Here is a 115,343-nt window from a genome sequence, read left to right on the forward strand (position 1 = left end):
AATCTCGTAGCCCATGCAGGAAAACCCAAACTCAACGTCCACGGTTCCGATATCCAGCGTACGCCAGTTTGCGGTGACTTCGGCGGGCAAACCACCCGCGGCAGCGACAACACGATCACGTCCATCGCACATCGCGTTCACCACACCGATCGCTTGCGCGTAGGAGTTGGGCCGGTTGTCACCGTAGGACACATTGTCGGCCACGTAGGCATCCCATTTCTTGCGCTCGTCCTGCGCCGTGGCAACCCAGTCAGAAGAACCTTTGTGGTCGCTCAATTCAGTATCCAACGCTGCAAGAGACAGCTTGGCGTCGCCAACCACCGGCAAAGACATGTGCTTGCCCGCGTCATGGCGCGCTGCGTTGATCGAGATGAAACGCGCGTCCTTGGCAAAGGCGGTCCATGACCCGGTGGTAAAGTCTTGCAACCGCGTACCAACGGCAAGGATCACATCGGCTTGTTCGGCGATGGTATTTGCGCTGTCAGACCCGGTCACGCCAATGGGGCCTATGTTAAGCGGGTGGTCGTTCAGCATATTGGCACGGCCCGCGATCGTTTCCACGACCGGGATCTGATGGTCTTCTGCGAAACGGGTCAGCTCCGTCACTGCGCGCGAATACTGCACCCCGCCACCCGCGATGATCATTGGGCGTTTTGCAGATTTTAACAGGGCCGTTGCGTCCGCGATCTCGTTCGCATCGGGTGTCTGGCGGCGAATGCGATGGACTTTCTTTTCAAAGAAAACTTCGGGGTAGTCGTAGGTCCAGCCCTGCACGTCTTGGGGCAGGCCAAGGAAAGCAGGCCCACAATCTGCGGGGTCGATCATCGTGGTAATGGCGGCAGGCAAAGACTGAATGATCTGAGCGGGATGAGTGATCCGATCCCAATAGCGCGTGATTGGTTTGAACGCATCATTGGCGCCAAAGGTCGGGTCGTTGAAATTTTCCATCTGCTGCAAGACAGGGTCAGGTAACCGTGTCAGGAACGTATCACCGCACAGCATCAGCATCGGCAAACGGTTCGCGTGCGCCAATGCAGATGCCGTCACAAGGTTCAGCGTGCCCGGCCCAGCGCTTGCCGTGCAGAACATGAAGCGCTGGCGCAACCACTGTTTGGAATAAGCGGCCGCTGCGAACCCCATGCTTTGTTCATTCTGTCCGCGATACAAAGGCAGCTCGTCGCGATGATCATAAAGCGCCTCGCCCAGACAGGTGACATTTCCGTGGCCAAAGATCCCAAAACCCCCACCACACAACCGCCATTCGGTCCCGTCTATTTCTATGTACTGGTTGGCCAGCCAACGAATGATCGCCTGGGCCGTGGTCAGTTTTACGGTCTTGTCAGCCACTTGGTCGCTCCCCCCAGAATGCGCTGATTTTGCGCAACGCGAATTGTCGCTTGCGCGCGTTCGTCTCCCAAGTTACAGATTTTGCAATCGGTTGCAAATACAATCGGCGCCGGCGCCAGGGAGGCAATATGGTCAAGATCGGAATTGGCGTTGTTGGCGGCGGCTATATGGGCAAAGCGCACTCTGTTGCCATGTCTTCGGTTGCCGCGATCTTTAACACCAAATTGCGCCCCGAACTCGAGATGATTGCCGCGTCCTCGCCCGAAAGCGCTGAGCGGTATCGCCAGCAGTTCGGGTTTTCGCGCGCGGCGCAAAATTGGCAGGCCTTGGTCGCAGACCCAGCAGTTAAGGCAATAGTCATCGCCTCTCCGCAGGAAACGCACCGCGCAATTGCCGAGGCTGCGATGGCACTTGGCAAGCCTGTTCTGTGTGAAAAGCCATTGGCAGATACGCTGGAGGATGCACGTGCCATGGTAGCGACGGCAGAGGCATCCGGGGTGGTCAACATGGTCGGCTTTAACTACATTCGCACACCTGCCAGTCAGTTCGTGCGCAAGCTGTTGGCCGATGGTGTCATTGGCGATGTCACATGGTTTCGCGGCGAGCATACAGAAGATTTCCTGTCCGACCCCCAAGCCCCTCACAACTGGCGCTGCGATGGCATGGCCAATGGCAACATGGGCGACTTGGCCCCCCATCCAATCAATGCAGCCCTGGCGCTGATGGGTCCCATTGCCGAAGTCATGGCCGAGATCGAGACTGTACATCGCACCCGCCCCGGTGGCGCGGTCACCAATGACGATCATGCCCAGATCATGTGCCGCTTTGCCAGTGGGGTGAAAGGGCACATCTATTCTAGCCGTGTCGCGACAGGTCGCAAGATGGGCTATGCCTACGAAATACATGGCACCAAGGGCGCGATCCGCTTTGATCAGGAAGACCAGAACGCAGTTTGGCTCTATCGAGCCGAGGGGCCAGAGGCGACACGTGGGTTTGCCAAGATCCTGACTGGCCCGGCGCACCCAGATTATAAACCTTTCTGTCTTGGCCCGGGTCACGGTACTGGCTATCAGGACCAGATCATCATTGAGGCCAAAGATTTTTTGACTGCTATCGAAGCCGGACAGTCCAACTGGCCAACTTTCCGCGACGGGCTGGCTGTGGCCGAAGTCGTCGAGGCCGCATTGATTTCGGCTCAAAACGGGGTTTGGACCCCAGTTTCTCAGGTGTAAGGAGACATATCCAAATGACCATTCGCATCGGAAATGCCCCCTGTTCCTGGGGTGTCGAGTTTGCTCAGGATGACCGCAACCCCACATGGCGCACCGTGCTGAAAGAGTGTGCTGAGGCGGGATATAAGGGCATTGAATTGGGGCCTGTTGGTTTCATGCCCGAGGACCCTGCTGTGTTGAGCGAAGCGCTGGACGAATATGGGCTTGAGCTGATCGGTGGCGTGGTATTCCGCGCCTTTCATGACCCCGCACAATGGGATGACGTTCTGGATGGGGCCAAACGGACCTGCGAGGCATTAAAAGCGCACGGCGCTGAACACTTCGTTCTGATCGATAGCATTTCGCCCCGCCGCGCCCCGACCGCTGGCCGCGCAAGCGAAGCCGAGCAGATGGACGATGCTGAGTGGGCCGCCTACCGTGATCGGATCGTGACGGTCGCCAAACTGGGCGCCGAAGAGTATGGACTGATACCCGAACTGCATCCGCATGCAGGAGGCTTTATGGATTTCGATCCCGAGGTCGAGCGTATCCTTGCTGAGGTGGGCCCAGAGACCCTGAAGCTGTGTATCGACACCGGCCATTGCACCTATGCAGGCTTTGATCCCGTGGCCTTCATGAAGCGACACATGGACCGGATCACCTATGTGCATTTCAAATCCACGAGCGCACAGGTGAAGGCCGACGCTATCGCCAATCGTACTGGTTTCTATGACGCCTGTGGGCAGGGCATTTTCTGCAATCTCTCTGAAGGCGAGGTCGACCTGCCGGCCGTGCGCCAACTGCTGTTGGACAGCGGGTTTGAGGGCTGGTGCACCATTGAGCAGGATTGCGATCCGACACTGGACCCTGACCCGCTGGGCGATGCTCGCAAGAACCGCGAATACCTCGAAAGCATCGGCTTCGAATAAGGACGAAAGACTATGGCAAAACTGAAATGGGGCATGATCGGCGGCGGCGAAGGCAGCCAGATCGGACCAGCACACCGTTTGGGCGCACAAGCTGACGGCCTGTTCGAATTCACCGCTGGCGCATTGGATCACCGCCCAGAGGCTGGGCGCGCCTATGCCCGCCAGTTGGGCATCGCGGATGATCGCGCCTATGGTGACTGGCAAGAGATGCTGGAGGGCGAAAAAAGCCGCGACGACAGGGTCGACCTAGTGACCATCGCAACCCCCAATGCGACGCATTTTGAGATCACCAAGGGCTTCCTTGAAGCCGGGTTCAATGTGCTGTGCGAAAAGCCCATGACCATGACGGTCGAAGAGGGTGAAGAAATTGTGCGTGTGGCCGAAAAGACCGGCAAGGTCATGGCCGTCAATTACGCCTATTCTGCCTATCCGATGGTGCGGCAGGCGCGTGCCATGGTGCGTGCAGGTGAAATTGGCAAGGTCCGTCTTGTGGTCACCAATTTCAGCCACGGGCACCATGGCGACGCAGGCGATGCGGACAACCCCCGTGTGCGCTGGCGTTATGATCCGGTCATGGCAGGTGTGTCTGGCCAGTTCGCAGATTGCGGCATCCATGCGATGCACATGGCCAGCTTTATCTGCGATGACGAGGTGGAAAAGCTGTCTGCCGACTTCGCGTCGACCATTTCCAGCCGTGAACTGGAAGATGACGCGATGGTCAACTTCCGTATGACCGGCGGCACGGTTGGGCGGTTGTGGACGTCATCGGTTGCCATTGGTCGCCAGCATGGGTTCGAAATTCAGGTCTTTGGCGAGACCGGCGGGGTGAAGTGGCATGCCGAACAGCCAAACCAGCTGATCTATACACCGCTCGCCGGGCGCACGCAGATCATGGAAAAGGGCGAAGGCGGATTGTTCGAAGACGCCGCACGCCTTTCCCGTGTCGCCATTGCCCATCCCGAAGGCTTCCCGCTGGCCGTCGCCAACATCTATTGCGACCTTGCCGACGCAATCCGAGGAGAGACCCGTGACGGGCTCCCCGGCGCAAATGCGGGCGTCCGGTCGATGGCGGCCGTTCACACTGCTGTGGCCTCGGCCCGCGCGGGCGGTGAATGGATGGACGCACGGCCACCGATGTTCCGCTAAACCCGTCGGGTTAGCGCTTTGGGCGCAACGTGCCGCGTTCGATGACGCGGCACGGAAACAGGCGCGCTTCGGGCTCTTGTACCATATCACCCAATGCGCTTGTGACCTTTTCTATGGACGCATCAATGATGTCGGCGATGGGCTGGTGGATCGTCGTCAGATTGATGTTTTCCCAACGCGCCATTTCCATGTCATTCAGGCCGACGATCCCTATGTCGTCAGGTACTGACAGGCCAGCTTCTGCAATGGCGGACAAGGCTCCGATGGATAGAACGTCGTCACCGCAGAAATAGGCTTCGGCGGGGGTGCCATTGAGAAGCTCCTGCATCTGATTCCGTCCTGCATCAAAGGTGTAGTCCTTGGCAAAAGAATAGCTGACCGTGACCTCGGAATGCTCGGCCAGTGCTTCAAGAAATCCGCTCATGCGGTCTTGGGTCGACGTGGCACTTTCCGGCCCTCCCATGAATGCAACCGACCTATACCCCCGCGCGATCAGTTCACGTGCGGCGATGCGACCACATTCAATATTATCGATCCCAATGATGTCCACGTGGGGCGTTGCCAAGTAACGCCCAAAGCTGTGCACAACCGGCATACCTGCGTCACGAAAAGCCCGCGAAAAGCCCGACGGCAATGTTGATGAGGCCACGATGACACCATCCACCGAATAGGCCCGCAGCATGCGGACCGAATTCTGTGGATCTGTTTCGTCTGACAGGTTGACCAGTAGAGGGCGTAAGCCGCGTTCCTGCAGGCCCCTTGTGAAGAGATCGAAGACCTCAAGGAAAAACGGGTTGTGGAAATTGTTGGATATAAGACCAATCATCTTGGTCCGGCCCGTGGTCAGGGACGAGGCCAACGCATTGGGATGATAGCCAAGGTCAGTCGCGGCCTTCTCAACCCGTTCGCGCATTTTGCGGGATACCGACGCGCCAGGCGTGAACGCCCGCGACACAGCTGAACGGGAAACTCCCGCGCGCTCGGCCACTTCCTTCAACGTTATTGCCATTCTGCCCCTTCCATGCCGGCCAATATTGTCAGCATGCCAGCGGCACAGCAAACAGTCTTTCAGCCCACAACGGCCTGGCGTGCCTTAATTTTTCCCCTGCTGCCGTCTTAACAGTCGAACGCACGTCACCCGTCACGTTCCATGATCCATTCGACCTCAGGCGCGGGAACGAACCGCCATTTTCGTAAAGGGCCTGCCATCACATTGAGGTAGTACATATCAAAGCCGTATGGCGCACCACATGGGTGGTGCCCGCGCGGAACGCAGACCACGTCACCATCGTGCACGGCCATGGTTTCATCCAGACTGCCATCATCCGTATAGACACGCTGGATGCCAAATCCGTTGGCAGGGTTCAGCCGGTGATAATAGGTTTCCTCAAGATAGGTGATGCAGGGAAAGTCGTCTTCATCATGCCGGTGGCTTGGAAAGCTGGACCAGTGGCCGTTGGGCGTAAAGACCTCAGTGACCAGAAGGCTGTCGGCGTAGTCTTCGGCCTCCATGGCGATATTGTTGATATGGCGGGTGTTCGCGCCCTTGCCGCGTTCAGTCAGGGTGATGCCGTCGGGACCAATGCGGCGTGCCTTGTGCCCGCCTTTGCCGGGGGCTGAGCACACGGCGATCACGCAATCGGTCTCTGCCACGGCCTGCCAGTCGGTGCCGTTCGGCAAATATAGGCAATGGGGCGGGGTTTTTTCGAACACATCCATCCGGTCGCCCAGCACGCCCCAATCCTGCCCAGCACCTGTGATCTGAGCCTTGCCCTCCACCATGACTAGGATCACTTCGCGCGCGCCAGTCACTTCGCTGGCTGTGTCCCCCGCCCGCAGGCGATACAGGCCAAATCCGACATAGCGCCACCCGGCGGACGCTGGAGTGATGTCATGCACCTTGCCGCGTGTGCCAAAGGGTTTTTTCAAAAGGTCGGTCATGGGCTCTCTTGGCTATGGCAGTCGTCTGGTATGGTTCTCAACAAGGGCAGTTTCGAACTCGGCTTCGCTCATGCCTTCATCAACTGCGCGGGCCAGAAGCTCTGCCTGACTTTCTGAGGCCAGCCCGCCAATGGGTGGGTCGGTATCAAGGTTGGTTGGGAATGGGTATCCCTCGGCCGCAGCACCGATCGCAGCCGTGCGTGCCAAGCCTGTGAGCCCCAGATCCCGCAGGGCAGGGAACAGGGCGCGGGCCATAGCGGTACGATCAATCCGTTCCAACGTGCGCCCCATAGGAGAACCGATCTGCATCAGGTTCGCCATGCGCTCGATATCCGCAGACCGATTGTCGCCTGCCGCGTGAAAAAGCGCCGGGTTAAAGAACAGTCCGTCGCCTTTTTCGAGCGGAAACTGCACGTGGCATTTTTCGAAGGCGTCCCGGAATTCGGGCAATTGCATCGCAATGTAACCCGGCCCATAGCGCTGCGAATTGGGCAGCAGTTTTGTCGGACCGCTTTCAACGGGCATATCGCAATGGGCGATGGCCCCCTGAAGGGTCAGTGCCGGTGACAAGTGATGGGCGTGAACCGGAAAAGATTTTGCCTGATCTGCAGTCATGAAGCCAAGGTGATAGTCGCGGTGACAGGTCTGCGCCTTCCCACCGCGGCGAACGAGGTTTACTTGCGTGGTCATCTGATACCACGGGCCAAGCCACGCCTCGCTGACGGCCGCGACGGATGGCGCAGCAAAGTAGCGGGCAAAGACGTCGGGCGCACGCAGGCACAATTTCTGAAGCGAATTCCAGATCCGGTCATTCGCGCCGCGTTCGCCGAAATGGTCCCCGCCGCTATTGGAGGCTCTTTCATCTGCAATGATCTGCTCGAAAACAGTGGTTGCCTGGTCGACGGCCTCTAGATCCGGAACGGCCCCCTTGATCACGACAGCCCCGGACAGATCGTCGATGACCTGCGCCCATTCCGCCATCAACGCGGCCCGATCGGCCGGATTGCCCAGCGCAGCGTTCGTGTCTACGGAGGAGTAGACGGGCAGGTTGTTCACAATTTCAGAGGCAAAGTGTAGTTTGGACGCGTCCAATGGTTCTGCAATCAGCTCATTGAATTCATCAATCTGGCAGTCGGCTTCGGTGTAGTATCTCAACATATTTCGTCTCTATCCGGGCAGCACAGCTTGTTTCGTCTCGACCGACGTCACCGCGGCTTCGGCCAGTTCCAGCGCTTTCAACCCATCAAGACCCGTAGTTGGCATTGGGCTTTCATCAGCCAATGCCTGTACAAATGCAGCAATTTCGTTGGCGTAAGCAGCTACGTAGCGGGTCATGAAGAAATTCAGCAGAGGCGGGCGATGATAACCCGTTGCATCCGCAATCTCGATATTCGCTTCGTGCTGGTTGCGCGCCGAAACAGACCCGCCCGATCCATGTACCTCGATCCTTTGGTCATAGCCATAAGTCGCCCTGCGCGAGTTGGTGATTGTGCACTGCTTGCCCGAGGCCGTGGTCAGGATCACATTGGCACTGTCAAAATCGCCCAACTTGCCTATTTCCGCATCCGTCAGGACAGATGCAGCAGCATAGACCGACGTGACCTCTTCGCCCAGCAACCACCGCGCCACATCAAAGTCATGGATCATCATATCGCGAAAAATGCCGCCTGACCGGGTGATGTAGTCGTAAGGTGGCGGCCCGGGATCGCGCGAAGTGAGGTTGATCATCTCAACCTCACCGATCTTCCCATCATCAATCGCCGCCTTCACCGCCATGAAGTCAGGATCGAAACGGCGATTGAACCCGAGCATCAGGCGGCCACCAACCTCGTCGACCTGTGTCAAGCAGGCGCGAACCCGTTCCACGTTCAGGTCGATTGGCTTTTCGCAGAAGACAGCTTTGCCCGCAGCGGTGAATTGCTCGATCAAATCCGCATGGGTGTCAGTGGGTGTACAGATCACGACTGCATCCACGTCGTCCGAAGCGGCAATCTGGTCGATCTCTCGGATATCGCAGCCATATTGGGTACGCATCTGATCGGCCATCTCGGCAAAGGGTTCTGCCACGGCGACGAGTTCCGCCCCCGGGACAGAAGCGACGGCTTTGGCATGGACCTGTCCGATCCGGCCCGCGCCAAGTATGGCCAGCCTCAGGGCCATCAGGTTGCAGTTTCCATGTATTCTTCACCAGTCTTGGCGCCAGTGATGTAGGACACCACATCTTCACCCGAAAAATCGCCTGTCTTGATATCAAGATTGGCACAAATACGACCCCTACGGAACACGATGATCCGGTCCACAAGGTCAAAGACCTGACGCATGTTGTGGGACACCAATATCAAAGGCTCGCCTGCTTCCTTCAGCGTGCGAACGATGTTTTCTACTTGCGCTGTTTCCTGCACCCCTAGGGCTGCGGTAGGTTCATCCATGATTGTCAGTTTAGAACTGAAAGACGCAGTGCGCGCAATCGCCACGCACTGACGCTGCCCACCGGACATGCGTTCGATGGTGTTGCGGATGTTGGGGATTTTGACCCCAGTCCGCTCCAGCGCATCCATCGTGTCTTGCCGCATCGCTTTGTAGTCCAGAACCCGGAACGGACCGAGCCAGTCCCACTTGGTCTTTTCTCGGCCAAGGAACAGGTTGTCGGGCACGTCCAGGTGATCGGCCAGCGCAAGCGTCTGGAACACGGTTTCAATACCAGCTTCTCGCGCGTCCAAAGGGCCCGCGAAATCCACCTCTTCGCCATAGAGCCAGACCTTGCCGCGCGTACGTTGCTCAACCCCGGTGATTTGGCGCACAAACGTGGATTTCCCCGCGCCGTTGTCGCCCATGATCGCAACATGTTCGCCGCGCTTGAGCTCGAAGTTCGCGCCTTCCAGTGCGTGCACGCCGCCGTAGTGTTTGGTCAGGTCTTCTGTTTTCAGAACGATGTCACTCATGTCAGGTCCTCCTCAAGCTCGGTTTCTCTGTCGGTACTGGTCGAGTACAACCGCCGCTATGATGATGCCGCCCATCGCCATAAGCTGATAAGAGCCATCAAGTTTGATGTAGGTAAAGCCAGACCGGATCACCCCCAGCACCATTGCGCCCAGCACTGTACCAATGATGGACCCGCGCCCACCTTGCAGGCTGATCCCGCCGATCACGGCCATGGCAATCGCAAACAGCTCGTAAAACTCACCCATCCCCGCCTGCGCAGTTGAGGCCTTGGAGCTGAGAACGATACCAGCAAATGCCGCCAGCATCGACGCGATCATGTAAACCATCACTTTGTGACGCTTGACGTTGATCCCAGACATGCGGGCCGCTTCTTCGTTCGAGCCGATGGCGTATGTGTGCTTGCCATAGACTGTATAGCTCATGATTATTTGGAAGATGATGGCCAACACAATGAACCAGACCACGGGCATCATACCCGATCCGATGGACGCAAATTGCTCAGTGGGGAAGGAAATCGGGTTGCCGCCCGACCACCACAGGGCGATCCCGCGGCAAATGAGAAACATGCCGAGCGTGGCGATGAAGGGCGGTATGCGTAGGTAGGCAATAAACGTGCCATTAATGGCCCCGATACAGGCGCCAAACGCTAAACCGACCACCACGGGTATCATCACCGGAAGGTCCATAGCCCATGGACCAAAGAGTGCTTTGGGGTTGGGTTGTCCGTTGACCAGTTCGGTTTGACCAAAACTCATCGCAACCATTGCCGTTGCGGCCACCAGTGGACCTGAAGACAAGTCAATACCGGCTGTAATGATCACCTGCGTCACACCAAGAGCAATAATTCCGATGATCGCCACCTGCAGAATGATGATCTGCAATCGGGCCTCGTTGAATATGCTGTCAAAGCGGTCTTTCGTATCAAACAAGAAGCTTTGGCCGCGCATGTAGGGGGCTGTCTGGCCGATAATCTCGAAGACGACGATAATGATGACCAGCGCCAGAAGAATGTTTAGTTCATTCGGCCATGACCGTTTGGACTTGTCGAAGGTCAGACCGCCGGTTCCGTGGCTGGTATCTGCCATGTTCGCCTCCCGTTTATGTTAGGTAAGAAGAGCGGTGCGTCGCCGCACCGCTCAAAATCAGTGCCGTTTAGGCACTTAGTTTTTCTCCAGGAAATCGCCCATGTTGTCAGGCGTAACCAGAACGAACGGAATGTAGACTTTGCTGTCCACATCTTCGCCCGCGATCAGTTTGAGCGCGGCATCGATTGAACCGGTGCCCTGACCCACGGAATCCTGGAACACGGTGACGTCATAGTCACCTGCCGCCATCACAACGAGCGCGTCCTGAGATGCATCAACACCTCCGACCTGAACGCTTGCCATGTCCATACCGGCAGCTTTCATTGCCTGGATCGCACCAATCGCCATTTCGTCGTTGTTGGCCAGAACGAAGTCAAATGGCTCGCCGGACGACATCCAGTTGGTCATAAGGTCCTGTGCTTCATCGCGCGACCAGTTTGCAGGCTGCTCGTCGATGATTTCCATGAAGTTACACATGTCCATTCCGATGACATCGCGGACGTCCTTGGAACGTTGAACCGCGGCTTGGTTCGACAACTGGCCGTTCATCAGGTAGCCACGCGCGCTGTTGCCTTTGCCCTCTGCGCGCAGATTTTTGCACACTTCGAAGGCAGACAAAGTGCCTGATTCGATTTCGTTCGATGCCACAAACGCCTGGGTTGGCGGCAGTTCGTTCACGTTGTCTGGTTCACGGTTCACGTAGACCAGCGGGACATTTCCTGCAGCCGCAGAAACGGCAGCGCCGGCAGATGTATCAACGATGTTTACGATGATCGCATCCACACCATTGGCAACGAAATCTTTTACCTGGTCGATTTGTTTGGCAAGGTCATCGCTTGCATCGACTTGCTGGTAGGACAGGCCGTCAATTGTGCCCGCATATTCTACCATGCCAGTCCGCAGAACGGTCAGCCAGTTGTCGTCGAACCGTGAAAAGGTTGCGCCGATTTCCTGTGCCATTGCACCTGTCGCAGTCAGCGCCACCAAGCTGGCGCCAATCAGAGTATTCTTCATTTGGTTTCCTCCCAAGGTTGGTGTCCGGCACACCTATTAACTCACCGGATCGCCCCTTACGGGGCACTTCATCCCAGCTATGCAGCAATCTCCTTCTGCAATTGCGAGGAAATGAAATTCATTGATGTCCTGATGGCGTCTTCGACCGATGGGTGACGATGTATGTCGGGTGAAAAGCACTCGAACGAATATGCTCCCTGATAACCGGCATCCCGCAACGCAGTGATCTGATCGACGTTTCCCAGGCGATCATTGGCATCAACCAAAACGCGATGCGCGTCTTCCATCTGGTCCACAGGCACATCGGCGTCGGTCACGCCTGAGATATGCACTATCCCGGTGCGATCCTGATAAAACGGACCTCCGCCAGACAAGGTGTGATGGAACGTGTCATGCACCAATCGGACATGGGAAGGCGCGCCGAGCGTTTCGATTGCAGCAACCAGCTCTGCCTTGCTTCGTAAAGACGATCGCGTAAATCCAAGCGGTTCGACCAGCGCCACTATGTTGGCGGCCTCCAGTATTGGCAGGCATCCCTCAAGCGCCGGAAACAGATCATTCTGGCGGGTTGCGATATCAATACCTGTGCCGTCGTTGCACGGGATCAGGCTGATGGTTTCCGCCCCGACCTCACTCGCAAAATCGACCAGCGCCTTCACGTCGGCTGCAATGTCGTCTGTCCAGCGGTTGAAGGGATAGACCTGTGACAGACCCAACAAGCGCATCCCGTGATCCTGCAGCATTTGCCTGACGCTTTCGGCAGGACGTCCATCAAAGATCGGGCGTCCGAGGTCATTGCGCAGCTCGACTCCAACCATGCCCAAACGCGCCGCACTCTCGATGAACTCATCGATTGAAGCGTTGGCCATCGTGACTTGGTTCAACCCAAAGTCGAGCATCTCTCTCCCTGTCTTTCCGCTGGTTTGTCCTGCGAGTCTTCTTGCGCTGTCAGACTGCGTTCAACGCACGGCCCACGTCAACAGATTTTTGCAATCGGTTGCAAAAATGTTCGAGATCACCATTTATCGGCGTCGTTAGGGTTAGCGCGCAAAAGCGCTCGTCGGGCTTGAAGTTCTTTTTGTAGCTCATGCAGGCCGTCGCCAAGGCCAGCATAAAACACAGCTCTGTGTTCCTGTGTCGCTGCGCCAATCCCACCGGAGGAATGTTCGCTAAAGAAGGCTCGTGATGCGCCACCACACTTGATGGTTCAATTCTGCTAATCTCTGACTGCCCCGGGGTCGCTCTAAGGCGCGGCAAACGCTTTGGCGATCGCCATCGACCAAACATGCCTACCAGACAACAAACCAGCTAATGCGAACAGCGCCTCTCGTCACCCTTGCGCCATGTGCCGAGGGGTAAGGCAGTGACGCCGCCAGGCCGCACCTATTTTCGCAATATCCGTTAACTGAGTTCTCAAAAGCAGCCTTCGTTTTCCGGCACGGCAATTCATAAAGGGTCGCTGGTCAGTCAGGGTCAGTTGCTTCAGACCACATCGGGCTTCCTACATTTTTTTGTTGAGTTTTGCTCCGCTGACATTGTTAAATTCCCAAAATCAGATTGGAAAACAAATGAGCTCTCTCAGCCGTCGAAACCTTCTGCGAGCAGGTGCATCTGCTCTTGCAATTCTATCGCCATTCAGCGCGGCAATCGGGCAAACAAATTCACTGTCTGACATTGGTTCAAAAGTTGTCCCGCTCCCAATAGTGACAGTGTACACGGCGCGGGAGATACTCACACTTGATCCAGCAAAACCTGTTGTGAATGCCGTGGCAGTGGTCGACGGGCGCATTCTTCTGACCGGTGATCTCGAAGACGTCGTGGATACCCTCAAGGGACAACGCCACCAGATCGACGACCGGTTTGCTGACAAAGTGATTGTGCCGGGTTTCATCGCTCAACATGACCACCCGCTTTTGGCCGCACTTACCATGTCTTCGGAGATCCTGTCGATTGAAGACTGGGCGCTGCCGTTCGGAACAGTCCCGGCTGTTCGGGACAAACAGGATTTCACAGACCGTCTGACACAGGCGGTCGCAGCAAGAACAGATCCCAGGGAACCCGTTGTGACCTGGGGATACCATCCGGCATTTTATGGCGCGCTTACCCGCGATGACCTTGATGCAATTAGTGCGACACAGCCCATACTGGTGTGGGCGCGGTCCTGCCATGAGATGATCCTGAACAGTGCTGCACTTGAAATCGGTGGGGTCACCCAAGAATTGGTCGACGGGTTTTCCCAGACCGAGAAGATGCAATCGAGCTTTGCCGAGGGTCGTTTTTGGGAGCAAGGATTGTTTGCCGTACTGCCCAATATTGCACCTCTGGCGGCCTCGCCCGAGCGGTTGCAAGCCGGGCTTGAGCTCACGCGGGACTACATGCATGCCAAGGGCGTTACCTTTGGAAACGAACCCGGCGGCATTCTGTCAAAGCCAGTGCAGGATGGCATAAATGCAGTCTTTTCCAGCCCAGATATGCCGTTCCGCTGGTCCTTCATGCCGGATGCAAAAACACTGGTGCAAACATACCCAGACGATGTTCAGGTGATCGCTGAAACAGAAAACCTGAGCAGCTGGTATGGCGGTATGACGAGCCTTGCGCCCAAGCAGGCAAAGTTGTTTGCCGACGGCGCAATCTATTCACTGTTGATGCAAGTCAGGGATCCGTTTTTGGACGGGCATGACGGCGAGTGGATGATGGACAAGAGAGATTTCGACCGGGCGTTCCGGATTTATTGGGATGCCGGTTATCAAATCCATGTGCATGTGAACGGTGACGCCGGTCTGGATCGTGTACTTGATGCACTTGAGACGAACCTGCGTCGCAATCCCCGGTATGATCACAGGACGGTTCTTGTCCACTTTGCGGTCAGTGCAGAAGATCAGGTGCAACGGATTGCAGATCTTGGTGCCATCGTCAGCGCAAACCCGTACTACGTGACTGCTCTGGCCGATCAGTATTCCATGGTTGGTCTGGGCCCTGATCGTGCAGATTCAATGGTGCGGATCGGCGATGTGTCGCGGGCGGGCATTTCCTGGTCGTTGCATTCAGACATGCCAATGGCTCCCGGTGATCCGCTGTTTTTGATGTGGAGCGCAGTAAACCGGATAACCGCTTCTGGCCGGGTGGCCGGCCCCGAGCAACGTGTGAGCGCTGAAGACGCCCTGCGTGGTGTCACGATTGAGGCAGCATACTCTCTCCAACTGGAAGACGAGATTGGGAGTATTGAAACGGGGAAACGCGCGAATTTCACAATACTCGAGAGCAACCCTCTCAAAGTCGACCCAACGACTATCCGGGACGTCAAGGTATGGGGAACTGTAATGGAGGGTCGCGTGCAACCTGTCGAAGCTACCGAAAAGAAAGCTTCACTGATCCCTCCAACCTCACCTGAGGCAAACCGTATGTTTGCGGAAGCATCCTTTGGGCATGCACTCAAAGTGGTACATTCTCACCTATAACGCAGAGAACAATTCTTAGGCTGAAACTGAAAGAGTGCACTCATCCCGACCCATCTTCGGGGTCGGTTTCGAGGGATTGGTCTGGCTTTCGAAACCCTGAATTGGACGACTGTTTGGAGATGTATGCTCATGCACTGAAGTACTTGTTCAGTGCATGCCCACTACAGGTGTTGAATTGCTCAAAATAGGTCGGCGCAGTCTAAGGGTCCGGTGCGCCTCGTCTTTGAGTCCGAGTTTCATCAACACGCTTACATAGGCGAGCTCAATCAGGTCGCGTTGTGCGCGGCTCCCTCCGAGGCGTTCTGTTGTCGCCATCACCTCAGACAAGCTTTGTAAGGCACCTTCCCAGTTCTCACGAGCGATCTGTCCCCATCCCTTTGCGACAGGGCGGACAAGATCGCCTGCAAAACCGGTTGCCGTCTCAGCGATATGCGCCAATCGTTCTCCGTCTCCCGCCATCGCATGGCAAAGTGCGGCGTGAATATCAGCAAAGCTCTGGCCTGTAGCGGGGAAGTACTTTGACGCGAATTCGCTCAACTCCTTCCACCGCTCCGGCGCGACTTGGATGCCGGCCATTTCTGCGCGATAGAGAATTGCAGCTGTATCAGTCAGGACATTGATGGGCAGGCTTTCTGTGCTTCCCGGCCGTACACCAGAGTTTACGGCCGTCCACATCGCCTCTTCATCCCCGTCATGCAACGCCCAAAGTGCGACGTGCCAACTGAGGTGGCCGTGCAAGACGGCTCTTTTGTCATACCCCACCATCCAGCCGCTCAGATAGCTGCGCCCACCGGTGATCTCCCCGGCCTCGTACTGCACATGAGCCCGAAAGTGAGCGCCGTTCGCATTTCTGGGGTTAATCGCCAGTGACTTTTCCATGAGAGCCTGCGACGCAGCGATCTGTCCTGTCTCACAAAGCGACAGGGCGTGCATCGACATCATCCACCAGTCGTCCTTGTAGTGGGGAAGAAGTGCTTCGGTGTAAGCAAGGAGCTCTGCCTCGCGTCCAACCTCTCCAGAAAAGCCGATCAATCCAAAAACGTTCGTACACAGTTGTGCAGCCATCGCATCGCGGGGATAATCAATGACATGGTTCTTGATTGTTTTGCGCGCCTGCTGGGGTTGGCCACTTAGCAGGTACGCAAATGCAGCTACATGGCTTTGCTCTCTGGCGTCTGTTGGGTCAGCCAAGCCTTGGGCGCGGTGGATCGCCTCCTTGGCTTCTGGCACTCGCCCTTCCATCATGAGAGCTCGTGCCAATCCCGCATGCCCCAAAGCAAATTCCGGATCAGCAGCCACCGTGTCCGCAAAGGCCTGAGTTGCTCCATAGTCCGCTCCGAGGAACACCTGAACACCACGTTCATAGTGGTCTCGGGCATCCTGGCTCATTGTAGCAATCGAGTTTCCGTATCCGTCTGCAAGTGCCATGGCCAACATGTCCCTCTGATTTCAAACAAACTTACAGTCAAAGAACAATCGCTCCTATTGATTTCTGAGGATCATATTTGTCCGCTGGGCATTCATGAGTAGTCCTGCATGTTTTGGGTAAAATTTTGGGATTTTTGAATTAATTCAGAATTCGGATCCGCGTCAAACTGACCGCTCTGGCAATGCCTTAGCCGAGGTCGTGGGTTCACTCGATCCGGATGTGCAAGCACTAAAACCTAGCCGGGCACGGATAGGGTTCGGTCAGGAAAAGCATCAAAACAAATATCAAACACGCACCGGTTCATGCTCGGTGTGGGATAGCGCCGCGCAGATTAGTTCCCGACCGTTGTGACATTGGAGCTTGAAGACGCAGGATCTTGCGAGAAGGTTTTGGTCTTTTTCGAGCCGACTGAAATCTCTCGCGAGGTAGATCGCGCATTTACCACATATCCGGACACGGTCCAAAGAGCCTCTTTGGTCGTCATTTTGTGGTTCCGCATCAAAGGCTCGAGTGCATCAACCTGAGTCCAGTCGGAGCGCTTCCCGAATTGCTGTGCGACGATTGAAGCTGCATCAGGTCGCGATTGAACGAGGTCAAGGATCGCGGCATCGATTTCGCGCTGCCCTTCGTCGTCCGCCAAGGCGCGGTGTACGGACATCGCCGTTACTATTTGTTCCAACACCAACGGCGAGGTGGACGCGTCACCAAAAAAACCGTTTGAGAGCGACCTGACGGCTGCGGTGCCTCCAAGCTCAATATAGGCGGCGGCAAAGGCGCCGAGATTTTTGGTCGTTCCACCGTCCATGGCCCTTTCGACGACTCCGGATACGGCAGATCGCGCCTCGTCAGTCCCGGTCATTCCGAGCAACAGGGCACGGATCGCCTGAAACGCATAACCCTCCGGCGACCACAGATCCGCGATCAGCTCGGTGTCGGACAAGCGTAGATCAAGGTCGCGGAGTTGTGCGTAGGGAACCTTGTCGAGCTCTCCTATCAAAAGCGCTCTGTGGCGAGGGTCTGGGCTACCTTGCAATCCCGCGACGAAGTCGACGCGGTCCTGAGTCATACCAGAACGCCAGTTGTCGCGATTGGCGAGGGCAGTACTCAAGACGTCTCGGAAAATAACATCCACATAAGCAACCCGACGCCATTGCCCGTCGGCAGATTGCGCGAATAGGACCTTGCCTTCCGGGTCGTTCGCCAGTTTGCGGCGTAGGGTGCTGTTAACAAGATGGGGGATCGGGCTCGGATCCGGAGGCCCGACAAGGACAGTTGCGATCTCGAAGGCAAAACGGTTGCCGGGCTTTGCGTGCGCCAGGACCAGTGTTTCGGTGTCTACGATCCAGTCAATAGCCGTGCGCTCCGGCTTTACCAGGTCAAATGCACAGGCCATCGCCAACGGGGCCACACCAAGAGCCGCAACGACTGTGACGCTCAAGGCGATTGACCGCTGTCGCAAGAGTTTGTGTGTGCGGAGCATGGGCAGAAGCGTTGACACTAGCATAGATCGACCTTTCTGGTTCCTTGCGCATTGGGCTGCGGTCCCACAAGAATCGCCCACCCAAAAAAATGCTTAGTTTAGACCGAAACATAGCACTCTTCCGAATATCACCATAGGCTGTATCGGGCTGAAAACCTTCACATATGTGGCAGTAATTTTTTTGTGCCGTTCCGGCTGACTCAACCGTGCGTCTAAATTGATTTCCGAATTGCAACTTGCGGAGCAAAATGGTGAATTTCCCTGTGGCCCAAGCCGCTTGTTCTTACACTCTGGAGGTATCGAATTGAAGTTGGTCGTCCGTATTATCCGCGAACCTCTGTTCCACTTTCTGTTGATCGGCGTCGCGATATTTTTGGCCTATTCTGTCCTTAACGAACCGTCGTTTGAGGCGGAGTCGGAAAAGCGGATCGAGGTGACCGTCGGCGACATCAACCAAATGATCGCACAGTTTCGGACCGCGTGGAGGCGCGCGCCGAACCGTGAAGAATTGGGTGGCCTGATCGACGCGCATGTGCGCGAAAACATCATGGTACAAGAGGCACTTGCGCTGTCCATGGACAAAGGCGACGCAGTCATTGAGCGCCGGTTGTCGCAGAAGATGGCTTTCTTACTGGAATCCGCGGCAGGAGCGGTGGCGCCGACTGATGGCGATCTAATGGCGTATTTTGAAGAGAACAAAGCGGCCTATGCGTCTGCACCGATGATCGCGTTTGAGCAGGTCTATTTTGGCGAGGCTGCCGATCAGAGCATGCTTGACCAGGTTTTGTTGGAGCTTGAGGGCGGCGCCGACCCGGCTTCGGTTGGGCATAGGACACTCTTGCCTCAGTTAATGCCGCTATCACGGGATGTTGCTGTCGATGGCGCGTTTGGGCGTGGCTTCTTTGGCAGTCTGGTGGACCTCGAGGCGGGCAAATGGATCGCGCCCGTGCGGTCGGGTTTCGGCGTCCATGCCCTGAGGGTCATCGAACACATTGAAGGGACAGTTCCGGAATTTGAGGTCGTTCGCGAACGGGTTACTGCAGACTATAAGGCTTTTATCGCCGAAGAACTGTCGCGTTCGATGTACGTCGAAATGCGCGCAGGTTACGAGGTCACGTTGCCTGAAACCGCCGAAATCGACGGGCTATTGCAATGACTGCCATTCGCGCTTTTCTTGCGATCCTCGCCTTTGCGGTTTTCGCTCCCGCAGGCGCCAATGCTCATGCACTGCAACCGGGCTATCTCGAAATCAAACCGCTTGCTGGCGACAGTTATCGAGTATTCTGGCGACGACCGGATGTGCAGGGGGCAGTGATGTCCATAGACGCGCGCCTGCCAGAGAACTGCGCCCCGATCCGTGGGCCAGAGGCGCAATCGGACGGGTCAGCCTGGGTTTCGGTCTGGGTGGCCGAATGTCCCGGCGGCCTCACCGATGGGACAATCACGATCGAAGGCTTGGACACCCAAAAGACAGACGTATTGGTGCGCTACGAAGCTGTGCCGGATCATCCGCGATCAGAACGGCTGACCCTGGAACGCACATCGTTCACTGTGCCCGATGACCCCGGAGCGTTCGACGTGATCCGCAGTTATCTGCCTCTGGGTATCGAGCACATTCTGGCCGGGATTGACCATCTGCTTTTTGTCTTTGCGCTCTTATTGCTTATACCGGATCGTTGGCGGCTGGTGGGCGCGATTACTGCGTTTACGGTGGCCCACAGTATCACGATGGCGGTTGCCACGCTGGGCTGGGTGGCCTTGCCCGGACCGCCGGTCGAAGCGATCATCGCGTTGTCGATAATGTTTCTAGCCTCGGAACTGGTACAGCGGGACGGCAGCAATCAGCGATTGTCGGAAAGATACCCTTGGACCGTTTCGTTCTCTTTCGGCTTGCTGCACGGGTTTGGATTTGCGGGCGCCCTGCGCGAGATCGGTCTGCCGCAGACCGATGTTCCGTTGGCGCTCTTGTCGTTCAACATCGGGGTGGAGATCGGGCAGTTGCTGTTCGTTGTCGCAGTTCTGATCGCGGCTTTCACGATTCGAAGGCTGGCACCTTGGGCCGCCAAGCTGATTGCAGTAGACACCCGAGGCGGCCTGATCAGTGCTTATGCGATCGGAGGCATATCTTCCTATTGGTTCATTGACCGCCTGTCGGGGTTTTGACACCAGACGCCCGCAGAATGGCGGGCAGGAACTGCACTGAGATCACGGGCATGGAGTTCTGGCATTCCGTGCTTGGCCAGAAGTAAGTGAGCGGTGAGCAGCCCCAATCCCATCGACCTTGCAGCGTGGCCGCGGCATCCACCGGGCGTGTACCAGATCGGTGAAGCATACCGAGCACCTAACACCCCGCATAGCACGCAGCCCTTCGTTCAGGGTGACTGCAGTTAAACCATCCCGCTTCCCTAGTTGCACAATCATATCTCGTGCTGCGTTTTTGGCGCGCCAAACGCTCTCCAGCGGAACCTAGCAGCCAGATACCATACAAGTAGACGCTTAGGCGTTTTCTACTTAGTTGTCCCGGCGTTGGAACAACCGGAGACCGAAGGTCCGGCGACAAGTAAAAAGCTATCTGTTAGCTTGTCGGTGACGCTACGATCTGGCGCCAGGGAGTCCAAATGAGCCTAACCGACAGTTTCGAACCAGCTTTCATCACAGACTTTGAAACACGTGTTAGCTGCGAGGATTTCGAAGTCCGCGTTTCTCAGGGAGCGGCCGCTTTGAAAGAGCTCGGAGCCGGAGAGGATGTTCCTGTTGCTATCATCATGCGCAACGACCTGACTCAACTTGAGATTATGCGCTCTGCGGCTTTGGCCGGAACAGTGATCGTTGCATTAAACTGGCATGCCGCAGTTGACGAAGTTGCAGATATATGTGGCGACAGTGGGGCTGATGTCGTCATCATCCATCGCGATCTTATTGAGAACTTGCGCCCCGCTCTAGAAGGTCGCCTAGTCATTGGTGTTCGACCAAATGACAGTCTGTGCCGTGCGTTTGGGATTGATCCCGCGCAAGCGAGTTGTGGCGAGCAGTTTCCGGAATGGGATACGCTTCTGCATGCGCGGGTTCCGATAACACAACGGGCCGCGATGCGCCCACTGTTGCGCTATACGTCAGGCTCAACCGGCAAACCTAAAGGCGTGCGCCGTCTGCAACCTGGCGTGCGCAAGAATTTTGAGGATGTGCTGCATCGGGTTGCAGACGAAATGCTACAGCTAAAACCTGGCGCAAAGTTCTTCACAGCTGCGCCGATCTATCATTCGGCGCCTTCAACGTTGACGAGTGCAGCGTTGGTGACCCCGGAGGTCTCAACTCTTGTGGCACCCCGATTTGACCCAGAGGATTTTCTGGCTGCGATTGAAGCCGAACGGGTGACCCACATTTACCTTGTTCCAACAATGATGAACCGGATGCTCAAGCTGCCCGAGGAGGTGCGCAACAGATACGACGTGTCTTCAGTAGAATTCTGTGTTTCGACAGGGTCCCCGTGGTCCCATGATCTGAAAGTCGCGATGATTGGCTGGTGGGGGCCAGTTTTTTGGGAAAGCTATGGCGCGACTGAGATCGGGTTTATGACGATGGTTTCCTCTCAGGAAGCGCTCGAAAGGCCGGGAACAGCAGGTCGGATGCAATTGGGCGGGTCGGTGTTGATACTTGATTCAGACGGCCAAGAACTCCCGCCCGGCGAGGTTGGCGAAATTTATGCCCGCCTGGATGCATTCGGTGGGTTTGACTATTCCAACGATCCGGAAGCACGCGCGGACGTCGAAAAACATGGGCATTACTCGGTCGGTGACCTCGGCTGGCTGGACGAAGATGGATACCTCTTCATCACCGACCGCAAGAAGGACATGATCATTTCAGGAGGCGCCAATATTTTTCCTGCTGAAATCGAAGGTGTGCTTCTGAGGGCGCCCTTTATCTACGATGCGGCGGTCTTTGGCGCCCCGGACGCAGAATTCGGTGAGCAAGTTGTCGCGGCAATCCAGCCTGCGCAAGGTTGGTCTCCAAACTCACGCGACGTGTTGGAGTTTCTTGACGGGAAGCTCGCCCGCTTCAAGTTTCCCCGGATTATTGATTTCCACGAAGCATTGCCGCGCGAGGATAGTGGAAAAGTGTTTAAACCAAGGCTTCGAGAGCAGTACTGGAAAGACGAGACGCGCCAAATTTGAGTCGCACTGGTTGACGTTTTCGGGTTCACGCGGACGTGTACTTAGGCCGTGTCACCACAGGTTCCTTGAAAACTCTTCAGCAGGGAACACCCAGAACCCCAAAATAGACCAACAGTTTGCTTGGCGGATCAGCAGGGAAATATTCTCTTTGGCCGCAGTTCAGGTTTTTGCATGGTCGATGGAAGCCATTCGCCGGAAATGGATTTGCAAAGTTTACTCCTGTTAAAACAGCGAAACTTCAAGCAGGCAGCACAGAAGGTCAGCTCAGAGCCGAAGGCAATCGATCAAAGTCGTCGGAAGTGACGGCGGGTTCTCTTTGAAACGGCCAATGCGAATGGTTGAACTAGAAGACAATCCGCGCGCGCAGCCCAAATACCGTGAGGCTCGATTTATCAGCGGCCAACAGCGGATCTATGATGTACTGAATCGAAGGTGTGATCTGTAGATTGGGTGAAATGGAGAACCTGTAAAACGCCTCAATGGTTTTCTGGTCGCCGGAGATACCGTTTGCTTCCGCCCAATTAAATCCGATCCCTGCCAAATCTGTGTTCCGGGCGAAGTACCCAAGACCCATCGACACCGATTTTTCATAAAGCGCTGCCCGACCCTTGGACGCACCAGCACGAAAGAATGGCATCCACTTGTTCCCTACAAACCATGCCGCCGAAAAGCTGGCACCATAATCTTCGAGGCGGCTGCCGTCATCCGCCGCGTCCGCATGCCAGAATGTGAAGTGAATGTTGTCGAAATAGATGCGATCAAACCCGCTAGTATAGCCAATTTCCACACTCTTGAAGAGTTCGCCGTCAGAGAAGACATCCAGGTCAGGACTGGAGGGGTCAGCGTTTGCATCGGCAACCGAAGCCGTCAAATAGTAGTTCGCTCCCAGTTTAACGCCCCCCGCAATCCCAAAGCCCGGGTTTGGTGCGTTGATCGTGGGGTTCGTGTTGAAGGCCAGGTTTTGGAAGGCGGTGTAGGGGCTTACCAACCCATAGATGTCCAGAAAGTCCGTTACATCCAGAATGCCGAATTGTAGCGTCCATGAGCCATCTGCCGCACGCTGGGTCCAGAACAGGTTGGTCAGAAGCGTACCATTGTCATTGAAAGCTGTGCCAGTGATTGACAGCGCGCCCGCATCAAACCCTAAGTTTTGAGGCGCCACGTCTCCGTAAGCGTGCCGATCTTCCAGTTTGAATGTCAGACTTCCGCGATCGGTCGCCTGCCAGGACCCATAGAGTCGGAAAATCCCGCCCGACGCGTTTCCTTCGCCCAAATCAGAGTTCGTTGTCTGACCCAACGCCAAATAGTCCAAATTGAAGCGAAAACCTTGTTCTGCAAGGCCTTCCTTCCACTCAAAATAGCTCGGCGCGACGTTCACCGGAAAGTCCGACCGGAACTGCGGATCAGTCAGACCGTCGCCGGGTTGCAAATCTGCCTCGACCGAAGATGGTCCGCCAAGGCCCTGAGCAAATGCAGAACACGCAAGACAGATGAGAACTGAAGCGGCGGAGAGCGATCTGCAGAGCATGTGAACCTTATCTGATGGGCGCCAGAACCGCGGCGCGTGTGACCTCGTCCACGGGTGGTGACGGTGGATTGGGTTGAAACGGGTTGCTTATGACAGGGCTGAACGTGAACGTGTATTTCCAGTCCGAAGCAAAGGCATCAGGGGCTATGACGTTTTTCTCGATGCCTGCGTTCAGTTTAATCAGCTGGTTCCCAATCGCCGTTGTTTTGGCGACTTGAATGCCGAATGGAACTGTCCAGGCGTCATCACTGTCCGCGTTCCAATCGTAGGTAATCGTGGGCCCGGTTCCGATTTGCCATCCGTTGCCCAGCCCGTAGAACAAGAAATACTGAAGCGAAGTGATGGACACATCAGGCCCGCTTCCACCGACTTTTTCGTTGTGAAAGGGAAAGAAGCCCCAGACGCCCCAGTCTTGAGTCTTTACTGCCAGCGCACTTGGGCCCAGCAGCCAGTTATCTGACGAAATGCCACTGCCGGTTGGGATCAAACCAACCAAACCGGCCCCAAAGGTCCAGCCATTGTTGTTCCAAGAATACAGCAGATCATACGGGATATCGCCGAATTGGCTTAGATCCGAGAACCCAGTAGGCGAGGCAATCGGTTGATCCAAGACATACGAAAATGCCGGACGGATGATCAGGTTGTTTCCGTTCTCCAATATGAACGGAAAGACGGGTTGGAATGTCGCTGTCAAACTGTCCTGATCATCTGCACCGGGCAGATCACCGTCAAAGGTGCGGTACTCCAGCTTGAAATTCAGGGTCGCGTTTGCAGCCCCCGGATTTGAAAGCTCTTTTGCAAGATCATCAATGTTTGGGCCCACCTGCGCAAAGGCTGGTGTTGCCAGCATCAGCGGCAAGGCGGTCGCGATGAGGTGTCTCATTCCGAAACTCCTTGTTTCGGACCATAGAGCTTCCCAGTTGCGCGCAGACGTTCGGCGTGGGATGTCGCCCAGTCATTCGCCTGTTGGCTTTTCCGCATGTCTTCGGTCGTTTCGACCTGAGTAACGTCAAGGACATAGCTGGCGTTCATTTGCACCGAACCATCGACAATGTGGAAACTCTGCTGCGTCTCTTCGATGCTCAGTTTTCCTGTCAGTCGCACAGGTTCGTGCAACGTTTTTGGGCTCCAGTCACCATGGACCACCGCACGTACCATCTGGTTGGCGTTTGGTGGCGGCATATGGCTGCACATGCCCCGTTCTGGCACGAGATAGACAATCCGCGTCCCGTCGTCTTCTTGTGGCGCCGGTATGGCAAAACCTGCCAATGTCACGGTTTTCCCATCAAGCTCCGGGTTGGCCGCGGTTGCTGCCTTTTCGCGCCGTTCGGCGACAATCCAGCGCTGCGAGATCAGCCAATCGGCATCAAGGTCCGCCTCGTCCAGACGCGCAAGCGCTTCGTTCAGGGCGCGTTCAGTGCCTGCGCGAGCGTCGTTAGTTATAGAAGAGTTTTCCAATTCTGCTCGGCTTTGGAAAACTGTTCTTACATCGAAAATCTGTTCGTAACTGAGGTCTTTGAAAGGGTCCTCAAACGTTAGGGCGGATTGGTCGATCAAATCGCCCCAATTCACCGGCTGATTTTCAGTTGCTGACGCCAATGTGGTGGAAATCGCGAGGGCGGCGACTATCCGAATGGCGCTGGACACAATGCTCATTTCGATCTGACCCTTGTTCAAAGAAGTGTGTGGGGCGGCCGAGGTATCAAACCGCCCCACGCGAGGCCCAGCGAGATAACCCGCTGGACCGTAGTGACTTAGAGATTGCCCAGGTATTCGTCACGGGCAGGCCCGGCGGGCTGGAAGGCAGGTGCGCCTTCGGTTGGAAGCCAGTTCTTGTAGACAAGGCCGTCTTTCATCACGAAATCGACGCTGTCGCGTTTTAGGGCGTGGATATCCTCAAGTGGATTTCCGTCGATCAGGATGATGTCGGCATAGCCGCCTTCGGTGATTGTACCCAAGGTGCCTTCCTTGTAGGGATTCATGCCTCCCGACCAGGTCAGAACTTCGCCCGCGTTGCCCGTCGCTGTCTTGAGTGACAGGTGAGGATTTTTGGCAATTTCATCATTGAACCAGATGATGTTGTCGGCCTGGCGCACGACATCAGGGCCAAACATATCACCACCAGTCACCATGATCAGGTCGTGCTTCACGGCCCATTCCATCATCTGTCTAGCGCCAGTGTTCACCTGCGTCGCTTTAGCCTTTTGATCGGCGCTGAAGAAGGTGATGCTTTCAGGATCGCCGAATGCTTGCAAAGACATAACTGCCTGAACTGAAAGGGCAACGCCCTCTTCCTTCATCCGAATGATGGTGTCTTCCGAAACGAGGAAATTGTGTTCGATTGTTCGAACACCAGCGTCGATCGCCCGGTTGACGGACCGATCGTGATAGGCATGCACCGTAACATAGCTGCCATAGTCTTTTGCGACTTCGACAATGGCCTCCATTTCTTCAACAGACATTTGCGTCATGTGAAGTGGATCAAATTCACTCGCCACGCCGCCGCCGGCCATGACCTTGATCTGCGTGGCCCCCCCGCGGAAATTGTGCCGAGCCGCCCGCCGCGCCTCAGTCACCCCATCCACGATATAGCCCCAACCATTTCTCTCGAGAGCGTCCACGTCGCCGGGGCGGTCATTAAAGAAACCGATGTCGCCGTGCCCGCCGGTCTGGCTAAGGACGCCGCCACTGGGAAAGATGCGCGGCCCAGGAATAATGCCATTGTTCACGCCCTTGGCGACCCCCAGCACGTTGCACCCAGTGTCCCGCGCCGTGGTGAACCCCTGATCAAGGTATTCGAGCAGGACGTGCGCCGTGTAGGCTCCTGCCAGCATCTGATCATAGTCAGTGCGGGCCCAGGGAATGCCGTCGCGCAGACAGAGATGCGAGTGCATATCAATCAGGCCAGGCATCAGGGTGCGCCCTTCACCATCAACGGTAAATGCATCTGGCGCGTCAATTGTTTCAGCAGATACAGTCTTGATCAGGTTACCCTCAACCAGCACTGAACCGTTTTCCATCAGCTCGCCATCAACGCCATTGAAGATGTTGACGTTGGTGAACAAAACCTGACGCGGAGAGTCACCTTCCTGTGCGGCACCCGTGTGGGGCGCGAACGCCAGTACAAGGCTGGCAACCGCGCCAGCGATGAAGCTACTATTTTTCATGTGAAACTCCCGTTTAGTCATTTGTCCCTCTAGAATGCTGCCTTATTAAACCACAGAATTTTCGGAACTTTTGGTAATTCTGAAACCTGTGCGGAAAATGTGCGGGACGGACGAGGTATTGAACCGCCCCACAGTTTCATCAGTTCAGCGTGTTTTTGTAAATCACGCCGTCCTTCATGATGATAAGGATGGTTTCCGGGCTGTCGGGGCGGGGGTCTGCGCCGAACCATTTGTCTCCGGTGCCGACAACCGAGAAGTCTTCGAGCGGGTTGCCGTCAATCAGCAAAATATCCGCGTAGGCTCCTTCTTCGATCACGCCGAGCTTGCCTTCCGGATACGGGTTCATGAAATCGCCAGTCAACGCGGCAATCTCTCCGCCGACTGACGTCAAAGCAACCAGAGAGGTGTAAGCGCCAAAGAACTCGTTTGCGAGATTCTTTTCATACGCAATCTGGATGTTACAGGCATCAACAGTTCCCACGCAGTCTGTATGGTGGCCACGTTTCGCTGGGCATTCACGCATGTTGTCGAGATATGCACCAAAGGCAGCGGTCGCCGATTGCGCTTTTCGCAAGCTGGCCGGAACGTCGCGGATTGCTGGAATATCGAACAGGTTGGGATCGAAGGCGGTCAAATTCGTCGTGATGTATGCGCCTTTTTCTTCCATCAATGCGGAGATCTCGCAATCAAATTCGAAGCCATGCTCAATCGACATCACACCGGATTCCAAGGCATTCATGATCGCTTCTTTTCGATATGAGTGCGCCATCACATAGCTACCGTATTCACTTGCGACTTGTACAACGGCATCAAGCTCGGACTGCGATCCAGCGAGTAGTTGCCATGGATCAAAGGCAGACACGACGCCACCTGATTGCATGTATTTTAGCTGGCTCGCACCCATGCGGAAATTGTTGCGGCCGTATTTATGCATGTCGGCTGCATTGTCGACTTCCTGCGCCATATTCAGGCGGCTGAAGTTGGACTGTGCGCCGACGGGAGCGGTATAGTTGGCAAAATCTGCATGCCCGCCGCGGGACCCAAGGAACGCGCCGGACGGATAAATGCGTGGTCCGACAACCGTTCCCGCGTTAATTGCGCGTTGCAAGCCACCATTCTGGCCACCGGCGTCCCGCACTGTAGTGAAACCTTGCATGAGATACATCTCGGCCGAAGCGACGCCCGCAATGGCGAGGTCTTCCCAAGTGCTGTTCGCTTCCATCGAAGGCAGCGTCGGACCCGGCAGCATCAGGTGCACGTGATTGTCGATAAATCCGGGGGTCAACGTCCGGCCACCGCCATCAACAACAGTGGCGCCACTGGCGGCTTTCAGAGTTTCGTCTCCGATTGTCTTGATGAGATTGCCTTCGACCAGAACACGTTGATTCATTGCAAGAGTATCGCTGGTGCCGTCAAAGACATTCACGTTGATGAAAAGCGTTTGCGGCAAGGCTTCATCGTCTTGCGCCATGCCCGACTGCGGCGCGAACGCCAGTACAAAGCTGGCGACTACGCCAGCAAGAAAGATGCTGTTTTTCATGTGAAAACCCCCGGTTAGTCATTTGTCTCTAAAGACGGATGCCCAATTTAAACACATAAACCTCAAATCTTCCGGTCATTTTCAGACATCCATTAAACAATGTGACGCCTTATGATCGATTTTGAGAAGTTTTTATTGACCTGAAGACAAGGTCGCTGCTCAAGTTGCCCATCAACGGAGTTTTGTAACAAGTGTCCGACTCGCTTCCTCTGGTTCAATTGCAACTCATTGCGCCAATTCTGACTGCCCTGACTGCGCGGGGCATTGATCCGGAAACCGTTCTCGAAAGCGTCGGTCTGACGGTGTCTGCGGTCGAGCAGCCGGGGTCGACGGTGCATGTGATGGTCATCCACCAATTCCTTGAAAACTGTGCCACTTTCGCCAATGACAAGTCATTTTGCGCCACGGTAGGCACCAGTCTGGACACAACAGGCTGGCCGATGATTCAAAAAGCGATGGCTGACGCGAGAACTCTTGGCGAATTGCTCACCATTTATGTGACGCTTGCCTCGCAAGTGGCGTCCTCAGTGACGCCATTCTTGGATATCAGAGGTGACATGGCTGTGTTTGGGGAGCGCCGAAGGTTCAAACCTCTGGTCTTACCGGCTCAAAACGACGGGTTCATGATCAGTCTAAAGCTTTCAATGATCGAAATTGCTGTGGGGGAGCAGTTGGATGGCACCAATGTTTCGCTTGTTGTGAGCGATCCAAGCGTTCTACCGAAGCCGATGACGCGTTTTCAGGTCTTAAAAGGCGATGAAATGGGCTCAAAGATCCAGTTTCCGTCGGAGTGGTTAAATACCCCGCTTTCCACACATCCATCAACTAAGAAACCAGAGACCATTCAGCATAAAGTTTCCGATTCAAGCTTTTTGGCGAGTTTTCGTACGCTGTTGCGCCAGCAAGTTCCGATGGGTGGCATAAGTGCTGAACAAGCCGCCCAATTGGTTCATTTGAACACCAGAACGCTGTCTCGGCGGCTTGCAAAATTTGGCACAACAACAACGAAAGAAGTGTTGGCCGCGAAAATTGAATACGCTCGGAATGCATTGGAGAAATCCAATCGCAGCGCTGAGGAGATCGCCTTTGATCTTGGGTATTCGGACCCATCCAATTTTTCCCGCGCGTTTGCAAAAGTTGCCGGGACATCGCCTTCCAAGTATCGCGCGCAGCATCGAAAGTCTCACAGCGAAGATTGATGCCAATGCGCCGTCGCAACGGTGCGCATTGAGCAATAACCAGACGCACTTAACTTGCAAATAGGCATGCTTTTGGCCAAAGAAGCAGCGTTCCGGCTTGTCTCAAGTTGCGATCAAACGGTTGGCCCGCCGTACGAGGCGTCTACGTAGTCTATCAGGCCCTCATCGAGCGGCCAGGCATTCACCTTGCCTTCCCAGTCATCGACGATGGCGTGGCCAAAACGGAACACCTCGGATTGCTGGTATGGCACGCGTGCTGCCAACCAGGCGGCTTTGGCGGCTTCGAGCGCTTCTGCCGACGGGTCGGAAATCAGCGTATCAACCGCCGCCGACAGCCGCTGAGCCGTGACCAGGCTGTCGGTGTAATTCGCGGCGGCAATGTCCGCGTAGGTATCGAGCACCGCCGCATTGGTTGCTGGTCCAGCGGCCATGGCTGCGGTGCCGACGCTGAGCGCCAGGGCACTTGTGGCAAGGGTGAGGGCTTTCATCAGGGACTGTCCTTGTTAGTGAAGGGTTTTGGGTTTTGTGATGGGGCGGCTGGCTTTGATTGCCATCTGTTTGAGAGCAAAGCCGAAGTCTTGCGCGACGCTGACAAGAACCGGCGCAATGTCCGGGCGCACGATGTTTATGGCGATAAGCATCGCGTCTTCGCGTTCGCCGTCGCTGGCATATCCAACGAAATTGGCAAAACATGATTCATCTGCCCCGAGGCATTTGCATGTCACGTGGTGCCGCATCAGGGGGCGGCGCCCATGCCGCACGCACAAATCACAGAGTGTCTCGAAAGACTTTAGGACTTTGCGCCCTTTTTCCGCGCCGAGGGCGGTTGCAAAGTCATTCCACACTTGGGCTTGCGCATCGGGTCCATCGCACCAAAGGCGCAGGTAAAAAACTGCACCAGCTTCGACTGGCCCAAGCTCTGTGATGTATCCGACAGGGGCACCGCCGCGATTTGGGGGGGACATGGCGTTCATTTCGTAAGTATCAGCTTGCCCGCACGAGTAATGCGGAGTGTGTAAAGCTGATCCTTAAGTTTGATCCGGGCGAGGTCACCGCCGTTTGTGAGGTCACTCGCTTCATAGACCGGCAGTGTATCCTTGGGGCGGTCCGTGGTTTCTCGGGCGACGTTCACCACCATAGCCCGCTACATTCGTCGCGCTCGGTTCTGTCGATAATCCATTCGAAGTTGAAGAGAGTTGGAAGGCCCATCTCAAAGGAACTGGACAAGACATCTCTCCAGTTTGGATCAGTATTTTTGGCGTTTTCGCAGGCGAGTTTCATCTACCCAGTCCCTTGTGCGTTTTGGGTGCTTGGCTCGCCTCAGATTCGGGGGCTGGCTTGTTGGTTAAGGTTGAGTGAAAAAGTCGGATATGTCAATCCGACAAATTTAGTCAGGAAATGGGGGCTCGACTTGCGAGCTATTCCCAGTTGGTCAGGCCTCATCCAGTATTCGCTATCCAGAGACTAAATCTAACTTCCCGGCCACTTACGCCCAAGTTCTGTATGATGGGACGTTGCTGTCACCTACTTCTTGAAGCGTGGTGCCAATTTCTGGGTCTTGCTTCCCTGGAGGGGCCTACTTTGTGGGCACGTCAATTTCGCTGTCTGCGTAGTAAGGCTGGCGAACCCAGTCAAAGAAGAACCACCCCCAAATCCGTTTCCGTATGGAGATATCAGACATTTCGCAAATTCCTTAGTGTTTGAGCCTCAATCTTCGGCGGTTCGTTCTTCTTCACTGGGAGCCGTTCTTGTGTGGGGTGCTTTACAGACCGGGAACGCTTGGGGCCAAACCATTGAGATTGCGCAGATCGACAGCATCTCCGACGGCGAGCGACAGGCTTTTAGCGGCAGACGATACGCCGGGAATATCTGGGGCGGTGCATGCAATGGGCCCAAAACAAAGGGCTGACATGAGCAAAACGGCCTTCGGCGTGGACCGAATGGCATTGCGAGTTTTGGAAAAGGTTTGAGTTTGAATAGACATGGGTTTCTCCATTAATTGAACGATGTTCATTTATTTGCACTTTATTGAACGATGATCAAAAATTTATGAAATTTGAGTGAAATGCATATTAATCAACTACTTGAGTGTTATTGGGGGCCTTGCAATGGTCGGTTGGACCGAGGGACTCGTCTAGAAAGTCGAGCGCTGCACATGTGAGGAGCCCGTTGAGAGAATCGAAGCGGTGCAAAGAAAAAAGGGGACCAGTACGGTGCAGCGCTTGGCGGCGCCGCATAGCACTTCTTCGCATCGACGCGGGCAAAAACTCTAGTCAGGCTCTTGGAGTGCTTCGTCTGCGCGATAGGCTTCCACTAAAGCGCGAAGCTTCTCTAGTATGACCCTTCGTTTTTCAATCAGGCTATCGCTCAGATTGTTGGCTCCCCGCAATCGCGTCCAGGCGCGGGCTTCGGCCAAAGTCTCTGAATAAAGGTCGAGATATCCGAGCATCAACTTCCCCGACACCGGGCCAGCAATCAATACTGAAAAGCTGCTGATCCAAAAAGCAGACCCACCCCAAAGATTGGCGCCTATATATCCCGAGATAATGGCTGCAACTGTCCAAAATATGGGGAAAAGAAAAAACCCCGCAAAGATCGACCACGTTGATCGTTTGTCCAGATCCCTCCAATGGCTCAATGCCAGCAAGACCCGGTAAGGTGGCCAGTTCAGAACAAAACCGATGAAGACTATGGGCAAGCCGAAAAGAAAGCGCACTGATGCTTTTGCAATAAACGGTGCCACACTTGCAGGCGGAGTGTTCACGACCTGACCATCGCGTAAGGCGGTTGCCCGGAGCAGGTTGTCATACTCCGCAAGATCTTGGCCTAGCGCCGCGGTTTGTTCCGGGTGAGTTTCGCGCACAACTGCATAGCCCCGGCTCAGATCTCTCCGGGTGGTGTTCAAAGTCGCCCAGCCATCGTGCTGAGCATCGTTCGGGCCCGGCTGGCTAATTATTTCTGCAGCTCGACCAATCAGGCGGGCCTCGTCCCATGTCTCATGCCGAGGTGCTAAAGCCTGCAGGCATTCGCTGATTTGCGAGGTCAGTTGCTTTACTGCCCCGGACCGAACTGCAGGATTCTTCGAATAATAGGCTTCGATCTGTTCTGGACTTGCGGTAATCGGTGGTCCGATTTCGACAAGTGTTCGGGAGCGGAATCTGTTCTTGGCCTCAAATGTAAGGGCGACCGGAACAATCTGTACGCAAAGCAGATCCGTCGTTGAATCCGCCTCAAGAGCAATCCGAGCTGTGCCTGTTTTCAATGGCAGAAGACTGGGCTCATTGTGGCTTTTGCCCTCGGGAAAGATGGCCAGAACACCTCCAGACCGAAGCAATTCAGCGGCTTTGGCAAATGTCGCCGGCAGAGAACCTTTTACCTTGCGCCCATCCTGTGCCCGGAACAGCGGCACTACACCCGCCGCATTCAGAATTGGCCTGATCGGGGTAAAGTCCCATATCGTACTCGCAGCAAGAAACCTTGGCATTCGTGGCAAAAACGAGGTGATGACCACTCCATCGACAAGGCTGTTGAAGTGGTTGGCGACAACTATGACCGGCCCGGATTCTGGAAGGTGATTTGAACCCGTCACTTCGATCTGGCGATAATAGGCTTGCAAAACGAGCCTGCCCAAACCGCGCAAAAGTGAGTCCATAAAGGGCCGCGGCGGGTCACCCCCAATCCGCGGCTCTGGCTGGGCGCTATGGGTCATTGATGAGGTTTTGAGTCGTCCTGCGCGGCGATAAGGCCACGAAGGTAGTGTTCGACCAGATCCTCAGCCATCAGGTCCACACTATAGCCTCCTTCTTTGAGGAATCGCGCAGAAGCAGGAACCGACGCGATGCCAAGCAGGGAAGCCCAGAGGACCCGGACCGACTTTCTGACTTCTTTCTCGCTTCGGTTTGGAAGGCCGGGCGAAACGATCCGTACGACACAATCGACAACCGCTTCGAGGGCGTCGCCATAACTTTGAGCTTGTTCAATATCCTGACGCATTGCGTGCACATTGTTCGCAGCCCAAAGCTTTGAGTGTTCAGCCTGAAATCGGGAATAGACCTGCAAAACAGATTTGGCATCCGCATGGACATCCCCGGTTTCCTGAATTTCTGCAATTTCGGTTTCCAAGGCGCGCAGTGTGCGGGCGTTGATTTGCGAAATAAGGTCGTCGAGGTTGCGAAAGACGTTGTAGACCGAGCCTGCGGAATACCCGATGGCTACCCCGATTTGGCGCGCCGTCAGTTCTCGAAGCCCTTTTGTGGCGATGATCTTCTCACTAGCCTCCAGTATGAGTTCAGTCAGCTCTTCGCGTGTATGATCTGATCGTCTGGCCAGTGTTCACATCCCGTTTTGCAAGCCGGAAGACAGCGTTCGCGCCGTATAAGCCGACTATGGTCCTGAAAGGTTTTTCCGATGGATTCAAGTTCTGCAGATCAAAAGTTTATCAGGGTTTTTGAACGCTGTCCATAATGTTATTGACCATCGTTCAAAATCATGCAAAAAATAATGAACATTGTTCAATTTTTGGAGAGCAGCATGACTTTTACTCGCCGGCACTTAACCTTCGTCCGCAAAAATTTCAAAAGGAGTGTGCGGCCACTCTTTCTTTTGCCCGTTCTGTTTGTAGGCGTAATGGCCTGTACGGAAGCGGTTGGAGCTGGGCGCGGGAACGGCATCGAGCCGAAAGCAGGGGCCGAGGCCGCCATCCAGCGCGGATCGCTTGCTTTTCAGGCCGGCGATGTCTCAGAGGCCCGCCGGATCTGGCGTGAGGAGGCAGAGAGGGGCAATCCTACGGCGCAATATTTTCTTGGCGGCAGTTATGAATGCAGCTGTAGTTCGTCGGTGGATTATGCCGAAGCAGCACGGTGGTATCGTCGCGCTGCAGATCAAGGTCTTCCTGTCGCGCAAACCAGTCTGGGCGAGATGTACAGAGACGGCAAAGGGGTGCGTCAGGACCATTCAGCAGCTGTGCAATGGTACCGCCTGGCCGCGACGCAGGGATATCCCCGCGCGCAATACTCGATGGCCTATATGTATTACAATGGGTTCGGTCTTGAGCATGATACGTTGCAAGAGCTCATGTGGCTGCACATTGCCAGCATCAACGATTTTCGTGATGCGACCGCCCAATTGAAACATCGTAAGCGCGACACGCCGGCCGAAGTTTTCACTCACAGCCGCGAGCGGGCTCAAATTTGCATCGCGTCAGGGTACAAGGAGTGTTGATGCGTGAGTTCAGCACTGCCCATCACCGCCGTTAGTGCACAGCCAGTTGGGTACCTTATGCGGGACAGAATGAGCATTGGAAAATTGCTACTGAGTTTGTGTTTTCCGACCATTGAGGAAACTCGCGCTGTCGAAATTCCAACTCCTTCACAGAGGGAACATTCAAGCATCTTTCAATGGCTTGATGGGCTACACGGACGCAATATATGGCAAAGCCACACTTCGTCTAAATGTAGAACGTTTAGCGCGAGACAAAAGCAGTTTCGTGGAACTGTCAGGTTTTGAAAATTGCCACAGATCCAGTCCCGAGACCCAAATCGCTGCATGGATCAGACGGAATATGGAAACGGCTTGGAACAGGTGTTGCCTTCGTGTCTCGTAGTTTACTCTCACGCCGAACTTGAACGATGTTTACTGAGGCGAATGACATGAGAGCAAAAGAAATGATGGCCGTCGTAACTACAGGAAACGGTGGCTACGACAAATTAGAATACCGCTCGGTCCCAATGCCCGTGCCAGAACCGGGGGAGGTTTTGCTGCGTGTGCTGGCCGCGGGTATTAACAATACAGAGATCAACACCCGGCTAGGATGGTATTCGTCCAGTGTGAAAGGAGACACCGCCTCGACCGCCACAACCCAGGAAACACGTGCGGAGCACAAAGCCGATGGCGGGTGGAACGAGGCGACCCCATTTCCGTTGATACAGGGTACGGATTGCTGCGGTATCGTTGTGCAAACAGTAGACGCCGGTGATGACGCGCTACTGGGCAGGCGTGTACTGGTGCGCGCTTGCATGCGGCCTAACGGCTACGACGTTGCCGATAATGTCTGGATGGCGTCCGACTTTGATGGCGCGTTCGCGCAATACGTCAAAGTGCCGTCGAAGGAAGTTTTCCCGGTTGAATGCGATTGGTCGGATGAAGAACTGGCAACGATTCCGTGTGTCTATGGAACTTCTGAAAATATGCTGCATCGTGCGAATGTTGGATCGAAAGATTTCGTTCTGGTGACAGGCGCGTCAGGTGGCGTCGGCTCTGCGACGATCCAGCTCGCCAAGCGACGGGGCGCGACTGTGGCCGGTGTTACAAGCCCCGACAAGGCAGACCAGCTGAGCAAACTGGGTGTGGATGTCGTCCTTGAGCGCGGCAGTGATATCGTCTCAAATCTTGGAGAGAAGAGCGTCGATGTCGTCGTCGATAACGTGGCTGGTCCGGGCTTTCCCCAACTGCTGAAGGTGATGAAGCCTGGCGGGCGCTATGTGTCATCCGGTGCGATTGCCGGTCCCGTTGTCGAGTTGGACATGCGCGACTTGTATCTGAAGGACATCACGCTGATTGGATGCACTGGCTGGGATGAGCCTGTTTTCCCGAATTTGATTTCCTACATTGAGCATGGGGAAATTCTTCCTCTTCTGGCAAAGTCCTTTCCGCTCAGAGACATTGCTTTGGCTCAGGCCGAATTTCTGCAGAAAAAACACTTTGGGAACTTTGTGCTGACGCCTCCAGTTCCTTCGGAGTGATCGCCTTTCCGGCGCGAGTGCACCCTTGGACCGACGTGAACGCGGTCTTGACTTTTTGCGCGTAACCGACGTGATCGTGTCGCGATTTCAATTGCGCGCTAGCGGGGAAGGATGTGTATTTTGAAGAGTCACATCACTGCACGGATGAGCGAATGCCAAATCTTGCATCAGACTTAATTGATTACAACAGGTACCCAATTGCAGCGGCAGGTTTGGCGGGATCCAAAATCGTCGGTGAGGTGCGGTCGGCTCTCGAAGAGGATGGATGCGCAGTTCTGAAAGGCTTTTTGACGCCGACCGGGGTTGGTGCAGCAGTCGAAGAAGCTGAAGCTGTTTCTGACAAGGGTCACAGAAGTTACTCCAGAACAAATGCATATTTCACCGCTGACGATCCTGACCTCGCTCTTGAGGACCCCAGACGCAGGTTTTTTGATCGATCTAACGCTTTCATTCCTGCGGACAATTTCTCATCAGATGGCGTGTTGCGTACCGTTTTTGATAGCCATGGTTTCGATGATTTTATACGAGATTGTCTTCACGAACCGGCAGATCGTTTCTTTCGATATGCGGACCCGTTGGCCGACGTCATCGTAAACGCAGCAGCCGAAGGAAATGGGTTTCCCTGGCACTTTGACACTAACAACTTCACAGTCACGCTTGCGCTTCAAAACGCGGATCGCGGAGGCGCTTTTGAATATGCCCCTATGATACGTGACGGTCAGGACGAGAACTTCGAAGAGGTTTCGAAGGTCTTGGACGGAACCTCGGATAAAGTGGTCTCCCTTCAGCTCGAACCGGGCGATCTACAACTGTTCAAAGGGCGGTATTCCCTGCACCGAGTAGCCCCGCTCGAGGGAGCAACGCCGCGCTATGTTGCCATATTTACGTATGTCGAACGGCGGGATGGTGGGTAGTGTGGAACGTACGCGGCAGTTGTACGGCAAGACGCTCCCAATTCATCACGAAAGAAGTGGACACCGGGGTGACGCCTTGATCGACTAAGTATCGTTTGAAAAGAACGAGAATACAGTCGCATTCGATCACGTGTACACGTCGGGAGAAGTCCATTGGAAAGGAAGTTGAATCGTGAACGTTTGCCACGATGCGATGCTTCTCTTCCGTTTGGACCGACGTCTGCGATGCCGGCCCTGCCGGCATCCATTTTTTGCTCCAGTGGCATGTAGATTCGCTGAGGTATTTTACGTCAGGTCTTTTCTTTTGCCCCGCGGCTCCGGCCTTGTTTACATAGGACCCGGTTTAGGACGGAATAGAAAGAATGTGGAACTGGGGAAGCCCTGAAGCTTCGATTTTCAGTCGCTGCAAGTCGCTTCAACTCTCGCGGAACGCCCTTGCAAAGTAGTCCGTCAAAGGTTTCGCAAGGTAGTTAAGGGGCGAACGCTCAGCCGTCTTGATGAAGGCCTCGACAGGCATGCCAGGCAACAGAGTCTGGCCGCCCAGTTTTTGCATCTCGTCCGGCAAGGGTATGAGTTCCACTTGGTAATATGATACGCCGGTTGCCTGATCGGTGAAGACATCGGCGGACAGCTTTGTCACGTGGCCAAATACTTCTGGGGTCATGCGTTGATCAAAGGCGGCAAAGCGTAAGGACGCCTCTTGTCCCACATGAACCTGATCTACGTGGATCGGGTCGATACGGGCGGACACGATCATCGGTTGATCTTGCGGAATGATATACATGATAGGTTCTGCTGGCGAAATGACGGCTTGCAGGGCAAAGACACGAGAGTCGTAGATCACGCCTCCGACCGGCGCGCGCAATTCGGTGCGCGACAGTGTTTCAATCGTACTCAGTCGGCGCTGAACCAGTTCGACTTCCTGAAATTGCTGGTCGCGTAGGGTCGAGATTGCCTCTTCGCGCAGGCGTGTCGTCAGTGCGATGCGTTCTATATTCAGTGCTGCAATTTGTCCGCGCAGCTGCGCGACGTTGGCCGTCAGGCTTCCAATTTCGCCCAAGAGGCGGGCTTGTTCGCGCTGCAAGGCCGAAACGCGCGAGGCAGGTGTCAGGCCTTTTTCAAACAGACTTTGAGTGTCCACCAATTCTGTTACAATCAGGTCTCGCTGCGTTTCGAGCGCATCCAACTGCGCGCCAGCGCCATCAATCTGGTTTTCCGCCTGTGCGATTTGTTCGGCGATCTGTTCCGCGCTTTGACGCAAGGTGTCTGCGCGCGCTCCGAACAATCTCTCTTGGCCGTCAATCAGTGCCTGTACGTCAGGGTCAGCTGTCGCTTCAGCCAGTAAGGGATCCGGGGCAGGCAACGCATCCAGACCATCGCGTTCGGCTTGCAATCGCGCCTTTCGTGCGAGCAGCTCAAAAAGTTGCCCCTCGATAATGGCCAGTTCCGAGCGCAATTGCTTGTCGTCGAAACGCAGAACGACGTCTCCGGAAGAGACTATATCCCCGTCTTTGACAAGCAGCTCCCCGACCACGCCGCCCTGTGGGTGTTGCAAAACCTGCCGATTGGATTCGACCTGGATCATTCCTGACGCGATGACAGCACCGGCGATACGGGCATTCACGCTCCAATAACCAAGTACCCCGACGAGAACGACCAATGCGACCGCGCCGACTAACAGGGGCCCGGTTGCTTTCCATTTTCGATTGGGGCTCTCATCCGTGCTCATGTCTGCGATACCTTTGTCAGCGTGCGCTGAATGTCTCGCACATTGTTTACCGTCGACTTCAAAACTTCATCGCGGGGGCCTTCTGCTTTGATCTTTCCGTCTTCGATGACCAGCAGGCGGTCACATTCGGTGATGGCGGAAGGGCGATGAGTCAGAATAATAACCGACCGATTTGTCGCTTTGAACTCTCGCACGGCAACGTTTAACGCCATCGACCCGTCATGGTCCAACGCTGAGTTTGGCTCGTCCAGAACAAGCAGCACAGGATCGCCATAGAATGCCCTCGCCAATGCAATCCGTTGTTTTTGCCCGCCTGACAACTGACTGTCTTCGCTCATGATGACCGTCTTGTAACCATCCGGCAGAGATAGGATCATTTCGTGAGCATTCGCCCGCTTTGCGGCCTCAACGATCTTGGTATCATCCGGCGTCGTCGCCATCCGCGCGATGTTTTCAGCGATTGTCCCGTTAAACAGCACGACGTTTTGCGGCAGATACCCGATGTAAGCGCCCAAGGCGTCCGCACCGTATTGATCAATCGTGGCACCCCCAAAGCGGACCTCGCCCGATACCACTCGGGTCAGCCCTAGAATTGACTTGGCCAGCGTTGACTTGCCTGATCCACTTTTGCCGATGACGCCCAGAATCTCCCCTTCAGAGATGTAGAAACTGACGCCCGAAATCGTTGGCGCTTTGGCGCCCTGTGACATCACTGAAACGCCACTGAACATTACGTTGGCGGCAGGAGTCGGAAGCGCATGCGTCTCAGGTTCGGGCGGTGTCGTCCGAAGCAGATCCGCCAGTGCCGACCACGCCGCACGGGCGCGCTGGACGGCCGCCCATTGGCCGATGGTTTGTTCGATAGGGGCCAGTGCGCGACCAAGCAGGATCGAGCCTGCTATCATTGCCCCGGCCGTCATTTCACCCTGCAAAACCAAGTATGCACCGACGCCCAGCATGGCCGATTGCAAGAACAGACGGAATGTCTTTGTCATTGCTGAAAACAAACCGGTCCAGTCACTTGATTTGACCGTGTCGTTCAACGCCTTGTCACGCATCAGGTGCCAGCGAGCGGAGACGGCGGTCCCCATGCCTTGCGAGCGCACCACCTCAGCAGAGCGCCGAACCTGCTCTGCAAAGGCATTGGCCTGCCCGGAAGCCATCTGTGCCTCGAGGGTCTTATTGCGCGTCAGCAGTGCGTTCAACAATGTGATGACGATTAGCAGCGCGCCGCCAAAGACGGCCAACCAGCCCAACACGGGGTGGAAAATGAAGATCGCGGCGATAAAAAATGGCGTCCATGGCACATCAAAAACGGCAAGCATGACGGGCGATGTGAACAGTGACTGGACCATTTCCAGATCCCGCAATCCATTTGCTGGTGCTCCGCGCTCCCTTGGCAAAAGGGCTCGTTGAAGAACCGCATCAAACACCCGGTCATCCAGCCTGGATTGGAACCGTGCCCCAAACCGCGCCAAAACCCTACCGCGGGCATAATCAAGACAGCCCATCAGCCCATAAAGTGCGGCGACGAGTATGGACAATGCCACAAGCGTTTCCTCGGATCTTGACCCCAAAACTCGGTCATAGATCTGCAGCATGAACAAGGGGCCAGTCAGCATCAGAATGTTAACGAAAATGCTGAAGAGAAAAACAGACCACAAGAGCCAAATGCCCTGTGCGCGTGCGGCCCGTAATTCTGGCAAGCCAATGGGGGGCGAAATATTCACGTCGAATAACCGTTCCTAGATGAACTCCCATTACACTAGGCGGCATTTAGCAAACCGCAACTAGTGTTTTCGCAATACTGTCTCGCAATCCGATGCGGTATTGCAGTTTCCCCGCCACGTTGTGCCATGCAGAAGGCTTGCTGCGTGAGAGTGGCATTGAATTTATACATGATACAGTTTGGTTCCGGTGAAACAGAATTGGTGTGATGTCTGCATCCTAGATCCGCAGAAACCGGGTGAGGCGGATGCGTTCGCACCAAAACTAGTCGCGGAGTCTGGAAAACGTCTTCGTGATGATCAATGGCGCACGGAACCAATCGTGTTGAACAGTCAGCTACGAGGGGGATGTCTTCGCGAGCATTATAGCCCAGACTAGCAGCGAGAAGATGCCATGGTTTCCCTAAACAATCCAATGAACCGTACGGGCGCTTAAAGTCCGTCCAGCTAGGCTGCCCTGCTCGCTGGATGTAGACATTTTGAGGTTGTCAGTTTGGATATGGCCTCGTCCACGGCATTGGACAAAAGGCATAAAACCTGATGTGACTAATGTGATTGAGATGACAGAAGTAATGCCGAACCAAAAACTGGACTTTCTGAAAGACAGTGTCGGACGCCGCGGCCGGCACCTCGCCGCTTTGGCGACCGTTCTCGCCTGCATTGGTGGTCAGTGCACCGCCCAATCTGGGCCTTTCAAAAATGGTGCTGCCGTTCCTGAAACCGAAACGGCCGAAGCTGTCGGCGTTCGCAACGGCTCGTTCATTGTCGCTCCGATTCCGTTTTCCAGCCCATCCCTCGGCGCGGGGCTGGCCTTGGGTGGTGCTTATCTATTTCGCGCGGATGAAGGGTCAAATTCTTCCACAGTCGGGTTCGGCGCATTTAAGTCCGACAATGATAGCGAAGGCTATGCCCTTGGCTGGGATGTAAATTTTGGCAATGGAGAATGGACGACCAGCTTTCTCTTGGCTGACGCGAACTTGAACTATGACCTCTATGTTGCTGGTATTCCAATTCCGGTCTCGCAATCCTTGCAAGGATACACGATTGGATTTGCCCGCTCCATTTCAGAACAAGTTGAGATTGGAATTGGGATTGGTTACGGCGAGTCGGATGTGCAATTGCGCGGAGGTGGCGCTCTGCCGCCAATATTTGAAGAGGACACCAGGCTAAAGCTCGCGCGACTTACGTTTGATGTCGAACGCGACTTTCGAGATGATAATTTCTATCCGACCACCGGGTCGCTTTCCACGGGCTCACTGATCTACGGGCGTGCAGTGGACAATGGTGAGCTGCATTACGGAAAGCTTGTGCTCACATCCAATTACTACTGGCCAGTTACCGAAAAAGGGGTCCTCGCCGTCCGTGGATCGGTCTGTGCCTCGACGGACGAAGCTCCTTTTTTTGACAGTTGCGCTCTTGGTGGGGTGGATGCCTTTCGCGGGTATGTCGCGACTGAATTCATCGATAACGCACTGCTATCTGCTCAAGTAGAGTATCGAGGTCGATTGACTAACCGATTGGGATTTGTTGCCTTCGCGGGCATCGGTAGCGTAGGCGATGACTTCGGGGACGCTTTAGGAAATGATCTTAAGGTTGCGGTTGGCTTAGGCGCACGCATCCGTCTGTCCAAGACTTTCCCTGTCGATTACGCAATTGACCTGTCCTACAACGAGGCTCAAGAAAGCATCCTGTACGTTTCAGTGGGTCAGAGGTTTTGAATCGCGCTTGGTAAAACCAATCCCGTCGATACCGGAGCAAGCCCAGATACATCCCGAGGCGATACTTTCGATTGTGAGAACATAATCCGGTTCGCCCTTTTTAACGACCGTCGTTTGCACTATTCGGCTCAAAAATTATTATACTTATCAGTTGTTTGCTTCTTTTCTTGCGTCCCGCTCTAGGCCTTCAGAGTTGCTGGTGATACGACCTTAAACCACAATAACTTGAATTCTGGACAGAAAGCCCCATCGGCCCTAATGTCGTTACATAGGAGATCATTGACGTGTCATTGATCTCTGTGTCGAGAGACAAAAGAAGCCTTGTACAAAAATAAACCAAACAAGGCGCGTCAGGGAGGACGATTATGAATAGACTGCTCGGAACATCGATTGTTTCCGTTTTTTTGGCGACGGGAACGGCCGCTCTTGCATTTGAATGTGTGCGACCAGAAGCGTCGTTCGACAAGCCTGATGGGTTCCCGGAAAGGGCCCTCACCATGGTGGTTCCATACGGACCCGCAGGTGGTTCGGGGCAAGTCGCTGCTGCAATGGCTGAGGCTGTGACCGAATTGACAGGTGTCGCAATCAACCGCGACCACAAACCAGGTGGTTCGGGTGTTGTCGGCATGACGGCTTATATGGCGTCGCCCGCAGATGGCTATAACGTGCTCGAACACATCGACGATGCGTCCTCGGCCCATGCGCTGGATTCGTCCATGCCGAACCCGGCTGAAAATCTCATTCCGCTGGTGACTAGCCAGGTCACGTTTAGCCAGATCTACATTCGCACCAACGAAACGCGCTTCTCCGACTGGCCGTCGTTTGTCGAATGGGTCAAGGCCCAAGACGGAAAGGCAACCATCGCCAACGTGTCCAAAGAAGGCTCGATGGAACGTGTGACGATGAAATTCATCACCGACGCCACCGGCATGACGATCCAGCAAATCTCGTTCGACAAGGGCGCGCCGCGCTACGGTGCCCTTCTGGGTGGCCAGGTGGACGCACTCTTTGAACAGCCGGGGGATGTCCGCAACTTCCTAGACGCGGATCAGTTCAAGCCGATCCTGACGATCTTTGATGAACGTCCGGGCGTATTTGCCGACACTCCGACGCACCGCGAAATGGGCATGGATTTCGATCCACTGCTGCGCTTCCGTGGCTTCTACGTGCATGCTGATGCGCCAGCAGACCGCGTCGAGTGGCTGCAATGGGCCTTCCAGCGCGGCTATTGCGAAGACAGCTATCAGGCGTTCAATGAAAGCAAGTTCATGACCGTGATCGATAGCTACCGTGACACGGACGGCTCCAAAGAACTGATCACCTCCACGGTTGGCCAATACCGCGACGTCTACAAGGCCATGGGTCTGGACGTTAAATAAGTCGCGTCAGCGATGCTTTGACGTGGCGCCTTCGGGCGCCACGTTTTTCATGCGGGTAGGGGAGACGCAGGCATGGGACGGCTGACCAAGGGCCACCTGATCGAAGCAGCGATATTCGTGGGGATCGTCGCGATCTTCTACGCCTATTCGTTTGAGTTTAACCAAACGATCGAGATCTACATTTTTGGCGCAACGGCATGGCCGCGTGTCGTACTGTTTCTTCTGCTGCTCGCAGCAGCGGGGAACCTGTATCACCAGTACTGCAACGGCTCAGAGTCACAGGGCGGCATTCTGGGCGCTGCCGCGCAACAAGACAGCGAATCCCTTATGGCCGACAAGACGGCCTTGCTCCGCATGATACTCGTGTTGCTCACGCCTTTCGTGTTTGCCTTCCTACTCCGCCCGGTTGGCATCTATTTCAGTGCCCCGTTTTTTATCGCTTCGGTGATGATCATGTTTGGCGAACGCCGGTGGAAAGCGATCCTGATAATGACAGCGATCATTTACGTGACTTTCATCGGACTGTTCCTTGTGGTGCTGAATGCACCTTTGCCTCAAGGCAACATGTCCCCTTTCTACGATTTCAGTGCGTGGATGCTGAAGATGAACACGCAACTCCGGGGGCTTTGGTAAGCGATGCTTGAGAACTTTCTGGCTGGGACTTCTGCCCTTTTCGGAGATCCGGTCACAATCGGTATTTTCCTCTTTGGCGTGATCGGCGGCATGCTTTTTGGTGCGATCCCGGGGGTCAGCATGCTGACTCTGGCCGCCATCCTGCTGCCCTTCACTGCGGGGCTGGAGCCCGCACAGGGCGTGATGCTGTTCGCCGTACTGTATTGCACCGGCACCTATGGCGGGGCGATCACGGCCATTTTGTTCAACATCCCCGGCTCTCCCGAAAACGCGCCAACGGCGTTTGACGGCTACCCGATGACGCAAAAGGGTCAGGCGGGCAAAGCGGTGGGTGCCGCAGTCTTGTGCTCTGCCATTGGTGGTGTGGCCTCGGCCCTTGTGATGATGGCCGCAACCGAGCCGCTGGCCAACTGGGCCATCCGCAACATTGGGCCACCAGAGATTTTTGCACTTGTTTTCTTTGGTCTTGCGGTTGCCTCGTCCGTTGGCGCGCGGACGATCTGGAAAGGTTGGATGTCGGTCCTGATCGGACTGCTGATCGCCACGATCGGCCAAGACCCAGTGGGCGGCATCAACCGATACAATTTCGGGCTGGTTGATCTTGCCGCTGGCATCGCCTTCGTCCCGGCAATTCTGGGCTTTTTTGCCGTCTCCGAGATTTTCGTACAGGCGGAAAAGAAGGCGACGGGCAAATACAACGCTCCTGCTGTATCCATGACGTTCCCCAGCGCACTTGAGCTGTGGCGGCACAAGGTTGCTGTCCTCCGCTCGATCCTCGTGGGCTTCTTTTGCGGAATCCTGCCCGGCATCGGGGCCACACTTGCGGCCTTTATGGGTTACGGCGAGGCGGTGCGTTGGTCCAAGAACAAAGAAGAGTTCGGCAAGGGCAAGCTTGAGGGCGTGATTTCGTCCGAGACAGCGAACAATGCGGCCACAGGCGCGGCGATGATCCCGCTGTTGGCGCTTGGTCTGCCGGGCGGAGCGCTGACGGCGATGATGGTCGCTGTTTTTCAAATGCACGACCTGCAACCCGGCCCGCTGGTGTTCATGCTTTCACCAGACCTCATCTGGATCGTGTTCGCAGCCATGTTCTACGCCAACCTTTCGATCCTCATCATTGGCGTGATCGAGACCAAAACAATCCTCAACCTGCTGAAGATTCCGTTCCAGTTCCTGGCTCCGTTGATCCTAATGCTAGCCACAGTCGGAGCCTATTCCGGTCGTGGTCTCGTGTTGGATGTCATGGTCATGTTCATCGCGGGCATCATCGGTTACGTCCTGCGCCGTTCCGGTTTCTCCATCCCCGGTATCGTGCTGGGCCTGATCCTCGGCAAGATTGGAGAGCAGAACTTTGCCCAAGGCATGCAGATGGTGCATTATGACCTGTGGACCTATTTCTCTCGTCCCATCTGCACTTTGCTGATCGTGGCTGGGTTCCTTACCCTTGGCGCCAGCGTCTACCGGGCCTTTGCACCGACCAAGCCTTCGGTGTAGGGGGCCAATAAAACAAAGGAGCCCGCCGTATGATTGATGACAGTATTCAGGCAATCGTTGCCCGTTCCCGCGCGGCCCAAGCACGTTACGAGGCAAACGGATCGCAAGCTCGCTACGATCGTGCAGCACAGGCAGTGGCTTGGGCCATCATGGAACCCGCGCGTAACAAAGAGCTTGCAGAACTTGCTGTTACAACCACGGGCCTTGGAAACGTGCCGGACAAGATTACCAAAAACCATCGCAAGACGTTGGGCCTTATGCGTGACATTCAAAACGCCAAGACCTTTGGCGTAGTGTCGGACGATGCGGCTACAGGCATCACTGAAATTGCCCGCGCCAAGGGTGTTGTTGGGGCGATTGTGCCGTCGACCAACCCAGCGGCAACGCCGGCCAACAATATCATCAACGCGCTAAAGTGTGGAAACTCGATTATTGTCGCGCCATCGCCAAAGGGCGTGGCGAGCGCTGAGCGGCTTCTTGGCTTTATCCATGCTGAATTTGCAAAGATTGGCGAAGACCCAGATCTCGTGCAAATGGTCCCGGCGCCCGGATCAAAGGAAAAAACTCAATCGCTTATGGAATTGTGCGACATGATTGTGGCCACCGGTAGCCAGAACAACGTCCACCGAGCACAAACGGCGGGGACTCCGTCGGTGGCCGTCGGTGCAGGCAATGTCTCGGTGATCGTCGACGAAACCGCAGACCTGACCGCCGCAGCCGAAAAAATCCGCGCATCGAAGTGTTTTGACAACGCGACATCCTGTTCTTCGGAGAATTCGGTGGTCGTGGTCGATGCCATCTATGACGCTTTCGTGGCCGCCATGGCAAAGGCAGGCGGCGCGCTGGTCGAGGATGAAGCCGGCATTGTCACCAAACTTTGGCCCGGTGGACATCTGAACCGCGAAGTCATTGCGCAAGACGCAGACAAGATGATTGCTGCACTCGACCTCGATGTTCCAGCTGACACCGACTACATCGCGGTGCCGACGTCTGGCATTGGCCCGGACCACCCGTTGTCAGGTGAGAAATTGAGCCGGGTTCTGGCGCTCTATCGCGCCTCTGATTTTGACGAGGCGGTCAAGGTCGCGCGCGACATCCAGCTGCATCAGGGCGCAGGCCATTCCGTTGGCTTGCATTCAACCAATACAGATCGACCAATGATTTTGGCCAACGCGATCCCAACCAGCCGGGTCATCGTCAATCAGGCGCACACCTTTGCTACGGGCGGTTCGTTCACCAACGGGATGCCGTTTTCACTGTCGATGGGGTGCGGGACGTGGGGCGGCAATTCGGTGAATGACAACGTCAACTACCGCAATTTCCTGCAATCAACAAAGATTGTGCGCGAGATCCCAGCCAATGAACCCGCTTTGGAAGACATTTTTGGGACCTATTGGGAAGAAACAGGCAAATGAAGTTGAGCACGGCCTCGCCGCCTGAGGGCACAGTTCGTGATTGGCTGAATGCCCGCGCCGATGCTGGCGGAACAGCGATCACCCTTCCCGAAACAGGGCAAGAGTTGAGCTGGGCTGAGCTAAGAGCAACTGCTGCCGAAACAGCGGCCGATCTGACGTCCCAGGGCATTGAAAAGGGCGAAAGCATCGCTGTGGTGCATCCCAACGGGCTGCAGGGGGTCAAGGCGCTCTACGCGGCTCTGTATGGCGGCTTTCGTGTCACCATGATCAACCTTGCTGCTGGTCCGGACGCCATTGGCTATGCGCTCGATCATTCCGGGGCGCGCGTTGCCTTCGTGCATAAGGCCCAAATCGAGATGTTCAATGCGGCCCGGCCAGAGCGGATGTCGCTTTATGCACCGACAGGCGGCTCAGCAGCGTTGCATGATCTGAGAGCAAACGACGACGCACTTTTGATGTATACGTCCGGGACCACGGGTCGCCCCAAGGGCGTAGTTCATACCCATTCCAGTCTACTCGCTGGCGGCTGGACCGTCAGTAAAGCCCATCACCTTACACCCGACGATCGCGCCTTTGGTGTGCTGCCGTTCTACCACATCAACGGGCTCTGCGTTTCCGTGATGGGCAGCCTCGTGTCCGGCGGTTCGCTTGCGATGGTATCGCGCTTCTCTGCCAGCCAGTTCTGGGATCAGGCAGAGAAAGGCGGGATCACATGGTTCTCTGTTGTACCGACCATCATCAGCCACCTGTTGCACGGCGAAGCGGATCCCTCGGACGCGCTCAAATCGCGATTGCGTTTCGGGCGCTCCGCGTCCTCGGCGCTTGCGGTCGAGACGCAAAACGCTTTTCAGAAGCGGTTTGGCATTTCGATTGTCGAAACCATGGGCCTCACCGAAACAGCCGCGCAATGCCTGTCCAATCCCCTTGATCCGGCACAGCAGAAAATTGGCTCTCCCGGCTACGGCATCGGCAACGATGGACGTATTGCAGATGAGAAAGGGCAGCTTTGTGCTGTTGGCGAGGAAGGAGAGATTCAAATTCGTGGCCCGAATGTCATGAAGGAATACCTCAAGAACCCCGAAGCGACGCGTGAGACTTTCATCGGAGACTGGCTGCGCACAGGCGATCTGGGCCGCATCGACGCAGATGGGTTCATTTTCGTGACTGGTCGATTGAAAGAGTTGATCATCAAGGGCGGTGAGAACATCGCCCCGCGCGAGATTGACGAGGCGCTCTATGAACATGGCGACGTTGTTGAGGCGGCAGCTTTTGCCCGTCCAAACCCGGAGTATGGCGAAAGGGTCGAAGCGGCCGTGCGCCTGAGCGAGGGCTCGTCGGCTACGGCGGATGACTTGCTGGCACTGTGCATCGCGCGTGTTGGCAAGTTCAAGGCCCCGGACCACGTGCATTTGATGGACGAGCTACCCAAAGGGCCTTCCGGCAAAATCCAGCGGCTGTACCTGAACGAATTGCTGTACGGCAAAGGGTAGTTCGAGCGCGTTTAAGCGGCCAATCCATTAAAAATCAGCCTGATCCCCATCAGCAGGAATGCGATCAGCACGGCCTTTCTGAAAAGTTTCTGCGAAACATGGGAGCGCAAAAGCTCTCCAATACGATACCCAACCAGAACGACCATCAGCACAAAAACGGACTGCAGGAATACCGGAAAGGTCAGGACCCCGGCCACAATCTGACCTGCACCCAGCGGCAGAACTCCGCAAAGGAACAAAAATCCGGTTGCGCCGATAAAGCGTTCTTTATCAACATCCCGCGCCACCATGTACATTGCGACAGTCGGTGACCAGATCGAACTTATTCCGCCAAGCGTGCCGGATATGACGCCAAACACGGCTTGCCATCCTCGACCCGGTCCGATGCGCAATTTGATGCCCAGCAGTAAGTTCAGAGAGAACAGAACCATCGCTATGCCAATAGCTACCGTCAAAAGAGCGGTCGGATAGTCTGCGATGAACATCGACGTGACGAATATGCAGACGACGATGGCCAGCGCGAAAAGCCAGTATTCCTTGGCGATATCCCACTTTTTCGGCGCGCGCGCGAATTGGAGTGAGTTGGTGCCAAGGATGGACAGCCAAAGCAACGGGATGGCTTCGGTTGGTGGCATAAGAAGGGTAAGGAACGCCATCGCAGCGGCCGGAAGGCCGATGCCAAGGAACCCTTTGATGATGGCCGCTCCGAGGAAAATCAGTCCCACCAATGCGACATAACCTGGATCTGTGATCTGGAATATATCAGACCAAGCGCTCATGCTGCGCCGGTCCAAAAATGGGATTGCGTAAAGTTGACGGCCCGGGAGGTATTTGTATGTACCACCACCTCAACAGCATCCGCCCGAATATGGAGCTGGCCTCTTTGTCGGCCCGTGATATGACCTCTGGCAGTTTCTAATTCGGCTTTTACTCTCATACCGAACACTCTCCCCTTTGAACCGGAAACAAGCAACGGTTTTGGCAAATAACATGCCGTCAGAACGGCGTTTTTAGCAGGTCAGGCCGCGCGAGCATGGCTGACTTGGCAGCCACTCAAGACGCATGAACCGGCAGTAAACCACGCTTTCGCCGTCCGGACGGATCATCTGTTCGGGTCGTCCGACAAATTGGATCAGGCAAAACCGCCATCGACAGCAAGTGGCAAAAGTCATAGCTGGTGGTTAGGTGATAACGTCAGGCGCGGTACGGCCTGTGTGGCTCTCAATGCCGATGATGCTGTGGGCGGCTGCGATCACCGAGGCAAGGGCTTCTTGTGGCTCAAGGTCCAGTTGATTTGTCTCGAGCGTTTCGAGGTAGAGACGAAGTGTTGCCCCGCTGGTTCCAGTGCCCGACAGGCGCACCACGAACCGCGCACCACCTTCAAACACAACCCGCACGCCTTGCTGCGCAGACGTACTGCCATCGACTGGATCAAGATAGGTGTAATCATCTGCATGTGCTACGGTCAAAGGCCCTTCGCTACGGCCCGCCAGCCCGCTCAACGCGTCGCGCAACTCCGACATCAGTGCGTCGGCCTTGGCCGTCTCAATAGCCTCGAAATCGTGGCGGGAATAGTAGTTGCGACCAAAGCGCGCCCAGTGATCGGCCATGATCTGTGGGACGGATTTGCCGGTCGCAGCCATAATGTTCAGCCACATCAGAACAGCCCAGACGCCATCCTTTTCGCGCACATGGTCCGACCCGGTGCCAAAGCTCTCCTCACCACACAGGCTGACCCGCCCATCATCCATGAGATTGCCAAAAAATTTCCAGCCGGTCGGCGTTTCGTAGCAATCTAGACCAAGCGCCCCGGCCACGCGGTCCACAGCAGCAGAAGTCGGCATGGAGCGAGCGACGCCTTTCAGGCCATCCGCATATCCGGGTGCCATATGCGCATTGGCCGCAATCACGGCCAAGGAATCTGATGGGCTGACGTAACAACCGGGACCGACAATCATATTGCGATCGCCGTCGCCGTCAGATGCACAGCCAAAGCCTGGAGCATCCGGTCCCATCATTTCGTCCATCAGCTCGTGCGCCCAGGTTGGATTGGGGTCCGGGTGCATGCCGCCAAAATCGGGAAGGGGAGTGCCGTGGGTCACTGTGCCTTTGGGTGCGCCCAGTGCATCCTCAAGGATCGCGCGGGCATAGGGGCCGGTGATGGCGCACATGGCATCGAACCGGATCGACAAGCCGCCCAAAATCATCTTGGCGATGGCAGGGAAATCAAAGAGGCTCCGCATCAGGTCGACATAGGCCGCGACTGGATCAACGATTTCGACCGTCATGCCGCCCAATGAGCTGACACCGATGGTCGACAGATCGACAGAGTCACCTTGCCAGATGTGATAGGTATCGATGGTTTGCGTGTGTTCAAAGATTGCGTTTGTGACCGCCTCGGGGGCGGGGCCACCATTGGGCATGTTGAACTTGATCCCGAAATCCTCGTCGATGCCGCCGGGGTTGTGGCTGGCTGACAGTATTACCCCGCCATCTGTTTGCATCGTGCGGATTAGGTGGGATGCTGCGGGGGTAGATAGAAGGGCATTTTGCCCAACAATCGCGCGCGCCGCGCCATTGGCCGCAGCCATAGCCAAGATGGTCTGCGTCGCGACATCGTTGTGAAAACGGCCATCTCCGCCAACGACCAGCGTCTTGCCAGCCACGCCGCCAATCCCGTCAAACATCGCCTGCACAAAGTTCTCGAGGTAATGCTCGCCCATGAACACGCGGCACTTTTTGCGCAGTCCCGAAGTGCCGGGCTTTTGTCCCTCGAACGGAATGGTCGCAATGCTCGCTTTGCTCATAGGGTCGTCCTTCTTAATGTACGGGCGCCAGCGTAAAGACTGAGACGGACAAGGCGCTGACATGCACAGTATTGCCAACAAGGCAGTAAGGGCCTTCATCTGGTGCGGCCGTGTTCAAAATCCGTTCCCACGTCTTGTCTGGGGCGCAGGGGGGCAGGACCACGTCCTGATCCTCATCGTTGTTGAAGACAAGAAAGATCACATCATCCGAAGCCGCGTAGTAGGGCGTGGTCGAAGATGTGCGTAGCTCGACGCCGATGGTCTTGGTCTTGGGGTCTTCCCAGTCTTCGCGGGTCGGGACCGTGCCGTCGGGCAGGCGCCAGAATACGTCCGGCTTGCCATCCGCACTGCGTGGGCGCGAGTGCAGGAACCGGGTCTGACGCAACACTTTGTTGTCCCGGCGCAGGGCGCTGAGCCGTTTGACAAAGTTCAGCATGTCCTGATCCGCGCTGCCCCAATTCACCCAACCAAGCGGATTGTCCTGACCAAAGGTGTTGTTGTTGCCGTTCTGGGTGTTGCCGATTTCGTCACCGGCCAGCAGCATCGGTGTGCCTTGAGACAGAAAACCGGTTGCCAGAAGATTGCGTTGGCGCTGTGAACGGGCGGCATTGATCTTGGCATCGTCGGTCAGGCCTTTGACGCCCATATTGTCTGACCAGTTCGCATCCGTGCCGTCGCGGTTGGCTTCGCCATTGGCATGGTTGTTCTTTTTGTCATAGCTCACCACGTCACGCAGGGTCATGCCGTCGTGGCAAGTGATGAAGTTGATCGAGGACGTGGCAGCCCGACCGGAGTGGTCAAATGTATCTGCACTGCCTGTCAGGCACCGGCCCAGCTTTCCCGTCAGGCCAGCATCCCCACGCCAGAATTTGCGAATCCCATCTCGGAATTTGTCGTTGTATTCCAGAAACGGATGCGGCCAGTTGCCGAGCTGATAGCCGCCGGGGCCAAGGTCCCAAGGCTCGGCTATCAGTTTGACCCGGCTCAGCACCGGATCTTGGCCGAGTGCGTCCAGAAAGCCGCCATTGCGGTTGAAGCCTTCGGTTTCGCGCCCCAGCACCGTGGCGAGATCAAAGCGAAAGCCATCCACATGCATAACTTCGACCCAATAACGCAATGAATCCATGATCATACGCAGCACCATTGGGTGACGCACGTTCAGTGTATTCCCGGTGCCGGTGTCATTGACGTAGTAGCGCTCGTCGTCCTGCAAGCGGTAATAGGATTTGTTGTCGAGACCACGGAAAGACAGGGTTGGCCCCAGATGGTTGCCTTCGCCCGAGTGGTTGTAGACGACGTCGAGGATCACCTCGATCCCGGCTGCATGGACCCGGCGGACCATCGTCTGGAATTCCCAAATACCTGCCTGGTCCATGTATCGAGGCTCGGGCGCAAAAAAGCCTATGGATTGATAACCCCAATAGTTCGATAAGTTTGCATCAACGAGAAACTTGTCGTCCAGAAAGGCATGCACGGGGAGCAACTGCACAGTCGTTACGCCCAGCTTGGTCAGGTGTTCCAGCACCGGCTCGCTGGCCATACCAAGAAAGTGACCTCGTTGGCCGCGGCGCAGGCCGGGGAATTCGGCGGTCATGCCTTTGACGTGTGCCTCGTAGATCAGGGTTTCCGATCCGCTGACTTCCGGGGGGGTATCTTTGCCCCACTCAAAGCTTGGATCCACCACGACAGAACGCGGGACATAGGCCGCGCTGTCGCGGCGATCATAGCTGAGGTCTGCGGCTTTGGCGCCGATACTGTAGCCCATGACCGCGTCGTTCCACGCCACCTCGCCAATGATGCGCTTGGCATAAGGATCCAACAGTAGCTTGTTGGGGTTGAACCGATGCCCGTTTTCAGGGTCGTAAGGTCCATGCACACGGTAGCCATAGGACGTTCCCGGTGTCAGCCCGGCGACATAGATGTGCCAGACGTCTCCGTCCCGCTCCATCAGCGGAATTCGCGCAATCTCGATCCAGCCGTCATGGTCAAACAGGCACAATTCCACCCGCTCAGCATGTTCGGAAAAGACAGCAAAGTTGACGCCTTCGCCGTCAAAGGTGGCCCCAATTGGGTAGGGACGGCCCGCCGACATCGAATGATGTTTCAGGACCTTCGGCAGATCATGCTGTGCGGAGACATTCACTCGGTAAGCCTTTCATACAGTGCAGCATAAGCTGCGGACGAGGCCTCCCACCCCAGATGCTGCTTCATTCCCCGTTTTTGCAGGCGGGTCCAGCCTGATTTATCGGCAAACATGTCTGTAACGCGACGCAAACAGTGACCAAAGGCCAAAGAATCCACCGGATGAAACTGAAAACCCGTTGATGCATTCGACGATTGCGCCATGACGTTGGCGTTGATTACGCTGTCAGCCAGCCCACCTGTAGCGGCCACAACGGGCACTGTGCCATAACGCAAACCATAAAGTTGGGTCAGCCCGCAGGGTTCAAATCGCGAGGGCACCAACACTGCGTCCCCGCCCCCGAACATACGATGCGACAGCGCCTCATCATAGCCGATGCGCAAACCGATCTTGCCGGGGTGATTGCGCGCAAGCAGGCGCATCTGGTCCTCGATGACCGGGTCACCACTTCCTAGGATCGCGATGCCACCACCCGAGGCCACAAACTGCCCTGCGCAATCCGCGATCAGGTCCATCCCCTTTTGGGAGGTCAGTCGGCTCACGATGATGGCAAGCGGGCCGGTGATATCCGACAAGCCGAATTCAGCCATCAGCGCCTTGCGGTTCTTGGCCTTCCCCTTGAGCGATGTCGCAGAATAAGACGTGATCTCGGGGTCTGTCTCTGGGTTCCAAACGTCCATGTCGATCCCGTTCAGAATGCCGCTTAAATCGCCTGCACGGTGGGCAATCAATCCATCCAGACCCATGCCAAATTCCGGCCGCATCAGCTCGGCCGCATAGGTCGGGCTGACGGTCGTGATCGCACCGGCATCGACCAGCCCGGCCTTCAACGTGCTGATCTGGCCCCAGTATTCCAGCCCCTCCGATGTGAATTCGGAAATTGGCAATTCCATCGCTCCCAGCATCGCCGCCGGAGCCAATCCCTGAAAGGCGATGTTGTGCACCGTCATCACCGTGGCGACATCATTGTCACCACTCAACTTCAGATAGGTCGGTGCCAGCCCAGCTTGCCAGTCATGGGCATGCAACACTTCGGGACGCCATCCATCGCTTAACCCGTCGCGCGCGATGCATGCCGCAGCATAAGACAGGGCGGCAAAACGGATAGGGTTGTCCGGGAAATCCGTTGGATTGCCATAGGGGCCGCCGGGGCGGTCATAAAGGTGCGGCGCATCCAGCAAGAGCACATCAACCCCGCTAGCAGCCCCCGCCAATACGCGCGCAGGTCCCCCCATCAGATCCTTGAACGCAAAAACTGTCTTCTTGGCGGCAGTTTTAACTACAAGACCGGGATAGGCAGGCATCAAGGTGCGCATCTGCCACCCTGTCTGCGCCAACCCTGCGGGCAACGCGCCCGCCACATCCGCGAGGCCCCCGGTTTTGATCAGGGGCACACATTCGGAGGTGACGGACAAAACGCAACGCATGGATCTATCCAAGTGCCGCCGCGCGGGCCGCGATCATAGGTTTGGTAATTAACACAACGCCCCCATCCGACACGCGGAACCATTTGGCGTCCTCAACCGGATCTTCTCCGACCACCAGACCGTCCGGGATGTGCACCCCCCTGTCGACCACACATTTGGTCAGTTTCGCTTCGCGCCCGACCTCAACATAGGGCAGGGCCACCACTTGGTTCAGCGAAGAAAACGAATGGCTGCGCACGCCTGTGAACAGCAGGGATTCAAGGATTTCAGAGCCCGAAATGATGCACCCGCCAGACACCATGGAAGACACCGCCATGCCGCGGCGGTTTTCTTCGTTATGGATGAACTTGGCCGGCGGCACGCTTTCGGCATAGGTCCAGATCGGCCAGGAATTGTCATACAGGTCCAGTGGCGGAGTGAACTCGGTCAGGTCGATATTGGCGCGCCAGAACGCGTCAATCGTGCCGACGTCACGCCAATAAGGCTCGGCTTCAAGGCCGGACTGCACACAGCTATCCGAGAACCTGTGGGCCTGCGCCTTGCCGCCATTGACCACCTGCGGAATAATGTCGTTGCCGAAATCATGGGCCGAATTGGGGTCTTCCATGTCCTGGATCAGCAGATCACGCAGGAAGGACCATTTGAACACGTAGATGCCCATCGAGGCGAGCGCGTGATCCGGATCTCCGGGAATGGCGGGGGGATTGGCAGGCTTTTCCAGAAAGTCAGTGATGCGGTCGGCTGCGTCGCAATGCATGACACCAAAGGCAGTTGCCTCCATCCGGGGCACGGTCAAACAGCCAATGGTGACGTCAGCGTCGGTGTCCACATGCTGTTGCAGCATGATCTCGTAATCCATCTTGTAGATATGATCCCCGGCCAGAACGACAATGTAATCAACGTCATAGCTGTCGATGATGTCGATGTTCTGGGCAACGGCATCAGCGGTGCCAAGATACCACTTGTCTTCGGATGTCCGCTGGCTGGCTGGCAGAATATCAAGGTATTCGTTCCGCTCAGCCCGCAGAAAACCCCACCCGCGCTGGCAGTGACGGATCAGGCTGTGGGCCTTGTATTGCGTGGCGATGGCCATTTTCCGAATGCCGGAGTTGAGCGCATTGGAAAGTGCGAAATCCACGATCCGTGTCTTTCCGCCGAAATAGACCGCTGGTTTGGCGCGACTGTCTGTCAGCTCCTTGAGGCGACTGCCCCGCCCACCTGCAAGCACAAAGGCCATGGCGCGATTTGACAGGCGTTGGTTGGGTGTTGGTTTCATGTGTCGTCCTCCCCTTCTATCAGGATAACCGCCGACAGGGGCGGCAATGTGACATTGGCCGAATAGGATTGTCCCATCCACTCAACGGCCTCGGCGTGCACTCCTCCCAGATTGCCACGCCCGCCGCCGCCATATTCGACTGCGTCTGTATTCAGTGCCTCGCGCCAGAACCCTTGGCCCGGCAGGCCGATCCGGTGATCTGAGCGTTCTACCGGCGTCATGTTCAGCACGATGATTGCGCGTGGGTCATCTGGCCCGCCAATGCGCTGATAGACATAGATTGAGTTTTCCATATCGCCGCCGTCGATCCAGCCAAATCCGCTTGGTCGGCAGTCATTGAGGTAGAGCGCAGGTGTCGAGCGATAAAGAGAATTGAGGTCCCGTACCAAAGTTTGAATGCCCGTATGGGCAGATGCATCCAGCAAATGCCAATCGAGGCTCTGGTCGTGGTTCCACTCGTCGCGCTGCGCAAATTCCTGTCCCATGAACAGCAACTTCTTGCCCGGATGGGACCACATGAACCCATAGTAGGCCCGGAGGTTGGCAAATTTTTCCCAATCTGATCCCGGCATTTTCTCAAGCATTGACCCTTTGCCATGCACAACCTCGTCATGGCTGATCGGCAGCACGAAGTTTTCAGAAAACGCATAGGCGATGCCAAAGGTCATCAGATGATGATGGTATTTGCGGTTGATGGGTTCCTCTTCCATGTACCGCAGGGTGTCGTTCATCCACCCCATGTTCCACTTGAACCCAAACCCGAGGCCACCGTGATAAACGGGGCGGGAGACACCGGGAAAGGCTGTGCTTTCCTCAGCCACGGTCATGATACTGGCGTCTTCGCCGTAGACGAAAGTATTGGTCTCTTGCAGGAAGGCGATAGCCTCAAGGTTTTCGCGGCCGCCATGCGCATTGGGCACCCATTCGCCGTCTTTGCGCGAATAGTCCCGGTACAGCATCGAGGCGACAGCATCCACGCGAATGCCGTCCAGATGATATTCTTCCATCCAATACAGCGCATTGGAGCGCATGAAGTTCACCACTTCACGCCGTCCAAAGTTGAAGATCAGCGTGTTCCAGTCCTGATGAAATCCTTCGCGCGGGTCGGCGTGTTCATACAGGTGCGTGCCGTCAAACTGCGCGAGGCCATGCTCGTCGGTCGGAAAATGCGCAGGCACCCAATCGAGCAGAACGCCGAGGCCCTTGTTGTGTGCCGCCGTAACCAACGCGCGGAACTCATCAGGTGTTCCGTGCCGAATGGTCGGGGCATACATCCCGATGGGTTGGTATCCCCATGAGCCGTCAAAGGGGTGCTCGGTGATTGGCATCATCTCGATATGGGTAAAGCCCATGTCGGCGACGTATTCGACCAGATCTGTGGCCAGTTCCTCGTATGAAAGTGGGCGGTTGCCGTCGGCTCGCTTCCAACTGGCGAGGTTCACCTCGTAGATGCTGATCGGCACGTCGGTGTTGTGATGCGCGGCGCGCCCCTTCATCCACTCACCGTCAGACCAGTCATGGCCTGTAATGTCCCGGACAACGGATCCGGTTCTGGGCGGATGCTCCGCGCCAAACCCGACCGGATCGGACTTGAGTGGCAGGTCGTGACCATTTGCTCGGATTGCGTATTTGTAGACGTCACCAGGCATCACGCCAGGAACAAAAATCTCCCAAACACCCGAAGCCCCTAATCGCCGCATCCCATGACGTCGCGCATCCCAAACGTTGAAATCACCAACGACCGCGACCCGTTCAGCATTCGGGGCCCAGACAGCAAAATGCACGCCAGCCACCCCGTCGATCTCGGTGACATGCGCGCCCAGCGTCTTCCACAGACGATGCATCGAGCCTTCGCCCAGATAGTAAAGATCGTCATCGCTCAACACCCGACCAAAGCGATAAGGATCGTCAAACGTCCAGCTGTGGTTGCCGACCGTGGCATTCAGGCGGTAGGGCTGATTTTTTTTTAACAGAGTGCAGAATAGCCCCGGTGCGCCTTCAACAGGTTCCAGCGGCGTCTTTATCGCCTTGCCCGTGATGCAGGTGACGGTATCCGCGCCGGGCACAAAGACGTTGAGCGCAAAGCCGTCCGGATGCATGCGCAGGCCCAGAAACTGGAACGGATCGACCAGAAGCCCGCCCAAAAGGGCTGCAACCACGTCTCGAGGCGGGGCGGCCTTGAGGGCCATGTCGCGTGTCAGAAGTTTGGCCATGCGAATGCGGTCTTTCCGATCCTTTGCGCCCGACCTAAAATTGGTCGAGCTGCTTCAGTGTTTCATGCTACCCTAGCCGAAAGCGCTTAAGATGACACAGCGCTTCTTTGGCGGGGGCGGGGTGCCTAGCCGACCGCGCTTTGATCTGACCCTGTCTCAAGATATGCGTATCCATAGGGCGGTAGTTTCAGGCGACTTTTTTCCATGGTACCAGCGGGTGCTCCAACCAGAACTGCATCGGCGCTCACACGTACAGACTGAGGCTGGTCAGACAGGTTGAATATGCCAGTGAGGCTGACACCTTCACAGGTGCGGGACACCGCCAGCAAGGGGTTGCGCACCTTCGGAAACGTTGTTTCGCCAAAGCTCAATTCGGGCCGGGATTTGCGGAACGCCAAGGCGGCGCGATAGGTGCCCAGAACCGAGTCATTCTTGGCCTCTTGGCCAGCAGTTGCATGGGCCGCTTGCGGTGGTTTGACCGGAAGCCAAGGCTCACCCGTCGAAAATCCGGCATTGGGTTGGCTTTCGTCCCAAACCATTGGCGTGCGGCAGCCATCGCGGCCCTTGTTGTCGGGCCAGAAGTCGATGTTGCCGAGGTCCTGAAGCTCGTGAAACTCGATGTCGGTCTCTGTCTGACCCAGCTCTTCGCCCTGATAAATACCAAGCGTGCCGGGAAAGCTGACCAGCATGTTGATCGACTGGCGCGCGACGGCGTCTTCCATTTCGGGCGTCTTGGCCCAGCGGGTCACATGGCGCTGTACATCGTGGTTGGAGAACGACCAGCAGGGCCAGCCATCAGGGGCGTCCCGCATAAATCCTTCGATGCAGTTGCGGAAATGCTTTGGCGAATGGTCGTGGCTGAGCATGGCGAAAGAATAGGCCATGTGCAGCTTGTCATTGCCGGATGTGTATTCGCCCATGATCTCGATCTGGCGCAGGCCATCTTCGCCCACTTCGCCGATCATCATCCGGTCGTCGTATTTGTCCAAAAGCGTGCGCAATTTCTTGAGCACCTCAAGGTTTTCAGGCTGTGTCTTGGAATGGATATGCCGTTGCGCACCATACGGGTTGCCCGGAAACTCCTTGTAGCGCGATGCCGGATTGTTGCGCAGCTGCTTGTCGTGCACATAAAAGTTCACCGTATCCAGACGGAACCCGTCCACCCCGCGCTGCAACCAGAAATCCATCGCTTCCAAGAGCGCCTCGACCACCTCTGGATTGTGAAAGTTTAAATCCGGCTGCGAGACGAGGAAGTTGTGCATATAATACTGGCGACGACGCGGGTCGAACATCCAGGCCGAGCCGCCAAAGACCGATGGCCAATTGTTAGGCGCGCTACCATCCTTCTTGGGGTCGGCCCACACGTACCAGTCCGCCTTGGGGTTGGTTTGGTTCTGGCGGCTTTCTTCGAACCACGGGTGCTGGTCGGAACTGTGTGACAGCACCTGATCGATGATGACCTTCAGGCCAAGCTCATGAGCGCGCGCAGTTAATGCGTCAAAGTCCTCGACCGTGCCGAACAGAGGGTTGACCCCGGTGTAGTCGGACACGTCATAGCCCATGTCCTTATCGGGCGAGGTAAAGAACGGAGACAGCCAGATCGCATCCACGCCCAGCGAGGCGACGTGATCCAAGCGGCGCGTGATCCCGGGCAGATCGCCGATCCCGTCACCATTGTCATCCTGAAAGGACCGAGGGTAGATCTGATAGATCACCGCGTCTCGCCACCATTCGCGCATCCTGAGTCTCCTGAAACAGTGAAAGGCCCCGCAGCAGGGCCCTTTGTTAGCGCTATCAATATGCAACAAAGTGATTCAAGACAACCACCAGACAGCCAAGCGATGCAGTTCTGTCACAGGTTTTTGGGCATACATTTGCATACTGCGAAGGCGCTAACACGATCGAATGTGGAACGTTGCTTGAACGACAATGTCCGGAGGGGTTTTAGCGCGGATCGCCTTCAAGCGATTGGCGACTCTCTGCCAGCCAGATTGGGCCTGAGTCCCAGAATGTCTGTCGCTACACAGCCCGCAGTGCCACAGGGGCCGAGCGCGCGGCCACATGTGCGTCATCCGTGCGGCGTAGAAACAGGATCGCCGGACTGGCAAGGCCTGCCTGCGCAATCTGTTCCACCAAGTCGGGGGCGGCACATTCCAGCACCTTTTGGTTTGCGCGCTGGGCGTTGCTGACCGCAGTCACCTGCACGACATCGACCAAACCAGCCTCGCGCAGGACTTCTGTGATCTGCGCCGCACTTTGTACGCCCATGTAGACTGCGACATTGCTGCGCGCGCTTAGGTGTTGAATCCAGTCGGGACGTTCATTCGCATCTGCCTTTCGTCCTGTGGTCAGCACCAGTGTGTCGGTCTTGCCCCGTTCGGTCAGGAAACCGCCCACGGCGGCGGCAGCCCCGCTGGCTGCCGTCACGCCGGGCACGATTTCGTAAGCAAGCCCGGCCTCGGCAAGCGCCTCAGCTTCTTCGGCACCTCGCGCAAACACACCCGGATCACCACATTTCAATCGGACAACACGTTGTCCGCGCAAGGCGGCGGACACGACAAGGTTATTGATCCGATCTTGCGGCCATGTGTGGCACCCCGGCTCTTTCCCAACATAGACCCGTTCAGCATCCCTGCGGGCCAGCTCCAGAACGCCGGGATCAACCAACCGATCATAGAAAATGACATCCGCTTCTTGCAGACGCTGCACGCCGCGCAAGGTGATCAGGTCACTGCTGCCGGGACCTGCCCCCACAAGGGCTACGGGGGCAGGGCCCTTTTCGGGCACTTTGCCAGAGGTAATGACGGCTTTGATCGCGGCAGCGACGGGCGCGTCACCGTCTTGGGCATGCTGATCACGTACCGGGCCGTTAAAGACCCACGCCCACAGATCGCGACGCTGGCGTGGGCCGAGGCGGTCGGCTGCAAATCCGCGCAAGCGACCGGCAAGGGCGGCCAGATCGCCCAGGCGGGGTTCCAGCGTCTCCTCCAAACGGGTCTTGATCTGGCGGGCAAGAACAGGGGCGGTGCCTTCAGTGCCGATGGCGACGACAACCGGATCGCGATCAATGATCGACGGTGTGATGGCATCGCACAAATCGGGCTGGTCCACCACATTCACCACAGCACCACCGGCCTTGGCCAGCATGTGCAAACACGCATCTTGCCCCGGACAGCCCGTGGCGACAAAAACCAGAGCTGCGCCTTCAAACTGCGCTGGTGTGATTGGTGCACGCGTCCACACGATGCGTCCGGACTTCGCCAAGCTGTGCAATTCGACATCCAACCCGTCGGCCAACACCTCGATCTGAGCCTCTGTCTTTAACATCAAGCGACACTTTTGCGCCGCCTGTTCGCCACCACCCACAATCACTACGCGGCGACCCGTCATCGTCAGGAACATCGGAAAGGTTTTCATAGGCTTAAGCTCCTGTTCTACTCAGCGGCGATGGCGTCTGTGGCCGGGGGCAAAAGCCCGGCGAGTTCAGGTCTGCACGCTCCGCAATTCGTGCCCGCACCTGTAACTGCACCCAACGCCTCGATACTGCTGGCCCCAGCCGCAACAGCGCGGCGCAGGTCATTCAACCCAACGCCCATGCAAGCACAAACTGTCGCGCCGGGGTCCGGAGCATCGCCCCGTGCGCGACCCGACAGCGCGTCCGAAATCAGTGCGCCAGTTCCGATCAATGCAATGGCATGGACACGCGATACGGCCACTGGGGCACGGGCACAGAACATAACAGCGCTCAATGTGCCCTCAACGCGGTATGCAATGCGCACAAGTCCCGCCGTATCATCGCGCATTTCGCTGATTTCGCCGCCTCGCGCTGATGTGAGGACAGTGAATGCTGCGCGCGCATCATTGAGCGGCCCGGCGTCTGCCACTTCCGCCTGCCAGCCCGTGGTGGTACGTGCAATGGCACAATATGCGCCGTACTGCCGGATGGGATGGGCAGAGGCGACAAACCCATACCACGCCGCATCAAACTTGCGCGCCGACACCCGCCCAGACTTGAGAGCGGGTTGTCCCGAAATCGGATCGACGCGGGTGTGGACGACGGCGTTGACGGGCCCGGACGCGTTGCGCTGACGCGTCCAGTGCATCGGTGCAAACAACGCACCTTTGGCCACACGATCCGTCGGCAGGGCACGCAGCAGACTGCGCTGGCCACCGGCTTCAATCTCGAGCAACTCTGCGATGCCGACGCCCAGTTCGGCTGCATCATCAGGGTACAATTCGACGTAGGGTTCGGCCATATGCGCCCCAAGGCGCGCAGATTTCCCGGTGCGGGTCATGGTGTGCCACTGGTCGCGAATACGCCCGGTGTTCAACTGATACCCGTTGGCGACCTGAGCCAAAGGTGCCGAAACTGGCAACATGCGCGCGCGTCCATCTGGATGGAAAAACCCACCGCCCTCAAAGAAGCGTCCACCGGCGCTTTTCTGCTTTGGAATGGGCCACTGTGTGGGGGCAAAAGCCGCGTAGTCCTGATCAGAAATTTCAGTCAACCCACTGATATCAAAGTCACGCCCAAAGCGCGTCAGTGATGCAGACAGCGCCGCATATTCCCGAAACACGGAGGCTGGACTGTCAAAGTCAAAGGCAGTGCCGTACCCCATCTCGCGGGCCACATCGCAGATGATTTGCCAATCTGGACGGGCCGCACCCGGCACAGGCAGAAACGCGCGCTGGCGCGAAATGCGGCGTTCCGAGTTGGTGACAGTCCCGTCTTTTTCACCCCATCCCGCGGCAGGCAGCAGCACGTCTGCTAGATCGCAGGTGTCGGTGCGTTCCATGATGTCCGACACCACGGTAAAGGGAACATTTGCAAAAGCCTCGGCCACGCCGGCTGCATCCGGCATGCTTGCGGCCGGGTTCGTTGACATGACCCACAAGGCCTTGATTTTTCCGTCCGCACAGGCCTCGTACAGGTCCACTGCCTTCAGACCCGGAGCTGTGCACATGGTCGGGCTTTGCCAAAACGTCTGCACCGCGTCACGATGCTCGGCGTTTTCGATGTCCAGGTGGTTTGCCAGCATATTGGCGAGCCCACCCACCTCGCGGCCACCCATCGCGTTTGGCTGTCCAGTGACCGAAAACGGTCCCATTCCAGGACGCCCGATGCGGCCCGTCGCCAGATGGCAGTTCAGGATCGTATTGACCTTGTCAGACCCGCAGGCGGATTGATTTACGCCCTGTGAGTAGATGGTGACGACTTTTTCGGTGCCCGCCCACAAACTGTAAAACTGCGCAAGGGCCTCTGCACTCAGCCCGCTGCCACGCGGATTGGTGCACTCCGCTGCTACGACAGCTGCCGCGAAGCCATTCACATGGGCATTCACGTAGGCGTTGTTCACATGCCCTTCCGCCGCAATGTGCGCAAGTAACCCATTGAACAGCGCAATGTCGCCATCCGGGGCGATCTGCAGATGCAAATCGGCCAGTTGCGACGTGGCTGTGCGGCGCGGGTCAACGTTGACCACACGCATGCCGGGACGGGCGGCTTTGGCTGCCGCGATGCGCTGGTGGAGAACGGGATGACACCATGCGAGGTTCGATCCGACCAACACGATCAGGTCGGCCTCTTCCAAGTCTTCGTAGGTGCCGGGCACCGTATCACTGCCAAAGGCGCGCTTGTGGCCCGCAACAGAGGACGCCATGCAAAGCCTTGAATTCGTGTCGATATTTGCAGATCCGATGAACCCTTTCATCAGCTTGTTGGCAACATAGTAATCTTCGGTCAGTAACTGGCCCGAGACGTAAAAGGCCACGCTGTCGGGTCCATGATTATGAATGGTGTCTGAAAACCGGCGCGCGACAAGCTTGGTCGCACTGTCCCAGTCCGCCTCTTCACCACCGATGCGCGGGGTTAGCAGCCGGCCTTCAAGGTCGATCGTCTCTCCCAGCGCGGACCCTTTGGAACACAGCCGCCCATAGTTCGCTGGATGGTCCGGATCACCTTTTATCGTCCCATCTGGCGAGGCGATTACCCCGCACCCTACGCCACAGTATGGACAGGTTGTGCAAGTGCTCATGCGGCACGCTCACCACGCAGACGGGTGGCATCCAGTAGGATGCGTCCGGCCTCGACACGGGCCGGATAGGTCGCAACCTCGCCCTCATCCGCGCCCTGAACACGACCCGTCTCCAGTGAAATGACCCAATTGTGGAGCGGGCATGTCACCGCAGCCCCGTGCACAATACCCTCGGCCAATGGCCCGGCCTTGTGTGGGCAAGTGTTGTCTAGCGCAAAGACCTGATCAGAGGCGGTGCGAAACACCGCAACACATCCCGCGCGCGTTTTGACAACACGCGCACCCCGCAATGGAATGTCAGAAAGGGCTGCAATATCAATCCAGTCGCTCATTCCGCTGCCTCCAGAGTGAGGTTGGCCAACGGTTGATACGTCGCCGCCTTTTTTATAGCATGTTCGGCCCAAGGATCTTTTTGGTAGACGGTCTGAGACAGGTCGAACCGTGCCACCAGTGCTGCGCGTTCATCAGGGTCGGCAATACGCTCACGTATCCATTCCAGCCCGACCTTGTTCATCCACTTGTAGATGCGGTCGAGATACTTGGCGTATCTCACGATACAGCTGTGACATCGCCTTGATCACGGCGATGGTTTCCTCTTCGTTTGGCACGTCAATCAGACGCTCCACTTCGCGCACATCCATGCCCGCCGCACCGCCGATTCCGATCTGATAGCCACTGTCGACGCAAACGACACCGATGTCCTTACAGGTGGCTTCAGCACAATTGCGCGGACAGCCAGACACCCCCAGCTTCAGCTTGTGCGGCGTCCAGGCGCCCCACAGTGCTTTTTCCAACTTGATGCCAAGCCCGGTTGAATCCTGCGTGCCAAATCGGCAGTGATCCGTGCCTACACATGTTTTGACCGTGCGAAGGCCTTTGGAATAGGCATGCCCTGACACCATGCCAGCGTCGTTCAGATCGGACCATATGGCGGGGAGATCCTCGCCCTTCACGCCGAGCAGATCGATCCGCTGTCCGCCGGTCACTTTGACGGTGGGCACGTTGAACTTGTCCGCTGCATCGGCGATCGCGCGCAACTCATTCGGTGTCGTGATACCACCCCACATGCGTGGAACGACAGAAAAAGTGCCGTCTTTCTGGATATTTGCGTGTTTGCGTTCGTTGATGAAACGACTTTGCGGATCATCCAGATATTCCAGCGGCCAATCCGCAATCAGGTAGTAGTTCAGCGCCGGGCGACACACATGGCACCCATCCACTGTCTTCCACGCGCACTCCTGCCAGACCGCAGCCATTGACTTGAGCTCCTGTGACTTGATCATCCGTCGCACGTCCTCGTGAGACAGATCGCAACAGCCACAGATCGGTTGTGCCGTGGGCATGACGAAGGCATCACCCAAGGTGACGGCCAGCACCTGTTCCACAAGCCCCGTGCAGGTCCCGCAGGACCCGGACGCTTTTGTCACAGAGCGTACTGCGCCCAGATCGGTCGCGCCTTCGGCAATCGCGTCTTCAATCGTCCCTTTGCAAATGCCGTTACAGCCACAGATTTCCGCGTCACGCGGTAAGGCTGCAACGGCCGCCAACGGGTCCAGGGGGGCACCTCCCTGATAGGCCGGGCCAAAGATCAGCGTGTCGCGCATCTCGATGATGTCGGTCTTGTCGCGGATGAGGCCAAAGAACCAATTGCTGTCAGCTGTGTCGCCATACATCACCGCGCCGATCACCACGTCGTTCTCGATGACGAGGCGCCGGTAGACGCCGCGCCCGGGGTCGCGGAACACGATGTCTTCGCGCCCTTCGCCATCGGCAAAATCCCCGGCACTGAACAGATCACAACCCGTCACTTTCAGCTTCGTACTCAGCTCTTTATGAACGAACGCGGCCTCCTGACCCATCAGCGTTTGAGCGGCCACTTTCGCCTGATCATATAGTGGAGCGACAAGGCCAAAGAGCGCACCATCATGTTCGACGCATTCGCCAACGGCCAGAATGTTTTCGTCTGAGGTGATCATCTGATCATCAACATGAATGCCACGCCCAACGGCCAGCCCGGCCTCCTTGGCCAGAGCGACGTTTGGGCGAATGCCGACGGCCATCACAAGCAGATCACAGGGCAGTTCGGTGCCGTCATCCAGCAGCAGGGCGCGCACCTTGCCGTCCGCGCCAAGGATCTCGCTGGAATTCGCCTGACACATGACGGTGATGCCCTTGTCCACCAGCGCTTTGCGCAGCAGATATCCAGCAGCTTCGTCCAATTGGCGTTCCATCAGGTGGCCCATGATGTGCACCACCGTGACGTCCACACCGCGCGCGGCCATGCCCGCAGCGGCTTCCAGGCCCAGCAGGCCGCCACCGATCACGACGACTTTGTTGCCTGCGCCCAGGCTCATCATCCGCTCGGTATTTTCCAGATCGCGGTAGGCAATGACGCCTTCCAGATCGTGACCGGGCAGGGGGATCATGAAGGGGTTGGACCCGGTGCCAAAGATCAACTTGTCGTAAGGCAGCACATCGCCGTTCTCAGCAGTGACGGTCTTGGCCGCCCGGTCAATCCCAGCCACCCGTTCGCCAAAGCGACAGGTGACACCGTTGGCGGCGTACCAGCCGGCGTCATGGGTTACGATCTCTTCGTATGTTTTGTCGCCGGCCAGAACGGGCGAGAGCATGATGCGGTTGTAGTTGCCGCGCGGCTCTGCGTTGAACAGGGTCACGTTCACGTTCACGTCTGCGCCTGCGTCAAACAGATGCTCCAACGCGCGGCCTGTGGCCATTCCGGCACCGATTATGATGATATTCTGTGTCATTCTGCAGCCTCCACTTCGGGGTAAGCGGCGGCAATCATGACGCCGGAAAGGGTGGCATAAGCGGTTTCCCAAGATGCTTGGACGTCCGGCGTGAGCGCCTCGCCCAGACCCTTTTTCAACGTGTCGATCAACGCTTCGCCGACAAAAGGATAGTGTTCGGCTTTCACACCATAGGCGACATGACCGACGGCCAGTTTTTCGGCGACCGGCACAATGGCTTCAAGCGACTTCAATCCGTTTACAACCGCACCAAGGGTCGCCATCAACTTGGCCCCCTGTTCGCTCATATCGCCCTTGAAAATCGGGCGAACTTGAGGCGCGATCTCGAACAGGCGGGCATAAAACATCTCTGCCGCCGCATCCTTGATCGGCAGCACCTGGGCAAAGCTTTCCTGGACTCTGTCAATCTGATCAGGGGTCATGAGCTTACTCCGCAGCAATCTTGGGTTTTTGAGGGGCAGGGGTCTTGGGTGCCCCGCCCGAGTTGGGCGATTTGGGTTTCGCCCCGTGCTCGTACTCCTCGAGGAAATCGAGCACATCCTGGCGATAGTTGTAGTAATCCGGATGCTCGAGCAGCGCCTTGCGTGTGCGCGGGCGCGGCAGGTCAACGTCGACAATCTTGCCGATGGTTGCCTGCGGCCCGTTGGTCATCATCACCACGCGGTCCGCCAGCAGGATTGCCTCATCCACATCATGGGTCACACAAATGGCGGTAACTTTGGTGCGGCTCCACACCTCCATCAGCACCTCTTGCAACTCCCAGCGGGTGAGGCTGTCGAGCATGCCGAACGGTTCATCCAGAAGGAGGAGCTTGGGGGACAATGCAAAGGCACGGGCGATGCCCACCCTCTGTTTCATCCCGTTGGACAGGCTGTCAGCCTGCTTGTCCATCGCGTCAGCCAATCCAACGCGCTCAAGATAGTAGTCGACGACATCCTGCCGCTCGGCGCGTGAGGCAGACGGGTAAACCTTGTCCACCCCGATGGCCACGTTCTCGCGGGCTGACAGCCACGGGAACAGGTTGGGTGACTGGAATACAACGGCGCGTTCGGGGTCCGCACCTTCGACGTGGCGGCCATCCAGCTTGATCGCGCCCTTGGAAATCTCGTTCAGACCGGCGGCCATGGTCAACACCGTGGACTTGCCGCAGCCCGAATGGCCAATCAGGGAAATGAACTCGCCCTTGTTGATCTTGAGGTCGAAGTCCTCGACCACTGTCAGCGGTCCCTTGGGTGTTGGATACACCTTGTGAAGTTGGCTGAAATCCAGAAACCGGTTTTCGATCATGCCCTTCTGCGCATCAGCCACTGCCGTGGGCACACCGTGGATCGGGGTCACGTCAGGCAATGTCTTGCTGCCTTCGATCTTGGCCTCGATGCCGACATCCATCAGGTACTTAGTCACATCTGCGCGCAGGCGTTTGAACTCTTCGTTGTGGTTCATCTCCATCCGGTCGCGGGTTCGCGGGATGGTCACCTTGAACTCCTGACCCAGCGTCCCGTCTGGGTTCAGCGCAATGATGCGGTCAGCCAGAATGATCGCCTCATCCACATCATTGGTGATGAGCACACAGGTCTTCTTGTCCGCTTCCCAGATATGCTCGATCTCGTCCGCCAGATTGGCGCGGGTCAGCGCGTCCAGTGCCGAGAGCGGCTCGTCCAGCAGCAACATCTCCGGGCTCATGGCCAAAGCACGGGCAACATTCACACGCTGGCGCATGCCACCCGAGAGTTCCGCCGGCCGGCGCGTTGCCGCGTGGGACAGACCAACCATTTTGACGTAGTGATCAACCTTTGCGGCGCGTTCTTCCTTGCTCAGTTCTGCGTGCACAGTGTCCACGGCCAGGCGCACATTGCCGTTCACCGTCAACCACGGCATCAGCGAATAGCTTTGGAAGATCACACCGCGCTCAGGGCCGGGGCCAGTGACGGGGGCACCTTTGAAGGTGACCGTACCAGTGGTCGGCATATCAAGGCCGGCCATCAGGTTGATCAGTGTCGTTTTGCCCGATCCGGAAAAGCCCAGCAGGACCAGAAACTCGCCCTCTTGAACTTCAAGGCTGATGTTCTTCAGCACGTCCGTGCGGTGGGTGCCCGAGCCGTAGGATTTGGAAACGTTGTCGAAAACAATCATGTCGATCACCGGTTGTTCGTGAAGGTGAACATGGACTGGATGGCGTACATCAGACGGTCCAGAAGGAAGCCGATGATGCCGATGGTAAAGACGGCCACCATGATCTTTGCGAGGCTCTGAGAAGACCCGTTCTGGAACTCGTCCCAGACGAATTTGCCTAGGCCCGGGTTCTGCGCCAGCATCTCAGCCGCAATCAGAACCATCCAGCCGACACCCAAGGAAAGACGTAGACCTGTAAAGATTAGCGGCAGGGCCGACGACAGCACCAGTTTGGTCACCTTCGTCCAAGTGTTCATTTTCAGAACTTTGGAGACACTGACGAGGTCTTTGTCGATGCTAGACACACCCAAGGTAGTGTTGACCAGAGTGGGCCAGAGTGAGCATAGGGTTACGGTAATGGCCGAGTTGAGGAAGGATTTGGCGAACCAGCCGTCGCTAGCATACGTGGCGGACACCACCATGGTCACAATTGGCAGCCATGCTAGCGGCGAGACGGGTTTGAAAATCTGGATCAGCGGGTTGATGGCCGCGCTCACAATCGGGCTCAGGCCCGCGGCAATGCCCAGTGGGATCGCGATCACCGAGGCCAGAAGAAAGCCAAAGAACACGGTCTTGATGGATGTCCAGATCTGGTCGTAATAGGTTGGCTTGCCGGTATAGACACGCTCCTTGACCCGGTCTTCACGGCCCTCGGCAATCAGCTTGGCGTTGCGTTCATCCTGACGGACATAAAATGCCGCCTCTTTCTCGCGTTCTCGGATGGCATCGTCGTTAAGGTTGCCGACCTGCTCCCAGACCTGCACAGGGCCGGGGATTGCACCCAGTGAAGTCTGAACCGTGGGGGCAAGCGCCGCCCATGCGGCCAAAAACATCGCGATGGCAAGCAGTGGTACACCCAGCAAGCGCCAGATCTCCTTGCCTTGGGCGCGGGGATTGTCACCAGCTACAGCGCGCAGGACGGGCGTCAGCCATGCGAGGCCCAGAACCTGAAACCATTTGTCCGCCGTATTGATGCGGGTGAAGAGCCGCTGGCGGCTGGCCTCGCGGGCGTCGTCCTGAAGGTCGGATGGATCTATGGCGGTCATGTCAGGTCTCTCCTGGCTCTGATGTATGGCGCGGTCCGGCGGGGGAAAGCCGGGAAAATTGGTGATGCTGCGCTGCGGCGGTGCACGTTCTGTGCACAGGTTGTGCACGCGCAGTACATCTGGTGTGACGGGCTATCTTGCGGCGGTGTGGCGTGCCCAGTTTTTGGGCAAGCCGCTTTGTTTTGGAACGGTTTTGCTGCGTTGCAGCGAAGGGTGAGCATGGTGCTCACCTCCCTTTGCCTTGGATTAACCTTCGACCTGATTGCCGACGACCTTCTGGTCACCTTTCAAGCCGATCGGCAGGCTTTCCAGATAGGCGTTGGGCGCTTTTCCGTCATAGCCGATGCCGTCGATGATATCCTCGGCTGGAGTGGCCGCTTTGAACCCATCGCTGTCCCAGGGGAAGTCCGCCTCGTTGGCCAGACCTTCGTCTACCAGCATGCGCGCGGCTTCTAGGTAGATGGCGGGTTTGTATACTTCGGCCGCCGTGTCGAAATACCACTGATCGGATTTCGCTTCGGCGATCTGGCCCCATCGACGCATCTGCGTCAGGTACCAGATGGCGTCCGAATAGAACGGGTAGGTCGCGTTGTAGCGGAAAAACACGTTGAAGTCCGGGGCAGGGCGACGATCGCCTTTTTCGAACTCAAAAAAACCTGTCATCGAGTTTGCGATAACTTCGTAATCCGCACCGACATATTCTGAGCGGGATAGAATTTCGACAGCTTCCTCACGGTTGGCGTTGTCGTTTTCGTCGAGCCAGATGGCAGCCCGGATCAGTGCTTTGGTAATGGCCAGCGTGGTGTTTGGGTTCTCTTCGGCGAAATCTGCGTTGATGCCAAACACCTTCTCCGGGTTATTCTTCCACATGTCATAGTCGGTGATAACGGGCACGCCGATGCCTTTGAATACGGCCTGCTGGTTCCAAGGCTCACCCACAGCATAACCATATATTGTGCCCGCTTACATTGTAGCTGGCATTTGTGGGGGTGGTGTCACGCTCAGCAACACGTCTGCGCCGATCTGACCAGACACATCTTCGGGGCTGTAAAAGCCGGGCTCTAGTCCACCGGCGGCCAGCCAGTAGCGAATTTCGTAGTTGTGTGTAGAGACCGGGTACACCATGCCCATGTTGAACGGCAGGCCCTGGTCTTTGTAGTCTTCAACAACAGGCGCCAGCGCTTCGGCACTGATCGGGTGCTGTGGACGGCCATCATCCATCAGCGGCACATGGGGTTTCATCTCTTCCCAAATTTCGTTGGAAACGGTGATGCCGTTGCCGTTCAAGTCCATGGAGAAGGGCGTGATGATGTGCGCTTCGGTGCCATATCCGATGGTTGCCGCCAGCGGTTGTCCCGCCAGCATGTGCGCGCCGTCCAATTGGCCGTCAATTACACCGTCCAGCAGAACCTTCCAGTTGGCTTGCGCCTCAAGGGTAACAAACAGCCCCTCATCTTCGAAGTATCCGTTCTCATAAGCGATGGCGAGCGGGGCCATGTCCGTCAGTTTGATAAATCCAAACGTCAGCTCATCCTTTTCCAGATCCAGCAGTTCGGCATGCGCCACCGACCCCATCAGGGCAGCAACAGTTCCAACAGCAGTCAGTAGTCGTGTCATGGTTTTTTCCTTGTTGAAAACGAAAAAAACCGCCCGAACCGGACGCGAGGGAGGAGGAACGCGTGACCCGGATCTAGCGGCTTTGCTCTTGATTTAAGAGCCTCCTACTGTGGAGGCGGTGGGAAGCATCCTTGCTTCGTTGAATTCAATGTAGCGTTCGCTGAAGTTACCGGACAACAAGGTTTTGGTGATTCACTGCGTTTTTATTCTGCAATGCAGCGAATGCTCAAGAATTCATCATTTTACGGGCGTAAAATCATAGGTTTTGCCGTCAAAGAAAGCATCCGGCCCAAGAATCATCTGCCCTTTAGTGGACGCGACTGCGGTGGAGTGGGCCAACGCTCCCTCAACTTTGGCTGACGCACCCGGCATATCGACGCCCAATGGCCCCAAATGCATCCGGTAAGAATCAGGCCTCATCGTTCCTTGGGCCACTTCAATAGCGTGAGAACGGTCAATGCCAGTCAGGTGGCTGATCTGTTCGCCGATCCACGCCGCCTGACTTCGCCATGGGAAGTTGGTGGCGCGGTCAAAGAACCGGACAAAGTCTGGCACGTGCACCGGCGGGCCACCAGCTCGCGTTGCAAACCGACCGGCCAGAGCATGCTCCACCGCAGAGACTGGGAGATTCAGATGCGCACTCCGTGCAAGGATTTCGATGGCCAGCACCCGGTTTTCTGGCTGATCCAGCCAGCGCGCAGCACGTGACACTGCCCGCATCAGGCAAGATACCGAGGTGGCATTGTCGTCGATCCAAACGCGCCGGGCAGCGAGGACCTTTTCGGGGGCCTGCGCCCAGATGGCCACGCCAGGTAGGATCAATTCGCCTACACCAGCGCTGACAGCCACAGACCCCCAGGGTTCTCCGACGCAAAACACATCCAACTCGCCAGAGGAAACGGCGTCCGCCATCAAAGGCGGCGGAGTCGTAATGATCTGCATGTCCGGGGCCCCGCCTGAATGCCTGATCCAGTATTCAAACAGCAACCGGTGCATCGAAAAGGGAAAGGGCACGCCCACCCGCAAGGGTCGGTTCAAGGCTTCGAGCATGGGTGGAGCAGTTGCTTCGGGATCGGTAAAGCCCCCATGCCATCCTTTTGCACGCATCGCGTCGGCCATCATGGACGACACACCAATCACCGTCCCATTGGCCGACAGCACCATCAGTGCGTCTACTTGCGCCGGTGGTCCACTCAGACCCAGCGACATGGCCGTCGGCATCGGCGACAACATATGCGCGACATTTAGATGCCCCAGCGCCAGCAAATCGCGGAGCGCCGCCCAGGAGGGTTGCGGCAAGAGGTTCAGCTCGATCCCCTCATCCGCAGCAAAGCGCAGTTCTTGCGCAACGATCAGCGGGGCGCTGTCCACCAGCGGGACATAGCCGCAATTCAATAAGGTCGTGCTCATGACAGAAGGTCCGACGCCGTCAGCAACGCCTGAGCGACATCTATGACTTTGCGATTTTGAGACATCGCCGTCTTGCGCAGCAGTGCATATGCCTCTTCCTCGCCAATTCCGCGCGCGCGCATAATCATACCTTTGGCCCGGTCGACCGTTTTGCGGTCTACCAATGCCTGTTTCGCGGCCTCCAGTTCCAGCCGCATCTGGTTCATCATCTGGAACCGGGCGATGGCGGTTTTCAGCACAGGCCTGATACGCTCGGGCTGCAATTCGCCAACCACATAGGCTGACAGGCCCGCTGTCACGGCGGCTTGGGTCATCTCGTCATCGGAATGGTCAACAAACATCGCGACGGGTCGGCTTTGCGCATCCGAAGCTGCGCTGACCTGTTCAAGCGCATCCCGACTGGGGTTGGCCAGATCAATCAAGACGAGGTCAGGGTTCAATGCGCTCAACTTTCGCGCCAGCCCAATCACATCGCCCAAAACGACGACATCTTCCCAGCCGTCTTCCGTGAGCGCATCAATGATCTCTCGCGCGCGCTCCGGGTCGGGTTCAACAACTGCTATTTTCATATCACTGGCCACAACCGTCGGTCCGACAGACGGCGTGTGCTGCCAACGTCGCGATGACACTTTGGATCATGTTTGGCTGCGTGCCGCTCACCAAAAGATGCAACTTCAGGCGCGCTGCCTGATTGTTGGGCGCCTTAAAAATCGTATCTGGTATCGGTCGCTTTTTGCCCCCAAGGTGAGCAGGGCGAACAAAACGTTGGGCGAACTGATGCAGATGGCAATACCAAAAAACGACACTTACGATGTCATCATCATTGGCGGTGCAATGATGGGCTCATCAACAGCATGGTTTTTGACCAATACAACTGACTTTGACGGTTCCGTTCTCGTGATCGAGCGGGACATGAGTTATGCGAACTGCTCCACCGCCCACACCAACAGTTGCATCCGTCAGCAGTTTTCAACTGAACTCAACGTGCGGATTAGCCAATTCGGAGCGGAGTTCATTCAGAACGCACGACAACATATGGGCGGGGATGACCGCATGCCGGACCTCAAAATCCGCAATTTTGGCTATATGTATCTGGCCGATACGGACACCTTTGCCGACACCCTGCGCAGCAATGCCGAGGTGCAGCATGCCGCAGGCACGCAGACGCAGCTGCTGTCACCGGACGAGATCAAGGCTGCCTATCCCTTCTATAATGTCGACGACATCGTGTTGGGGTCGATCAACACCCATAATGAAGGGTATTTTGATGGCGCCGCGATCTTTGACTCGTGGCGCAGGCAAGCGCGCGAGCGGGGCGTGGAATATGTAGAGAACGAAGTCGTCGACATCACTGTGAACGCCGCGGGCACCCGTGTGGACAGCGTTACGCTGGCCAGTGGCGAAGTGATCGCGTGCGGGCAAGTGGTCAACGCCTCGGGGCCAAGGGCCGCGCGGACCGCTCAAATGGCGGGTATTAGTGTTCCCGTAGAACCGCGCAAACGGTTCAGCTGGGTATTCTCGGCCCAGAATCCGCTGGACCGCGACCTACCACTGACCATTGATCCTTCGGGCGTGCATGTCCGTGAGAATGGCGGGGGCACCTATCAATGTGGTGGGCACGCGAGTGTTGATCCTGCTGTTGATCCGGATGACTTTGCGATGGACCACAGCCTGTTTGAAACGCATGTCTGGCCGATCCTCGCCATGCGCATCCCCCAGTTTGAGGCGATTAAGGTGACCAGTGAATGGGCCGGGCACTACGCCACCAACACGCTGGATCACAACGCGATCACTGGCCCACATCCCGAAATAAGCAATTTCTTCTTTCTGAACGGTTTCTCCGGGCATGGGCTACAGCAGTCTCCGGCGATGGGGCGAGGGACGGCCGAATGGCTGACTCATGGCGCCTACCGCACGCTGGATCTGACTCCATTCCATTATGACCGGGTTGTGCAAAGCCGTCCGATCCTTGAAAAAGCAGTGATCTGAGAAAAAGGGCGTACAAATGAAGAAACTGGTTCTGACGGGTGCAGCAGGCAGCCTTGGGTCGCGTCTGCGTCCGGTGTTGGCTGCAATGTGCGATGAGTTGGTATCGACGGATATCGTGGACAGCGTCGAGGAACTGGCCGCCAACGAAGCCTATGTAAAGGCCGACATCGCCGATATGGCCGCCGTCAGTCCCCTTCTGGAAGGGGCCGACATGGTCATTCATTTTGGCGCCGTCGTGGATGAAAAACCTTTCGAAGAATTGCTCGGCCCGAACTTCGTCGGGGCCTACAATGTTTGGGAGGCAGCATATCGCCACGGAGTGCGCCGCGTCGTTTATGCGTCGTCGATACACGCGGTGGGCATGTACCCCAAAAACGAACACATCGGCATCGATGTGCCACACCGCCCCGACACTTTCTATGGGTTGGCCAAATGCTTTGCCGAGGATCTGGGACGCATGTACTGGGAAAAGCGCGGACTCGAATCCGTCTGCCTGCGCATATATTCCTGCGCCGACGTCACCAACCCGCGTGCCGTGGGCAGCTGGCTCAGCTATCCTGATATGATCCGCCTTGTGAAACGGGCTATCGATACTCCGATCACCGGGTTTTCAATCATCTATGGCATCTCCGATAACGACCGCGCGCCTGTAGATAACTCTGGAGCCGCACATCTTGGCTACCGTCCGCAAGACAACGCTGAACAGTTTGCCGAAGAAATCTATGCAAACTGCGAACCGCTTGATCCACAAAACCCCTCGCACTACCGCCACGGCGGCCCGTTTGCTGGGATCGAGCTCGGCAAAAGTGCGATGTCCGCACTGAACCTGAAAAAAGACGACTGATGCGGATCGACAACCTGCAATACTGCAACTGGTCGGAAAAGGTGTTTCGCCAGATGCGTGAAGGGGGCGTAGACGCTGTTCACGTCACCATCGCCTATCATGAGAATTTCCGTGAAACCGTGCTAAACTTTGAGGCATGGAACCGCTGGTTTGAACTCTACCCTGACCTGATCACCAAGGGTTTGGTGGCCACCGACATAGATGCGGCCAAAGCGGCTGGAAAAACAGCGATCTTCTTTGGCTTTCAAAACCCCAGCCCAATTGAAGACGATATTGGCTTAGTCGAAATCGTACACACATTGGGTGCGCGGTTTATGCAGCTGACCTACAACAATCAGTCCTTGCTCGCGACCGGGTGTTACGAGGCAGAGGACACAGGCATCACACGTATGGGCCGACAGGTGATCAAGGAAATGAACCGGGTCGGCTTGGTGGTGGACATGAGCCATTCGGCAGACCGGTCTACCATTGAGGCAGCGGACATCTCGGAACGTCCTATCGCCATCACCCACGCCAATCCCCACGACTGGCACCCAGCCTTGCGCAACAAGCGCGACGATGTGATCCGTGCCGTTACTGAAAATGGTGGTATGTTGGGTTTTTCGTTGTACCCGCATCATCTCAAGGATGGATCGAACTGCACATTGCAATCGTTTTGCGAGGCGGTCGCGCGCACGGCGGAACGATATGGGACGGATAAGATCGGCATTGGTTCAGACCTTTGCCTGGATCAACCTGACAGCGTCGTTGAATGGATGCGTGTGGGTCGATGGAGCAAAGAGATCGACTATGGTGAGGGCTCTGCCAGTGCGCCGGGCTTCCCGCCCCAACCAGATTGGTTCCGCGACAACCGCGACTTTGGCAACATTGAAGACGGGCTGCGCGCTGTAGGTATGGATGCTGAAGACGTTGCCGGGATCATGGGTGGCAACTGGTATCGCTTTTATTCCGAGAATTTTTCGCCGCGCCCATGAGCGACGTCGTAAACAGAACGGACAAAGGAAGCCTGTCTCAGTTGTCTGGCGAAAAGACACAAAGGAACACACCCATGAAAATCGGATTTATTGGGCTCGGCAACGTTGGTGGCAAACTGTCGGGCAGTCTACTGCGCAACGGGCACGACGTCGCTGTGCATGACCTCAATGCGGACTTTGTCGCGCAAAAAGTTTCGGATGGTGCCACAGACGGCCAAAGCCCGGCCCATCTGATGCAGACCTGCGATGCAGTCATCACCTGCCTGCCCAGCCCAGCTGCGTCGGCTGCAGTGATGGAGGAAATGCTACCTCATATTGGTCCCGGGAAAATCTGGATGGAAATGTCCACGACAGACGAGGCTGAAGTCAAACGCATCGCTGCCCAAGTCATCGCAGCAGGCGGGGCTGCGGTCGATTGCCCTGTTTCTGGCGGGTGTCACCGCGCAGACACCGGCAACATCGCGATTTTTGCAGGCTGTGACCGTCCCACATTCGAACGCATCCTACCGTTGCTGACAACCATGGGCCGCCGCGTGCTGCACACCGGTGATTTGGGCAGCGCGTCGGTGTTGAAGGTACTGACGAACTTCCTTGCCACCGCCAATCTGGTCAGCGTGGCTGAGGCCCTGACCGTCGCCAAGGGCGCAGGCATGGACCTTGGAGTGGCCTATGAGGCGATGGCGATCAGTTCGGGCACTTCGTTTGTGCACGAAACCGAAGGACAGGTGATCCTAAACGGCAGCCGCGATATCTCTTTCACCATGGATCTGGTGGCCAAAGACATTGGTCTGTTTCAGGACGTGGCAGACCGGGCCGGGGTGCCGCTGGAGCTTAACCCCCTGCTGATCGATATCTTTCAGGATGGAATTGCGCGATTTGGACCGCGTGAATTGTCGCCAAACATCATCAAACGGCTCGAAGAGGCGACCGGCCTTGATGTCACCGCGCCGGGCTTTCCGTCGGAAATGTTCGACGACGAACCCGAAGAAGTGGGTGGCGAAGTCATCGTGCGGCGGTGAAGGCCTCAATGATAGCCCTTGTGAGCAGGCAAACTGCGGGCTAGGTGCGTCAGATGCTGAACGATCAAGACCCAAACACAGTCCTTGCGACGATCACAGCCTCTCCCGGGCGGCGCATACTAGGTATAGGTTCTTTGTGGATCCTGTCGTTGATGGTGATCTATGTCGCCATCGTGCAGCCCCCTGAACTGGGCTGGCAGATTTTCCTGCTTGCGCTGGGTGGAGGGGCGATCTGGATCGCCGAGCTAATGCGGCGCGCGACGGCCGTTTCGTTAGAATTGACCCGGGACGAGTTGCGCGACACGGCCGGGGTGGTTCTGGCGCGCATCGACGAGGTTACGGGTCTCGACCGAGGTATGTTCGCCTTTAAGCCTTCAAACGGGTTCCTGATGCGCCTGAACAAAAGAAAACCCAGAGCATGGCGCCCCGGGCTTTGGTGGTCTTTGGGCTCGCGGATCGGTGTGGGCGGAATGACCCCAGCACATGAGGCCAAATTCATGGCCGAGATTATCGCCAATCTGCTAGCTGAGCGCGGTATAGACTGACCCGTAGGTTAGGATGATCCGTCATCCCACAGGACTTGTGGTGCATAGCGTGGCCGCGTGAAAACAAAGTTGTGGATTTCGCGCGTTTGCAGACCTGTGTTGAACGGCGGGTCGTATTTCACGAACGTCTCAACAACCACAACGGTTTCATTGTCAGGCATCACCGGGAGATCCTCACTCAAAGCCTGAATGGCTTCGTCGCTCAACGCTGGCATCCAGCCTTTGTTCTTTGACCAGTATTTCTTGTACTCGTCTGTGTCGGCGTCATAGGTCACACTGGTGACGCGTAAGGCCACGTCAGTGTCTTCGTTTGCCGTCAAGTACGCCAACATCTCCCGAGATCCATTGAGATACCCGTCATCAATGGGGGCTGTTTCGCGCGAGATAACGTCGCCGAGCGTGTAGGCCGCTTTTTGATTTAGCGAGTGTTGGCGATAGGCGTCAAATATCGAGAACATCGACAGATAACCCCAGAACAGAACGGGCAAGATCAGTACGAGTTCGACCGAGATGCTGCCCTGTTCGTCCTTACGGAACGAGCGAAAAAAGTCGCGCATGAGGGTCATTATCCTGGCTCCTGTACAAATCCGGACAGCGACACCATTTTGGCGCGGCCGGTTCCGTCTTTGGTAAAGGCGTAGCCCATTCCAGTGGTCGGGAAGACGGGTTCAAATACATAGCATGCGCGCAACAGCATCAGCTGGTGTTCAGCACCGTGTACAAACGAACGGGATGGTGTGACCGGTTGGGAAACGTCCACGCAATCGGCGGAGCCTGCAAAGCCAGTGAACGAACGTGGGTTGATCGGGTTCATCTCCAGCTTGAGTGCGTTGTCGCAATCCGTCAGGAAACCCGCAAAGTCACAGACCATCTGTTTTACATCGCTGTGCGTATAGTTGGCCCCAGTGTTCAGGCGCACATTGCGCACGGCCATGTCCAACCCCCGGTCCAGAAAGTTCTGGCGCAGCGAATATATGCCCATTTCGACCGACGTCATGAAGAGCGTAAAGAGAAGAGGCACGGCGAGGGCGAATTCGACCATCATCTGCCCGTCTTCCTTGCGCCCGAAATGGCGCAGGAATTTTGTGGCGTTGCGGATCATTGTGTCAGCCTCAGTTGGTTGATTTGTTTGGCGATGGATTCAAAGGCATCGCTGATCTCCACACCTTCGACACGGAAGAAGTGGCTTGGTGAAGAGGCGCAGTCTTCCATAACACCGGCGGAATGGTTCGTGACCTCGAAGCCTATTGACCAGACGACAATCCCTTGATCCTTGGCGGCATCGCAGATGTTTTCCAGCATATCGTCGGCCTGAGAAGACGTGTATTTGGTGTAGCGCCAGTTGTTCCAGCTGCCCCCCACATAGTTGTTGAGGTACCAGTACAGAGGGTAGCGCGACCAGTGCACATAGTGGCTTGGCTGGGCGTAGTACCAGGGCTGGATGCGGACTGTATTAACGTTCTCACCATCCGTCATCAGAATGAGCGTCTTGAGCGTCTCATCGTCGTCATAGGCGGCCGGGCGGTTGGAAAAGTTCGCATCGATCCGGTTATCCAGCGACAGCGCCTGTGTGATTGGCTTGAAGCTGGGGTCGAGCAAAGCGACGCCCCATTTCATACCAAGGTGGATCGAGGTGTTCGCGCGTGCGCGATATTGGTCGATCCGGCCCTTAAGCAAGTCGGCATCCTGCGTATAGGCTAGGATTTCTTCAAAATCCTGTTCGGGGCAACCAGGGTTGTCGATCGGGTATGAATAGCCAGAGCTCGCCTCAAAGTGCTGCATCTGCTCGTATGTCTTGCCAAAATCCAGAGTGGTCGAGTCAAAGTCTTCGATCTCGAAGTCCACGCAGTACGAAAAGTCATGCACGTGGTTTGTCAGCAATTCGTCGAAAATCGGGAAGCCAGCGTTCACTTGTGCGGTGTAAGGAATCAGCGACATAGAAATCAGGTTTTCAGTTTCGTCACGGATCACCGTATCGACGAACGTCTTCGCTGCGTCCTGCAGGTTCTCCATTTTGCTGTTGCGCCCCATCGAGCCGGAGATGTCGAGCACCATTGAGATTTCGACGTTTGCAACTTTTTCTTCGGCCTGGCCCTTGGCGGGTACGGTGAGTTCGTCGACGCCCATCAGGCGCATGAACTGGGTGGGAGTTGTGGTTCTGGCTTGCACGGTCACCGTGCGGTAGTTCAGTCCTTGATCAACGGTCACAGATGTCAGGTATTCGGACATCCCCGCCTTTTCGAAATAGTCGTTTACAACCGCTTCTGGTTCCAGCGTCTGGTCAAGGTCGGCAGCGGCCAGCACGGCCCGATCGACAGTAGCTTGCACCCGTGTGCGTTCCATTTCGTTGCGCATAAGGTCAACACCAATCCCGCCGACGAGCAGCATCATCATCAACATCATGATGGCGAACATCGTCATCGTACCGCTCTCATCGCGCGCAAACCGTGTGGCGCTGCCTTTAAGCGCGGCCATGGATGCTGATCTCGAAGTCGTGTCCATACGCATGATACACCTTACCTGTTATACGATCTGTCGCCCCCAGGGCGTGGTCGTCCAACATCGGGTGTGCGCTCGGAATGTGTCCGAATTCGGGCAAAAGGGCGAAAGCTGTGTGATCTTTAGGGTGCGACCGTGTGTAATCGGGTCGACAGCAAGGCATTGTTTACGAAGTGTTAACCTATTGGTCTTGCGGCCCAACCTATGCGGGTGCTTACACAATTTGCACAAAAAGTTGGCAGTAAGATGCGGAACCGTCATAGTCTGATGATAGGCCGCATTTCTGGCCATTTTGTGCTCAAACAAGGAATACTTCCATGAACACCCCCAAAGAGCCGACGTTTCGCGAAAGCGTGGATATCATGTACAATCGGGCTGTTGCGCTGATGGACCTGTCCCCAGGACTCGAGGAAAAAATACGTGTTTGTAATGCAACCTATACTGTGCGCTTTGGGGTCCGTCTGAGGGGCGAGTTAAAGACGTTCACCGGATACAGGTCCGTTCACTCAGAACACATGGAACCAGTCAAAGGCGGTATTCGCTACGCAACTGGCGTCAATCAAGACGAAGTTGAGGCGCTTGCTGCACTGATGACCTACAAATGCGCACTGGTGGAGGCCCCTTTTGGCGGCTCAAAAGGTGGGCTGTGCATCGACCCGCGCGAATATGACGAGACTGAGTTGGAGCTGATCACTCGCCGCTTTGCCTATGAACTGATAAAACGAGACTTGATCAACCCGTCTCAAAACGTACCTGCGCCGGACATGGGCACTGGTGAGCGGGAGATGTCGTGGATCGCAGACCAGTATAAGCGGATGAACACCACCGACATAAATGGCACCGCTTGTGTCACGGGCAAGCCAACAAATGCGGGCGGTATTCAGGGCCGGACAGAAGCGACCGGGCGTGGCGTGCAATACGCACTGCAAGAGTTCTTCCGTGATGCAGATGGCGTCAAAAAAGCCGGGATGACCGGCACACTCGACGGTAAATCGGTTGTGGTGCAGGGCCTCGGTAACGTTGGCTATCACGCGGCCAAGTTCCTAAGCGAAGAAGATGGCTGCAAAGTTGTTGGCATAATCGAAAGGGACGGCGCGCTGACCGATCGCAATGGACTAGATGTAGATGCCATTCGCCATTGGATCGCCGGGCACGGAGGAGTGGCGAGCTATCCGGGGGCCACATATGTGGAAGATGGCGCGTCGGTCCTCGAACTGGACTGTGACATCCTGATCCCGGCGGCCCTTGAAGGGGTGATCAACCGCACAAACGCGGAACGGGTGACCGCGCCTTTGATCATCGAGGCAGCCAATGGCCCAGTGACGGCAGGCGCGGATGAAATTTTGCGCAGCAAGGGCACAGTGATAATTCCGGACATGTACGCCAACGCCGGTGGTGTCACCGTGTCATACTTCGAGTGGGTCAAGAACCTGTCCCATATCCGTTTTGGCCGGATGCAACGCCGTCAGGAAGAGGCCCGCCACCAGTTGATCATCGACGAACTCGAACGGCTGAGTTCTGACAGCGGTATCGGTTGGGAGTTGAGTCCCAACTTCAAAACGAAGTACCTGCGCGGTGCGGGTGAATTGGAACTGGTTCGCTCAGGCCTAGATGACACGATGCGCACGGCCTATCAGTCGATGGCAAGCGTTTGGCACGAACGCGGAGACGTGGATGACTTGCGCACGGCTGCTTATCTGGTCGCCATTAGCAAGGTTGCGGATAGCTACCGCGCCAAAGGGCTCTGAACATTGAAGGGGCCAGTTGTTTCACCGGCCTCACCCTTCGGGTAACCCAGCCAACCGCAATCCTGCAAAGTATCGCTTGCCGCCCTCTGAGTTGGCGTAATTGTTGGTCGCCTGCCAATTCTTGATTGTCCGGTCCGGCTCCAGCTTGCGGTACTGGGCCAAAACCTCGCGCGCTTCGTCAATCCGCCCCAGATTGGCGAGAGCTGCAGCTTTGACTCCGTAAAAGGTCGGATAGGTGTCCGACAGTTTCAGACCCTTTTCGACATGGTCCAATGCTTCGTCGTCGCGCCCCAATTGCAGACTGGCGGATGCAGCCCCGCCAATCGAGGCCACATAAAATGCGCCAAGCCGCCCAAACTCCAATGATTTGATAAAGCAGTCATAGGCATCTTGCGCCTGTCCACACCAAAGATTTGCCCACCCACAAAAGCTGAGAATACGGGCGTCAAACGGGGCAAACCTTAGCGTTTGGGCAACCGCGTCTTTTAACGGTATCACGCGCTGATCCTCGACATAGGTCGTGATGGCGATGGCTAGGGTCAGCATGGCGTGACCTGCTGCCAGTGGCCGGCCCGCTTCGACCCAATCAGGCACTTTTGCAAGATAAGGCAGGATGGCCGGATTGCTGGTCATGGTCCGTGCGGCCATCAGTACGATCAACCCTTCGGCATGGGCATCTGCCAAATCCGGTTTGGTCTTGATCGCGCGGTCGTGAAACGCAGCGGAGTGAACAAAGGAATCGAGCGAAAAGTCACGCCACGCCATGATCCCCATCAACATGCATTGTTCAGCCGTGAGCTTGTCGTCCGGAATGGCCATGATCCGTGACGTTTCCGCCTCGAGGATCATCCCGATGCTGTGGTCGGCGATTTCTGAGACGACAGCGTCCTGCCAGTCAAATGCATCGTCCAGAGTGCTGTCGGACTTGTGGGTCCAGATCACCAGACCCTCCGGACTTTGCAAACGCGTCTCTAACCGCAGCCTGTCGCCGCGGGCCCGCAAGGTTGGTACCAGCAAATAGCCTGTGGACGTGTCTGCGCTGGTGATCTGCGTGGTCAGCCAGTTGATGCTGCCAAAATACGTGCCAACGTCCGCCGTTAGCGCATCCGCAATGTCCTGCACTTCTGCGCGCGTATCGCTGTTCTTAGTGGGCCTCAGGTTCAGCACCAGCAGGGTCGAGGTGGTTTGCACTGTCATTTCCGACGCCGCCAAGTCGCCAGCGCCATCCGGTGCGCGCAGCCATGTGGTCACAGGGCGGGCAATGTTTTTCAGGGTCTGCGCGCCCGCCGCCTCGAAGGAGGGCGACAATGTTCCATCAAGGCTTGAAAAGACCGCGTCTGAGATCAGAATGCCAGCCTCAGGTGCCAGCGCCTCAAGCCGAGCGGCGACGTTGATGCCATCACCATACAATTCGCCGTCGCTGCGGGTCACGTCGCCGATGTGAATGCCCATCCTCAGGGAAATCATCGGGTGCCCTTTGAGGCGGTCTTGTACCTGCATCGCAGCACTGACCGCTTCGACCGCGCTGGCAAAATCTACTAGCCAACCATCACCCATGCTCTTGACCACCTGACCGTGGAAGTCAGCGAACACGGGCCCAAAGACTTCGTTGCGCAAGGCGTGCAGAGCTGCAAGCGTAGCCGCCTCATCCTCACCGATCATGCGCGAATAGCCCACAACATCTGCTGCCAGAATGGCGGCAAGCTTGCGCGAGGTTTGAGGCGGTGCTGGGGTCGTCATTGTGCGAACTTTAGGTGCGATCCGGACCCAATTCCAGCGCAGAAACGCCAGGCGATTTGATCAGGTTGGCCGTGTGCCTTTGCTCGGTGTGTTCTCAGGGTACGCAATACGCGTCAAACCGTCGCTGATGGACCCAACGATGTCGAAAAGCGGGCGGGCACGGCGCGCACCCTCTTGCTACACCTGCAAGGATGTTGATGGTGTAGGGCCATGACATGAGCGGAGGTGCGCATGCGCTTTTCAGGACTGAAGGTCCTTGCCGAGGGGCTGACAGGAAACAAGGGATGGGGCCCGCACTGGCGCAGCCCTGAACCAAAAGCCGAATACGACATTGTTCTTATTGGGGGCGGTGGGCATGGTCTGGCCACAGCGCACTATCTGGCGAAAGTGCATGGGCTGACCAATGTGGCCGTTCTGGAAAAGGGATATCTCGGCGGGGGCAATGTCGGGCGAAATACTACCATTGTGCGCGCCAATTACATGCTCCCCGGCAACTCCGAATTCTACTCTCACTCGCTCAAACTGTGGGAAGGTCTGGAAGAAGACCTGAACTACAACGTCATGCATTCGCAGCGCGGCATCATCAATCTGGTGCACTCGGATGGCCAGCGCGATGCATTTGTGCGGCGCGGCAACATGATGGTCGGGCAGGGTGACGATGCCGAGATGCTGGATGAAGCCGGTGTGAAAAAGCTGCTGCCGATGATCGATTTTGAGCAGACCCGCTTTCCGATCTTTGGCGGCCTCTATCACAAGCGTGGGGGAACAGCGCGACACGATGCGGTGGCATGGGGTTTCGCCCGCTCTGCATCTGATCGCGGTGTGGACCTGATCCAGCAATGCGAAGTGACAGGCATCGATGTCGAGGGTGGCGTGGTCAAAGGCGTGCAAACCACGCGCGGTCCCATCCGCGCCAAGAAGGTTGGCATGGTGGCCGCAGGACGCTCGTCTCAGGTGGCGGCAATGGCGGGTATGCGTTTGCCCATAGAATCTCATGTGCTGCAGGCTTTTGTAACCGAAGGGTTGAAACCGTGTCTCGATCACGTGGTCACCTACGGCATGGGCCACTTCTATATCAGCCAGTCCGATAAGGGCGGTCTCGTCTTTGGCGGCGATCTGGACATGTATTCCAGCTATGCCGCGCGTGGGAACCTGCCTTTGGTCGAACACGTGACCGAGGCCGCGATGACCCTCATGCCCCAGATCGGCAAGGCGCGGATGCTGCGCAGTTGGGGGGGGGTCATGGATATGTCTCCGGATGGTTCGTTCATCATGGACAAGACCGACATCGATGGTTTGTTCGTAAACACAGGCTGGTGCTACGGCGGGTTCAAGGCGACTCCTGCTTCGGGCCACACTTTTGCACACCTGTTGGCGACGGGCACACCACATGAGACAACCGTGCGACACCGTCTGGATCGTTTCCGTACAGGGGCCGGGATCATGGACGAAGAGTCCACCGGTTCGCAACATAACCTGCATTGAAGGATGGTTGAGATGACGGGAGCCTCCGGCGGGGATTTTTATAAATCAGAGAAGAGATGGACTCAGTGCCATCAAGGAGACGTCTGATGCGGCTGCGATGTCCGATTTGCGGCGAGCGCGATGTGCGTGAGTTTTACTATCAGGGGGCGGCCGTGATGCTGGAACGCCCCGCCCCAGATGCGAGCGAAGCGGCTTGGGATGACTATTTGCACCTGCGCGAAAATCAGCCCGGCGATTTTGAAGAGTTGTGGAGCCATGATGCGGGATGCGGCGCGTGGTTTAAGGTGGTGCGCAACACGGTCACACACGAAGTGAAGAGCGCGGTTCTTGCCGCAGGGGGCAAGGGATGAGGGTTGCTGGCAAGGGTCTGATAGACCGCAACACGTCGCTGTCATTTCGCTTTGATGGCAATACCTATCGCGGGTTTGCCGGGGATACACTGGCTTCGGCGTTGCTGGCCAATGATGTGTGCATGGTGGGACGGTCGTTCAAATACCATCGTCCACGCGGCATTCTGACCGCCGGGTCCGAAGAGCCAAACGCATTGGTCACCGTTGGCAAAGGCGAGGCCACTGACCCTAATGTGCGCGCTACGGTGCAAGAGGTTTACGAGGGGCTTGAGGCGCGTCCGCAGAATGCTTGGCCCTCGCTTGGTTTCGATCTGCTGAGTGTCAACGACCTGGCCGCGCCATTTTTGGGAGCTGGTTTTTATTACAAGACTTTCATGTGGCCCCGTGCGTTCTGGGAAAAGGTCTATGAACCTGCGATCCGCCGCGCGGCAGGCTTGGGTGCGCTTGGCCCGGTCAAAGACGAAGATCACTATGAAAAGGCTTACGCGTTCTGTGACCTGCTGGTGATCGGGGCTGGGCCTGCAGGCTTGATGGTAGCCTTGGTGGCCGCAAAGTCCGGGGCACAGGTTATCCTGGCGGATGAAGACAGCTTGATGGGCGGGCGCTTGAATGCCGAGACGCTTGAGGTGGATGGCAAGCCTGGATCGCTTTGGGCCGCCGAGACCATAAAGGCCCTGTCCGCCATGGAAAATGTACGACTGATGACACGCACCACCGTCACGGGTGCTTATGACGGCGGCACGTTTGGCGCGTTGGAGCGGGTTGGTCATCACGTCGCCGACATGCCCAAGGGCGGGGTCAAGGAAACCTTCTGGCGCATGGTCGCCAAGCGTTCGGTTCTGGCGGCAGGCGCGATCGAACGCCACATCGCCTTCCAGAACAACGACCGCCCCGGGATCATGGGCGCGGGCGCTGTGCGCGCGTACCTTAACCGTTGGGGCGTGGCTCCGGGCAAAGCAGTCACGGTCTTTGCCAACAACGACGATGCGCACCGCACTGCTCTGGATATGGTTGATGCGGGTGTACATGTCGCAGCCGTCATCGACAGCCGTGCGGATGCCAAAGCGCTGGGCGACTACCGCGTGATTGCTGGTGCCATGGTGTCTGGCAGTTCCGGGCGCAAGCGACTTGAAGCTGTCAGCGTGCAGACGAACGCGGGCGTCGAGAACATCATGACTGACTGTCTGGCCGTCTCAGGTGGTTGGAACCCGACGGTGCATATGACCTGTCATATGAACGGGTGGCCCACTTGGAATGCCGACATCGCCAGCTTCGTCCCGACCCCGGGCTCCATTCCTGGAATGGAAGTGGCGGGCGCGTGCAATGGTGCGTTTTCAACGGCGGCGTGCCTGTCCGAAGGGGCAGCGGCCGCCAAAGCGAGCCTGAAAGCAATTGGCATAACGATCGCGGACGTTGCTTTGCCATCCGCAGAGGACACGCCTTATGTGGTCTCTCCTCTTTGGGCTGTACCGGGCAAAGGGCGGGCATGGCTTGATTTCCAGAACGACGTCAGCGTCAAGGATGTCAAACAGGCGGCAGTGGAAAACTTCACCTCAGTCGAACATATGAAGCGCTATACCACTCAAGGCATGGCGACGGATCAAGGCAAGAACTCAAACGTGACCGCGCTTGCCTTACTGGCAGACGCGACTGGGCGCGGTATCCCCGAGACTGGCACAACGACCTTCCGCCCGCCCTTTAGCCCGGTGGCGCTTGCCGCGCTTGGCGCAGGCGCGCAGGGTGCCGGGTTCGCGCCTGAGCGCAAGACGACCAGCCACCGGGCCAGCGTTGGCATGGGTGCCCCGATGATCGCGGTGGGCTTGTGGTATCGCCCTTCCTATTTCCCCACCGCCGGAGAAACCACATGGCGCCAGTCGTGTGACCGGGAAGTTGGCTATGTTCGCGAGGCAGTGGGGGTCTGTGATGTTTCGACCCTTGGCAAGATCGACATTCAGGGCCCAGATGCTGCCAAGTTGCTCGATTTTGTCTACACCAACATGTTTTCGACGCTCAAAGAGAACCGAGTGCGCTATGGTCTGATGCTGCGTGAGGACGGTTTCGTCATGGATGACGGGACCACGGCGCGGCTGGGCCCAAACCACTACGTGATGACCACCACGACGGCGGCGGCTGGTCAGGTCATGCGGCACCTCGAATTCGTGACGCAGGCGCTGCATCCGGAATGGGACGTGCGGATTATGTCCGTGACCGAGCAGTGGGCGCAGTTTGCGGTAGCCGGACCAAAGGCACGCGATCTACTGAATGGTTTATTGGACGAGACACTTGATGGCGAGGCTTGGCCGTTCATGGCCTGTGGCCCGGTCAGCGTTCAGGGGGTGAGGGGGCGTCTGTTCCGCATCTCATTCTCGGGAGAACACGCTTATGAACTTGCGGTACCATCGCGCTATGGTGATGCGCTGTTCCGGCAGTTGGTTGCGCAGGCCGAGGCGATGAATGGTGGCGCGTATGGGATGGAGGCGCTCAATGTGCTTCGGATTGAAAAGGGCTTTATTACCCATTCCGAAATCCATGGCCGGATCAGCGCTCAAGATATTGGCATGGGCCGGATGCTGTCGCAGAAGAAGGACTTCATCGGGAAAACCATGGCACATCGCCCTGGCTTCCTTGAAGACGGGCGAGAGCAATTGGTCGGCATGAAACCCGTCGGTGCAGTCAAGCAACTGACGGCAGGCGCGCATATCTACAGCGATGGAGAAGAACCGGTGCGCGCGCATGATCAAGGCTATGTGACATCTGTCGCGTTCTCACCGACCTTTGGGCACTACCTTGGGCTTGGCTTTGTTCAGAGTGGGCTGTCCCGGCATGGCGAGGTTTTGAACATGGTCGATCATTTGCGTGGCATTCAAACCCGGGTGGAACTGTGCGACCCGGTGTTCTTTGACCCGGAAGGAGGGCGCACCCGTGGCTGATCTGATTGCAAAAACGCCTCTGGACAGCATGGAGGCAAAGACTATCGGCACGGTGGCGTTGGTCGAAGTTGATTTGGGCGTGCTCACCTCGATTGCGCCCTTTGCCGGGCAGGCCAAGGCATTGGGCGGTGCGTTCAAGGCAGCCCACGGAATCGCATGGCCCGCCCTGCTGCGTGCCACTGGCAAAGCTGGTGCGCGGGCGATCTGGTTTGGTAAAGACACGGTAATGCTCGCTGGGCCGGAACCGGATGCAGCCCTTAACGCGTATGCCGCGATGAATCTGCAAAGCGATGCCTGGACGAGCGTGACCCTGACGGGTGCGGATGTGGAGGCGGTTCTGGCGCGGGTTGTCCCTGTCGATGTCTCCGCCGCCCATTTCAAGCGGGGGCACACGGCGCGCACTCAAATTCAGCACATGAACGGATCGGTGACCCGGATTGCCGCAGACAGTTTCTTGCTGATGGTGTTCCGGTCCATGGCTGGCACTCTGCTTCACGATCTGGAAAGGGCCATGGAAAGCGTCGCGTCGCGCAGCTAAAACCTCAGGAACGATTCTAATATTCCGGAGCCCGCCATGACCCGCTTTGCACTGATCCTTGCCACCGCTGCCTTTGCGACGCCCGCTTTTGCGGAAGACAAGAAAGAGACCTGTGCTTATCAGGCCCAAGTCGTCAAAGCGATCCAGACCGCGCGTTTGGAACGGGTAGCAGAGCGCGATGTACAGGATCACATCCTTGCTCAGTCGCCCACATGGCCCGAAAAATACAACAACGTCATCCCCTTGATCACACCTTGGGTCTACGAGCAAAAGCGGAAGGTGATCCGCAACGAAGACCTGGGAGCCGGTTGGAACGAGTTGTGCCTGCAACAATAGGGTTTCGGACTCGACTCTGACCCTGTGCGCCCCAATATTGTAAAGCATGAGCCTGCCCCCTGGATTTCTGGACGAACTGCGCACGCGACTGTCGCTTGGGCAGGTGGTCGGGCGCAAAGTCATGTGGGATGCGCGCAAGTCTAATCAGGGCAAGGGCGATCTGTGGGCGCCGTGCCCGTTCCACCACGAAAAGACCGCCAGCTTTCACGTCGATGATCGCAAGGGTTACTACTACTGCTTTGGTTGCCACGCCAAAGGGGATGCGATCAGCTTTGTGCGCGAAACTGAGAATGTGGGCTTCATGGAAGCGGTCGAAATATTGGCTGGTGAGGCCGGAATGCCGATGCCGGAACGGGATCCGCGCGCACAGGAAAAGCAGGATCGCCGTACGCTGCTGGCGGATGTCATGGAACAAGCGGTTCAGCATTTTCGCCTGCAGCTGAAAACGGGCGTGGCCTCTGAGGCTCGCGACTACCTTGAACGGCGCGGGCTTGATGCAAGTGCTCAGGATCGCTGGGAAATCGGATTTGCTCCGGATGCTTGGCAAGGGCTTTGGGATGCGCTCAAGGCCAAAGGAGTCGAAGATGATCTGATCCTTGGCGCCGGACTGGCCAAACCCAGCCAGAAGGGCGGCAAACCCTATGACACTTTCCGCGGGCGCATTATGTTCCCGATCCGCGATGCGCGCGGGCGCTGCACGGCCTTTGGTGGGCGTGCGATGGACCCAAACGACAATGCCAAATACCTGAATTCGCCCGAGACCGAATTGTTTGACAAGGGGCGCAGTCTTTATAACCACGGGCCTGCCCGAACCGCTGCAGGGAAAGGCCAGCCATTGATCGTGGCCGAAGGCTATATGGATGTTATCGCGCTGGCTGAACACGGGTTTGGCGCATCCGTTGCCCCGCTTGGGACGGCCATCACGGAACACCAACTGGCCATGCTGTGGCGTATTGCAGACGAACCGATCATCGCTTTGGATGGCGATACCGCGGGTTTGCGTGCGGCCATGCGGTTGATCGATCTGGCCCTTCCGGCGCTTGAAGCAGGCAAGTCCTTGCGCTTTGCGCTGATGCCCGAGGGGCAGGACCCGGACGATCTGCTCAAGGCTCAAGGGACCGGCGCACTGCAAAAGCTGCTGGATGACGCGATCCCGATGGTCCGCCTGCTGTGGCAACGCGAGACTGAGGGCAAAGTCTTTGACAGCCCCGAACGCAAGGCCGCGCTCGACAAGGCACTGCGTGAAAAGATTAAACTGATCCAGGATCCTTCAATCCGTCAGCACTACGGGCAGGAAATCAAAGACTTACGCTGGGATCTTTTCCGCGCCAAACGTGGAGCTTCTCCTCAGACAGGTGGCGGCTGGCAGGGCGGAAAAGGCAAGCGTGGCTGGCAAGCCCCACCGACGCCAATGCCCAGCACTAAGTCGTCCGCACTTGTCGCGGGCGGCGATCAAGTGGGCGTCCACTTGCGTGAAGCGGTCATTCTGGCAGCACTGATCGCGACACCGGATGTGGCGGATGAGTTCGAAGGCGGATTAGAGAGCCTCAATTGCGCCGATCCAGACCACGCCACCCTGCGGGATATGATTTTGCGTCACGCGCACAGCGGCAAAGATGCGTTGCGAGAAAATATTTTAGACGCACTGGGCCCACAAACCCTTGATAACCTGATGTCATCGCGCCATGTGGCACTGATACCTTGTATCCGCACACCAGGCGACAGCGATATGGCCCGCATGACCGTGGCCGAAGAGCTCGCAAAACTCAGCGCGGCGAAGGGATTGGACGCCGAAATCGCGGATGCGATGCAGGACCTTGAAGGGGTCGCAGATGAAGGGGTGACCTGGAGGCTGGGACAAGCTGCAGCTGCTGCCGACCATGCAACCCGTACGGGCAAAGAGGACAACGCCGAATACGACGTCAGCGCAAACGGCGCGCGAATCAGTAAAAGCGAACGTGACGCGTTTGCCTCATTGATGGACCAAATCAGCTTTTCCAAACCAAGGCGGTGATGCCTTTTGGCCTCAAAGCATTAGGAAAATAACGGTAAGAGGGTGGCCGAATCACCCAGACCACGAAATGATTCTTTAGCGATTCGGTTAAGCGAATCGCCTATGAGCCCCGACGAAGGAGCCCAGCATGGCCGCAAAAGACACGAACGAAGACTCAAAGACCGACGATCAGGACAACGAGCATTCGCTCGATATGAGCCAGGCCGCCGTCAAAAAGATGATCGGCGAGGCCCGCGAGAAGGGCTACATCACCTATGATCAGCTCAACACGGTGTTGCCACCTGATCAGGTAAGCTCCGAACAGATCGAAGATGTGATGTCTATGTTGTCTGAAATGGGCATCAACATTATCGAAGATGAAGAGGCCGAAGAGGAAGAGCAAAAAGGTTCGACCGATGTGACCACCACCGAAGGCACCCGCGATTTGACGCTGGGCGCCACGGGTCAGGAAAAACTCGATCGTACTGACGACCCAGTCCGCATGTATCTGCGGGAAATGGGTAGCGTTGAGCTTTTGAGCCGCGAGGGCGAGATTGCGATCGCCAAGCGAATCGAGGCCGGTCGCAACACGATGATCGCGGGCTTGTGCGAAAGCCCACTCACCTTTCAGGCGATTACCATCTGGCGCGACGAACTTTTGTCCGAAGAGATCCTGCTGCGCGATGTGATCGACCTTGAGGCGACATTCGGCAACCAGATGGGCGAAGAAGGCGAGGAGACTGCAGAACCTGTGGTGCCAACCGCCGGCGCACCCGAGGCCAAAACCGACGACAGCCCCGAACTTGATGCCGACGGCAACCCGATTGCCAAAGACGACGATGACGATGAAGACGAACAGGCCAACATGTCGCTTGCTGCGATGGAGGCGGCACTTAAGCCGCAAGTGCTTGAGGCCCTCGACATCATCGCCAACGACTACGCCATGCTGTCCGAAATGCAGGACAGCCGGATTTCGGCGACTCTGAACGAAGACGGCTCATTCTCTGACAAGAACGAAGCGACCTACCAAAAGCTGCGGGCCGAAATCGTGCTGCTGGTCAATGAACTGCACCTGCACAACAATCGTATCGAGGCTTTGATCGACCAGCTTTACGGCATCAACCGCCGTATCATGCAGATCGACTCCGCCATCGTAAAACTGGCCGACCAAGCCCGCATCAACCGTAAGGAATTTGTTGATTCCTATCGTGGTCGCGAATTGGACCCCAACTGGCTGGAAGAAATGGGCGAAAAATCTGGCCGCGGCTGGCAGATGTTCATTGAACGCTCAGCCGGTAAAGTTGAAGAGCTGCGCAACGACATGGCGCAAGTTGGTCAGTATGTCGGCCTCGATATTTCTGAATTCCGCCGCATCGTGCAACAGGTTCAGAAGGGCGAAAAAGAAGCCCGTCAGGCGAAGAAAGAAATGGTGGAGGCCAACCTGCGTCTCGTCATCTCCATCGCCAAAAAATATACTAACCGTGGCTTGCAATTCCTTGATCTCATCCAGGAAGGCAACATTGGCTTGATGAAGGCCGTCGATAAATTCGAGTATCGTCGCGGTTACAAGTTCAGCACCTACGCCACATGGTGGATCCGGCAAGCGATCACACGGTCTATCGCAGATCAGGCGCGCACCATCCGTATCCCCGTGCACATGATCGAAACAATCAACAAATTGGTCCGGACTGGCCGCCAGATGCTGCACGAGATCGGACGCGAACCTACGCCAGAAGAACTGGCCGAAAAGCTTCAAATGCCGCTTGAAAAGGTCCGCAAGGTGATGAAGATCGCCAAGGAACCGATTTCGCTCGAAACCCCAATTGGGGACGAGGAAGACAGCCAGCTTGGCGATTTCATCGAAGACAAAAACGCGGTCCTGCCGCTGGATTCCGCAATCCAGGAAAACCTGAAGGAAACCACGACACGCGTACTTGCTTCGCTTACCCCACGTGAAGAACGCGTGCTGCGCATGCGCTTTGGTATCGGGATGAACACAGACCACACTCTCGAAGAGGTTGGCCAGCAGTTCAGCGTGACCCGCGAACGTATTCGCCAGATCGAGGCGAAAGCGCTGCGCAAGCTCAAGCACCCGAGCAGAAGTCGCAAGCTGCGTTCGTTCTTGGATCAGTGATGCACGCCTAAAAGATCCAAGGCCACGGACGGGTATCCCCGTCTGTGGCCTTTTTCGTTCCAACTGCAATTGCGATGCGATGAGGTAACCAAATGTCCTTTTTGAAAAAGCTATTTGGCGGTGGCCGCGACGGCCCGAACGAAGCAGCGGGTGAGACCTATAAAGAGTTTCAAATCACACCGACGCCACAGCGCGACGGCACACAATACCGTATCTGCGCCCGCATCGAAAAAGAGGTCGATGGCGAGACACTGAGCCACACGCTGATCCGCGCCGACACAATTGGCGATCCGGACGAGGCCGCGGCGGCCTCAATCGCCAAGGCCAAACAGATGATCGACGAACAGGGTGATAGGGTGTTCCGCTAAAAAGGGGCGCTATATGCAAACGACCTTCACACTCCAAACCAGCGGTCAGGGCCTTTACGAATTCACCCGGGACGTGGCCCAGTGGGCAACGGGTACGGGTCTGCTCACCCTGTTTGTCCAACACACCTCTTGCTCGCTGCTCATTCAGGAAAACGCGGACCCCGAGGTGCAAACCGACCTCGCCGCATTTTTTGGCAAGCTCGTGCCGCGCAGCACAGATCCTTCGATGTCTTACCTGACGCATACCTACGAGGGTCCCGACGATATGCCCGCGCATATCAAGGCGGCCATGCTGCCCGTTAGCCTGAACATTCCGGTTTCGGGCGGACGGCTTGCACTGGGCACATGGCAGGGCATTTACCTTTTCGAACACCGCGATGCCCCCAAAACCCGCCGTGTTGTGGCGCATTTGCAGTGACCGCCCATGCACCAAAGCGTTCGCATCGACACCAGTACGACTATCAATGTGCCGCAAAAGGCTTATTCTGGGCACAACAAGAGGAGTAGTTTCATGTCAAAGCCTTTGGCCGTTGCCGCGATGCTTGCCGTTCTGACACCGCTGAACGTCAATGCTTTTGGATTTGGGATTCTAGAAACCTTTACAGTCCCAATTGTGCCGCTTGATAAGACGACATTCGAAGCGATCGAAGCGGACGGTGCGGGCGGGACGCAAATGTGGTGCGCAGCTGGAATATTCGCCACGCGAGTCCTCGGAATGACCAACGGCGAAATTTACATAAAACAAGCCCGTGGACCGTCTGTCGCTGTTCAGGGTCGAAAGGGTGTCTTATTCACAACGCTAGAAGTGCCGAATGCGTCCAAATCCTATTCACAGGGCGTGCAAACCACTGGCAAGTCGTTTTCTGCGGGTCACGCCCATTCGCTTTGCTTCGGGAGCGATCTTCGTGCTGTGCGCATCCGCTTGCCAAATGGGCAGATTGTCCATCGATGACACTGGACCAGTACCGCTTATCTAGCGGTGCAATTTCTGGACTACCCAAAACCTAGGCAACCTCGTATAGTTTCGTGGAATAGGGGGCAAACCCCTACCACTGGCAGGATTTGTAAGAGGGGGATGGGCGATGCGCTGTCCGTTTTGCGGAAATATAGACACTCAGGTGAAAGACAGCCGTCCCGCAGAGGATCACGTATCCATCCGGCGTCGTCGCTTTTGTCCAGCCTGTGGTGGGCGCTTTACCACCTATGAACGCGTGCAGTTGCGTGACCTTGTTGTGATCAAATCCAATGGCAAGCGTGAGGACTTCGACCGCGACAAGCTCGAACGCTCCATCCGCATCTCAATGCAGAAACGTCCCATCGATCCCGAGCGGATTGATCAGATGATCTCGGGGATTGTCCGCCGCTTGGAATCCATGGGGGAAACCGACATCCCGTCCAAGACCATCGGTGAGATTGTAATGGAAGCCCTGCATCGGATCGACACGGTCGCCTATGTGCGCTTTGCCAGCGTTTACAAGAACTTCCAGGCTGCGGATGACTTCGACAAATTCGTACAGGAACTGCGACCCGACAGCCAATCAGACGAGTGAGCGCGCGCAGCGACACTCGCTTCATGGCGCTCGCCCTAAGCTTGGGGCGGCGCGGGCAGGGGAACACGGGTTCCAATCCTGCTGTTGGCTGTGTGATCGTCAAAGCGGGTCGGATTGTTGGACGCGGCTGGACTCAGCCGGGTGGAAGACCCCATGCCGAAACCCAAGCTTTGGCGCAGGCGGGTTCGGCGGCCCAAGGCGCCACCGCCTATGTCACCCTTGAACCTTGCGCGCACCATGGCAAGACACCTCCCTGTGCGGAGGCGTTGATTGACGCAAAAGTTGCGCGCGTTGTCGTCGCTTTGCAGGACAGTGATCCACGCGTGGATGGGGCTGGCATTGCGCGGCTGGAAAAGGCCGGGATCGACGTCGAAACAGGCGTTTGCGCGGACGAGGCCGAGGCAGATCTGACCGGGTTTCTTTTGCGCACGGAACAGGGCCGTCCGCTTGTCACACTTAAACTTGCCAGCAGCTTTGACGGTCGGATCGCAACAGGTACCGGTGAAAGCCAGTGGATCACGGGATCCGAAGCGCGGCGCGTTGTGCACGCCATGCGCGCGCGCCATGACGCTGTCATGGTGGGCGGAGGCACGGCACGCCATGACGATCCTTCGCTGACGGTACGTGGGCTCGGGGTGGATCATCAGCCTGCGCGTGTGGTGGTATCGCGTCGTCTTGATGTCCCGCTGCTTGGCAATCTGGCCCGCACGGCGCGCGAAATCCCTGTCTTGTTGTGTCACGGACGGGACGCCAACCCGATGTTGCAAAAGACATGGGCTGATCTAGGCGCGCACTTGGTTTCATGTGCTGCGCGGGGCAGCCAGCTTGATCCGCAGGACGTGCTGAAACAACTGGGTGCCTATGGGCTCACGCGGGTATTTTGCGAAGGTGGCAGCGCGCTGGCCGCCGCGCTGATCGAGGCGGATCTTGTGGACCGACTGGTGGGCTTTACTGCGGGTGTCGCGATTGGGGCTGAGGGTCTGCCCAATATCGGGGCGCTTGGTCTTGGCAAGCTGTCAGAGGCTGCGCGGTTCGATCTGGACACGGTGCGGCGCATCGGCCCGGATATCTGCCACGAATGGCGTCGCGCGCTCTAGCGCCACAAATGCGCGCGACTGGCCAGCAGCCCTTGCAGCTTTGACAATGCACGATTTGACCACCCCGGATGGGGCACCGCGCCACTTGCCAGACGCTCGGCGACAACCTCAACAGGGCAGGGTAGACCGGTCACTGGATCAAAGTAGCGTGGGTAATCGATCAATGCGGCATGAACCAAGCCTGTCAGTGTGACATTCTCGCGTCTCCGCGGGGGAACGTCGCCGTGATCGGTGCTGAGGCCCCAGCCTGCATAAAATGGAACGCCCACTGTGACGACCGAAACACCGCGCAACAGAGCCTCGAAACCGGCCAGAGAGGTCATGGTCCACAGCGTATCCACAGCGCCCAGAAGGGCCGTGATGTCACTTTGATCGGCCACCACATCTGCCAATTCGCTTGCATCAAACGCCCCGGCGCGCAGGCCTGCCTCTACGTCCGGGTGGGGTTTGTAGATCAGCGTAGCGTTTGGATGTGCCGTACGTGCCGCCTCCAGCAGTGCGCTATTGGTTTTGATCTGACCGGTGCCGGTCCGGATCGACGCATCGTCTTCGACCTGACCAACCACCAAAACACGCGGACCTTCCGGCAATTCGGGGAGTGCACCGTCCAGATTGTACTTGCTGATCTGGTCACGCGTGAGCGCTCTTATCAACGCCTCTGCCCGTCGCGCCTGATCGGGACGCAGAGTGCTGCGCATTTGGATCAGCTTTTCAAGGCGGCTTGGGCGGGACGGATCATAGTAGATGCCCAGATCGTCGGTCACCAGTGACAGGGGCGGCACAAGTTCTGCGCCCAAACCTTTTGAGCGCAGAAACCCGTCCTCAACCCGAAGTGCGGCCTGATGGCCCACCTCGGCCTTGCCCGCCCAAACCATCCATGGGCGCGCGCTGGCGCGGGCGGCAGCGGGGTCATCAATGAATGTCATCGCCTTGTAGCGACCAAACACCTTCTGCATGGGTTTGCGTTTCCACATGCGCATGCCGCTTGCGACCCAGCCTTTGTGATCTTCGCGCCATGCGCGGGTCTCGGCCGCGAGCGTCTCGATCGCTGTCTCAATCTCGCACAAACTGTCGCGAAACGGATCGTACCACTTGGGGTAAAGCATCATCGCGCCGGCAAACAGCTGCGCCCGTGTCAGCTTGCGTTGGCGGCGCTGCACCGGAAATTCATCAACGCTCAGACCCCACCCGGCGTAAAACGGCTGACCAAAGACCCGCGGTTTATGTCCCGTTAGCATCGCCTCAAACCCAAGGCCGGAAGAGACCGTGTAAACCGCGATTGCCCCCTCAAACAGGGCCCACGGGCTGACTGGATCGCGCAGAATTTCCACCCCATCCCTGGCGTCATCAGCGCTGAAATAGCCCTCACGATAGCCTTGCTCGGTTTCTGGGTGCGTCTTTATCACAATCCGCGCACCGGGGTGTTCGTCGCGGGCAACAAACAGCATCTCAAGGAAACGGTTGCGATCCGCGCCAGAGGCCGTGACGGACGCGTCTCCGCGCGTCTGATCGATGACCAGAACATAGCCGGGTGCGGGCACAGGGGTGTCGGGTTCAAAGGCTGTGTATTTGCTTAGATGGGCCTCTTGGATGCGTGCGATGCAGCCGCGGGCCCGGTCCAGCAGCGCCGTGTCATCCAGCGGATGTTTGGCCAGTATATCCTCCAGATCGGAGGGGCGCGCCGCGTTGAAATGTGCGCCCTTGCTGTCCATGAGTAACCCAAGAGGTGGGGCACCGGCACGCCCGGGGAACAATGAACGCAAGAAAGCGTCCTCAATCCTCAGCACGGGCGTGTTGCGTTTTGCGGCCACGGACAGACCGCGATGGGCGGTCGGAGAATTGCCCCAGATCCCGACCAGATCATCAGCGCCGGGCAGGCCAAGGGATACACGGTACCCCGAAAGGCTCAGAATACGACGCACACGAGTCTGGGTCAGAAAGCCGCCGTTATAAACGTAAAGCCGCCGGGCCTTTTCAGGTCCGGCGGTGGGAATGAGAGTTTGTGCCACGCAGTGTGCCCTTGGCGATGGTTATTGACCAAGGCTCGACAAAGCATCCAACGAAACAGCCGGACCAGTAAGAGCACCAAGGATCTTGCTGAACTGAGCATATGGGGCTTCGGTGACGTAGATTGTGTCGTCATCCCGGATGACGAAGTCGCGGGCCTGAAACAATCCGTTGGGCTTGGTCAGGTCCAGTACATAAATAAGGCGCTGGGCACCAACCAAATCATTTCGACCCAGAACAGCATTGGATATCTCTTCTGGCTCATTGCGCAGGACAAAGATGCCCGTTGGGTCAGCGGTTGCCGATTGCAGACCTCCGACCTGTGCAATGGCTTCAAGCGCACTCAGATCCTGCGAGAAAAACGGAACGCGCGCCTGTCCGCCTGTGGCGCCGAGCGCGGTAAATGCGCGGGTGTCTTCTTCGACAAGAATGCGGTCACCACCGCGCAACGCAATGTCACGTTCGGGATGGTCAAACAGGTCCTGGAACCAGATGCGGCTGCGCTGGTTGCCGCGAATGACAGTGATCTGAGCGATCTCAGGCACGATCGTCACACCACCGGCGCGGGCGAGCATGGTGGACAAAGTGCGGGTTGGCCTTTCGATGGGATACACGCCCTGTGCACCAACTGCACCGGTCAGCGACACTGTCGATCCATCACCAGCAAGGCGGCGAACCTGCACTTGGGGGTCCGGCGTCTGCTCTTCGAGCTTGGTGGTGATAATGCGACGTATTGCTTCGGGGGTGTTGCCCGCAGCCCGGATACGTCCGGCATAGGGCACAAAGATGAACCCGGATCCGTCGACCTGCACCTCTTCGAGCGCGGTGGCGTTTTGGCCTTGTCCCACCAGCAAGCCTTCGTCGACGTTTTCCCAAATTGTTAGGCCCAAAATGTCGCCAGGCTGGATTGTGTCAGACCCAACGACACCAGCACTGGTAAACCCATCGTTGAACCCCAACGCTGGCGCGACTGCAGTTGCGCGTGTGACCCGATCATTGACTTCCACAACAAAGGCGTCGCCCTGTTTCTGAACTGATCCCGAGAAGATTTCGCGCTTGTTAGGACCGACATTCGGCAAACCGCACGATGAAACGATGCCCACAATAGCAAGTAGCGCGACGGTGCGCGCCCAGCGTAAAGACTGGAAAATCACTGCTCGGTCTCCTCGACCTGTTTTTGTTCTGCCTCAGGACGTGGGTTGGCCCACATCACGTTTTTGTAGCGGAGCGGTTTTTGTGCTCCTGATTTGGGTGCAAGTTACCGGAGTCTGGCGATAAAATCTAGCCATAGGGATAGTGTGCCTTAGGTCACCAAACGCAACTGTTGCCTTGGGGCCGCGGTGCCAGAGGCCAGCGCATCGTACGGATCTTCGCCAGATAGCATCATATCGACGACTTGCCGCAATAACTGCCGTCGCCCACGCGCAGAGTAAAACCCGCCAGGTAATTGGCTGGTTTCAAGCAAATAGCGGCGATAATCCTTGTAGGCTTTGTTGTCAGGACGGGTGGCCCCGGCGAAAAATTCGGGCATGGACTGATCGCTGACAAATTCGGGTTTGGCAAAGACCGCCCGCCCAAAAACCTTTAGCGGAATACCGCGCCAGAGCACTTGCTGAGCCGCCGTTGAGTTTACCGTGACCGCGCTGCGGGCATCGTTGAGCAATTGGGCCAGTTTTCCGCCACGCACGTAGTGGACGCGACCCTTAAGGTCCAACTCAGTCATCAGTGCTTTAATGTGGCGGCGAATTGGTGCGCGCCCGTCTTCCAGTGGGTGTGCCTTGATCACCAGATGATGGTGGCCAGGAGCACCAGCGGCAAAACCGCGGATCACCACATCCAGGAATTCCGTCATCGATGCGAATGGGGAATGCTCCTGAAAGCTGCTGTCATGTTCGAGCTGCAGCAAGGCCAGATGGTATGGAAAGCCGCCATAACGGATGCGCAGCGTGGCTTGTATCCGGTCCAAAGTGTGCACGGGCATCAGCAGCAACCGCCGAATGTAGAGCCTAAATTCCTGGCCCACGGTTAGTGCGCGATGGGGTTGAAAATTGCGGTAGTCGCCACTCCGAAACATCACAAACCAATGATAGAGCGCGCCGTAAAATACGTGCTGGCGCATGTCGCCCCAATGGCCTGGCGGAAGGGGCGCTTCCATATCCGAGAGTGCAAGCGCATCTTGCATTTGCGCTACACTCATATCCATCAGTCGGGAATGACCATTGGTGCCGCCACGCTCATAGGTCACCCAGTAAGGGCGCATATACCCTTCTTCAAAGACATGAACGGTAATGCCGCGCCGCTTGGCCTCGGCGACCGCTTCGGCGTGGATGGGGCGCACATCCCCGTAAAGGACGATATCGGTGATGCCTTTTTCGTCGACCAGCCTGCAAAATGTTTCGCCCCAATCGCCTGTCGTACCGCGAAAAGGAACATAACTGTCCGGATGAAACCAGAAGGCGCGATCGCCGGCATTGAACCCGACGCGCCACACCGTCGTGCCCGCCTTGCGCAACATGGCACCAAGACGGTTGAAAAACGGCCCGTGTGGCCCCTGCAAGAACAGGAACACCCGGGCATCAGGGGCGTGCGGTGTCATCTGGTCTTTGATACTCGGCATTTCTTTCCCTGAGGTGAACACGGGACTGGGGCGATTTTATGGCCCAGTCAGTGCGTGCGCGCAATGCTTGGTACCCTTGCCCTGCGGCGTCTGCACCGCTACCTGAGCTTTACTGACAATAAAGGCGAGCTGCGTATGTTCACTGGCATCATCACCGATATCGGCACTTTGGTTGACCTCAAGCAAGAGGGCGATCTGCGCGCGCGCATCTCCACAGGCTATGACACGGCCCGCATCGATATGGGCGCATCCATCGCCTCGGATGGGGTGTGTCTGACCGTGGTGGACTTGGGCCCCGATTGGTATGACGTGCAGATCAGTGCCGAGACGGTTTCAAAGACCAACCTTGCAGGTTGGGAGGTCGGCAAACGGGTCAATCTTGAACGGGCTTTGAAAGTTGGCGACGAGTTGGGCGGGCACATCGTATCGGGCCATGTAGACGGGGTGGCCGAGGTCGTATCTGTAGTCGATGACGGTGACAGCACCCGGGTGCAGTTGCGCGCACCCGAGGATCTGGCCCGTTTTATCGCGCCCAAAGGGTCCGTCGCCTTGAATGGCACATCTCTGACTGTGAATGAGGTGCAGGGGGCGGTCTTTGGCATCAATTTCATCCCGCACACCAAAGATGTCACCACATGGGGCGATGTGGCCGTGGGGGATATGGTAAACCTCGAGATTGACACGCTTGCCCGTTACGTCGCCCGTCTGGCTGAGGCTGGGTGATCTTGCGGACAGGCCCAGGGGCCTGACGACAATCTGGCGCTTTTGGTGGGCGTGCTCGCATCATGTGCAGTTGCGCTTTGGGCTGCCCGATCCTTCGGGGAGGATTTTCTGAGTTCAGAGAAGTGTTGGGCGCAGGGTGATTGTGCGCCGCGTCCCACTGGCAAAGTCTCTGGCCTTCCTTTATGTCGCGTGCACGTGCTGTTTAAGGTGAAACATGAGCTTTGAAACCCCCGGTCCGGTCGAGACAGACCTTGTTGCTGCCATCTCGCCCATCGAAGAGATCATCGAAGCCGCGCGCGCGGGACAGATGTTCATTCTGGTCGATCACGAGGATCGCGAAAATGAAGGCGATTTGGTGATCCCAGCCAATTTCGCGACGCCCGAGGCGGTCAATTTCATGGCCACCCATGGTCGTGGGCTGATCTGCGTGACATTGCCGTCTGAACGGGTGGATGCGTTGGGTTTGCCGATGATGGCGATGCACAACTCATCCCGACACGAGACCGCGTTCACCGTGTCTGTCGAGGCGCGTGAGGGTGTGTCCACAGGCATTTCTGCGGCTGACCGTGCGCTTACGATTTCCACGTTGGTAAATCCGCAGGCCACTGCAGCCGAGCTTGCGACCCCTGGGCATGTCTTTCCATTGCGCGCGCGCAAGGGTGGCGTTTTGGTGCGCGCAGGGCATACCGAAGCAGGGTGCGATGTTGCCCGGTTGGCGGGGCATTACCCATCCTCTGTGATTTGCGAGATCATGAACGAAGACGGGTCCATGGCCCGCTTGCCCGACCTTGTCGAATATGCTGAGCGCCATGGGCTGAAAATTGGGACCATCAGCGACCTGATCAGCTATCGCCGCCGTCATGACAATCTGGTGGTCGAGACGGCCAGCAGCACTGTGACCTCGCAGCATGGTGGGGACTGGCACATGCGCATTTTTACTGATCAGACCCACGGCATCGAACATGTGACGCTGTCCAAGGGCGATCTCAGCACTGACGAACCGGTACTTGTGCGTACCCATGCGCTGGCCGAAGTCACTGATATTTTGGGTCTGTCCGACAAACCTGTCGGTGAATTGCCCCGCGCGATGGAGATCATTGCCGAGGAAGGGCGCGGTGTCGTCTGCCTGTTCCGCCAGCCCCGCAAGGCGCTGTTCGACGAAGAAGAGGCCGGTCCGCGCATCGTCAAGAACACGGGGCTCGGCGCACAGATGCTGTCCAACATGGGGCTCACGCGCCTGATCCTGCTGACGGACAGCCCGCGCACGACCTATATGGGCATTGACGCCTACGGTCTTGAGATCGTCGGTACCCGTCCGATTTTGGGAGAGTAGACATGGCTTCAATCGAACATAACGTGCTGGACCGCCCAGAATTCGACCAGCCGACAAAACTGCTGATTGTGGTGTCACCCTATTACAAGGCGATTGCCGAAAACATGGTGTCAGGGGCCAAGGCCGAGATCGAGGCCGCAGGCGCCACGTGGGATTTGGTCGAGATGCCCGGTGCCTTGGAAATCCCGACGGCCATCGGGATATCGGAACGGATGTCGAATTTTGATGGCTATGTCGCCCTTGGCTGCGTGATCCGAGGGGAGACGACGCATTACGAAACGGTCTGCAATGATAGTTCTCGGGCACTGCAAGTGCTGGGTTTGCAGGGGCTGTGCATCGGCAACGGCATCCTTACGGTCGAAAACGTGACGCAGGCCGAGGTGCGCGCTGACCCTGCGGGCCAAAACAAAGGTGGCGGTGCGGCCGCTGCGGCCTTGCACCTGATCGCGCTCAGCCGTAAGTGGGTCCGCCAAGGCAAGGGTGTCGGGTTCAAACCCGCGTCCGAGTATCAGTTGGCCGGCAACACGAGGTCCACCACCACATGACCCTTTCGGGCAACCAGAAACGCAAGATGCGTTCAGCGGCGCGGTTGTATGCTGTGCAGGCGCTGTTCCAGATGGAGCAAAGCGCGCAGACCGTCGATCAAATCAAGGTCGAATTTATGGATCACCGCTTTGGCGCGTCCTATGAGGGCGACGAGATGACCGAAGGTGATCCGGACCACTTTGCCCGCGTGATGGATGATGCAGTGAACTATCAGGCGCCGATTGATCAGATGACGGACCGGGGGCTGGTCGCCAAATGGCCAATCGCGCGGATTGATCCGACGATCCGGGCGCTGTTTCGTGCTGCGGGTGCGGAACTGCGCGATACGTCCACCCCACCAAAGGTGGTCATCACGGAATACGTGGATGTCGCACGGGCCTTTTTCCCGGATGGGAAAGAGCCGAGCTTTGTGAATGCGGTTCTGGATCATATGGCGCGAGAGGCGCGGCCTGAGGCGTTTTAAGGATCGCGCGGCTCGCAGCTGCGGTCAAAGAGGCATAGACATTTCATGCCAGGCCATTCCGCCATGATCAGACGTGGATGGCTGTAAATATCGGTACCCAAACTTCTCATAAAGCGGCACGTGATGATCTTTGCACATCAGATGTAACGTTGTCTTGTTCATCCGCCTCATGCGCTGGACGAACTCCTCCATCAACGCTCGTGACAGGCCTTTTCCCTGTTGAGCGGGATCGACAACGACAGACATGATGATGACGTTGGGTGCGTCGGGGTCATGCCCAATCAGCTCTTTGAATTCCTCATCGGACATTTCGACCTCATGCGCACATCCACAGTTTACGAAGCCAACAATCGCTCCTTCTAATTCGAGAATGAGGAAACCTTCGGGGTAAATCTCGATCCGCCTTGATATCTTTTCGAGGGTCGCGGCTTCGTCGCCTTCATATGCAGCAGTCTCGATTTCAAAGCAGCGTAAGTTATCGGAAGGTTGGGCAGTACGAAATTCCATCATAGTCCCAGATTATGCACGATTGATCGCGTTGCAAAGCCGCGACTTGCTTAACGCAGCGCTTGTGAGACATCTGTCTGACGCGGCACAAGAATTTGACCCGCTGCCACAGGCTGTATACACGCAGTTGGACTGCAGTGCCGCGGAAGAAACGCATGAAACATCAATCGAAAAGAACGAGAGCGCGCGGTGGTGCACTGATTGTTCTTTCTAGCCTCATTCTCCTCGTTTCTTGCGCTAGCACCAGCACAGAGCGTTTGAAAACCGAATTGGACGCCCAACCTGCTGCTGTTCGAGCGACTCCGGCTGATTACTCCGGTGACATTCGGTTCGGTATCACTGATGAGATCAACGCGCGTGGAAAAGCAGTACCTTTTACACTCAACGCGGGCCTGAGCAGCGTCACACCAACGCGCCTCGGCTTTCGGGGGCTTTTGGATTTGCGCGCGTTTCAGGCCCGGGCGCCGGAACTGCTGTCCGGGCCAATCGAGGAAGGCTGCGCGCTGAACGTCGTTGCCAATCTCGACGAGATGGGCGCTACAGGCGACCTGATCGGGCTGGTCGGCACGGTAGACGTAGAGCTCTATCGGTGCCGCGGTGAAAAGACACAAGGCGTTGAGGGGCGTGGCGCGAGGCTGATCTCGACGACCATCGGAGTCGCAGCCGCGGCGCGCGCCAATGTCAGCGGACAATGCGTCCGTTTCGACCTCGCCGACGTTGTGCTCCAGCCCACTGGTTTTTTGGGCGGGTTGGTCAACTTGTTCGGGCTCACGGAGCGTGTCGAAGAGGTGATCCTGACGAAGGCCGAGGCATTTGCACAGGAGAACGTCATTTGCCCCAAGATGCCACCTGAACTTTCTTCGTTGGCGCCGACCCTCGAAACCGGGGGCACACGCGAAATCGGTGACGGTGGCATCGGCGTTGCTCTGCGCGGTTCCGTGGATACCAGTGCGGCCACGCTGATGGAACTGCTGGCACTCACGCAGGCCCGCGGTATCGTAGGAGGTGAACAATGAGAGGTCGGATTGCACTTCTTGCTTTTGCGATGACTGGTCTTGTCGCGAGTGCGGCGCTTGCCGAGGAAGTCACCTTCGATGCAAGCCCGACCGTAATGCTGGGAGAGCGCGAAGTTCCAGTGGACTTGTCGCTCAACCTCATGGACGTGAGTGCAACACGGATTGCCATCCAAAGCGTACTGGATCTACGACGGGCGCAGGAAATTTTGGTGAACGAGCTCACAGGAAAAGCACTCGTCGATATCTGCGACGCTCAAATCGGCGTGACAGAGGCCGTCGCCCGGACCGACAATATCGCACTTACGCTGGGCGGGAAAATCGACGCCAAACTTTTCCGCTGCGAAGGCCAACTTGGCAGCGATCGCGAACGCGGCGAGGAGATTTTTACGGGCGGTCTGACCGTTGGGGTCACTGCCTCTGCGATGTTCAGGGATGACTGCCTTTTCTTCCGCGTTGTGGATCTGAGGCTTACGCCAGATCGGTTGCCCACATCGTCCGAGGCGAAAGAGTCCATCAAGCAGGTCAGAGAAATCTTCTTCAAGGCCACCGATGCGATCCTGACAAATCATCCGATATGTCCAGAACTGCCCGCGGAACTTTCCTCCCTTGCACCGACTTATGATGCCGGTGGCACACAGGAACTGGGAGAAGGCGGGGTTGGAGTGTTTTTCGAAGGTTCCGTAGACGCAAGCACACAGACGATTATTGATATCCTCGAAGTGCTCCAGTCAAAAGACGTGCTTCCGCCGCCTCCAAGGTGAACTTGGGACGGGGTCGGCGCGCATGCTCTCGACAGGCACCCAATGCTGCCCTAGCTCATAGGTATGACAAACGATCCTAACCCGCTCATCCGGTTGTTCCTCAACGGGACTGCTGTCGGTTTTGCCCTGTCCGCGGCCTTTGTTACGATCCTGTGGCTGACTGACACGCTTGAGATTGCAACCCGTGCCCAAGGCAGCAAAGACGCGTTCCTGCTCCTTTTCATTCTGTGGTTCTTTAACGGGCTGTTGTTTGGCGCGGTGCAAATCAGCTATGTGGTCTGGCAAATGGGGCGCAGCGATGACTGACGGCTCCTGAACTTCCAAGGAGAACCGCCTATGCGTGCCATGCAACTTACCAGCCTTGGCCAGCCGCTTGAGCTGCGTGATATCGATGTGCCGACCCCCGCAGCGGGTGAAGTGTTGTTGCGCATCCATACCTGCGGTCTGAACTTTGGCGACATTCTGATTGTCAAAGGCACCTACCAGGAAAAACCACCCCTGCCGGCGACCGTTGGAATGGAGATGTGCGGCACGGTCGAGGCTGTGGGGACTGGTGTGACCCATCTGGCCGTAGGCCAGCGTGTGGCCGCCTATTCCGGGTTTGGTGGGCTTGCCGAATACGCGGCGCTGCCTGCCAATATCTGCGTGCCTATTCCCGATGAAATGTCCGCCAAAGACGCGGCGGCCTTTTTGATCGCCTATGGGACAAGCCATGTTGGTCTTGACTACAAGGCGGGCCTGAAACCCGGCGAGCGGTTGTTGGTGTTGGGTGCCTCGGGCGGTGTTGGTTTGACGGCGATCGAGCTTGGCAAACTGATGGGAGCTGAGGTCATTGCTGTTGCACGCGGTGCGGCCAAGCTGGAGGTGGCAAAGGCTGCCGGCGCAGATCATGTGCTGGACAGTGATACCTGTGATCTGCGCACAGATGTCAAAGCACTGGGTGGTGCGGATGTCGTTTATGACCCGGTGGGGGGGGATTTGTTTAACGCAGCACTCAGAGCCTGTAATCCTGAAGCGCGTCTGCTGCCGCTTGGCTTTGCCAGCGGGACGGTGCCGCAAATCCCGGCCAATATTCTGCTGGTCAAAAACCTCACCGTGATCGGGTACTATTGGGGCGGCTATATGCGGGTGAACCCCAAGGTTCTGACCGACAGCTTTGAAGTGCTGTTTGGTTGGTACGCAGAAGGAAAGCTGAAACCGCACGTGAGCCACATGTTGCCGTTGGAGCGGGCCAATGAGGGGCTGGAGTTGCTGCGCAGTCGTAAAGCCACGGGCAAAGTTGTTATCGAAACAGGGGTCTGAAGCGTCAATAGCGCCGCTTGGGTTGTGCGTGGCCGAGCATTCTGGATTTGTGCCGTTCGCGCAGAAAAACGAACAGGCCCGCGCCGAGGATCATGAAAATCCCCACCCAAACCTCGAATGCCGGAAACTCGCCGAACACGACATACCCCCAAAAGACGGCGAGCGGCAGGCCGATATATTCGAACGGTGCCACTGTCGCCGCATCAGCCAGCCGGTAGGCTTGGCTGAGGCAATAACCAACGATCGCGACGTTTATCCCAAGGCCCAGAAAAACCCACATGTCCTGCGCTGGCGGCCACACCCATGCCCGCAGCAAGAACAGAACGGACGGGTTGGTGCTTCCTTGGGCCAGCCGTCCGTCCCCTGCCACTACGAAAAAGCCAACTGATACCACGATGAAGGCGGCCTGGATGTAGACGGACATCGCACTTGCCTTACTGGTCACGCCCAGCCTGCGAGTCATCACCTGATTGAGCGCATAGGTCAGTGCTGCCACAACCGGTAGCAAAAGCATGATACGGCTGACTTCCAGATCACCGGCATCGGCCCAAGGGCGCTGCATGACGACCACACCTGCAAAACCAAACGCCACAGCCCCCAACCGCATCGGCCCGACCCGTTCCCCCAGCATTGGGATCGACAACAGGGTGATGAACAATGGGGCAACGAAAAACAGCGCGGTGACATCGGCCAGCGGCAGTACAGACAGGGCAACAAAAAAGGTCATGTTGGCCACCACGATCAACAGTCCCCGCAAGGCATGCGCCCACGGATGGGAGGTGCGCAGGATTTGCCATCCCCCTTCGTATTGAACGATCAGCAGGCTCAGCATGATCCCAATGCCAGACCGGGCAAAAACGATCTGGTGCAGCGGGTAGCCGCCTGACAACTGTTTGACGAGCATGTCGTTAACCGAGATGCAAACCATCCCGATCAGGACCGAGAGTATGCCAAGGCCTGCGATGTTCTGACGTGTGCTGTCCATGCCTCCAGCCGTATTATGCGTGATGGGCAACTCTGTCTCAGGCGCGACATCGGACGAAAAAAAGGGGCGTATTCCGACGTGGTGAGTCCTGCTTCCCTGCGCTATGCTGGCTCTCAAACATCATGACCCCTGAGGGAGTGCCCTAAAATGCAAATGTCCGACACCCGCCAGATCGCAGCTACGCCGGCTGAGGTCTATGCCGCCTTGCTCAACCCCGAGGTGTTGAAGGCCTGCGTGCCGGGCGCCACCGAAGTCACGGGCAGCCCCGAGGATGGGTTTGAAGCCTCGGTCACTCAGAAAGTCGGCCCCGTAAAGGCGACGTTCAAAGGGCAGGTGACCCTGTCTGATATGATCGAAAACCAAAGCCTCACCATCACGGGCGAGGGCAAGGGTGGTGCCGCAGGCTTTGCCAAGGGCGGGGCCGAAGTGCGTATGGAGGCCGTCGACGGCGGCACCGCGCTCAGTTACGACGTCGAAGCCAAAGTTGGCGGCAAGCTGGCTCAACTAGGCAGCCGCATCATCGACGGCTTTGCCAAGAAAATGGCGGATCAGTTTTTCACCAACCTTCAAGAAACCCTTGAAGGACCTGCCGAACCAGACGCCGCAGAAGGTGAGCAGAAGAAGGGGTGGTTGGGCCGACTGACTGGCAAGACCTGAACGCCTCGCACATCCGTTTGTGCGCGTATGCGCTGGCGATGGGCGCCTGTGCGCGTTAACCCTGCGCCATTCGCGGTGAAGAGGGCCCCATGCCGACTATCCTGAGCATCAAGAACCTGCGCAAATCCTACAAGGGTGGCTTTGAGGCTCTCAAAGACGTGTCGCTTGACATCGAAGAGGGCGAGATCATCGCCCTTTTGGGACCGAATGGTGCAGGCAAGACAACACTGATTTCGACAATCTGTGGGATCACTATGCCCACCTCGGGGACGGTTACCGTGGCCGGGCACGACATCATTTCAGGCTTTCGCGCAGCGCGCAGCATGATCGGACTTGTCCCGCAGGAAATCGCGCTGGAACAATTCGAAAAAGTCATCAACTCGGTAAGGTTCTCGCGCGGCCTGTTTGGCAAGCCGCGAATGGACGGCGTTGTCGAAGACGTGCTGAAACGGCTGTCTCTCTGGGACAAACGCAACGCGCAGATTCTCGAATTGTCGGGCGGCATGAAACGGCGTGTGCTGATTGCCAAGGCGCTGGCCCACGAACCGCGCGTGTTGTTTCTGGACGAACCCACCGCCGGCGTCGACGTGGAGCTGCGCAAGGACATGTGGGGCATCGTCGAACAGTTGCGTGCAGATGGCGTGACTACAGTTTTGACAACACATTACATCGAAGAAGCCGAAGCCATCGCCGATCGGGTCGGCGTCATCAACAAGGGTGAAATCCTGTTGGTTGAGGACAAGGACAAGTTGATGGCCCGTATGGGTAAGAAGCAGCTAGAGGTGCAATTGACGGCGCAGCTTGACGTAATTCCTGACGCGCTGTCGGGCTATGACCTGGCGCTGGGGGACGGCGGAAACACCCTGATCTACAGCTACGACACCAAGAGCGAGCGCACCGGGATCACCAGACTGCTCAAGGACGTCGCAGATGCGGGCCTGTCGTTACGCGATGTGGTCACGCGGCAATCCAGCCTCGAAGACATCTTTGTCACTCTTGTCAGCGAGAAAGGGGAGGGGGACCAATGAACGGGACTGCCATTGCCGCCATCTATCGCAACGAAATGGCGCGCTTTTTCCGCACGCTGGCGCAATCTTTCATCTCACCAGTGTTGTCCGCGTCGCTGTATTTCGTTGTATTCGGAGCCGCCATCGGTAGCCGCATCGATGAGGTTGAAGGCGTCAGCTATGGCGCGTTCATCGTGCCCGGCCTGATCATGCTGACGGTGATGACCCAGGCGATCTCGAACGCGTCCTTTGGCATTTATTTCCCGAAGTTTATTGGCACATTTAATGAGTTGCTCTCTGCCCCGCTGAACTTCCTTGAGATCGTCATCGGCTATGCGGGGGCTGCGGCAACTAAGTCCATGTTTATCGGGATCATCATCCTGATCACCTCTTTCTTCTTTGTTGATCTTCAGATTGCGCACCCAATGGCTATGCTGGCCTTTCTGGTTCTGACCTGCGTCAGCTTTGCGCTGTTCGGTTTTATCATCGGCATCTGGGCTGGAAACTTCGAACAATTACAACTGATCCCGCTGTTGGTCATCACGCCGCTGGTATTCCTTGGTGGGTCTTTCTACTCAATCTCAATGTTGCCGCCGGTCTGGCAGACAATTTCGATGTTCAATCCGGTGGTTTATCTGATCTCGGGCTTTCGCTGGGCGTTCTTTGGGGTGGCGGATGTGCCCATTGGGCTGTCGCTGCTGGCGATCGGAGCATTTACCGCCGCCTGTCTCGGGGTCGTGGCCTTTATCTTCAAAACCGGGTGGCGCATTCGACAATAAGGGCGCGGTGCGCAACTCGTTTGCTGTGCGACCTTGTTTGCACCTATGCAGCATTCTACATGGGGCATGATGAAACGAATTATCCCCTTCATGAAGTCCAACCCCACTGTGGCAGTGATCCGGCTCCAGGGAGTCATTGCAGGTGGCGGGCGCGGAACGCTTAATGATGCAAGCCTTGGCCCAGTCATCGAAAAAGCGTTCTCAAAGGGCAAACCTGCCGCAGTCGCGCTAGAAGTGAATTCGCCCGGTGGCAGCCCCGTACAATCCTCGCTGATCGGCGCGCGCATCCGTCGTCTGGCCGAGGAAAAAGAAATCCCCGTGATAGCCTTTGTCGAAGACGTGGCCGCCTCTGGGGGCTATTGGCTGGCTGCGGCTGCGGACGAAATTTACGCTGACGAAAGCTCGATTGTTGGTTCGATCGGGGTGATTTCAGCAGGGTTCGGTGCACATGAACTGCTCGCCCGTCAGGGGATTGAGCGGAGGGTTTACACGGCCGGCAAATCCAAATCTATGCTGGATCCGTTCCGTCCGGAAAAGCCGGAAGATGTCGAGCGGCTCAAAGGGTTGCTGAACGACATCCACGCCAATTTCATCGACCATGTGAGTGCGCGGCGCGCGGGCAAACTGGACAGCGAGACCGAGTTGTTCACTGGCGAAGTGTGGCTGGCCAAGAAGGCTCAAACCTTGGGCCTGATTGACGGGATCGGCCATATCAAACCGTTTCTCAAAGAGCGGTTCGGCGAAAAGGTTCGGTTCCGCCGCTACGGGGTGCGCAAACCGTTTCTGGCGCGTTTCGGAACCCAAATGGTTGACGATGCAATTGCTTCGGTCGAAGAACGGGCAGCCTTCGCCCAGTTTGGACTGTAATTTATGCTCTCGAAGATCGTGATACTGTTTCTGGTCTTCATGGGTGTGCTGGCCATGTTCGGGAAATTGCATTGGCTGGGGGGAAAGCGACTAACCAAGGCCAAGTGCGAATGCGGACGCTACCGTATTGGCAAAGGCCCGTGTGCCTGCGGTCGGGGTAAATCCTGATGCATGAAATGCTTCCTTGGCTGTTAAGCGGGTTGGGTCTGTTGATCCTGCTGCTGGCTGGGGACTCGTTGGTCAAAGGGGCAGTGAACTTGTCCCTGCGCCTTGGCGTTCCCGCGTTGATCGTGAGTCTGACCATTGTGGCCTTTGGCACGTCAGCCCCCGAACTGCTTATCGCAATCGAAGCGATACTGGACGACGCCCCCGGCATCGCCATGGGTAATGTTGTAGGATCAAACACCGCCAATATCCTTTTGGTGCTCGGTATTCCGGCCTTACTGGCGACCATGCACACGTCCGAATGCGAGACGCGCAAGACCTATAACTACATGATCGCGGCCTCGATCCTGTTTATTGCCCTTGCCTTTCGCGGAGTGTTCGACTGGATCTCGGCGATTGTGTTGCTCGCAGCGCTAGCCTTTGTCCTGTTTGATCAGGCCAAAGAGGCGATGGGGCACCGATCCGCCTGTGCCGCTGGTGCGGTTGACGAAGAAGAGATTGAGGGTGTCGATCCCGATTTGCCCGGTTGGCGCATCGCCGTCTTTCTGGTCCTCGGTCTGATCGGTCTGCCATTGGGCGCAAGCCTGCTGGTCGAAAACGCCAGTATCATCGCCAAGACCTACGGCGTCAGCGACACGGTCATCGGCCTGACACTGGTGGCCGTCGGCACGTCGCTGCCGGAACTGGCCACTACCGTTATGGCGGCCTTGCGGCGTCAGGCAGACGTCGCGCTGGGCAACGTGATCGGGTCGAACATGTTCAACCTGCTGGCCATCATCGGAATTGCGTCCCTTGTGGGGCCGATCCCGGTTGATCGCGCCTTTTTGACGTTCGATCTGTGGGTCATGCTTGGGGCGTCGATCCTGCTGGTGCCATTTGTTTACGTGAGACGCGATATCACGCGGACGTGGGGGGTGGTGTTGTCAGCCCTTTATGTGACCTATCTGGTCATAGTACTGATCTGAGATCAAAGCAGAGGGAGGGTGCGAGGATGCGCGCACTTGTGACAGGGGCCGGGCACCGTTTGGGGCAGGCCATGGCGGTCTATCTGGCCAGTCGCGGCTATGATGTGGCCGTGCACTACGCCAGTTCGGACAAAGGGGCGCTAGAAACGGTCGCACAGATCAACGCCAAGGGGCAACACGGTGTTGCATTGCAGGCCGATCTACTGGACGAAGGCGCAACCCAAGGCCTGTTTGGGCGCGCCGTTGAGGCCCTTGGCGGGCCAATTACGTGCCTCATCAACAATGCCTCGATCTTTGAACACGACACAGTTGAAACCGCGACACGAGCGTCCTGGGATCGCCACATGGACAGCAACCTGCGCGCGCCTTTTGTGCTGACCCAAGCCATGGCCGCCCAAGGATTGGATCCGACCCGCGACGATATGGGCGAACCCGTCGCTGCGGGGCTGATCCTCAACATGGTCGATCAGCGGGTGCGTAAACTCACGCCAGAGTTCATGACCTACACGCTGGCCAAAATGGGATTGTGGGCACTGACCCAAACCAGTGCACGTGCGTTGGCCCCAGCGATCCGCGTCAACGCGGTTGGCCCGGGACCCACCCTGCAAGGAGGACGGCAAAGCGCGGAACACTTCGCCGCTCAACGCGCCGCGACCGTGCTTGAGCGGGGATCAAATCCTGCTGATATCGTCGCAGCGCTCGGATACTTCCTCGACGCGCCGGGGATTACTGGACAGCTTTTGTGCGTGGATGGCGGTCAGC

At 56.9% G+C, this 115,343-nt stretch carries 97 protein-coding genes and 4 pseudogenes (2 of these 101 cut by a window edge); 49 read left to right on the plus strand and 52 right to left on the minus strand.

Going from position 1 to position 115,343, the window contains the following annotated elements:
* Positions 1-1,347, minus strand: the 5' portion of a protein-coding gene (iolD, locus tag ABJD00_RS05570) for a 3D-(3,5/4)-trihydroxycyclohexane-1,2-dione acylhydrolase (decyclizing) (protein ID WP_413835416.1). It extends 522 nt beyond the left edge of the window; only the first 1,347 of its 1,869 coding nucleotides appear in the window; it begins with the start codon at positions 1,345-1,347; its stop codon lies beyond the left edge, outside the window.
* A 128-nt stretch (positions 1,348-1,475) separates the two neighbouring features.
* Here iolD and ABJD00_RS05575 point away from each other — a divergent pair, with 128 nt between their 5' ends.
* The 3 genes from ABJD00_RS05575 to ABJD00_RS05585 are packed head-to-tail and all read left to right on the plus strand — an operon-like array spanning position 1,476 to position 4,633.
* A complete protein-coding gene (locus ABJD00_RS05575) occupies positions 1,476-2,579 on the plus strand; it encodes a Gfo/Idh/MocA family protein (RefSeq protein WP_413835413.1) in 1,104 nt (367 codons plus the stop codon).
* A gap of 14 nt (positions 2,580-2,593) precedes the next feature.
* Entirely contained in the window at positions 2,594-3,487 is an 894-nt protein-coding gene (locus ABJD00_RS05580; protein WP_413835410.1) for a TIM barrel protein, read from the plus strand.
* 12 nt (positions 3,488-3,499) lie between these two features.
* Positions 3,500-4,633, plus strand: a complete 1,134-nt coding sequence (locus tag ABJD00_RS05585) for a Gfo/Idh/MocA family protein (protein ID WP_413835407.1) — start codon at positions 3,500-3,502, stop codon at positions 4,631-4,633.
* A gap of 10 nt (positions 4,634-4,643) precedes the next feature.
* Here ABJD00_RS05585 and ABJD00_RS05590 read toward each other — a convergent pair whose 3' ends face one another.
* From ABJD00_RS05590 to ABJD00_RS05625, 8 genes are all read right to left on the minus strand, one after another.
* Positions 4,644-5,642, minus strand: coding sequence for a LacI family DNA-binding transcriptional regulator (locus ABJD00_RS05590; protein ID WP_413835405.1), 999 nt, complete (start codon positions 5,640-5,642; stop codon positions 4,644-4,646).
* Between the two features lie 125 nt (positions 5,643-5,767).
* Positions 5,768-6,574 carry a 5-deoxy-glucuronate isomerase gene (gene iolB, locus ABJD00_RS05595; protein ID WP_413835403.1) on the minus strand — a complete coding sequence of 269 codons (807 nt, stop codon included), beginning with the start codon at positions 6,572-6,574 and terminating at the stop codon, positions 5,768-5,770.
* A gap of 12 nt (positions 6,575-6,586) precedes the next feature.
* Complete coding sequence (locus tag ABJD00_RS05600) at positions 6,587-7,732, minus strand: phytanoyl-CoA dioxygenase family protein (RefSeq protein WP_413835401.1); 1,146 nt, start codon at positions 7,730-7,732, stop codon at positions 6,587-6,589.
* 9 nt (positions 7,733-7,741) lie between these two features.
* Complete coding sequence (gene iolG, locus ABJD00_RS05605; protein ID WP_413835398.1) at positions 7,742-8,734, minus strand: inositol 2-dehydrogenase; 993 nt, start codon at positions 8,732-8,734, stop codon at positions 7,742-7,744.
* A complete protein-coding gene (locus ABJD00_RS05610; RefSeq protein WP_413835396.1) occupies positions 8,734-9,516 on the minus strand; it encodes an ATP-binding cassette domain-containing protein in 783 nt (260 codons plus the stop codon). Before ABJD00_RS05610 ends, iolG begins: the two co-directional genes overlap by 1 nt.
* Before the next feature lie 12 nt (positions 9,517-9,528).
* Positions 9,529-10,602 carry an ABC transporter permease gene (locus ABJD00_RS05615; protein ID WP_413835394.1) on the minus strand — a complete coding sequence of 358 codons (1,074 nt, stop codon included), beginning with the start codon at positions 10,600-10,602 and terminating at the stop codon, positions 9,529-9,531.
* A 75-nt stretch (positions 10,603-10,677) separates the two neighbouring features.
* Positions 10,678-11,616 (minus strand): substrate-binding domain-containing protein, encoded by a 939-nt coding sequence (locus ABJD00_RS05620; protein WP_413835392.1) that lies wholly within the window; start codon positions 11,614-11,616, stop codon positions 10,678-10,680.
* 77 nt (positions 11,617-11,693) lie between these two features.
* The gene (locus ABJD00_RS05625; protein ID WP_413835390.1) at positions 11,694-12,515 is read right to left on the minus strand and encodes a TIM barrel protein; all 822 of its coding nucleotides are present in this window, start codon (positions 12,513-12,515) and stop codon (positions 11,694-11,696) included.
* Positions 12,516-13,319: 804 nt separating this feature from the next.
* On the opposite strand from ABJD00_RS05625, the gene ABJD00_RS05630 reads away from it, so the two are divergent.
* Positions 13,320-15,074 (plus strand): amidohydrolase, encoded by a 1,755-nt coding sequence (locus ABJD00_RS05630; RefSeq protein WP_413848945.1) that lies wholly within the window; start codon positions 13,320-13,322, stop codon positions 15,072-15,074.
* A gap of 147 nt (positions 15,075-15,221) precedes the next feature.
* Here the strand turns inward: ABJD00_RS05630 and ABJD00_RS05635 are convergent, their stop codons facing one another.
* Together ABJD00_RS05635 and ABJD00_RS05640 are read right to left on the minus strand one after the other, a co-directional pair.
* Positions 15,222-16,502: a tetratricopeptide repeat protein gene (locus tag ABJD00_RS05635; RefSeq protein WP_413835385.1), complete on the minus strand. Its 1,281-nt coding sequence runs from the start codon at positions 16,500-16,502 to the stop codon at positions 15,222-15,224.
* Positions 16,503-16,834: 332 nt separating this feature from the next.
* On the minus strand, positions 16,835-17,941 hold the full coding sequence (locus ABJD00_RS05640) for a hypothetical protein (protein WP_413848947.1): 1,107 nt from the start codon (positions 17,939-17,941) through the stop codon (positions 16,835-16,837).
* Between the two features lie 346 nt (positions 17,942-18,287).
* On the opposite strand from ABJD00_RS05640, the gene ABJD00_RS05645 reads away from it, so the two are divergent.
* Positions 18,288-19,139, plus strand: a complete 852-nt coding sequence (locus ABJD00_RS05645) for a peptidyl-prolyl cis-trans isomerase (RefSeq protein WP_413835380.1) — start codon at positions 18,288-18,290, stop codon at positions 19,137-19,139.
* Positions 19,136-20,146 (plus strand): HupE/UreJ family protein, encoded by a 1,011-nt coding sequence (locus tag ABJD00_RS05650; RefSeq protein WP_413835377.1) that lies wholly within the window; start codon positions 19,136-19,138, stop codon positions 20,144-20,146. The genes ABJD00_RS05645 and ABJD00_RS05650 overlap by 4 nt, the downstream gene beginning before the upstream one ends.
* Here ABJD00_RS05650 and ABJD00_RS05655 read toward each other — a convergent pair.
* Entirely contained in the window at positions 20,121-20,315 is a 195-nt protein-coding gene (locus tag ABJD00_RS05655; protein WP_413835374.1) for a hypothetical protein, read from the minus strand. The genes ABJD00_RS05650 and ABJD00_RS05655 overlap by 26 nt on opposite strands.
* 286 nt (positions 20,316-20,601) lie before the next feature.
* On the opposite strand from ABJD00_RS05655, the gene ABJD00_RS05660 reads away from it, so the two are divergent.
* On the plus strand, positions 20,602-22,155 hold the full coding sequence (locus ABJD00_RS05660) for an AMP-binding protein (protein WP_413835372.1): 1,554 nt from the start codon (positions 20,602-20,604) through the stop codon (positions 22,153-22,155).
* A 343-nt stretch (positions 22,156-22,498) separates the two neighbouring features.
* Here the strand turns inward: ABJD00_RS05660 and ABJD00_RS05665 are convergent, their stop codons facing one another.
* The 5 genes from ABJD00_RS05665 to ABJD00_RS05685 all read right to left on the minus strand — a co-directional run bounded on the left by ABJD00_RS05665 (position 22,499) and on the right by ABJD00_RS05685 (position 28,390).
* The gene (locus tag ABJD00_RS05665; RefSeq protein ID WP_413835369.1) at positions 22,499-23,683 is read right to left on the minus strand and encodes a carbohydrate porin; all 1,185 of its coding nucleotides are present in this window, start codon (positions 23,681-23,683) and stop codon (positions 22,499-22,501) included.
* A 7-nt stretch (positions 23,684-23,690) separates the two neighbouring features.
* On the minus strand, positions 23,691-24,566 hold the full coding sequence (locus tag ABJD00_RS05670) for a hypothetical protein (protein WP_413835367.1): 876 nt from the start codon (positions 24,564-24,566) through the stop codon (positions 23,691-23,693).
* Positions 24,563-25,339 (minus strand): DUF3299 domain-containing protein, encoded by a 777-nt coding sequence (locus tag ABJD00_RS05675; protein ID WP_413835365.1) that lies wholly within the window; start codon positions 25,337-25,339, stop codon positions 24,563-24,565. The genes ABJD00_RS05670 and ABJD00_RS05675 overlap by 4 nt, the downstream gene beginning before the upstream one ends.
* Before the next feature lie 98 nt (positions 25,340-25,437).
* Positions 25,438-26,850, minus strand: a complete 1,413-nt coding sequence (locus tag ABJD00_RS05680; protein ID WP_413835363.1) for an amidohydrolase family protein — start codon at positions 26,848-26,850, stop codon at positions 25,438-25,440.
* 139 nt (positions 26,851-26,989) lie between these two features.
* A complete protein-coding gene (locus tag ABJD00_RS05685) occupies positions 26,990-28,390 on the minus strand; it encodes an amidohydrolase family protein (RefSeq protein ID WP_413835361.1) in 1,401 nt (466 codons plus the stop codon).
* A 191-nt stretch (positions 28,391-28,581) separates the two neighbouring features.
* Here ABJD00_RS05685 and ABJD00_RS05690 point away from each other — a divergent pair, with 191 nt between their 5' ends.
* Positions 28,582-29,589 (plus strand): helix-turn-helix domain-containing protein, encoded by a 1,008-nt coding sequence (locus ABJD00_RS05690; RefSeq protein WP_413835358.1) that lies wholly within the window; start codon positions 28,582-28,584, stop codon positions 29,587-29,589.
* Positions 29,590-29,708: 119 nt separating this feature from the next.
* On the opposite strand, the pseudogene ABJD00_RS05695 reads toward ABJD00_RS05690, so the two are convergent.
* The 7 genes and pseudogenes from ABJD00_RS05695 to ABJD00_RS05725 form a co-directional block, all read right to left on the minus strand.
* Positions 29,709-30,077, minus strand: a pseudogene (locus ABJD00_RS05695) (imelysin family protein); the annotation flags it as partial.
* Between the two features lie 15 nt (positions 30,078-30,092).
* Positions 30,093-30,554 (minus strand): hypothetical protein, encoded by a 462-nt coding sequence (locus ABJD00_RS05700; protein ID WP_413835356.1) that lies wholly within the window; start codon positions 30,552-30,554, stop codon positions 30,093-30,095.
* 5 nt (positions 30,555-30,559) lie between these two features.
* Entirely contained in the window at positions 30,560-30,727 is a 168-nt protein-coding gene (gene hemP / locus ABJD00_RS05705; RefSeq protein WP_413835353.1) for a hemin uptake protein HemP, read from the minus strand.
* Between the two features lie 624 nt (positions 30,728-31,351).
* A complete protein-coding gene (locus tag ABJD00_RS05710) occupies positions 31,352-31,573 on the minus strand; it encodes a hypothetical protein (protein ID WP_413835350.1) in 222 nt (73 codons plus the stop codon).
* Between the two features lie 285 nt (positions 31,574-31,858).
* Positions 31,859-33,241 carry a lysophospholipid acyltransferase family protein gene (locus ABJD00_RS05715; protein WP_413835348.1) on the minus strand — a complete coding sequence of 461 codons (1,383 nt, stop codon included), beginning with the start codon at positions 33,239-33,241 and terminating at the stop codon, positions 31,859-31,861.
* Between the two features lie 53 nt (positions 33,242-33,294).
* A complete protein-coding gene (locus ABJD00_RS05720) occupies positions 33,295-33,711 on the minus strand; it encodes a WHG domain-containing protein (RefSeq protein ID WP_413835345.1) in 417 nt (138 codons plus the stop codon).
* Positions 33,712-33,750: 39 nt separating this feature from the next.
* A pseudogene (locus ABJD00_RS05725) lies at positions 33,751-33,918 on the minus strand (TetR family transcriptional regulator); the annotation flags it as partial.
* A 171-nt stretch (positions 33,919-34,089) separates the two neighbouring features.
* Between ABJD00_RS05725 and ABJD00_RS05730 the strand changes: the two are divergent.
* The 3 genes from ABJD00_RS05730 to ABJD00_RS05740 all read left to right on the plus strand — a co-directional run bounded on the left by ABJD00_RS05730 (position 34,090) and on the right by ABJD00_RS05740 (position 37,243).
* Entirely contained in the window at positions 34,090-34,809 is a 720-nt protein-coding gene (locus tag ABJD00_RS05730; RefSeq protein WP_413835342.1) for a tetratricopeptide repeat protein, read from the plus strand.
* A gap of 428 nt (positions 34,810-35,237) precedes the next feature.
* Positions 35,238-36,329, plus strand: a complete 1,092-nt coding sequence (locus ABJD00_RS05735; RefSeq protein ID WP_413835339.1) for an alcohol dehydrogenase family protein — start codon at positions 35,238-35,240, stop codon at positions 36,327-36,329.
* 152 nt (positions 36,330-36,481) lie between these two features.
* Positions 36,482-37,243, plus strand: coding sequence for a hypothetical protein (locus tag ABJD00_RS05740; RefSeq protein ID WP_413835336.1), 762 nt, complete (start codon positions 36,482-36,484; stop codon positions 37,241-37,243).
* Positions 37,244-37,658: 415 nt separating this feature from the next.
* On the opposite strand, the gene ABJD00_RS05745 is transcribed toward ABJD00_RS05740, so the two are convergent.
* Together ABJD00_RS05745 and ABJD00_RS05750 are read right to left on the minus strand one after the other, a co-directional pair.
* The gene (locus ABJD00_RS05745; protein WP_413835333.1) at positions 37,659-38,972 is read right to left on the minus strand and encodes an HlyD family type I secretion periplasmic adaptor subunit; all 1,314 of its coding nucleotides are present in this window, start codon (positions 38,970-38,972) and stop codon (positions 37,659-37,661) included.
* Positions 38,969-40,702, minus strand: coding sequence for a type I secretion system permease/ATPase (locus ABJD00_RS05750; RefSeq protein WP_413835330.1), 1,734 nt, complete (start codon positions 40,700-40,702; stop codon positions 38,969-38,971). The genes ABJD00_RS05745 and ABJD00_RS05750 overlap by 4 nt, the downstream gene beginning before the upstream one ends.
* A 557-nt stretch (positions 40,703-41,259) precedes the next feature.
* Here ABJD00_RS05750 and ABJD00_RS05755 point away from each other — a divergent pair.
* The 6 genes from ABJD00_RS05755 to ABJD00_RS05780 all read left to right on the plus strand — a co-directional run bounded on the left by ABJD00_RS05755 (position 41,260) and on the right by ABJD00_RS05780 (position 48,828).
* Positions 41,260-42,417 (plus strand): BamA/TamA family outer membrane protein, encoded by a 1,158-nt coding sequence (locus tag ABJD00_RS05755; RefSeq protein WP_413835327.1) that lies wholly within the window; start codon positions 41,260-41,262, stop codon positions 42,415-42,417.
* Between the two features lie 365 nt (positions 42,418-42,782).
* Positions 42,783-43,796 (plus strand): tripartite tricarboxylate transporter substrate binding protein, encoded by a 1,014-nt coding sequence (locus ABJD00_RS05760; protein ID WP_413835324.1) that lies wholly within the window; start codon positions 42,783-42,785, stop codon positions 43,794-43,796.
* A 72-nt stretch (positions 43,797-43,868) separates the two neighbouring features.
* Complete coding sequence (locus tag ABJD00_RS05765) at positions 43,869-44,429, plus strand: tripartite tricarboxylate transporter TctB family protein (protein ID WP_413835322.1); 561 nt, start codon at positions 43,869-43,871, stop codon at positions 44,427-44,429.
* 3 nt (positions 44,430-44,432) lie between these two features.
* Positions 44,433-45,923, plus strand: a complete 1,491-nt coding sequence (locus tag ABJD00_RS05770; RefSeq protein WP_413835319.1) for a tripartite tricarboxylate transporter permease — start codon at positions 44,433-44,435, stop codon at positions 45,921-45,923.
* Between the two features lie 29 nt (positions 45,924-45,952).
* On the plus strand, positions 45,953-47,338 hold the full coding sequence (gene sauS / locus ABJD00_RS05775) for an acylating sulfoacetaldehyde dehydrogenase (RefSeq protein WP_413835317.1): 1,386 nt from the start codon (positions 45,953-45,955) through the stop codon (positions 47,336-47,338).
* Positions 47,335-48,828 carry a class I adenylate-forming enzyme family protein gene (locus ABJD00_RS05780; protein ID WP_413835314.1) on the plus strand — a complete coding sequence of 498 codons (1,494 nt, stop codon included), beginning with the start codon at positions 47,335-47,337 and terminating at the stop codon, positions 48,826-48,828. The genes sauS and ABJD00_RS05780 overlap by 4 nt, the downstream gene beginning before the upstream one ends.
* A gap of 11 nt (positions 48,829-48,839) precedes the next feature.
* Here ABJD00_RS05780 and ABJD00_RS05785 read toward each other — a convergent pair whose 3' ends face one another.
* The 17 genes and pseudogenes from ABJD00_RS05785 to ABJD00_RS05865 form a co-directional block, all read right to left on the minus strand.
* Positions 48,840-49,607 (minus strand): sulfite exporter TauE/SafE family protein, encoded by a 768-nt coding sequence (locus tag ABJD00_RS05785; protein WP_413835311.1) that lies wholly within the window; start codon positions 49,605-49,607, stop codon positions 48,840-48,842.
* 402 nt (positions 49,608-50,009) lie between these two features.
* Positions 50,010-51,635 carry an alpha-D-glucose phosphate-specific phosphoglucomutase gene (locus ABJD00_RS05790; RefSeq protein ID WP_413835309.1) on the minus strand — a complete coding sequence of 542 codons (1,626 nt, stop codon included), beginning with the start codon at positions 51,633-51,635 and terminating at the stop codon, positions 50,010-50,012.
* A 13-nt stretch (positions 51,636-51,648) separates the two neighbouring features.
* The gene (gene glgX, locus ABJD00_RS05795) at positions 51,649-53,727 is read right to left on the minus strand and encodes a glycogen debranching protein GlgX (RefSeq protein WP_413835666.1); all 2,079 of its coding nucleotides are present in this window, start codon (positions 53,725-53,727) and stop codon (positions 51,649-51,651) included.
* Between the two features lie 47 nt (positions 53,728-53,774).
* Positions 53,775-55,205, minus strand: coding sequence for a glycogen synthase GlgA (gene glgA / locus ABJD00_RS05800; RefSeq protein WP_413835306.1), 1,431 nt, complete (start codon positions 55,203-55,205; stop codon positions 53,775-53,777).
* Positions 55,206-55,209: 4 nt separating this feature from the next.
* Entirely contained in the window at positions 55,210-56,481 is a 1,272-nt protein-coding gene (glgC, locus tag ABJD00_RS05805; RefSeq protein WP_413835303.1) for a glucose-1-phosphate adenylyltransferase, read from the minus strand.
* Positions 56,478-58,694 carry a 1,4-alpha-glucan branching protein GlgB gene (gene glgB, locus ABJD00_RS05810; RefSeq protein ID WP_413835300.1) on the minus strand — a complete coding sequence of 739 codons (2,217 nt, stop codon included), beginning with the start codon at positions 58,692-58,694 and terminating at the stop codon, positions 56,478-56,480. The genes glgC and glgB overlap by 4 nt, the downstream gene beginning before the upstream one ends.
* Positions 58,695-58,819: 125 nt before the next feature.
* Positions 58,820-60,433, minus strand: coding sequence for an alpha-amylase family glycosyl hydrolase (locus ABJD00_RS05815; protein ID WP_413835298.1), 1,614 nt, complete (start codon positions 60,431-60,433; stop codon positions 58,820-58,822).
* A gap of 280 nt (positions 60,434-60,713) precedes the next feature.
* Complete coding sequence (gene cysG / locus ABJD00_RS05820) at positions 60,714-62,111, minus strand: siroheme synthase CysG (RefSeq protein WP_413835295.1); 1,398 nt, start codon at positions 62,109-62,111, stop codon at positions 60,714-60,716.
* Positions 62,112-62,128: 17 nt separating this feature from the next.
* Positions 62,129-64,729 carry a molybdopterin-dependent oxidoreductase gene (locus ABJD00_RS05825; protein ID WP_413835292.1) on the minus strand — a complete coding sequence of 867 codons (2,601 nt, stop codon included), beginning with the start codon at positions 64,727-64,729 and terminating at the stop codon, positions 62,129-62,131.
* Positions 64,726-65,061 (minus strand): nitrite reductase small subunit NirD, encoded by a 336-nt coding sequence (gene nirD / locus ABJD00_RS05830; RefSeq protein WP_413835289.1) that lies wholly within the window; start codon positions 65,059-65,061, stop codon positions 64,726-64,728. The genes ABJD00_RS05825 and nirD overlap by 4 nt, the downstream gene beginning before the upstream one ends.
* A pseudogene (nirB, locus tag ABJD00_RS05835) lies at positions 65,058-67,497 on the minus strand (nitrite reductase large subunit NirB). The gene nirD and the pseudogene nirB overlap by 4 nt, the downstream one beginning before the upstream one ends.
* A complete protein-coding gene (locus tag ABJD00_RS05840; RefSeq protein ID WP_413835286.1) occupies positions 67,494-67,919 on the minus strand; it encodes a globin family protein in 426 nt (141 codons plus the stop codon). The pseudogene nirB and the gene ABJD00_RS05840 overlap by 4 nt, the downstream one beginning before the upstream one ends.
* Before the next feature lie 4 nt (positions 67,920-67,923).
* Positions 67,924-69,630 carry an ABC transporter ATP-binding protein gene (locus ABJD00_RS05845; RefSeq protein WP_413835283.1) on the minus strand — a complete coding sequence of 569 codons (1,707 nt, stop codon included), beginning with the start codon at positions 69,628-69,630 and terminating at the stop codon, positions 67,924-67,926.
* Positions 69,631-69,635: 5 nt separating this feature from the next.
* Positions 69,636-70,715: an ABC transporter permease gene (locus tag ABJD00_RS05850; RefSeq protein WP_413835281.1), complete on the minus strand. Its 1,080-nt coding sequence runs from the start codon at positions 70,713-70,715 to the stop codon at positions 69,636-69,638.
* Between the two features lie 246 nt (positions 70,716-70,961).
* Positions 70,962-72,332, minus strand: a pseudogene (locus ABJD00_RS05855) (CmpA/NrtA family ABC transporter substrate-binding protein).
* A gap of 237 nt (positions 72,333-72,569) precedes the next feature.
* A complete protein-coding gene (locus ABJD00_RS05860) occupies positions 72,570-73,742 on the minus strand; it encodes a CmpA/NrtA family ABC transporter substrate-binding protein (protein ID WP_413835278.1) in 1,173 nt (390 codons plus the stop codon).
* Positions 73,739-74,323 (minus strand): ANTAR domain-containing response regulator, encoded by a 585-nt coding sequence (locus ABJD00_RS05865; RefSeq protein ID WP_413835663.1) that lies wholly within the window; start codon positions 74,321-74,323, stop codon positions 73,739-73,741. Before ABJD00_RS05865 ends, ABJD00_RS05860 begins: the two co-directional genes overlap by 4 nt.
* Positions 74,324-74,525: 202 nt before the next feature.
* Between ABJD00_RS05865 and ABJD00_RS05870 the strand changes: the two genes are divergently transcribed.
* From ABJD00_RS05870 to ABJD00_RS05890, 5 genes are all read left to right on the plus strand, one after another.
* Positions 74,526-75,731: an NAD(P)/FAD-dependent oxidoreductase gene (locus tag ABJD00_RS05870; RefSeq protein WP_413835275.1), complete on the plus strand. Its 1,206-nt coding sequence runs from the start codon at positions 74,526-74,528 to the stop codon at positions 75,729-75,731.
* Positions 75,732-75,747: 16 nt separating this feature from the next.
* The gene (locus ABJD00_RS05875; RefSeq protein ID WP_413835272.1) at positions 75,748-76,575 is read left to right on the plus strand and encodes an NAD-dependent epimerase/dehydratase family protein; all 828 of its coding nucleotides are present in this window, start codon (positions 75,748-75,750) and stop codon (positions 76,573-76,575) included.
* Positions 76,575-77,549 carry a membrane dipeptidase gene (locus ABJD00_RS05880; RefSeq protein ID WP_413835269.1) on the plus strand — a complete coding sequence of 325 codons (975 nt, stop codon included), beginning with the start codon at positions 76,575-76,577 and terminating at the stop codon, positions 77,547-77,549. Before ABJD00_RS05875 ends, ABJD00_RS05880 begins: the two co-directional genes overlap by 1 nt.
* Before the next feature lie 74 nt (positions 77,550-77,623).
* Positions 77,624-78,568, plus strand: a complete 945-nt coding sequence (locus ABJD00_RS05885) for an NAD(P)-dependent oxidoreductase (RefSeq protein WP_413835266.1) — start codon at positions 77,624-77,626, stop codon at positions 78,566-78,568.
* A gap of 53 nt (positions 78,569-78,621) precedes the next feature.
* Positions 78,622-79,113 carry a hypothetical protein gene (locus tag ABJD00_RS05890; RefSeq protein ID WP_413835263.1) on the plus strand — a complete coding sequence of 164 codons (492 nt, stop codon included), beginning with the start codon at positions 78,622-78,624 and terminating at the stop codon, positions 79,111-79,113.
* A gap of 8 nt (positions 79,114-79,121) precedes the next feature.
* Here the strand turns inward: ABJD00_RS05890 and ABJD00_RS05895 are convergent, their stop codons facing one another.
* Genes ABJD00_RS05895 through ABJD00_RS05905 form a run of 3 tightly spaced genes read right to left on the minus strand, consistent with a single transcriptional unit; the run spans position 79,122 to position 81,588 of the window.
* Positions 79,122-79,679, minus strand: coding sequence for a TadE/TadG family type IV pilus assembly protein (locus tag ABJD00_RS05895; RefSeq protein WP_413835261.1), 558 nt, complete (start codon positions 79,677-79,679; stop codon positions 79,122-79,124).
* On the minus strand, positions 79,679-80,215 hold the full coding sequence (locus tag ABJD00_RS05900) for a TadE/TadG family type IV pilus assembly protein (RefSeq protein WP_413835259.1): 537 nt from the start codon (positions 80,213-80,215) through the stop codon (positions 79,679-79,681). Before ABJD00_RS05900 ends, ABJD00_RS05895 begins: the two co-directional genes overlap by 1 nt.
* Positions 80,212-81,588: a pilus assembly protein TadG-related protein gene (locus ABJD00_RS05905; RefSeq protein ID WP_413835257.1), complete on the minus strand. Its 1,377-nt coding sequence runs from the start codon at positions 81,586-81,588 to the stop codon at positions 80,212-80,214. The genes ABJD00_RS05900 and ABJD00_RS05905 overlap by 4 nt, the downstream gene beginning before the upstream one ends.
* A gap of 341 nt (positions 81,589-81,929) precedes the next feature.
* On the opposite strand from ABJD00_RS05905, the gene ABJD00_RS05910 reads away from it, so the two are divergent.
* Positions 81,930-83,360 (plus strand): Glu/Leu/Phe/Val family dehydrogenase, encoded by a 1,431-nt coding sequence (locus ABJD00_RS05910; protein ID WP_413835254.1) that lies wholly within the window; start codon positions 81,930-81,932, stop codon positions 83,358-83,360.
* A gap of 30 nt (positions 83,361-83,390) precedes the next feature.
* Here ABJD00_RS05910 and ABJD00_RS05915 read toward each other — a convergent pair whose 3' ends face one another.
* Positions 83,391-85,100 (minus strand): adenylate/guanylate cyclase domain-containing protein, encoded by a 1,710-nt coding sequence (locus tag ABJD00_RS05915; RefSeq protein WP_413835252.1) that lies wholly within the window; start codon positions 85,098-85,100, stop codon positions 83,391-83,393.
* Positions 85,101-85,331: 231 nt separating this feature from the next.
* On the opposite strand from ABJD00_RS05915, the gene ABJD00_RS05920 reads away from it, so the two are divergent.
* From ABJD00_RS05920 to ribD, 12 genes are all read left to right on the plus strand, one after another.
* Entirely contained in the window at positions 85,332-86,585 is a 1,254-nt protein-coding gene (locus ABJD00_RS05920) for a sarcosine oxidase subunit beta family protein (protein ID WP_413835249.1), read from the plus strand.
* 86 nt (positions 86,586-86,671) lie between these two features.
* Positions 86,672-86,935, plus strand: coding sequence for a sarcosine oxidase subunit delta (locus ABJD00_RS05925; RefSeq protein ID WP_413835246.1), 264 nt, complete (start codon positions 86,672-86,674; stop codon positions 86,933-86,935).
* Positions 86,932-89,865 carry a sarcosine oxidase subunit alpha family protein gene (locus ABJD00_RS05930; RefSeq protein ID WP_413835243.1) on the plus strand — a complete coding sequence of 978 codons (2,934 nt, stop codon included), beginning with the start codon at positions 86,932-86,934 and terminating at the stop codon, positions 89,863-89,865. The genes ABJD00_RS05925 and ABJD00_RS05930 overlap by 4 nt, the downstream gene beginning before the upstream one ends.
* On the plus strand, positions 89,858-90,403 hold the full coding sequence (locus ABJD00_RS05935; RefSeq protein WP_413835240.1) for a sarcosine oxidase subunit gamma: 546 nt from the start codon (positions 89,858-89,860) through the stop codon (positions 90,401-90,403). The genes ABJD00_RS05930 and ABJD00_RS05935 overlap by 8 nt, the downstream gene beginning before the upstream one ends.
* A 36-nt stretch (positions 90,404-90,439) precedes the next feature.
* Positions 90,440-90,739: a hypothetical protein gene (locus ABJD00_RS05940; RefSeq protein ID WP_413835238.1), complete on the plus strand. Its 300-nt coding sequence runs from the start codon at positions 90,440-90,442 to the stop codon at positions 90,737-90,739.
* Between the two features lie 46 nt (positions 90,740-90,785).
* Positions 90,786-92,753, plus strand: a complete 1,968-nt coding sequence (gene dnaG, locus ABJD00_RS05945) for a DNA primase (protein WP_413835235.1) — start codon at positions 90,786-90,788, stop codon at positions 92,751-92,753.
* 127 nt (positions 92,754-92,880) lie between these two features.
* Entirely contained in the window at positions 92,881-94,866 is a 1,986-nt protein-coding gene (rpoD, locus tag ABJD00_RS05950) for an RNA polymerase sigma factor RpoD (RefSeq protein WP_413835233.1), read from the plus strand.
* A 92-nt stretch (positions 94,867-94,958) separates the two neighbouring features.
* Complete coding sequence (locus ABJD00_RS05955; RefSeq protein WP_413835231.1) at positions 94,959-95,234, plus strand: HlyU family transcriptional regulator; 276 nt, start codon at positions 94,959-94,961, stop codon at positions 95,232-95,234.
* Between the two features lie 13 nt (positions 95,235-95,247).
* Complete coding sequence (locus ABJD00_RS05960) at positions 95,248-95,652, plus strand: secondary thiamine-phosphate synthase enzyme YjbQ (RefSeq protein ID WP_413835229.1); 405 nt, start codon at positions 95,248-95,250, stop codon at positions 95,650-95,652.
* A 93-nt stretch (positions 95,653-95,745) separates the two neighbouring features.
* Complete coding sequence (locus tag ABJD00_RS05965) at positions 95,746-96,186, plus strand: hypothetical protein (protein WP_413835227.1); 441 nt, start codon at positions 95,746-95,748, stop codon at positions 96,184-96,186.
* Positions 96,187-96,316: 130 nt separating this feature from the next.
* On the plus strand, positions 96,317-96,784 hold the full coding sequence (gene nrdR, locus ABJD00_RS05970; protein ID WP_108839031.1) for a transcriptional regulator NrdR: 468 nt from the start codon (positions 96,317-96,319) through the stop codon (positions 96,782-96,784).
* On the plus strand, positions 96,781-97,881 hold the full coding sequence (gene ribD, locus ABJD00_RS05975) for a bifunctional diaminohydroxyphosphoribosylaminopyrimidine deaminase/5-amino-6-(5-phosphoribosylamino)uracil reductase RibD (RefSeq protein ID WP_413835224.1): 1,101 nt from the start codon (positions 96,781-96,783) through the stop codon (positions 97,879-97,881). Before nrdR ends, ribD begins: the two co-directional genes overlap by 4 nt.
* Here ribD and ABJD00_RS05980 read toward each other — a convergent pair.
* The 3 genes from ABJD00_RS05980 to ABJD00_RS05990 all read right to left on the minus strand — a co-directional run bounded on the left by ABJD00_RS05980 (position 97,878) and on the right by ABJD00_RS05990 (position 102,505).
* Positions 97,878-99,890 (minus strand): capsular polysaccharide biosynthesis protein, encoded by a 2,013-nt coding sequence (locus tag ABJD00_RS05980; RefSeq protein WP_413835221.1) that lies wholly within the window; start codon positions 99,888-99,890, stop codon positions 97,878-97,880. The genes ribD and ABJD00_RS05980 overlap by 4 nt on opposite strands.
* A gap of 21 nt (positions 99,891-99,911) precedes the next feature.
* On the minus strand, positions 99,912-101,042 hold the full coding sequence (locus tag ABJD00_RS05985) for a polysaccharide biosynthesis/export family protein (RefSeq protein ID WP_413835218.1): 1,131 nt from the start codon (positions 101,040-101,042) through the stop codon (positions 99,912-99,914).
* Positions 101,043-101,191: 149 nt separating this feature from the next.
* Positions 101,192-102,505: a capsule biosynthesis protein gene (locus ABJD00_RS05990; RefSeq protein ID WP_413835215.1), complete on the minus strand. Its 1,314-nt coding sequence runs from the start codon at positions 102,503-102,505 to the stop codon at positions 101,192-101,194.
* 135 nt (positions 102,506-102,640) lie between these two features.
* On the opposite strand from ABJD00_RS05990, the gene ABJD00_RS05995 reads away from it, so the two are divergent.
* From ABJD00_RS05995 to nusB, 4 genes are all read left to right on the plus strand, one after another.
* Complete coding sequence (locus ABJD00_RS05995; RefSeq protein ID WP_413835660.1) at positions 102,641-103,228, plus strand: riboflavin synthase; 588 nt, start codon at positions 102,641-102,643, stop codon at positions 103,226-103,228.
* Positions 103,229-103,442: 214 nt separating this feature from the next.
* Positions 103,443-104,561: a 3,4-dihydroxy-2-butanone-4-phosphate synthase gene (gene ribB / locus ABJD00_RS06000; RefSeq protein WP_413835213.1), complete on the plus strand. Its 1,119-nt coding sequence runs from the start codon at positions 103,443-103,445 to the stop codon at positions 104,559-104,561.
* Positions 104,562-104,563: 2 nt separating this feature from the next.
* On the plus strand, positions 104,564-105,106 hold the full coding sequence (locus ABJD00_RS06005) for a 6,7-dimethyl-8-ribityllumazine synthase (protein WP_413835210.1): 543 nt from the start codon (positions 104,564-104,566) through the stop codon (positions 105,104-105,106).
* Positions 105,103-105,570 (plus strand): transcription antitermination factor NusB, encoded by a 468-nt coding sequence (nusB, locus tag ABJD00_RS06010; protein ID WP_108835611.1) that lies wholly within the window; start codon positions 105,103-105,105, stop codon positions 105,568-105,570. Before ABJD00_RS06005 ends, nusB begins: the two co-directional genes overlap by 4 nt.
* A 24-nt stretch (positions 105,571-105,594) precedes the next feature.
* Here nusB and ABJD00_RS06015 read toward each other — a convergent pair whose 3' ends face one another.
* A complete protein-coding gene (locus tag ABJD00_RS06015) occupies positions 105,595-106,077 on the minus strand; it encodes a GNAT family N-acetyltransferase (RefSeq protein ID WP_413848950.1) in 483 nt (160 codons plus the stop codon).
* 257 nt (positions 106,078-106,334) lie between these two features.
* Here ABJD00_RS06015 and ABJD00_RS06020 point away from each other — a divergent pair, with 257 nt between their 5' ends.
* The 4 genes from ABJD00_RS06020 (at position 106,335) to ABJD00_RS06035 (ending at position 109,156) form a co-directional block, all read left to right on the plus strand.
* Complete coding sequence (locus ABJD00_RS06020) at positions 106,335-107,093, plus strand: hypothetical protein (protein ID WP_413835204.1); 759 nt, start codon at positions 106,335-106,337, stop codon at positions 107,091-107,093.
* A complete protein-coding gene (locus ABJD00_RS06025) occupies positions 107,090-107,854 on the plus strand; it encodes a hypothetical protein (protein ID WP_413835202.1) in 765 nt (254 codons plus the stop codon). The genes ABJD00_RS06020 and ABJD00_RS06025 overlap by 4 nt, the downstream gene beginning before the upstream one ends.
* A 63-nt stretch (positions 107,855-107,917) precedes the next feature.
* Positions 107,918-108,160 carry a hypothetical protein gene (locus ABJD00_RS06030; protein ID WP_413835200.1) on the plus strand — a complete coding sequence of 81 codons (243 nt, stop codon included), beginning with the start codon at positions 107,918-107,920 and terminating at the stop codon, positions 108,158-108,160.
* Positions 108,161-108,190: 30 nt separating this feature from the next.
* Positions 108,191-109,156: an NADPH:quinone oxidoreductase family protein gene (locus tag ABJD00_RS06035; RefSeq protein WP_413835198.1), complete on the plus strand. Its 966-nt coding sequence runs from the start codon at positions 108,191-108,193 to the stop codon at positions 109,154-109,156.
* Between the two features lie 4 nt (positions 109,157-109,160).
* On the opposite strand, the gene ABJD00_RS06040 is transcribed toward ABJD00_RS06035, so the two are convergent.
* Positions 109,161-110,141 carry a DMT family transporter gene (locus ABJD00_RS06040; protein WP_108835605.1) on the minus strand — a complete coding sequence of 327 codons (981 nt, stop codon included), beginning with the start codon at positions 110,139-110,141 and terminating at the stop codon, positions 109,161-109,163.
* A gap of 147 nt (positions 110,142-110,288) precedes the next feature.
* Between ABJD00_RS06040 and ABJD00_RS06045 the strand changes: the two genes are divergently transcribed.
* From ABJD00_RS06045 to ABJD00_RS06070, 6 genes are all read left to right on the plus strand, one after another.
* Positions 110,289-110,798 (plus strand): CoxG family protein, encoded by a 510-nt coding sequence (locus ABJD00_RS06045; RefSeq protein WP_413835196.1) that lies wholly within the window; start codon positions 110,289-110,291, stop codon positions 110,796-110,798.
* Between the two features lie 89 nt (positions 110,799-110,887).
* Positions 110,888-111,826, plus strand: a complete 939-nt coding sequence (locus tag ABJD00_RS06050; protein WP_413835194.1) for an ABC transporter ATP-binding protein — start codon at positions 110,888-110,890, stop codon at positions 111,824-111,826.
* Entirely contained in the window at positions 111,823-112,584 is a 762-nt protein-coding gene (locus ABJD00_RS06055; protein ID WP_413835191.1) for an ABC transporter permease, read from the plus strand. Before ABJD00_RS06050 ends, ABJD00_RS06055 begins: the two co-directional genes overlap by 4 nt.
* Before the next feature lie 69 nt (positions 112,585-112,653).
* Positions 112,654-113,451 (plus strand): S49 family peptidase, encoded by a 798-nt coding sequence (locus ABJD00_RS06060; RefSeq protein WP_413835189.1) that lies wholly within the window; start codon positions 112,654-112,656, stop codon positions 113,449-113,451.
* A gap of 176 nt (positions 113,452-113,627) precedes the next feature.
* A complete protein-coding gene (locus ABJD00_RS06065; RefSeq protein ID WP_413835657.1) occupies positions 113,628-114,581 on the plus strand; it encodes a calcium/sodium antiporter in 954 nt (317 codons plus the stop codon).
* Positions 114,578-115,343: the 5' portion of an SDR family oxidoreductase gene (locus tag ABJD00_RS06070; RefSeq protein ID WP_413835654.1), read on the plus strand. It continues 41 nt past the right edge of the window; only the first 766 of its 807 coding nucleotides appear in the window; it begins with the start codon at positions 114,578-114,580; the stop codon falls past the right edge of the window. Before ABJD00_RS06065 ends, ABJD00_RS06070 begins: the two co-directional genes overlap by 4 nt.

Source organism: Tateyamaria sp. (genome assembly GCF_039945315.1).
GTDB lineage: Bacteria > Pseudomonadota > Alphaproteobacteria > Rhodobacterales > Rhodobacteraceae > Tateyamaria.

Excerpts from the sequence above, each read along its gene's own strand:
- ABJD00_RS05575 (WP_413835413.1), top strand. The coding sequence starts at position 1,476 with ATGGTCAAGATCGGAATTGGCGTTGTTGGCGGCGGCTATATGGGCAAA.
- ABJD00_RS05580 (WP_413835410.1), top strand. The coding sequence starts at position 2,594 with ATGACCATTCGCATCGGAAATGCCCCCTGTTCCTGGGGTGTCGAGTTT.
- ABJD00_RS05585 (WP_413835407.1), top strand. The coding sequence starts at position 3,500 with ATGGCAAAACTGAAATGGGGCATGATCGGCGGCGGCGAAGGCAGCCAG.
- ABJD00_RS05590 (WP_413835405.1), bottom strand. The coding sequence starts at position 5,642 with ATGGCAATAACGTTGAAGGAAGTGGCCGAGCGCGCGGGAGTTTCCCGT.
- iolB (WP_413835403.1), bottom strand. The coding sequence starts at position 6,574 with ATGACCGACCTTTTGAAAAAACCCTTTGGCACACGCGGCAAGGTGCAT.
- ABJD00_RS05600 (WP_413835401.1), bottom strand. The coding sequence starts at position 7,732 with ATGTTGAGATACTACACCGAAGCCGACTGCCAGATTGATGAATTCAAT.
- iolG (WP_413835398.1), bottom strand. The coding sequence starts at position 8,734 with ATGGCCCTGAGGCTGGCCATACTTGGCGCGGGCCGGATCGGACAGGTC.
- ABJD00_RS05610 (WP_413835396.1), bottom strand. The coding sequence starts at position 9,516 with ATGAGTGACATCGTTCTGAAAACAGAAGACCTGACCAAACACTACGGC.
- ABJD00_RS05615 (WP_413835394.1), bottom strand. The coding sequence starts at position 10,602 with ATGGCAGATACCAGCCACGGAACCGGCGGTCTGACCTTCGACAAGTCC.
- ABJD00_RS05620 (WP_413835392.1), bottom strand. The coding sequence starts at position 11,616 with ATGAAGAATACTCTGATTGGCGCCAGCTTGGTGGCGCTGACTGCGACA.
- ABJD00_RS05625 (WP_413835390.1), bottom strand. The coding sequence starts at position 12,515 with ATGCTCGACTTTGGGTTGAACCAAGTCACGATGGCCAACGCTTCAATC.
- ABJD00_RS05635 (WP_413835385.1), bottom strand. The coding sequence starts at position 16,502 with ATGGCACTTGCAGACGGATACGGAAACTCGATTGCTACAATGAGCCAG.
- ABJD00_RS05650 (WP_413835377.1), top strand. The coding sequence starts at position 19,136 with ATGACTGCCATTCGCGCTTTTCTTGCGATCCTCGCCTTTGCGGTTTTC.
- ABJD00_RS05655 (WP_413835374.1), bottom strand. The coding sequence starts at position 20,315 with ATGCTTCACCGATCTGGTACACGCCCGGTGGATGCCGCGGCCACGCTG.
- ABJD00_RS05660 (WP_413835372.1), top strand. The coding sequence starts at position 20,602 with ATGAGCCTAACCGACAGTTTCGAACCAGCTTTCATCACAGACTTTGAA.
- ABJD00_RS05665 (WP_413835369.1), bottom strand. The coding sequence starts at position 23,683 with ATGCTCTGCAGATCGCTCTCCGCCGCTTCAGTTCTCATCTGTCTTGCG.
- ABJD00_RS05670 (WP_413835367.1), bottom strand. The coding sequence starts at position 24,566 with ATGAGACACCTCATCGCGACCGCCTTGCCGCTGATGCTGGCAACACCA.
- ABJD00_RS05675 (WP_413835365.1), bottom strand. The coding sequence starts at position 25,339 with ATGAGCATTGTGTCCAGCGCCATTCGGATAGTCGCCGCCCTCGCGATT.
- ABJD00_RS05680 (WP_413835363.1), bottom strand. The coding sequence starts at position 26,850 with ATGAAAAATAGTAGCTTCATCGCTGGCGCGGTTGCCAGCCTTGTACTG.
- ABJD00_RS05685 (WP_413835361.1), bottom strand. The coding sequence starts at position 28,390 with ATGAAAAACAGCATCTTTCTTGCTGGCGTAGTCGCCAGCTTTGTACTG.
- ABJD00_RS05700 (WP_413835356.1), bottom strand. The coding sequence starts at position 30,554 with ATGTCCCCCCCAAATCGCGGCGGTGCCCCTGTCGGATACATCACAGAG.
- hemP (WP_413835353.1), bottom strand. The coding sequence starts at position 30,727 with ATGGTGGTGAACGTCGCCCGAGAAACCACGGACCGCCCCAAGGATACA.
- ABJD00_RS05710 (WP_413835350.1), bottom strand. The coding sequence starts at position 31,573 with ATGTCTATTCAAACTCAAACCTTTTCCAAAACTCGCAATGCCATTCGG.
- ABJD00_RS05715 (WP_413835348.1), bottom strand. The coding sequence starts at position 33,241 with ATGGACTCACTTTTGCGCGGTTTGGGCAGGCTCGTTTTGCAAGCCTAT.
- ABJD00_RS05730 (WP_413835342.1), top strand. The coding sequence starts at position 34,090 with ATGAACATTGTTCAATTTTTGGAGAGCAGCATGACTTTTACTCGCCGG.
- ABJD00_RS05735 (WP_413835339.1), top strand. The coding sequence starts at position 35,238 with ATGAGAGCAAAAGAAATGATGGCCGTCGTAACTACAGGAAACGGTGGC.
- ABJD00_RS05740 (WP_413835336.1), top strand. The coding sequence starts at position 36,482 with ATGCCAAATCTTGCATCAGACTTAATTGATTACAACAGGTACCCAATT.
- ABJD00_RS05745 (WP_413835333.1), bottom strand. The coding sequence starts at position 38,972 with ATGAGCACGGATGAGAGCCCCAATCGAAAATGGAAAGCAACCGGGCCC.
- ABJD00_RS05755 (WP_413835327.1), top strand. The coding sequence starts at position 41,260 with ATGACAGAAGTAATGCCGAACCAAAAACTGGACTTTCTGAAAGACAGT.
- ABJD00_RS05760 (WP_413835324.1), top strand. The coding sequence starts at position 42,783 with ATGAATAGACTGCTCGGAACATCGATTGTTTCCGTTTTTTTGGCGACG.
- ABJD00_RS05765 (WP_413835322.1), top strand. The coding sequence starts at position 43,869 with ATGGGACGGCTGACCAAGGGCCACCTGATCGAAGCAGCGATATTCGTG.
- ABJD00_RS05770 (WP_413835319.1), top strand. The coding sequence starts at position 44,433 with ATGCTTGAGAACTTTCTGGCTGGGACTTCTGCCCTTTTCGGAGATCCG.
- sauS (WP_413835317.1), top strand. The coding sequence starts at position 45,953 with ATGATTGATGACAGTATTCAGGCAATCGTTGCCCGTTCCCGCGCGGCC.
- ABJD00_RS05780 (WP_413835314.1), top strand. The coding sequence starts at position 47,335 with ATGAAGTTGAGCACGGCCTCGCCGCCTGAGGGCACAGTTCGTGATTGG.
- ABJD00_RS05785 (WP_413835311.1), bottom strand. The coding sequence starts at position 49,607 with ATGAGCGCTTGGTCTGATATATTCCAGATCACAGATCCAGGTTATGTC.
- ABJD00_RS05790 (WP_413835309.1), bottom strand. The coding sequence starts at position 51,635 with ATGAGCAAAGCGAGCATTGCGACCATTCCGTTCGAGGGACAAAAGCCC.
- glgX (WP_413835666.1), bottom strand. The coding sequence starts at position 53,727 with ATGTCGGCGGGCCGTCCCTACCCAATTGGGGCCACCTTTGACGGCGAA.
- glgA (WP_413835306.1), bottom strand. The coding sequence starts at position 55,205 with ATGCGTTGCGTTTTGTCCGTCACCTCCGAATGTGTGCCCCTGATCAAA.
- glgC (WP_413835303.1), bottom strand. The coding sequence starts at position 56,481 with ATGAAACCAACACCCAACCAACGCCTGTCAAATCGCGCCATGGCCTTT.
- glgB (WP_413835300.1), bottom strand. The coding sequence starts at position 58,694 with ATGGCCAAACTTCTGACACGCGACATGGCCCTCAAGGCCGCCCCGCCT.
- ABJD00_RS05815 (WP_413835298.1), bottom strand. The coding sequence starts at position 60,433 with ATGCGCGAATGGTGGCGAGACGCGGTGATCTATCAGATCTACCCTCGG.
- cysG (WP_413835295.1), bottom strand. The coding sequence starts at position 62,111 with ATGAAAACCTTTCCGATGTTCCTGACGATGACGGGTCGCCGCGTAGTG.
- ABJD00_RS05825 (WP_413835292.1), bottom strand. The coding sequence starts at position 64,729 with ATGAGCACTTGCACAACCTGTCCATACTGTGGCGTAGGGTGCGGGGTA.
- nirD (WP_413835289.1), bottom strand. The coding sequence starts at position 65,061 with ATGAGCGACTGGATTGATATTGCAGCCCTTTCTGACATTCCATTGCGG.
- ABJD00_RS05840 (WP_413835286.1), bottom strand. The coding sequence starts at position 67,919 with ATGACCCCTGATCAGATTGACAGAGTCCAGGAAAGCTTTGCCCAGGTG.
- ABJD00_RS05845 (WP_413835283.1), bottom strand. The coding sequence starts at position 69,630 with ATGATTGTTTTCGACAACGTTTCCAAATCCTACGGCTCGGGCACCCAC.
- ABJD00_RS05850 (WP_413835281.1), bottom strand. The coding sequence starts at position 70,715 with ATGACCGCCATAGATCCATCCGACCTTCAGGACGACGCCCGCGAGGCC.
- ABJD00_RS05860 (WP_413835278.1), bottom strand. The coding sequence starts at position 73,742 with ATGAGCACGACCTTATTGAATTGCGGCTATGTCCCGCTGGTGGACAGC.
- ABJD00_RS05870 (WP_413835275.1), top strand. The coding sequence starts at position 74,526 with ATGGCAATACCAAAAAACGACACTTACGATGTCATCATCATTGGCGGT.
- ABJD00_RS05875 (WP_413835272.1), top strand. The coding sequence starts at position 75,748 with ATGAAGAAACTGGTTCTGACGGGTGCAGCAGGCAGCCTTGGGTCGCGT.
- ABJD00_RS05880 (WP_413835269.1), top strand. The coding sequence starts at position 76,575 with ATGCGGATCGACAACCTGCAATACTGCAACTGGTCGGAAAAGGTGTTT.
- ABJD00_RS05885 (WP_413835266.1), top strand. The coding sequence starts at position 77,624 with ATGAAAATCGGATTTATTGGGCTCGGCAACGTTGGTGGCAAACTGTCG.
- ABJD00_RS05890 (WP_413835263.1), top strand. The coding sequence starts at position 78,622 with ATGCTGAACGATCAAGACCCAAACACAGTCCTTGCGACGATCACAGCC.
- ABJD00_RS05895 (WP_413835261.1), bottom strand. The coding sequence starts at position 79,679 with ATGACCCTCATGCGCGACTTTTTTCGCTCGTTCCGTAAGGACGAACAG.
- ABJD00_RS05900 (WP_413835259.1), bottom strand. The coding sequence starts at position 80,215 with ATGATCCGCAACGCCACAAAATTCCTGCGCCATTTCGGGCGCAAGGAA.
- ABJD00_RS05905 (WP_413835257.1), bottom strand. The coding sequence starts at position 81,588 with ATGGCCGCGCTTAAAGGCAGCGCCACACGGTTTGCGCGCGATGAGAGC.
- ABJD00_RS05910 (WP_413835254.1), top strand. The coding sequence starts at position 81,930 with ATGAACACCCCCAAAGAGCCGACGTTTCGCGAAAGCGTGGATATCATG.
- ABJD00_RS05915 (WP_413835252.1), bottom strand. The coding sequence starts at position 85,100 with ATGACGACCCCAGCACCGCCTCAAACCTCGCGCAAGCTTGCCGCCATT.
- ABJD00_RS05920 (WP_413835249.1), top strand. The coding sequence starts at position 85,332 with ATGCGCTTTTCAGGACTGAAGGTCCTTGCCGAGGGGCTGACAGGAAAC.
- ABJD00_RS05925 (WP_413835246.1), top strand. The coding sequence starts at position 86,672 with ATGCGGCTGCGATGTCCGATTTGCGGCGAGCGCGATGTGCGTGAGTTT.
- ABJD00_RS05930 (WP_413835243.1), top strand. The coding sequence starts at position 86,932 with ATGAGGGTTGCTGGCAAGGGTCTGATAGACCGCAACACGTCGCTGTCA.
- ABJD00_RS05940 (WP_413835238.1), top strand. The coding sequence starts at position 90,440 with ATGACCCGCTTTGCACTGATCCTTGCCACCGCTGCCTTTGCGACGCCC.
- dnaG (WP_413835235.1), top strand. The coding sequence starts at position 90,786 with ATGAGCCTGCCCCCTGGATTTCTGGACGAACTGCGCACGCGACTGTCG.
- rpoD (WP_413835233.1), top strand. The coding sequence starts at position 92,881 with ATGGCCGCAAAAGACACGAACGAAGACTCAAAGACCGACGATCAGGAC.
- ABJD00_RS05955 (WP_413835231.1), top strand. The coding sequence starts at position 94,959 with ATGTCCTTTTTGAAAAAGCTATTTGGCGGTGGCCGCGACGGCCCGAAC.
- ABJD00_RS05960 (WP_413835229.1), top strand. The coding sequence starts at position 95,248 with ATGCAAACGACCTTCACACTCCAAACCAGCGGTCAGGGCCTTTACGAA.
- ABJD00_RS05965 (WP_413835227.1), top strand. The coding sequence starts at position 95,746 with ATGTCAAAGCCTTTGGCCGTTGCCGCGATGCTTGCCGTTCTGACACCG.
- nrdR (WP_108839031.1), top strand. The coding sequence starts at position 96,317 with ATGCGCTGTCCGTTTTGCGGAAATATAGACACTCAGGTGAAAGACAGC.
- ABJD00_RS05990 (WP_413835215.1), bottom strand. The coding sequence starts at position 102,505 with ATGCCGAGTATCAAAGACCAGATGACACCGCACGCCCCTGATGCCCGG.
- ABJD00_RS05995 (WP_413835660.1), top strand. The coding sequence starts at position 102,641 with ATGTTCACTGGCATCATCACCGATATCGGCACTTTGGTTGACCTCAAG.
- ribB (WP_413835213.1), top strand. The coding sequence starts at position 103,443 with ATGAGCTTTGAAACCCCCGGTCCGGTCGAGACAGACCTTGTTGCTGCC.
- ABJD00_RS06005 (WP_413835210.1), top strand. The coding sequence starts at position 104,564 with ATGGCTTCAATCGAACATAACGTGCTGGACCGCCCAGAATTCGACCAG.
- nusB (WP_108835611.1), top strand. The coding sequence starts at position 105,103 with ATGACCCTTTCGGGCAACCAGAAACGCAAGATGCGTTCAGCGGCGCGG.
- ABJD00_RS06015 (WP_413848950.1), bottom strand. The coding sequence starts at position 106,077 with ATGGAATTTCGTACTGCCCAACCTTCCGATAACTTACGCTGCTTTGAA.
- ABJD00_RS06025 (WP_413835202.1), top strand. The coding sequence starts at position 107,090 with ATGAGAGGTCGGATTGCACTTCTTGCTTTTGCGATGACTGGTCTTGTC.
- ABJD00_RS06030 (WP_413835200.1), top strand. The coding sequence starts at position 107,918 with ATGACAAACGATCCTAACCCGCTCATCCGGTTGTTCCTCAACGGGACT.
- ABJD00_RS06035 (WP_413835198.1), top strand. The coding sequence starts at position 108,191 with ATGCGTGCCATGCAACTTACCAGCCTTGGCCAGCCGCTTGAGCTGCGT.
- ABJD00_RS06040 (WP_108835605.1), bottom strand. The coding sequence starts at position 110,141 with ATGGACAGCACACGTCAGAACATCGCAGGCCTTGGCATACTCTCGGTC.
- ABJD00_RS06045 (WP_413835196.1), top strand. The coding sequence starts at position 110,289 with ATGCAAATGTCCGACACCCGCCAGATCGCAGCTACGCCGGCTGAGGTC.
- ABJD00_RS06050 (WP_413835194.1), top strand. The coding sequence starts at position 110,888 with ATGCCGACTATCCTGAGCATCAAGAACCTGCGCAAATCCTACAAGGGT.
- ABJD00_RS06055 (WP_413835191.1), top strand. The coding sequence starts at position 111,823 with ATGAACGGGACTGCCATTGCCGCCATCTATCGCAACGAAATGGCGCGC.
- ABJD00_RS06060 (WP_413835189.1), top strand. The coding sequence starts at position 112,654 with ATGAAACGAATTATCCCCTTCATGAAGTCCAACCCCACTGTGGCAGTG.
- ABJD00_RS06065 (WP_413835657.1), top strand. The coding sequence starts at position 113,628 with ATGCTTCCTTGGCTGTTAAGCGGGTTGGGTCTGTTGATCCTGCTGCTG.